At 68.3% G+C, this 112,138-nt stretch carries 95 protein-coding genes, 3 tRNA genes, 3 rRNA genes and 13 pseudogenes (1 of these 114 cut by a window edge); 57 read left to right on the top strand and 57 right to left on the bottom strand.

Going from position 1 to position 112,138, the window contains the following annotated elements:
* Both ACODNG_RS00570 and ACODNG_RS00565 read left to right on the top strand, forming a co-directional pair.
* Positions 1-638, top strand: partial view of a hypothetical protein gene (locus ACODNG_RS00570; RefSeq protein WP_434521994.1) — the 3' portion only. It extends 25 nt beyond the left edge of the window; 638 of the gene's 663 nt are visible here — the last part of the coding sequence; its start codon lies off the left edge, out of view; it ends in the stop codon at positions 636-638.
* The gene (locus ACODNG_RS00565; RefSeq protein WP_434521993.1) at positions 635-1,990 is read left to right on the top strand and encodes a hypothetical protein; all 1,356 of its coding nucleotides are present in this window, start codon (positions 635-637) and stop codon (positions 1,988-1,990) included. Before ACODNG_RS00570 ends, ACODNG_RS00565 begins: the two co-directional genes overlap by 4 nt.
* Positions 1,991-2,100: 110 nt before the next feature.
* Here the strand turns inward: ACODNG_RS00565 and ACODNG_RS00560 are convergent, their stop codons facing one another.
* Positions 2,101-2,271 carry an HVO_0758 family zinc finger protein gene (locus ACODNG_RS00560; RefSeq protein WP_209543100.1) on the bottom strand — a complete coding sequence of 57 codons (171 nt, stop codon included), beginning with the start codon at positions 2,269-2,271 and terminating at the stop codon, positions 2,101-2,103.
* 223 nt (positions 2,272-2,494) lie between these two features.
* Between ACODNG_RS00560 and ACODNG_RS00555 the strand changes: the two genes are divergently transcribed.
* From ACODNG_RS00555 to ACODNG_RS00545, 3 genes are all read left to right on the top strand, one after another.
* A complete protein-coding gene (locus ACODNG_RS00555) occupies positions 2,495-3,679 on the top strand; it encodes an MFS transporter (RefSeq protein WP_434521992.1) in 1,185 nt (394 codons plus the stop codon).
* 120 nt (positions 3,680-3,799) lie between these two features.
* Positions 3,800-4,966 (top strand): glycosyl transferase family 2, encoded by a 1,167-nt coding sequence (locus tag ACODNG_RS00550; protein ID WP_434521991.1) that lies wholly within the window; start codon positions 3,800-3,802, stop codon positions 4,964-4,966.
* A 2-nt stretch (positions 4,967-4,968) separates the two neighbouring features.
* Positions 4,969-5,493 carry a DUF7109 family protein gene (locus ACODNG_RS00545; RefSeq protein WP_434521990.1) on the top strand — a complete coding sequence of 175 codons (525 nt, stop codon included), beginning with the start codon at positions 4,969-4,971 and terminating at the stop codon, positions 5,491-5,493.
* Positions 5,494-5,512: 19 nt separating this feature from the next.
* Here the strand turns inward: ACODNG_RS00545 and ACODNG_RS00540 are convergent, their stop codons facing one another.
* Positions 5,513-5,965, bottom strand: coding sequence for a DUF5804 family protein (locus ACODNG_RS00540; protein ID WP_434521989.1), 453 nt, complete (start codon positions 5,963-5,965; stop codon positions 5,513-5,515).
* A 139-nt stretch (positions 5,966-6,104) separates the two neighbouring features.
* Complete coding sequence (locus ACODNG_RS00535; protein WP_434521988.1) at positions 6,105-7,307, bottom strand: methionine adenosyltransferase; 1,203 nt, start codon at positions 7,305-7,307, stop codon at positions 6,105-6,107.
* A 182-nt stretch (positions 7,308-7,489) separates the two neighbouring features.
* Between ACODNG_RS00535 and ACODNG_RS00530 the strand changes: the two genes are divergently transcribed.
* Entirely contained in the window at positions 7,490-8,488 is a 999-nt protein-coding gene (locus ACODNG_RS00530) for a hypothetical protein (protein ID WP_434521987.1), read from the top strand.
* A 24-nt stretch (positions 8,489-8,512) separates the two neighbouring features.
* On the opposite strand, the gene ACODNG_RS00525 is transcribed toward ACODNG_RS00530, so the two are convergent.
* From ACODNG_RS00525 to ACODNG_RS00510, 4 genes are all read right to left on the bottom strand, one after another.
* Entirely contained in the window at positions 8,513-9,634 is a 1,122-nt protein-coding gene (locus ACODNG_RS00525) for a pyridoxal phosphate-dependent aminotransferase (protein ID WP_434521986.1), read from the bottom strand.
* 35 nt (positions 9,635-9,669) lie between these two features.
* A complete protein-coding gene (locus ACODNG_RS00520; RefSeq protein WP_434521985.1) occupies positions 9,670-10,764 on the bottom strand; it encodes a transcriptional regulator TbsP domain-containing protein in 1,095 nt (364 codons plus the stop codon).
* 103 nt (positions 10,765-10,867) lie between these two features.
* Complete coding sequence (locus tag ACODNG_RS00515) at positions 10,868-11,608, bottom strand: methyltransferase domain-containing protein (RefSeq protein ID WP_434521984.1); 741 nt, start codon at positions 11,606-11,608, stop codon at positions 10,868-10,870.
* Entirely contained in the window at positions 11,605-12,027 is a 423-nt protein-coding gene (locus tag ACODNG_RS00510; RefSeq protein WP_434521983.1) for a nascent polypeptide-associated complex protein, read from the bottom strand. Before ACODNG_RS00510 ends, ACODNG_RS00515 begins: the two co-directional genes overlap by 4 nt.
* Before the next feature lie 163 nt (positions 12,028-12,190).
* On the opposite strand from ACODNG_RS00510, the gene ACODNG_RS00505 reads away from it, so the two are divergent.
* Entirely contained in the window at positions 12,191-12,982 is a 792-nt protein-coding gene (locus tag ACODNG_RS00505) for a creatininase family protein (RefSeq protein ID WP_434521982.1), read from the top strand.
* Here ACODNG_RS00505 and ACODNG_RS00500 read toward each other — a convergent pair.
* From ACODNG_RS00500 to ACODNG_RS00490, 3 genes are all read right to left on the bottom strand, one after another.
* Positions 12,979-13,719, bottom strand: coding sequence for a 6-hydroxymethylpterin diphosphokinase MptE-like protein (locus ACODNG_RS00500; protein ID WP_434521981.1), 741 nt, complete (start codon positions 13,717-13,719; stop codon positions 12,979-12,981). The two genes, ACODNG_RS00505 and ACODNG_RS00500, sit on opposite strands and share 4 nt — an antisense overlap.
* A 162-nt stretch (positions 13,720-13,881) precedes the next feature.
* Positions 13,882-15,150, bottom strand: coding sequence for a dihydropteroate synthase (locus ACODNG_RS00495; protein WP_434521980.1), 1,269 nt, complete (start codon positions 15,148-15,150; stop codon positions 13,882-13,884).
* A gap of 403 nt (positions 15,151-15,553) precedes the next feature.
* The gene (locus tag ACODNG_RS00490) at positions 15,554-16,144 is read right to left on the bottom strand and encodes a DUF192 domain-containing protein (protein WP_434521979.1); all 591 of its coding nucleotides are present in this window, start codon (positions 16,142-16,144) and stop codon (positions 15,554-15,556) included.
* A 110-nt stretch (positions 16,145-16,254) separates the two neighbouring features.
* Here ACODNG_RS00490 and ACODNG_RS00485 point away from each other — a divergent pair, with 110 nt between their 5' ends.
* The 4 genes from ACODNG_RS00485 (at position 16,255) to ACODNG_RS00470 (ending at position 18,770) form a co-directional block, all read left to right on the top strand.
* Positions 16,255-16,845, top strand: coding sequence for a hypothetical protein (locus ACODNG_RS00485; RefSeq protein ID WP_434521978.1), 591 nt, complete (start codon positions 16,255-16,257; stop codon positions 16,843-16,845).
* On the top strand, positions 16,842-17,690 hold the full coding sequence (locus ACODNG_RS00480) for an RNA methyltransferase (RefSeq protein WP_434521977.1): 849 nt from the start codon (positions 16,842-16,844) through the stop codon (positions 17,688-17,690). The genes ACODNG_RS00485 and ACODNG_RS00480 overlap by 4 nt, the downstream gene beginning before the upstream one ends.
* 62 nt (positions 17,691-17,752) lie before the next feature.
* Entirely contained in the window at positions 17,753-18,382 is a 630-nt protein-coding gene (locus ACODNG_RS00475; RefSeq protein WP_434523034.1) for an AzlC family ABC transporter permease, read from the top strand.
* Between the two features lie 31 nt (positions 18,383-18,413).
* Positions 18,414-18,770, top strand: coding sequence for an AzlD domain-containing protein (locus ACODNG_RS00470; protein ID WP_434521976.1), 357 nt, complete (start codon positions 18,414-18,416; stop codon positions 18,768-18,770).
* 40 nt (positions 18,771-18,810) lie between these two features.
* Here the strand turns inward: ACODNG_RS00470 and ACODNG_RS00465 are convergent, their stop codons facing one another.
* The 4 genes and pseudogenes from ACODNG_RS00465 to ACODNG_RS00450 form a co-directional block, all read right to left on the bottom strand.
* Positions 18,811-19,179: a hypothetical protein gene (locus ACODNG_RS00465; RefSeq protein WP_434521975.1), complete on the bottom strand. Its 369-nt coding sequence runs from the start codon at positions 19,177-19,179 to the stop codon at positions 18,811-18,813.
* A 101-nt stretch (positions 19,180-19,280) separates the two neighbouring features.
* Positions 19,281-19,613 carry a hypothetical protein gene (locus tag ACODNG_RS00460; RefSeq protein WP_434521974.1) on the bottom strand — a complete coding sequence of 111 codons (333 nt, stop codon included), beginning with the start codon at positions 19,611-19,613 and terminating at the stop codon, positions 19,281-19,283.
* Between the two features lie 383 nt (positions 19,614-19,996).
* Positions 19,997-20,575: a hypothetical protein gene (locus ACODNG_RS00455; RefSeq protein ID WP_434521973.1), complete on the bottom strand. Its 579-nt coding sequence runs from the start codon at positions 20,573-20,575 to the stop codon at positions 19,997-19,999.
* Positions 20,576-20,798: 223 nt separating this feature from the next.
* Positions 20,799-22,731 (bottom strand): annotated as a pseudogene (locus ACODNG_RS00450) (aldehyde ferredoxin oxidoreductase family protein).
* 243 nt (positions 22,732-22,974) lie between these two features.
* Here ACODNG_RS00450 and ACODNG_RS00445 point away from each other — a divergent pair.
* The 7 genes and pseudogenes from ACODNG_RS00445 to ACODNG_RS00415 all read left to right on the top strand — a co-directional run bounded on the left by ACODNG_RS00445 (position 22,975) and on the right by ACODNG_RS00415 (position 31,061).
* Positions 22,975-25,260 carry a bifunctional metallophosphatase/5'-nucleotidase gene (locus ACODNG_RS00445; RefSeq protein WP_434521972.1) on the top strand — a complete coding sequence of 762 codons (2,286 nt, stop codon included), beginning with the start codon at positions 22,975-22,977 and terminating at the stop codon, positions 25,258-25,260.
* A 75-nt stretch (positions 25,261-25,335) separates the two neighbouring features.
* On the top strand, positions 25,336-26,649 hold the full coding sequence (locus ACODNG_RS00440) for a DUF7405 family protein (RefSeq protein ID WP_434521971.1): 1,314 nt from the start codon (positions 25,336-25,338) through the stop codon (positions 26,647-26,649).
* Positions 26,650-26,710: 61 nt separating this feature from the next.
* Complete coding sequence (locus tag ACODNG_RS00435) at positions 26,711-28,081, top strand: DUF7350 domain-containing protein (protein ID WP_434521970.1); 1,371 nt, start codon at positions 26,711-26,713, stop codon at positions 28,079-28,081.
* A gap of 53 nt (positions 28,082-28,134) precedes the next feature.
* Positions 28,135-29,088, top strand: a complete 954-nt coding sequence (locus ACODNG_RS00430; RefSeq protein WP_434521969.1) for a cellulosome anchor protein — start codon at positions 28,135-28,137, stop codon at positions 29,086-29,088.
* Positions 29,085-29,525, top strand: a complete 441-nt coding sequence (locus ACODNG_RS00425) for a hypothetical protein (protein WP_434521968.1) — start codon at positions 29,085-29,087, stop codon at positions 29,523-29,525. Before ACODNG_RS00430 ends, ACODNG_RS00425 begins: the two co-directional genes overlap by 4 nt.
* Before the next feature lie 37 nt (positions 29,526-29,562).
* A pseudogene (locus ACODNG_RS00420) lies at positions 29,563-30,656 on the top strand (archaeosine biosynthesis radical SAM protein RaSEA).
* Positions 30,657-30,857: 201 nt separating this feature from the next.
* Entirely contained in the window at positions 30,858-31,061 is a 204-nt protein-coding gene (locus tag ACODNG_RS00415) for a hypothetical protein (protein ID WP_017343413.1), read from the top strand.
* 32 nt (positions 31,062-31,093) lie between these two features.
* Here the strand turns inward: ACODNG_RS00415 and ACODNG_RS00410 are convergent, their stop codons facing one another.
* The gene (locus tag ACODNG_RS00410) at positions 31,094-31,942 is read right to left on the bottom strand and encodes a 5-formyltetrahydrofolate cyclo-ligase (RefSeq protein WP_434521967.1); all 849 of its coding nucleotides are present in this window, start codon (positions 31,940-31,942) and stop codon (positions 31,094-31,096) included.
* Between the two features lie 110 nt (positions 31,943-32,052).
* On the opposite strand from ACODNG_RS00410, the gene ACODNG_RS00405 reads away from it, so the two are divergent.
* Together ACODNG_RS00405 and engB are read left to right on the top strand one after the other, a co-directional pair.
* The gene (locus tag ACODNG_RS00405; protein ID WP_434521966.1) at positions 32,053-32,346 is read left to right on the top strand and encodes a hypothetical protein; all 294 of its coding nucleotides are present in this window, start codon (positions 32,053-32,055) and stop codon (positions 32,344-32,346) included.
* 141 nt (positions 32,347-32,487) lie between these two features.
* Positions 32,488-33,108 carry a GTP-binding protein EngB gene (gene engB, locus ACODNG_RS00400; RefSeq protein WP_434521965.1) on the top strand — a complete coding sequence of 207 codons (621 nt, stop codon included), beginning with the start codon at positions 32,488-32,490 and terminating at the stop codon, positions 33,106-33,108.
* Between the two features lie 377 nt (positions 33,109-33,485).
* On the opposite strand, the gene ACODNG_RS00395 is transcribed toward engB, so the two are convergent.
* Both ACODNG_RS00395 and ACODNG_RS00390 read right to left on the bottom strand, forming a co-directional pair.
* Complete coding sequence (locus tag ACODNG_RS00395; protein WP_434521964.1) at positions 33,486-34,532, bottom strand: hypothetical protein; 1,047 nt, start codon at positions 34,530-34,532, stop codon at positions 33,486-33,488.
* A 77-nt stretch (positions 34,533-34,609) separates the two neighbouring features.
* Positions 34,610-35,317 (bottom strand): DUF1405 domain-containing protein, encoded by a 708-nt coding sequence (locus ACODNG_RS00390; RefSeq protein ID WP_434521963.1) that lies wholly within the window; start codon positions 35,315-35,317, stop codon positions 34,610-34,612.
* 126 nt (positions 35,318-35,443) lie between these two features.
* Here ACODNG_RS00390 and ACODNG_RS00385 point away from each other — a divergent pair, with 126 nt between their 5' ends.
* Positions 35,444-36,085 (top strand): FxsA family protein, encoded by a 642-nt coding sequence (locus ACODNG_RS00385; RefSeq protein WP_434521962.1) that lies wholly within the window; start codon positions 35,444-35,446, stop codon positions 36,083-36,085.
* Between the two features lie 103 nt (positions 36,086-36,188).
* Positions 36,189-36,262: transfer RNA gene (locus ACODNG_RS00380), tRNA-Ile, on the top strand.
* A gap of 156 nt (positions 36,263-36,418) precedes the next feature.
* Here the strand turns inward: ACODNG_RS00380 and ACODNG_RS00375 are convergent.
* From ACODNG_RS00375 to ACODNG_RS00345, 7 genes are all read right to left on the bottom strand, one after another.
* Entirely contained in the window at positions 36,419-36,868 is a 450-nt protein-coding gene (locus ACODNG_RS00375) for a DUF6653 family protein (protein WP_434521961.1), read from the bottom strand.
* A 67-nt stretch (positions 36,869-36,935) separates the two neighbouring features.
* Entirely contained in the window at positions 36,936-37,754 is an 819-nt protein-coding gene (locus tag ACODNG_RS00370; RefSeq protein WP_434521960.1) for a hypothetical protein, read from the bottom strand.
* A gap of 44 nt (positions 37,755-37,798) precedes the next feature.
* Positions 37,799-38,068, bottom strand: a complete 270-nt coding sequence (locus tag ACODNG_RS00365; RefSeq protein WP_434521959.1) for a hypothetical protein — start codon at positions 38,066-38,068, stop codon at positions 37,799-37,801.
* 163 nt (positions 38,069-38,231) lie between these two features.
* On the bottom strand, positions 38,232-38,933 hold the full coding sequence (locus tag ACODNG_RS00360; protein ID WP_434521958.1) for a hypothetical protein: 702 nt from the start codon (positions 38,931-38,933) through the stop codon (positions 38,232-38,234).
* A gap of 151 nt (positions 38,934-39,084) precedes the next feature.
* The gene (locus tag ACODNG_RS00355; RefSeq protein WP_434521957.1) at positions 39,085-39,549 is read right to left on the bottom strand and encodes a hypothetical protein; all 465 of its coding nucleotides are present in this window, start codon (positions 39,547-39,549) and stop codon (positions 39,085-39,087) included.
* A complete protein-coding gene (locus ACODNG_RS00350; protein ID WP_434521956.1) occupies positions 39,546-39,977 on the bottom strand; it encodes a hypothetical protein in 432 nt (143 codons plus the stop codon). The genes ACODNG_RS00355 and ACODNG_RS00350 overlap by 4 nt, the downstream gene beginning before the upstream one ends.
* A gap of 59 nt (positions 39,978-40,036) precedes the next feature.
* Positions 40,037-40,294, bottom strand: a complete 258-nt coding sequence (locus ACODNG_RS00345; RefSeq protein ID WP_434521955.1) for a winged helix-turn-helix domain-containing protein — start codon at positions 40,292-40,294, stop codon at positions 40,037-40,039.
* Between the two features lie 644 nt (positions 40,295-40,938).
* Here ACODNG_RS00345 and ACODNG_RS00340 point away from each other — a divergent pair.
* The 4 genes from ACODNG_RS00340 to ACODNG_RS00325 all read left to right on the top strand — a co-directional run bounded on the left by ACODNG_RS00340 (position 40,939) and on the right by ACODNG_RS00325 (position 43,417).
* Complete coding sequence (locus ACODNG_RS00340) at positions 40,939-41,118, top strand: hypothetical protein (RefSeq protein ID WP_434521954.1); 180 nt, start codon at positions 40,939-40,941, stop codon at positions 41,116-41,118.
* 135 nt (positions 41,119-41,253) lie between these two features.
* Complete coding sequence (gene dhaK / locus ACODNG_RS00335; RefSeq protein WP_434521953.1) at positions 41,254-42,252, top strand: dihydroxyacetone kinase subunit DhaK; 999 nt, start codon at positions 41,254-41,256, stop codon at positions 42,250-42,252.
* Positions 42,249-42,983: a dihydroxyacetone kinase subunit DhaL gene (gene dhaL / locus ACODNG_RS00330; protein ID WP_434521952.1), complete on the top strand. Its 735-nt coding sequence runs from the start codon at positions 42,249-42,251 to the stop codon at positions 42,981-42,983. Before dhaK ends, dhaL begins: the two co-directional genes overlap by 4 nt.
* Complete coding sequence (locus tag ACODNG_RS00325; RefSeq protein ID WP_434521951.1) at positions 42,983-43,417, top strand: PTS-dependent dihydroxyacetone kinase phosphotransferase subunit DhaM; 435 nt, start codon at positions 42,983-42,985, stop codon at positions 43,415-43,417. The genes dhaL and ACODNG_RS00325 overlap by 1 nt, the downstream gene beginning before the upstream one ends.
* 65 nt (positions 43,418-43,482) lie before the next feature.
* Here ACODNG_RS00325 and ptsP read toward each other — a convergent pair.
* The 4 genes and pseudogenes from ptsP to ACODNG_RS00305 form a co-directional block, all read right to left on the bottom strand.
* Positions 43,483-45,202: pseudogene (ptsP, locus tag ACODNG_RS00320) on the bottom strand (phosphoenolpyruvate--protein phosphotransferase).
* Positions 45,199-45,519, bottom strand: a complete 321-nt coding sequence (locus ACODNG_RS00315; RefSeq protein ID WP_434521950.1) for an HPr family phosphocarrier protein — start codon at positions 45,517-45,519, stop codon at positions 45,199-45,201. Before ACODNG_RS00315 ends, ptsP begins: the two are co-directional and overlap by 4 nt.
* A 75-nt stretch (positions 45,520-45,594) precedes the next feature.
* Complete coding sequence (locus tag ACODNG_RS00310; protein WP_434521949.1) at positions 45,595-46,797, bottom strand: redox-regulated ATPase YchF; 1,203 nt, start codon at positions 46,795-46,797, stop codon at positions 45,595-45,597.
* A 109-nt stretch (positions 46,798-46,906) separates the two neighbouring features.
* Entirely contained in the window at positions 46,907-47,164 is a 258-nt protein-coding gene (locus tag ACODNG_RS00305; protein WP_434521948.1) for a DUF5789 family protein, read from the bottom strand.
* Positions 47,165-47,315: 151 nt separating this feature from the next.
* On the opposite strand from ACODNG_RS00305, the gene ACODNG_RS00300 reads away from it, so the two are divergent.
* Positions 47,316-47,876, top strand: a complete 561-nt coding sequence (locus tag ACODNG_RS00300) for a universal stress protein (protein WP_434521947.1) — start codon at positions 47,316-47,318, stop codon at positions 47,874-47,876.
* A gap of 47 nt (positions 47,877-47,923) precedes the next feature.
* On the opposite strand, the gene ACODNG_RS00295 is transcribed toward ACODNG_RS00300, so the two are convergent.
* On the bottom strand, positions 47,924-48,913 hold the full coding sequence (locus tag ACODNG_RS00295) for a biotin--[acetyl-CoA-carboxylase] ligase (protein ID WP_434521946.1): 990 nt from the start codon (positions 48,911-48,913) through the stop codon (positions 47,924-47,926).
* Positions 48,914-49,367: 454 nt separating this feature from the next.
* Between ACODNG_RS00295 and ACODNG_RS00290 the strand changes: the two genes are divergently transcribed.
* The gene (locus ACODNG_RS00290) at positions 49,368-49,901 is read left to right on the top strand and encodes a hypothetical protein (RefSeq protein WP_434521945.1); all 534 of its coding nucleotides are present in this window, start codon (positions 49,368-49,370) and stop codon (positions 49,899-49,901) included.
* A 37-nt stretch (positions 49,902-49,938) separates the two neighbouring features.
* Here ACODNG_RS00290 and ACODNG_RS00285 read toward each other — a convergent pair whose 3' ends face one another.
* Positions 49,939-50,874, bottom strand: a complete 936-nt coding sequence (locus ACODNG_RS00285) for a DMT family transporter (protein WP_434521944.1) — start codon at positions 50,872-50,874, stop codon at positions 49,939-49,941.
* 182 nt (positions 50,875-51,056) lie between these two features.
* Here ACODNG_RS00285 and ACODNG_RS00280 point away from each other — a divergent pair, with 182 nt between their 5' ends.
* The gene (locus ACODNG_RS00280; protein ID WP_434521943.1) at positions 51,057-51,539 is read left to right on the top strand and encodes an Lrp/AsnC family transcriptional regulator; all 483 of its coding nucleotides are present in this window, start codon (positions 51,057-51,059) and stop codon (positions 51,537-51,539) included.
* Positions 51,540-51,581: 42 nt separating this feature from the next.
* Here ACODNG_RS00280 and ACODNG_RS00275 read toward each other — a convergent pair whose 3' ends face one another.
* From ACODNG_RS00275 to ACODNG_RS00265, 3 genes are all read right to left on the bottom strand, one after another.
* Complete coding sequence (locus ACODNG_RS00275; protein WP_434521942.1) at positions 51,582-52,055, bottom strand: hypothetical protein; 474 nt, start codon at positions 52,053-52,055, stop codon at positions 51,582-51,584.
* 91 nt (positions 52,056-52,146) lie between these two features.
* Positions 52,147-54,030 carry a Glu-tRNA(Gln) amidotransferase subunit GatE gene (gene gatE / locus ACODNG_RS00270; protein WP_434521941.1) on the bottom strand — a complete coding sequence of 628 codons (1,884 nt, stop codon included), beginning with the start codon at positions 54,028-54,030 and terminating at the stop codon, positions 52,147-52,149.
* A gap of 524 nt (positions 54,031-54,554) precedes the next feature.
* A tRNA-Leu gene (locus ACODNG_RS00265) sits at positions 54,555-54,639 on the bottom strand.
* A 264-nt stretch (positions 54,640-54,903) separates the two neighbouring features.
* Here ACODNG_RS00265 and ACODNG_RS00260 point away from each other — a divergent pair.
* Positions 54,904-55,464 (top strand): DUF420 domain-containing protein, encoded by a 561-nt coding sequence (locus ACODNG_RS00260; RefSeq protein ID WP_434521940.1) that lies wholly within the window; start codon positions 54,904-54,906, stop codon positions 55,462-55,464.
* A 34-nt stretch (positions 55,465-55,498) separates the two neighbouring features.
* On the opposite strand, the gene ACODNG_RS00255 is transcribed toward ACODNG_RS00260, so the two are convergent.
* From ACODNG_RS00255 to ACODNG_RS00235, 5 genes are all read right to left on the bottom strand, one after another.
* A complete protein-coding gene (locus ACODNG_RS00255; RefSeq protein WP_434521939.1) occupies positions 55,499-56,560 on the bottom strand; it encodes a halocyanin domain-containing protein in 1,062 nt (353 codons plus the stop codon).
* Between the two features lie 124 nt (positions 56,561-56,684).
* Positions 56,685-58,184 carry an amidophosphoribosyltransferase gene (purF, locus tag ACODNG_RS00250; RefSeq protein ID WP_434521938.1) on the bottom strand — a complete coding sequence of 500 codons (1,500 nt, stop codon included), beginning with the start codon at positions 58,182-58,184 and terminating at the stop codon, positions 56,685-56,687.
* A gap of 115 nt (positions 58,185-58,299) precedes the next feature.
* Positions 58,300-58,692 carry a DUF5820 family protein gene (locus tag ACODNG_RS00245; protein ID WP_434521937.1) on the bottom strand — a complete coding sequence of 131 codons (393 nt, stop codon included), beginning with the start codon at positions 58,690-58,692 and terminating at the stop codon, positions 58,300-58,302.
* A gap of 84 nt (positions 58,693-58,776) precedes the next feature.
* On the bottom strand, positions 58,777-61,023 hold the full coding sequence (gene rqcH, locus ACODNG_RS00240) for a ribosome rescue protein RqcH (protein ID WP_434521936.1): 2,247 nt from the start codon (positions 61,021-61,023) through the stop codon (positions 58,777-58,779).
* Positions 61,024-61,123: 100 nt separating this feature from the next.
* Positions 61,124-62,860: a tRNA uridine(34) 5-carboxymethylaminomethyl modification radical SAM/GNAT enzyme Elp3 gene (locus ACODNG_RS00235; RefSeq protein WP_434521935.1), complete on the bottom strand. Its 1,737-nt coding sequence runs from the start codon at positions 62,858-62,860 to the stop codon at positions 61,124-61,126.
* An 87-nt stretch (positions 62,861-62,947) separates the two neighbouring features.
* Between ACODNG_RS00235 and ACODNG_RS00230 the strand changes: the two genes are divergently transcribed.
* Positions 62,948-64,465, top strand: a complete 1,518-nt coding sequence (locus tag ACODNG_RS00230; protein WP_434521934.1) for a DUF790 family protein — start codon at positions 62,948-62,950, stop codon at positions 64,463-64,465.
* Positions 64,466-64,796: 331 nt separating this feature from the next.
* Here the strand turns inward: ACODNG_RS00230 and ACODNG_RS00225 are convergent, their stop codons facing one another.
* Positions 64,797-65,342 carry a DUF7122 family protein gene (locus ACODNG_RS00225; protein ID WP_434521933.1) on the bottom strand — a complete coding sequence of 182 codons (546 nt, stop codon included), beginning with the start codon at positions 65,340-65,342 and terminating at the stop codon, positions 64,797-64,799.
* Complete coding sequence (locus tag ACODNG_RS00220) at positions 65,339-66,301, bottom strand: RsmB/NOP family class I SAM-dependent RNA methyltransferase (protein ID WP_434521932.1); 963 nt, start codon at positions 66,299-66,301, stop codon at positions 65,339-65,341. The genes ACODNG_RS00225 and ACODNG_RS00220 overlap by 4 nt, the downstream gene beginning before the upstream one ends.
* Before the next feature lie 100 nt (positions 66,302-66,401).
* Here ACODNG_RS00220 and ACODNG_RS00215 point away from each other — a divergent pair, with 100 nt between their 5' ends.
* Positions 66,402-67,142 carry a proteasome assembly chaperone family protein gene (locus tag ACODNG_RS00215; RefSeq protein WP_434521931.1) on the top strand — a complete coding sequence of 247 codons (741 nt, stop codon included), beginning with the start codon at positions 66,402-66,404 and terminating at the stop codon, positions 67,140-67,142.
* 25 nt (positions 67,143-67,167) lie between these two features.
* Here the strand turns inward: ACODNG_RS00215 and ACODNG_RS00210 are convergent, their stop codons facing one another.
* Positions 67,168-68,553, bottom strand: coding sequence for an isochorismate synthase (locus ACODNG_RS00210; protein WP_434521930.1), 1,386 nt, complete (start codon positions 68,551-68,553; stop codon positions 67,168-67,170).
* A 124-nt stretch (positions 68,554-68,677) separates the two neighbouring features.
* A pseudogene (locus ACODNG_RS00205) lies at positions 68,678-69,134 on the bottom strand (molybdopterin-dependent oxidoreductase).
* A 380-nt stretch (positions 69,135-69,514) separates the two neighbouring features.
* Between ACODNG_RS00205 and ACODNG_RS00200 the strand changes: the two are divergent.
* From ACODNG_RS00200 to ACODNG_RS00190, 3 genes and pseudogenes are all read left to right on the top strand, one after another.
* A pseudogene (locus ACODNG_RS00200) lies at positions 69,515-69,731 on the top strand (DUF7120 family protein).
* 119 nt (positions 69,732-69,850) lie between these two features.
* Complete coding sequence (locus tag ACODNG_RS00195) at positions 69,851-70,114, top strand: UPF0058 family protein (RefSeq protein WP_434523033.1); 264 nt, start codon at positions 69,851-69,853, stop codon at positions 70,112-70,114.
* Between the two features lie 75 nt (positions 70,115-70,189).
* Positions 70,190-72,159, top strand: a pseudogene (locus ACODNG_RS00190) (rhomboid family intramembrane serine protease).
* Between the two features lie 41 nt (positions 72,160-72,200).
* Here ACODNG_RS00190 and ACODNG_RS00185 read toward each other — a convergent pair.
* Entirely contained in the window at positions 72,201-72,824 is a 624-nt protein-coding gene (locus ACODNG_RS00185; protein ID WP_434521929.1) for an METTL5 family protein, read from the bottom strand.
* Positions 72,825-72,827: 3 nt separating this feature from the next.
* On the bottom strand, positions 72,828-73,223 hold the full coding sequence (locus ACODNG_RS00180) for a hypothetical protein (protein ID WP_434521928.1): 396 nt from the start codon (positions 73,221-73,223) through the stop codon (positions 72,828-72,830).
* A 364-nt stretch (positions 73,224-73,587) separates the two neighbouring features.
* On the opposite strand from ACODNG_RS00180, the pseudogene ACODNG_RS00175 reads away from it, so the two are divergent.
* From ACODNG_RS00175 to ACODNG_RS00150, 6 genes and pseudogenes are all read left to right on the top strand, one after another.
* Positions 73,588-74,542 (top strand): annotated as a pseudogene (locus ACODNG_RS00175) (transcription initiation factor IIB).
* 82 nt (positions 74,543-74,624) lie between these two features.
* Positions 74,625-75,059 (top strand): universal stress protein, encoded by a 435-nt coding sequence (locus ACODNG_RS00170; RefSeq protein ID WP_434521927.1) that lies wholly within the window; start codon positions 74,625-74,627, stop codon positions 75,057-75,059.
* 33 nt (positions 75,060-75,092) lie between these two features.
* The gene (locus ACODNG_RS00165) at positions 75,093-77,228 is read left to right on the top strand and encodes a class I adenylate-forming enzyme family protein (protein WP_434521926.1); all 2,136 of its coding nucleotides are present in this window, start codon (positions 75,093-75,095) and stop codon (positions 77,226-77,228) included.
* 61 nt (positions 77,229-77,289) lie between these two features.
* Positions 77,290-78,438, top strand: coding sequence for an acyl-CoA dehydrogenase family protein (locus ACODNG_RS00160; RefSeq protein WP_434521925.1), 1,149 nt, complete (start codon positions 77,290-77,292; stop codon positions 78,436-78,438).
* Between the two features lie 72 nt (positions 78,439-78,510).
* Positions 78,511-80,361, top strand: a complete 1,851-nt coding sequence (locus ACODNG_RS00155) for a MutS-related protein (RefSeq protein WP_434521924.1) — start codon at positions 78,511-78,513, stop codon at positions 80,359-80,361.
* Positions 80,362-80,442: 81 nt separating this feature from the next.
* Positions 80,443-80,838 carry a hypothetical protein gene (locus tag ACODNG_RS00150; protein WP_434521923.1) on the top strand — a complete coding sequence of 132 codons (396 nt, stop codon included), beginning with the start codon at positions 80,443-80,445 and terminating at the stop codon, positions 80,836-80,838.
* A 72-nt stretch (positions 80,839-80,910) separates the two neighbouring features.
* On the opposite strand, the pseudogene ACODNG_RS00145 reads toward ACODNG_RS00150, so the two are convergent.
* A pseudogene (locus ACODNG_RS00145) lies at positions 80,911-85,604 on the bottom strand (glycoside hydrolase family 15 protein).
* A 119-nt stretch (positions 85,605-85,723) separates the two neighbouring features.
* Here ACODNG_RS00145 and malA point away from each other — a divergent pair.
* The 6 genes and pseudogenes from malA to ACODNG_RS00115 all read left to right on the top strand — a co-directional run bounded on the left by malA (position 85,724) and on the right by ACODNG_RS00115 (position 91,735).
* Positions 85,724-87,859, top strand: a complete 2,136-nt coding sequence (gene malA, locus ACODNG_RS00140) for an alpha-amylase MalA (RefSeq protein ID WP_434521922.1) — start codon at positions 85,724-85,726, stop codon at positions 87,857-87,859.
* A gap of 120 nt (positions 87,860-87,979) precedes the next feature.
* Complete coding sequence (locus ACODNG_RS00135; protein WP_434521921.1) at positions 87,980-88,396, top strand: hypothetical protein; 417 nt, start codon at positions 87,980-87,982, stop codon at positions 88,394-88,396.
* Positions 88,393-88,749 carry a hypothetical protein gene (locus ACODNG_RS00130; RefSeq protein ID WP_434521920.1) on the top strand — a complete coding sequence of 119 codons (357 nt, stop codon included), beginning with the start codon at positions 88,393-88,395 and terminating at the stop codon, positions 88,747-88,749. Before ACODNG_RS00135 ends, ACODNG_RS00130 begins: the two co-directional genes overlap by 4 nt.
* On the top strand, positions 88,739-89,146 hold the full coding sequence (locus ACODNG_RS00125; RefSeq protein ID WP_434521919.1) for a hypothetical protein: 408 nt from the start codon (positions 88,739-88,741) through the stop codon (positions 89,144-89,146). The genes ACODNG_RS00130 and ACODNG_RS00125 overlap by 11 nt, the downstream gene beginning before the upstream one ends.
* A gap of 65 nt (positions 89,147-89,211) precedes the next feature.
* Positions 89,212-90,703: pseudogene (gene malQ / locus ACODNG_RS00120) on the top strand (4-alpha-glucanotransferase).
* A gap of 3 nt (positions 90,704-90,706) precedes the next feature.
* The gene (locus ACODNG_RS00115; protein ID WP_434521918.1) at positions 90,707-91,735 is read left to right on the top strand and encodes a sodium:calcium antiporter; all 1,029 of its coding nucleotides are present in this window, start codon (positions 90,707-90,709) and stop codon (positions 91,733-91,735) included.
* Positions 91,736-91,786: 51 nt separating this feature from the next.
* Here the strand turns inward: ACODNG_RS00115 and ACODNG_RS00110 are convergent, their stop codons facing one another.
* The 3 genes from ACODNG_RS00110 to ACODNG_RS00100 form a co-directional block, all read right to left on the bottom strand.
* Positions 91,787-91,999 (bottom strand): PLDc N-terminal domain-containing protein, encoded by a 213-nt coding sequence (locus ACODNG_RS00110; RefSeq protein WP_434521917.1) that lies wholly within the window; start codon positions 91,997-91,999, stop codon positions 91,787-91,789.
* 166 nt (positions 92,000-92,165) lie between these two features.
* Entirely contained in the window at positions 92,166-92,522 is a 357-nt protein-coding gene (locus ACODNG_RS00105; RefSeq protein WP_434521916.1) for a hypothetical protein, read from the bottom strand.
* Between the two features lie 121 nt (positions 92,523-92,643).
* Complete coding sequence (locus ACODNG_RS00100; protein ID WP_434521915.1) at positions 92,644-93,429, bottom strand: helix-turn-helix transcriptional regulator; 786 nt, start codon at positions 93,427-93,429, stop codon at positions 92,644-92,646.
* Positions 93,430-93,734: 305 nt separating this feature from the next.
* Between ACODNG_RS00100 and ACODNG_RS00095 the strand changes: the two genes are divergently transcribed.
* The 8 genes and pseudogenes from ACODNG_RS00095 to ACODNG_RS00060 all read left to right on the top strand — a co-directional run bounded on the left by ACODNG_RS00095 (position 93,735) and on the right by ACODNG_RS00060 (position 100,216).
* Complete coding sequence (locus ACODNG_RS00095) at positions 93,735-95,054, top strand: Zn-dependent hydrolase (protein ID WP_434521914.1); 1,320 nt, start codon at positions 93,735-93,737, stop codon at positions 95,052-95,054.
* A 73-nt stretch (positions 95,055-95,127) separates the two neighbouring features.
* Positions 95,128-96,084 (top strand): mechanosensitive ion channel family protein, encoded by a 957-nt coding sequence (locus ACODNG_RS00090; RefSeq protein ID WP_434521913.1) that lies wholly within the window; start codon positions 95,128-95,130, stop codon positions 96,082-96,084.
* A 91-nt stretch (positions 96,085-96,175) separates the two neighbouring features.
* Positions 96,176-96,964, top strand: coding sequence for an SDR family oxidoreductase (locus ACODNG_RS00085; protein WP_434521912.1), 789 nt, complete (start codon positions 96,176-96,178; stop codon positions 96,962-96,964).
* Complete coding sequence (locus ACODNG_RS00080; protein WP_434521911.1) at positions 96,961-97,308, top strand: cupin domain-containing protein; 348 nt, start codon at positions 96,961-96,963, stop codon at positions 97,306-97,308. The genes ACODNG_RS00085 and ACODNG_RS00080 overlap by 4 nt, the downstream gene beginning before the upstream one ends.
* 27 nt (positions 97,309-97,335) lie before the next feature.
* Positions 97,336-98,165: pseudogene (locus tag ACODNG_RS00075) on the top strand (fumarylacetoacetate hydrolase family protein).
* Between the two features lie 284 nt (positions 98,166-98,449).
* A pseudogene (locus tag ACODNG_RS00070) lies at positions 98,450-99,515 on the top strand (transcription initiation factor IIB).
* A 75-nt stretch (positions 99,516-99,590) separates the two neighbouring features.
* Positions 99,591-99,770, top strand: a complete 180-nt coding sequence (locus ACODNG_RS00065; RefSeq protein ID WP_096392845.1) for a hypothetical protein — start codon at positions 99,591-99,593, stop codon at positions 99,768-99,770.
* 212 nt (positions 99,771-99,982) lie between these two features.
* Positions 99,983-100,216, top strand: coding sequence for a UPF0058 family protein (locus ACODNG_RS00060; protein WP_004598519.1), 234 nt, complete (start codon positions 99,983-99,985; stop codon positions 100,214-100,216).
* A gap of 112 nt (positions 100,217-100,328) precedes the next feature.
* On the opposite strand, the gene ACODNG_RS00055 is transcribed toward ACODNG_RS00060, so the two are convergent.
* Together ACODNG_RS00055 and ACODNG_RS00050 are read right to left on the bottom strand one after the other, a co-directional pair.
* Positions 100,329-100,769, bottom strand: coding sequence for a DUF555 domain-containing protein (locus ACODNG_RS00055; RefSeq protein WP_434521910.1), 441 nt, complete (start codon positions 100,767-100,769; stop codon positions 100,329-100,331).
* A gap of 90 nt (positions 100,770-100,859) precedes the next feature.
* Positions 100,860-101,787: pseudogene (locus ACODNG_RS00050) on the bottom strand (DNA-3-methyladenine glycosylase family protein).
* 92 nt (positions 101,788-101,879) lie between these two features.
* On the opposite strand from ACODNG_RS00050, the gene ACODNG_RS00045 reads away from it, so the two are divergent.
* Positions 101,880-102,380 (top strand): SRPBCC family protein, encoded by a 501-nt coding sequence (locus ACODNG_RS00045; RefSeq protein WP_434521909.1) that lies wholly within the window; start codon positions 101,880-101,882, stop codon positions 102,378-102,380.
* 33 nt (positions 102,381-102,413) lie between these two features.
* Here the strand turns inward: ACODNG_RS00045 and ACODNG_RS00040 are convergent, their stop codons facing one another.
* Together ACODNG_RS00040 and ACODNG_RS00035 are read right to left on the bottom strand one after the other, a co-directional pair.
* Complete coding sequence (locus ACODNG_RS00040; protein WP_434521908.1) at positions 102,414-103,988, bottom strand: sensor histidine kinase; 1,575 nt, start codon at positions 103,986-103,988, stop codon at positions 102,414-102,416.
* Positions 103,989-104,048: 60 nt separating this feature from the next.
* On the bottom strand, positions 104,049-104,936 hold the full coding sequence (locus ACODNG_RS00035; RefSeq protein WP_434521907.1) for a DMT family transporter: 888 nt from the start codon (positions 104,934-104,936) through the stop codon (positions 104,049-104,051).
* Positions 104,937-105,066: 130 nt separating this feature from the next.
* Here ACODNG_RS00035 and ACODNG_RS00030 point away from each other — a divergent pair, with 130 nt between their 5' ends.
* Positions 105,067-105,351 carry a hypothetical protein gene (locus tag ACODNG_RS00030; RefSeq protein WP_209542944.1) on the top strand — a complete coding sequence of 95 codons (285 nt, stop codon included), beginning with the start codon at positions 105,067-105,069 and terminating at the stop codon, positions 105,349-105,351.
* Between the two features lie 39 nt (positions 105,352-105,390).
* Here ACODNG_RS00030 and ACODNG_RS00025 read toward each other — a convergent pair.
* The 5 genes and pseudogenes from ACODNG_RS00025 to ACODNG_RS00005 all read right to left on the bottom strand — a co-directional run bounded on the left by ACODNG_RS00025 (position 105,391) and on the right by ACODNG_RS00005 (position 111,722).
* Positions 105,391-106,102, bottom strand: a pseudogene (locus tag ACODNG_RS00025) (hypothetical protein).
* Positions 106,103-106,560: 458 nt separating this feature from the next.
* Positions 106,561-106,682, bottom strand: a 5S ribosomal RNA gene (gene rrf, locus ACODNG_RS00020).
* A 140-nt stretch (positions 106,683-106,822) separates the two neighbouring features.
* Positions 106,823-109,741 (bottom strand): 23S ribosomal RNA (locus tag ACODNG_RS00015).
* 273 nt (positions 109,742-110,014) lie between these two features.
* Positions 110,015-110,086: transfer RNA gene (locus tag ACODNG_RS00010), tRNA-Ala, on the bottom strand.
* Positions 110,087-110,251: 165 nt separating this feature from the next.
* Positions 110,252-111,722 (bottom strand): 16S ribosomal RNA (locus tag ACODNG_RS00005).
* Together the 16S, 23S and 5S rRNA genes with 1 tRNA gene alongside form the textbook arrangement of a ribosomal RNA operon.
* Positions 111,723-112,138: the final 416 nt, after the last annotated feature.

Below are 112,138 nucleotides of genomic sequence, written 5' to 3'. Positions count from 1 at the left end.
TCGGTAGCCTCTCCATCGGTGCGCTCGGCGCCCTCGGCGGCTGTCTCGGCGGCGCTGACGAACCAGAATCGGAATCCGCCCGGGGACGGGTCTCCGGCACGGAAACCGACCCGACCGTGCTGAAGGCCCGGAACCCGGACGGCGAGACCGTCCTCGTCGACGGGAGCGAGACGAACGACGAGGGCGAACCGGTCTCCGTCGGGCGCGAACTCGTCGCGAGCGCGGCCCGAGCGGCCGACCTGCTGGTCGCCGAGGGCGTCGCCGACGCGGACCGCGAGCGCGTCCGGTCGTTCCTCGACGAGACCGACTACGACGCGGAGACCGTGTACGTCGCGCGCGCCAGCGTCGAGTCGTGTCAGCGCCTCGAGATTCAGTCGGTCTCGTGGGATCCCGCCCACGTCGAGTACGAGTACTGCCGAGAGCTTCGACCGCCGGACGAGGCGTGCGAGTCCGACACGCGGGTCGCCCTCGGACTGCTCTTCCGGCTTCCGGTCGCGCTCGACGGGCGGCTCACCGGCTCCGGCTCCAGCGGGCACGCACCCTGCCAGACCACCGAAACCGACTACGCGGTGATCGACGCGAACGCGACCGTGCCCGGAAACGAGACGGCGATCGACGAGGGGGGTGACTCCCGATGACGGACCGACTCACCCGACGCGGCGCGCTCGCGGCCGCCGGGGCGCTCGCGCTCGGTTCGCTCGCCGGCTGTTCGGGCACCGGGAGCGAGCCGCGGTTCTGGGACGACCCGCCGTCGCTCGATGTCGAAAACGTTGCTCGCGAGTTCGAAGAGCCGGTCCCGGAGCGGCCTCGGCTCGTCCCCGTCGACGTCGAGTCCGGGATCGCGGCCGCGTTCGCCGACCGCGTCGACCGCCTGCTCGGCCCGATACCGGAGCCGCTGACCGCGGAGACGCTCCCGAACGGCGAGATCCGGGAGCAGATCGAGACGGAGCGGGCGGCTGCCCGCGAGGCGCTTCCGGCCACCGAGGAGTCGCTTCCGCCGCTACGGGCCGCGGAGCGGTACGCCGCGGCACGGGACCACGCCGCGACCGCCGTCGGCACCTGGGCCGGCGTGACCGCCGAAGGCGACCCGGGAGCGGTCGCCGCGGACATCGGGACGGTTCGTCGACGGGCGGCCGACACGCTGGAGACGCTACCCGGGTCCGCGACGGATCCGCTCGCCGGCGCCGCGGTCTACGGACCGATCGAGCGCTGGTACGACGAGTCGCGGCGACGGACCCTGGTCGGCGGGAGCGCGGGACCGACGGACCGAGCGAACCCGATTCGGACCGGCGAGTCGGCCGGCGACGTCGAGCGAGTCCAGTCGTACGTCGAGGCGGGTCGGTACCTTCGCGACCGGTATCGGGCGTCGCTCGCCGACTCGGAACCGGTCGCCGAGCCGCTCCGGCGGGAGGCGGAGCGCCTCGGCGGCGAGATCGGCGACCGACTTCGGGAACTCCACGGAGAGGAGACCGACCGCCTCCGCTCGCACCCGGGGACCGGAGCGTTCCTCGACGACCGGCCCGTCGCGCGCGGCGCGCCGAGCGTCTCGCTGCTCTCTAACGCGGCCCACCGGACGTTCGAGGACCTCCGGTTCGATCCGGTTCCGGTCGACGACTACGAGCCGGATCACCCGGCGACCGCGTTCGCGCGGACCCTCCTCGCCCGCGTTCGATTCCGGGGACTCGACGCCGTCGCCGCGCGGATCGAGGACGGCGAGACGATGTTTCCGGCGGACGCCGAGGCGGTGGGCACGGCGCGCAGCGCGGCGATCGAATCGACCGCGTCGCTCGCGGGGAGCGAGAATCCGCTGAACCGGTGGCTGGCGGCGCAGTTCCTCCCGCTGTTCGCGGATCCGGACGAGAGCCTCGCGGCGGATGACCGGCACGCCCGTCGAGCGGTTGAGGCGTACACCGCGTACCGCTGGATCGAGATGATCACGGACGAGGCGCGGACGGTGACGGAGTCGGTCGCGGCCGCGTTCGAGTCGTGAGCGAGCGGGGGTGAACGCCGACGAATCGACCGCGGTGGGAGAGAGGAGAGAGGGCGACGACAGACGCGGGGAGGGGGCAGCGGCGGAACGGTGGCGAACGGGGGACGCCGTCAGCGAAGCTCCTTGAATCGGGCGCCGCACTCCGGACAGATCCGGACCGAGAACACCTCGTCGGGGTCGTTCTCCTTTTTCAACACCTGGTCGCAGTCGGCGCAGTTGAGCCGCTCGTAGGTGTCCTTGACGAGGTCGCCGTCGCGGAGCCCCTTGCGCGTGGATTTCATACCTCGGCGTTCGGGGTCGGGCCGGATAAAAACCCCGTACGACGCCGGTCTGACGCGACGACCGAAACCGACGGAAGGCGCGGCGACGCGGTCGTCACCACCGACGGGCGGTTCCCGGGTCTGTTTCCGGGCGCCTTCGGGACGCTTGTGTCCAGGCGCTTTCGTGACGCTCGTGTCCGGGCGCTTTCGCAACGCTTGTGTCCGGGCGCGCGGAATCGCAACCGTGTCACGGACCCGGCTGTTCGGATCGCTCTGCGCGCTGGTGTTCCTCGTCAACTTCGCGCGCGTCGTGTTCGCGCCACTCGTGGGCGAGTTCATCGACGCGTTCGGGATCCGCGAGGGGACCGCCGGTCTCATCGTCACGCTCGCGTGGCTCGGCTCGGCCGCCCCGCGGATCCCCGCGGGCTGGGCGCTCACGCGCTTCACGCGGCGACGCGTGATCCTCGTCTCCGGCGCGATGCTGACGGCGGGCGCGCTGGGCGTCGCGCTCGCGCCGAGCGTGCTCGCGCTGATGGTCGCCGCCTTCGCTATCGGGTTGGCGTCCGGCGTCTACTTCGTGGCCGCGAACCCGTTCATCGCGGAACTGTTTCCCCAGCGCGTCGGCCGCGTGATGGGCGTTCACGGCATGGCGAGCCAGCTCGCCGCCGTCATCGCCGCTCCGGCGGTCACCGTCGCGCTGTGGTACGACTGGCGGTACGCCTTCTACGGGTTGGCGGTCGCCGCGGCCGCCAGCACGGTCGTGTTCGTCGCGCTCGCGAAGCGGACCGACCTCCCGGACGCCGGCGCGGGCGACACCGACTTTCTCGCGGCCGCCCGCGGCGAGTGGAAGCTGATCCTCGCCGGCGTCGTGCTGATGGGACTCACGAGCTTCGTCTGGCAGGGGCTGTTCAACTTCTACGAGCTGTACATGATCGACAAGGGCCTGCCGCGGGCGACCGCTCGGAACCTCCTGACGGTGATCTTCGCGGCCGGGGTGCCCGCGTTCCTCGTCTCGGGCGACCTCGCGGACCGACTTCCCCACGTGCCGTACCTGCTCGGCATCGTCACGGCGTTCGTCGGCGGGGTCGTCCTCGTCGTCGTCGCCGAGGGGCTGGCGGCGGTGATCGCCGCGAGCGTCGTCGTCGGCTTCGCCATCCACATGCTGTTCCCGGCCGGCGACACGTACCTGCTGGCGTCGCTGCCGGACGAATCGCGCGCGTCGGCGTACGCGATGTTCTCCGCGGGGATGATGTCCGCGCAGGCGGCCGGCTCCTGGGTCGTCGGCGAGGCGATCGAGGCGGGCGCGACGTACGACGCCGTCTTCCTCGCGCTCGCCGGCGGGCTGGCGGTCCTCGTCGCCGCGTACGCGGTCCTGTACCGGATCGGCCGCGTCCCCGGCGGCGCCGCGGGCGCGGCGCGCGCGGCCTGACTGATTCGGAACAGGGCCCGGCACGCATTCGGAACAGGGCCCGGCACGCGCGCTCACAGTCCAGGGCACGCGCCCGCAGTACCGCACCTGTTTTGGGCGTCGCTCCCGTGTGATCGGTAAATGGAGTACGTACAGGAGCGCGTGACGACCCTTCACGCGTTGACCGACCACCGGCCCGACGCCCCGACGGACCGGGCCGCGGTCGTCGTGCCGATGACCGAGCGCGAGTACGGGACGCTCGCGGCCGAGCGCGTGCTCTCGACGCTGGAGACCGTCGACCCCGCTCGGGTGATCGTCCCGCTGCGGGCGTCCGCCGACCGCGCCGGACCGTTCGCCGAGTGGCTCGACGGGTTCGAACTCGATGTCGAGACGCTGTGGTGCGACGGCCCCCGGCTCGCGTCGCTGCTGGAGTCGCGGGGACTCGACGGCGAGCGCGGGAAGGGCCGCGACGTGTGGCTCGCCCTCGGCCGCGCGCTCGACGAGGAGTTCGTCGTCGTCCACGACGCCGACACGAAGACCTACTCGCCGGCGTTCGTGAACCGCCTGCTGTTCCCGCTCGGACGCGGCTACGCGTTCTCGAAGGGGTACTACGCCCGCGTCGAGGACGGCTCGCTGTACGGGCGGCTGTTCAGGCTCTTCTTCCGGCCGCTCGTCCGCGCGCTGGGCGACGCCGCGCCCGGTCGACAGCCGGACGTGCTCGAGTACCTCTCCGCGTTCCGCTACGCGCTCGCCGGGGAGTTCGCGGCGACGAGCGACCTCGCTTCGCGGCTCCGCGTCCAACGCGGCTGGGGGTTGGAGGTCGGGACGCTCGGCGAGGCGTTCGGTCGCGCCGGCTTCGCCGACAGCGCGCAGGTCGACCTGGGCCGCTACGAGCACGACCACCGCTCGGTCGAGGGACCGACCGGCCTCGCGGACATGAGCCGAGCGGTCGGTGAGGCGACGCTGCGCGCGGTCGAGGACGCCGGTGTCGACGTCGACTACGACGGTCTCGACGAGCGCTACCGCGACGCCGCGGCGACGCTGACCGACGGCTACGCGACCGACGCCGCCTTCAACGGTCTCTCGTACGACGCTGCCGACGAGCGCTCGCAGGTGGCGACGTACGCCGAGGCGCTCGGCGAACCCGGTCCGGACACCCGGCTCCCGGCGTGGGGGAACGCCCCGGTCGACCCCGACGAGATTCGGGAGGTCGCGCGCGCGGACCTCGACGCGGTCCGCGGGAGCGATCGGATCGACGGCTCGGTGACAGGCGACGCTCAGGCGGAACCGGCGCCGGGGGAGGACTGACGATGGCGGACGGAAGCGAGCCGAGCGTCGCCGCGCGCGACGAACTCGCCGGCGTCGTCGACCTGTTCGGGTGGCTGACGCGGGCGGAGCTCTCGCGGGCGCTCTCCGAACTGGCGTTCAAGCGGCGCGCCGAAGTCGACGAGGACGCCATCGACGCCGCCATCGACCTCGCGGTCGCGGAGTACGCGCTCGTGCCAGCCCCCGGCGACGCACTCTCGGGCGACGGCGAGACGGACCACACCGCGGAATCGACCGCCCTCGCGGTCGGCCCGGCCGCATTCCCAACACTCCCGGAGGGCGCCGAGGACCTCCCGCACATCCTCGACATCCCGGACCGCGAGGTCGACCGGGAGTCGCTCGCGGAGGCGGTTCTGGACCGGCTCCGCGAGGAGGCGGTCGAGGCGATAGACGAGAAAGATGTCGACCGCCTGGAGACGCTCGCCGACGTGACCTACGACGTGGAGGCGTGGGCGACGGTCGACGTCGACCCGGTGCGGACGCGGATCCTCGCGGAAGTGGACGAGTGACGGAGCGGGGGTTCGCCCCCTACCCCGAGAACTCGGACTCGCTCACGCGGACGACGAGGGTCTCGTCGACGTCGCGGAGGTCGTACTCGGGCGTCTCGCCCTGTCGCCGCCGGACGAAGAGCGGTTCGACCGGGCGCCCGTCGACGAGACCGAACACCTTCAGGCGCTGGTCGGTCTCCTCGGGAGGCACGTCGCCGTCGCGGACCTCGCGGGCGAGGTCCCGAGAGAGCCACTCGTCGGTCGCGACCGAGGGTTCCAACACGAGCGCCTCTTCGACGAAGCGGACGAGGTACCAGTCGAGGTCGTTGCACAGCGAGACCGCGGCGCCGAGGCTCACGGTGTCGACCGCGACGCTGTTCTCGAACGGCTCCTCGATCGTGTAGGTGGCGAGCGCGTCGCGAGCCGTCTCGCGGGAGAGCAGCTCGTAGGAGAGCTCCACGTCGGGGTCGCCGAGGAGACACACCCGCGTCATGGCCGCACCTCGGACCGGACGGCGCAAATCCGTTGCGGTCGTCGGGCGGGGCGGAACGGGAAACCGTGCGTCCGGCGTCGCGGCGGCGCGTGGCCGAGCGCGCGGACGAGCGGCCGGGACGACCGACCGCCGGGCCCGCTCAGAACGTCGAGACGTCGCCCTCGATGACGCTTCGGGTCACGTCCGTCACGTCCGCGAGTTCGCGGTCGACGATGTCGAGGACATCCGCCTGGATGTCGTCGAGCGCGACGCCCTCCTCGGTGACAATCTGCGCGTCCGCGACGTGGGGTTCGTCGATCGGGCGGCCGATCTGCGAGAGGAGCCGGACCTGGAGGTCGCGGATGCCGTCGACCTCGCTCGTGACGGACTCGGCGACGCGGGTCGAGAGGAGGTTGTAGATCTTCCCGATGTGGTTGACGGGGTTCTTCCCGGAGGTCGCCTCCATCGACATCGGGCGGTTCGGGGTGATGAGACCGTTCGCACGGTTGCCGCGACCGACGGAGCCGTCGTCGCCCTGCTCGGCGGAGGTGCCGGTGACGGTGAGGTAGACGGAGCCGTCGTCGTAGTCGTCGGCGGTGTTGACGTCGACGTGGACCTCGCGGTCGGTGTACTCGCGGGCGAGGTCGTCGACGTACTCGCGGACTGACGCGACGGCGTCGTCGTACTCGTCGAGACCGTCGACGTAGGCGTCGACCATCGCGGCGGCGACGGTGATGTCGATCCGGTCGCCCTCGCGTTTGCCCATGATCTTCACGTCGGGACCGAGCTCGGGGTGGTCGTCGTGGTAGGTCGTGTTGAGCGCGCGCTCGGCCTCGTGGACGATCGTTTCGGTCTCGGTCAAGGGGGCGTGGCCGACGCCGAAGGAGGTGTCGTTGGCCATCGGGACCTCCTGCGTCTCCTCGCCGAAGACGTCCTGGAGGTCGCCCGACCCCTCGCCGAGCTTGACGTCGACGACGACGTCTGTGCCGTACTCCAGCTCCGGGATCGCCTCGGAGAGGTAGTCGCGGGCGGCCGCGAGCGCGGTCGAGTCGACCGGGAGCTGCTCGCCCTCGTACTCCTTCGTGGCGCGGCCGACGATGAGGATGTAGATCGGCTCGACGACCTCGCCGCCGCCGAACGCGGGGGCCGCGCGGCCGGCGACCAGCTGCGTCTCGTCCGTGTTGTAGTGGAGCACCTTCCCGACGCGGTCCAGGTAGAGCTGCGAGAGCGCCCGCGAGACCGACTCCGCGACGCCGTCGCAGATCGAGTCGGGGTGACCGATCCCCTTTCGCTCGACGATTTCGACCTCCTGGTCCTCGACCGCCTGCCGGTCGAGGCGGCTGACCTGTATGTTCCGGTCCATTGTCGCCGGATACTCCGCGGGCGACGGTATAACTTGCGGAAACTCTTCGGCGACACCGAATAACTGATAGTAATCTATAAGCCGGCGACGCGGGACGTCGGGTGGGCGGTGGTTCCCTGTCGCACAAGCGGCTGTTTGTGTTTCGGCAACGGCTTTCCCTCCCCGCTGTGAGACGTGTTCCTATGGACGAACTCGCGCCCTCTCGCCGCCGGCTCCTCATCGGCGCGCTCGCGGGCGGCATCGGCGCCGCCGCGGGCTGTCTCGGAACGAGCGACGACGGCGACGGTGGCGACGGCGACGGAGCAGAACTCAGGCTCTCGCTCTCGCGGATCGAGGGGTCGCTGCGCGATCGCCACGTGCGCGACCGCGACGACCCGCCGGAGGGGTGGGACGAGGCTGCGCTCGACGCCGCGCTGGCGGGCGAGTCGTACGCGACCCAAGGCCGAAAGCCGTTCTTCGCGAGCCCGGACGACCCGAAGTATGTCGCCCACGAGGGGACCTACTACCAGCTCGGCTCCGTCGTCGTCGACGAGGTCGCCGAGACGTATCCGGTCCTCCGGCTCTTCGCGGTCGACGGCGACGACGTCGAGTCCGCGGTCGACGGCGGCGAGGACGGGAGCCTCCCCGAGGCCGATCAGCGCGCGGTCCGGATCGCGCACTTCGCCGCGAGGGCCCGCGGCAACGCGGGCGGCTACCAAGCCGGACTGGTCCAGCGCGGCGGCTACGCCTACCGTACCGAGACCGCCCGCGCGGAGAGCGCACTCCTCGCCGACGACGGTCCCGACCACGTCAGCTACCGAGACACTACGTATCGGGTCGAAATCGAGCGAGAGCGGTTCCACGAGACTGTCTATCGGCCGACCGCGGAGGCGCTCGCCGAGAGCCCCGAACGGATGGAGGCGATCCTCCGGGCGACGTTCGTCGGCGCCAGAGTCGGGTCGGACGACCTCTCGGCGGAGGCCAGACGGATCGTCGAGGGGGCGGACGCGGAGGAGTACAGCGAGACGCATCCGTACTCCGAGGCGTACGTCGAACTGCTCCGCGCGATCGACGCGCGTCCGTACATCGACGGCAACGTTCGGAAGGACGCCGGCGTCCGCGAAAACCAGAAGGAGATGATCCGGTACGGCGACGAGTACTACGAGCGCTACCTCCGGATCTCGGGCGAAGCGGATGACTGACCGGGAGAAGCGTTCCGCGGCCGCTCAGCGAACCGCCTCGTACGCCTCGGCCATCACGTCGAGCGCCTCGCGGAGCTGTTCCTCGTCGGTCGCGTACGAGATCCGCGCGTGGCCGGCGCCGCCCTCGCCGAACGCCTCGCCGGGGACGACGACCACGCCGCGGTCGAGGCACTCGTCGACGAACCCGTCCGGGACGCGCGGCATCGCGTAGAACGCCCCCTGCGGCGTCGGACAGTCGATCCCGATCTCGTCGAACCCCTCAAGCAGGATGTCGCGTCGGCGCTCGAAGGAGGCGGTCATCTCGTCGACCACGTCGCGGTCGCCTCGGAGGGCCGCCTCCGCGGCGTACTGGGCCGGCGCCGAGGCGCACGCCTGCGCGTACTGGTGGACGCGCAGCATGCGCTCGACGCGCTCGTCGGAGCCGTACACCCATCCGAGCCGCCAGCCGGTCATCGAGAACAGCTTCGAGGCGGAGTTGACGACCACGACGTTGTCCGTCTCGGCGAACTCGATCGGCGAGTAGTGCTCGCCGTCGAACACCGTGTACTCGTACACCTCGTCGGAGACGCAGAGCACGTCGTGCTCGTCGGCGATGCGGGCGAACTCGCGCACGTCTTCCTCGGCGGAGACCGCGCCCGTGGGGTTGCCGGGGGAGTTCACGACGAACGCGGCGGTGTCCTCGGTGATCGCGTCCTCGATCGCGGCCGGGTCGATGGTGAGGTCGTCGCGGAGCGGGACCGGGACCGGCTTGCCGCCGGTCAGCTTCGTCAGCGCGTCGTAGGAGACGAACCCCGGATCGGGGATCAGCACCTCGTCGCCGGCGTCGACGTGTGCCTCGAGGGCGACGTGGAGCGCCTCGCTCCCGCCCGCGGTCGCGATGACGTTCCCGGGGTCAAGTTCGACCCCCTGGTCAGCGCGGTGTTTCTCGGCGATCGCCTCTCGGAGCGACTGAGTCCCTTTGTTCTCGGTGTAGGCGTCCGCCTTCCCGGACTCGATGGCGTCGACCGCGGCCCGCCGGGCGTGGTCCGGCGTCGGGAAGTCGGGCTGACCCAGCCCGAGATTGATCGCGTCGTCGCCGGCCGCCTCGAACACCTCGCGGATCCCGCTTATCGAGATCCGCTCGACCCTCTCGGAGAACGTCGTCATGTCCGTTGGAGGGCGCCGCCGAGAGTTAGTTCTTGTTACCACCGCCGGCGCTCCCAGACTGGCCGGCGCCCCTCGCGGCTCGCGTCGTGTCGGAGTCGTCCGTCCGAATCGGTCGGCAGCGCGAACCGGCCTTCGAGGACGCTCGGCACCTCCTCGGGACGGGCGCGCAACAGCGCGTCGTCGACCGCGCGGAGCCGGAACATCGGCCGCCCCGGCCCCATCGGTACCTTGATCGACTCGATAAGCTCCCGCTCGACGAGCGCGCGGCGGTCGCGAGTGAACTCCTGTGCCGGCGCGATCCCGACGCCGTCGACCCCGACCCACGTGCGCAGGTCCCGGAAGAGGTGATCGTGTCGCGCCGCGAGCGCGACGAGGAGCGTCCGGTCCGAGAGGTCGTCCGTGCGGCCGAACTCCCCGAGAGCGAGCGACTCCAACACGGCGGCCACGTCGTTCGCGAAGCGGTCGTCGAGGATCGCTCGCGCGCCGGCGAGCAGTCGCCGCCGCGAGGGCATCTCGACCGGCTCGGTCGTCGCCGCGGCGAACCGCGCAGCTGCGGCGGCGTAGGCGCCGTCGAGCGCCGCGGGCGAGTTGCCGTCCTCGACCGCGTCCGCGCCGTCGTCGGCCGCGTCCGCGCCGTCACCGACCGCCGTCGTCGCAAGCGACCGATCGCCGCGCGGGCCGACGACGGCGTCGGCGCGGTTGGGACTCGCAAACAGCGTGCCGCCCGTTCCGCGGTCGAGCGATTCGCCGGTTCGGATCCGGATCGCGTCCGTCTCGACCGCCTCGGCGACCGCGGTACCGAGGACGAGCGCGCGGGAGAGCGCGTCGACGACCCCGGGGCGACAGGCGATCCGCCACGGCGGTCCCGACGAGCGCTCGCGGGCCGCCAGCAGCGACGGCAGCAGCCGGAGCGGAACGCCGACCGCGACGACCGCTGAACGGCCCGACAGGGCGGCCTCGACCGCCTCGGCGAGCGGATCGTCGGATCGGGGGAAGAGGTCGGCGACCTCCGGGGCGTCGCCGGACGCGGCGCCGGTGGGGTCGGCGGCGTCAGGGGTGTCGCTGGCGGTTTCGGGAGCGTCGCTGGCGGCGTCGGGAGGGGAGTCGGCTTTGGCGTCGTCGTCAGCCACACCGCGGCTGACAGCCGCGATCGGAAAGAGCGTTGCGCCGAGCCGGAGCGGAGACGCCGGTCTCGGCGGTCGCCGCGGGAAGGCGTCGGCGACGGCGCCGGTCTCAGGGCGCCCGGCCGAACACGAGGTAGCCCGTGTGGCCCACGCCCGCGGTGGAGGGGCGCGAGCCGCGGTCGGAGAAGTCCATCTCGCGCTGGATCGTTTCGAGCGTTTCGACCTCGCTGAAGCCGGCCTCGCGGGCGGCGAGGGCCGCCTCTCGGGTGCCCTCGACGAACGGGGAGTAGACGGCGAGGCGGCCGCCGGGCGCGAGTAGCTCGTCCGCGCGCTCGACGACCGCCGGGGCGTCGCCCGTGTCGAGCGTGAGCGCGTCGAATGGCTCGCCCTCGGCGAGCGCGTCCAGCTCCTCGGTGAGGTCACCGGTCCGGACCTCGACCCGGTCGGCGACGCCAGCGGTCTCCATGTTCCCGCGGGCGACCTCCGCGAACTCGGCGTCGATCTCGTAGGAGGTCACGTCGGCCCCGGCCCGCCCGAGGTACGCCGCGAGGATCCCCGTCCCGGTGCCCGCGTCGAGGACGCGGTCGCCGCCCGACGCGCCGGTGTGGCCCATCACGAGTCCCACGTCGCGGGGCATCATCGGGGCGCCGGTGCGTTCGAGGTGGTTGAAGAGATCCGGGCCGCGGAGCGCGCGGACCTCGAAGACGGTGCCGAGGTGGGTCTCGACCTCGTCGCCGGCCGCGACGTCCTCAGGGACCTCGATCACGCCGAGGTCGGTGCCGAACTCCTCGCCCGGCTCCAGTAAGTACTCCCGGTCCTCGTGGACCAGCAGGTACGCGGCGTCCGTCACTGGAGGTCCGAGATCGCCCGCGCCGGCTCGCCGTTGGCCGCCTCTAAGGCTTCGCGGGCGGCCTCCTTCGAGACGCCGGCCTGCTGGGCGACCAGCTTGACGTCTTCCTCCGGGATGCCGTCGTCACTGTCGTCCGCGTCCGCCGCGTCGTCGAGCGCGGGATCGGCGTCGCCCTCGACCGCGCCCGCCGCACTACCGCCGACGCCCGCGTCGGCCACCGAGTCGGGCGACCCGACGATCTGGTAGGTCTCCTGTCCTTGGGCGTCCATCTTGGTGACCTGGGCGCCGTCGAAGACGAGGTCGTCGCCGTCGGCCGTCTCGATGACGACCCGCTCGGCGTCGAGCTCCTCGACGTCGATCCCCATCTGTTTCATCATCTGTTTCATCTTTCGCGGGTTCATGCCGCCGCCTCCGAACATGGATTCCGGTTCGGCCGGACGACACAAAAAGGGTGTCGACACGGCGCGAGGAGCCGGCGCTCCGGGGAAGCCCGCGCGCTCGATGGCGGGAGGCCTCGCCCCCGTTGCCGGCGAGCAGGACCGAGACGGTTGGGTTGATACGTGTCGCGCGCGAGGCGGAGATATGTACCTCGCGGACCACACCTGGCCGGAGCTGGGCGACGCGCTGTCCGACGGCTCCGTCGCGCTCGTCCCGCTCGGCTCGACCGAACAGCACGGCCCGCACCTGCCGCTGGCGACCGATCACCTGATCGCGGAGGGGCTCGCGACTGCGGCCGCCGAGCGCTCCGACGCCTTCCGGACGCCGACGATCAACGTCGGCGTCAGCCCCCACCACCGGCAGTTCCCGGGGACGATGTGGGTCGACCCGCCGGAGTTCCGGGACTACGTCGAGTCGTTCACGCGGAACCTCGCGTACCACGGCATCGACCGCGTGGTGTTCGTCAACGCCCACGGCGGCAACGTCCAGCACCTCCGGGAGGTCGGTCGCCGGCTCCACGAGGACGAGGTCGCCTACGCGGTCGAGTGGATGTGGGACGAGTCGATCCCGGAGCTGGTCGACCAGCTGTTCGAGCGCAACGGCCCCCACGCGGGACCGAAAGAGACGGCGATGATCACCCACATCGCGCCCGACCTGGTTCGCGAGGACCGGCTCGAAGACGCCCGCGACGGCGGCCTCGTCGACCTCGAGAGCGCAGAGACGATGGTCCACGGCGCCCGCACCTTCTACGACTCGATCGACAACTCCGCGAACGGCGCGTTCGGCGATCCGACCGACGTGACGCCGGAGAAGAGCGAGCGCCTGTTCGAGGCCGCCGCGGACCAGCTCGTTAAGCTGGCGGAGTGGATCGGCGAGCGCGACGGCGACGAGCTGTTCCCCGAACCGCGGGTCGAGCGAGAGGCGGCGAACCGCTAACCGCCGGCCGAATCGTCGCCGCCGCGCTCGTTCCCGATGTCGGCGCCGATGATCTCTCGGAGCGCCGCGTCGGTCTCCTCGCGTCGGCCGTCCAGCACCGAGAACCGCTCGCCGCGGCGGCGTTCGAGCCAGCGCAGCAGCCGGGCGGCCCAGTCGAGCTTGCGGGCCTTCATCGGGTCGACGGCGGGGTCGTCGAACTCCCAGCCCGGGAAGACGAGTTCGCCGGCCCCGACGTGGTCGGCGAGGAACGCGGCGCGGTCGCCGTCGGTGAACCCGCCCGTGTTGCGGACCGGTCCTGCGGGGGCCGCCTGCGTTGTCGCCAGCGTCCACTCGTCGGCGAAGCGCGGGAGCCACTCGCGGACCGCCGGGACGTTGTCCCCGTGGGCGTGGGCGGCGACCGGGACGCCCTCTCGGGTCAGCTCCGCGGCCGTCTCCGGGTTCTTGTCGAGATCGGTCACCATACAGTCGACGGCGACGCCGCGGTCGACGAGGACGTCGGCGGCGGTGGAGGCGGCGACGACCACGTCGGCCTCGCGGGCGAGCGCGATCTCGTCGGCGAGGCAGGGGGCCGCGCCGGCGACGGCGACGGTCTCGCCGCGCCAATCCCCGAGTCGGTCGAGGTCGAACGGCGTCGCGAGGTCGGCGGCGGCGTCGCGGGCGCGCTCGTCGGCCGCGCGGTCGAACCCGAAGTCGGCGAGGATCGCCTCGTACGCCGGTTCGAAGGTCGCGAAGTTCACGGGGGGATCACGCTCCGGGAGACCGTCGCGTCGAGCGCGGAACAGCGCCGCCGCTCATCGGTTGCGATATGGTATGGACCGGAGTGGCACAGAGTACCCCTACCCGCGTGCCCCTCCGGCGTCCGGTCGATTGGTTGTCTACACGAGGGCATAAACTTTCTCTTAACTCACGTAAAGATCGATACCGTCGAGAGCGGCGTCGAGCACCTCTGATACGCCTGATACCGACGCTCTGACCGACTCGATCGCGGGGGGCGTCCCGATCAGGAGTCCGCGGCGACCGCCCGCGGGGTCGTCGCCGCCGAGCGCCCCTCCGCCGGTGCCGCCGTCGGTCGCCGAGGGGGTCGGCTCGGTTCGCTCGCGGGTCGAGTCGCCCAGCGCGAACGCGGCCGCGACGGGGGCGTCGCCGCCGACGGTCGCGGCGCGGAGCGCGCCGACCGCGGGGTCGTCGAGTCCGGCCAGTTCGTAGGTGCGGACGACCGCGTTGCCGGCGGCGTCGCGGTCGCCCTGCGTCGCCCCCGCTGCGCCGATCCGGTCGAGGTGGCGCTCGGCCTCGCGGACGGTCGTCACGTCGAGCTCCTCGACGGCGACGGCGTCGGAGCCGCCGCCGGAGCGGTAGCGGTCGCGGGCGAACTCGGCGCCGACGAGGGTGGCGTCGCGCGTCTCGGCCACGTCGTGGGTGCGGATCACGTGGGCGCCGCGCTCGACCGCCATCGACGTGGCGGCGAGCGAGACGGGGAGCGCCTCCTCGGTGCTGCGGCCCGCGATGGTTTTGAGGAAGCTCTTGCGGTTGATCGAGACGAGGAGGGGGCGGCCGTAGCCGCGGAACTCCCGGAGCCGGTGGAACGTCTCGCGGTCGTCCGCGTGGGTCTTCTCGGCCGACCAGCCGCCGAACGCGGGGTCGAGAATCGTCTTGTCGGTGAAGCCGTTCATCGAGAGCGCCTCGTAGATATCATCGACGTCTTCGATGGCGCCCGGGCGTTCGAGGTCCGGCGGCGAGGCCATCTTCGAGACCGCCGCGTCGTGTTCGCGGCAGACGCGGGGCATCTCGGGGTCGGCGAAGCCGCAGATGTCGTTGACCATGTCGAACCCCCGAGAGAGCGCCTCGTCGGCGACCTCGTGGTAGCGCGTCTCGATCGACCAGACGGCGTCGCCCGAGGTCGATTCGAGCGTCTCGACCGCGGTGTCGAGCCGGTCGAGCTCCTGTTCGACGGAGAGCACGTCGAGGTCCTTGTTGGCCGATTCGAGACCCACGTCGACGATGTCGGCGCCCTCGCCGATCAGCTCCTCGTCGACGTACGCGGCGGCCTCGCCGGGGTCGTCGTACACGCTGGGGTCGTACGGCGACTCCGCGGAGACGTTGAGCACGCCCATGATCCGGGGCGGGTGATCGTCACCGATTCCCAGCCCCGCGGCGTCCACGTTTCGCATACGCTCACCACGGGCGCGAGCGACATAAACGGGGCGAGTGCCCGACGTGCTCGCCGGGGAACTGTCCTCGCATCTGTTTATAAATGGTCGGCGGTGCGGTGGCGCGTGCCGGTGAGCGGCCGACAGGCCGCGAACCGCACGCGCGAGGGAGTCGCGAACGCCCGCAGGGCGTGAGCGACGAGGCTGGGGAGGCGTGAGGCGCTGTGCGGTCGCGGTCGGGTGGACTCAAAGGGGCAGTCGCGAGGTCGCCGTAGGCGACGCAAGCACCGCAGGGAGCGAACGGAGTGAGCGACCGAGGAGCGCAGCGAGCGTACGGCGACCTCGCGGCTGGGGCTTTGGAGGTGTTCGCCGTCGTTCCTTAGTCAATCACTTATAAACAAACGCACAGCCTGCTAAATGGAACTTATAAATCGAAACGCAGCGAGTCACCGACCTCGGCCCCGTGGCGGTCGGTCCACTCGTAGGGGACCTCCAACACGTACTGGCCGGACCCGTCGTACTCCTGCTCGCTTCCGTCCTCGTTCGGTCCCGGCTCGGGCGCGTTGTGGATCCGGGTGATCGTCCGGTCGCCGTCGACGAAGACGATGTCGATACCGAAGTCCATGTTCGGCATAATGAACGTCAGGCTCTCTCTCGGAGTGTCGTAGACGAACAGCATCCCGCCGTCCTCCGGGAGCGCTTCGGCGTCGCTGAGTCCGAGAACGCGCTTGTCGTCTGTGTCCGCGACCGCGGCGGTCACCGATCCACGGGACTCGCCGGCCGGACTCTCGACGCTCACGGTCGTCGTCACGTAGTCGGCGTACGTTCCGCTCGGCCACTCGACGTCGGTGTCGCCATCGGAACCGCCACTTTCGCCGTCCGAACCGTTCTCACCGCCCGCATTGCCGCCGCTCCCCGCATCATCGCCATCCGCCGCATCGCCGTCACCGAGACAGCCCGCCGCGGCGCCCGCGGTCGCGGCCGCAGTCAGTCCGAGAAGTCGCCGTCGTCTCATAACGCGGGGGAGGGGAGCCGACGGTATAAACGGCGTCCTCGCGCCGACGTAACGGCCGCCCTCGTGCCGGGAAGGACGCGCTTTTATCGCCGCCGGAGCGTAGCGTGGACATGGCGAAAGTGAGCATCGGCCTCCGCGGGTGGCGCTTCGAGGAGGACGAGATATTCACCGACGACGAGGAGCTGAAACCCCTCGACGAGATCCCCGAGGACCCGCGAGAGCGGCTCCTGCGGCTCGTCGGCCTCGTCGAGGAGCCCTGCGACGTCTGTTACCTCGACTACGGCGAAGCGGAGGTCCACCGCTGTAACGAGGCGGAAATCGTGTACGGCGAGCCGGACGGCGAGGTGCTCCTCTGTCCCGAACACGAGCCGGACCTGCTCTACTGGTTCCGCGAGGCGGGCGGCAGCGAACACAAAGGCTCGGTCGAGTTCGCCGACCGCTTCCACGAGTGGGTCGCCGCCGGCAACGAGGCGCCGGAGGGGTACGCCTCCGTCGAACACGTCGAGGAGGACCCCGACGGCCTGCCGGACCTCCCCGACCAGCAGGAGGTCCAAGAACGGCTCGAGGAGGGGTTCGACGGCGACCGGATCGATATCCTCGAACTCGCCGGGCAGGAGGAGCGCGACGGCGACGAACTGACCGAGGAGGATCTCGCCGAGTCCGAACTCGACCTCTCGACCGACTACCCCTCTGACCGATGAGCGGCGACGAGGGCGGGGCGGAAGGGGACGAGGGAGCGACCGAGGACGGAACTTCGGCGGCGACCCCGACAGCCCGACAGAAGCCCGTCGTCGTCGTCGTCGAGCCGGAGACGCCCGGAAATGTCGGCACCATCGCGAGAGCGATGAAGAACTTCGGACTCTCTGACCTCAAGCTCGTGAACCCGCCGGCGCTGGAGGAGGACGGCGAGGCGTACGGCTTCGCCGGCCACGCCCGTGAGGACGTGCTCCCGAACGCCGAGGAGGTGACCTTCGACGAGGTCGTCGCGAACTACCACACGGTCGGCACCACGGCGATCACGGGCGAGGACGACCGCAGCCACGAGCGCTTCCCGTTCAAGACTCCCGTAGAGCTGCGGGAGTCGCTGAAGACCGTTGACGCCCCCACCGCCATCGTCTTCGGTCGCGAGGGGCGCGGACTCAACAACGAGGAGCTCTCGCGGCTCGACGAGGTGTGCTCGATCCCCGCCGACGACGACTACCCCGTCCTGAACCTCGGGCAGGCCGCCACCGTCCTCCTCTACGAACTCCGCGACCTCACCGTCGACGAGACGCAGTTGCCCGACACCGAGGTCACCCGCGCCCCGGAGACCGACGTGGAGCGCTTCCACGACTTCTTCGGCGAGTTCCTCCGAGCGACCGGGCAGCGCGACCACGTCCGCGAGAAGAACGCACTGCTGATGCGCCGGCTGCTCGGGCGGGCGCACCCGACCGAACGCGAGATCCATTCGCTGCTCGGCACCTTCCGGAAGGCGAACGCGAAGCTGGAGCACGCCGACCACCTCGCGGCGAAGTACGACGAGCCGCCGTACCCCAAGGAGCAGTAGCCGTGCGGGACTCCTTCGTCGACGAAGACCTGCTGGCGGGCGTCCGCGACGTCTCGCCGCTAATGTTAGGGATCGCGCCGTTCGCGCTCGTCGCCGGCATCGCCGCGGTCGACGCCGGACTCGGACTCGCCGAGGCGGTCGGCATGTCCGTGATCGTGTTCGCGGGCGCCTCCCAGCTCGCGGCGCTGGAGCTGCTCGGCGAGAACGCCCCCCTTGCGGTCGTCGTCGGCACGGCCGCGGTGATCAACCTCCGAATGCTGATGTACTCGGCCTCCATCGCGCCGCACTTCGCCGACTACGGGCGTCGGCTCCGCGCGGGGCTGGCGTACCTCCTCACGGATCAGGCGTACGCGCTCTCGGTCGCCGAGTTCGACGAGAACCCGGACCGCAGCCGGTGGCGCTACTACCTCGGCGCGGCCGCGTCGCTGTGGGTCGTCTGGCAGATCGGGACGGTCGCCGGCGTCGTCCTCGGCGCCGGCGTCCCCGACGCGTGGGGACTCACCTTCGCGGTCCCGCTCGTGTTCCTCGCGCTCCTCGTCCCCGCGATGAAGGACCGACCGACGACCGTCGCGGGCGCCGCGGGCGGCGCGGTAGCCGTCGTCGCGGCCGGACTCCCGCTCAACCTCGGGCTGCTCGCCGGCGCGCTGTGCGGGATCGCGGCCGGGTTGGTAACGGAGGCGGTGGCGTCGTGACGGACGCGCCGGGCACGGAGGTGACGACATCGTGACGGACGCGCTCGGCGGGGTTATCGCCTCCCCGCGCGCCTGGATCGCCATCGTCGCGATCGGCATGATCACCTACGGGATCCGGCTCTCCTTCATCCACCTGTTCGGGCGGATCGACGGGGTGCCGACGCGCGTTCAGCGGCCGCTTCGGTACGTCCCGCCCGCGGTCCTCGCGGCGCTCGTCCTCCCAGACCTGGTGACGCTGCGTCCGTCGGTCGCGGCGACCCTCCTCGACGAGCGACTGATCGCCGGCCTCGTCGCCGGCGCGGTCGCGTGGCGGACGGAGAACGTGTTCGCGACCATCGCGACCGGGATGGTCACCCTGTGGATATTCCGGTTCGTCGTGTTCGCGTGAGGCGCGCTGGGCGACCCCGGACCGGAGGAATCGTTCAAATTCAGTCGAACCGGTCCGACCGGCGGCTCGCGAGCGCGAAGACGGCGACGCCGACGAGGAGGGCGACGGCGAGCGCGCGCTCGACGGTCACGAAGCCGCGGACGGACGAGACCGCGTACGAGGCGGCCGCGACGGCGACGACCGCGTAGCCCACGGCCGCAGCACCGAGCAGCGCGGGACGAGCGCGCCGCGAGTTCCAGAGACGGAGCCACGTCGCGGCCGCGGCCGCGGCGCCGACGAGGACGCCGACTGGGAGCCCGACGAGCGCGGAGAACTCGATCGACACCGCGAGCAGTTCCGTGACGGCGGCGCTCGCGAGGAGGAACGCGGTCACCCCGATCCCGACCGCCGCGACGAGTCGCCAGTTCATGCCCCTTCAGTCGCGGCGAGGAATCTTAAATCGGTACGGCGAGACGGACCGGAAACCCGGCCGCTGGGAACGAACGAGCACGGACCGGGCGGAGCGTTCAGTCAGCGCTCGCGTTCGGTCGCGCGATCCGACGAGCGCTCGCGCGTCTCGGAGGCCTCGCGGTCGACGGAGCGGTCGAACCGGGCGTCGCCTTGGACCTCGCGCTCGCGGGCGTCGGCGAGCCGTTGGGCGCCGTCGGCGATCGAGTCGAGCGCGGCGAAAAGCCGGTACGAGAGATACGGACCGACCGAGAGCGTGAGGACGACGATCACGCCGAACAGGATCTGTCCGACGATCACGAGCGAGTACACGAACACGAGGAGACTCAGGGCCGCCAGGACGGCACCGATCGGAGTGCGGAGGGCTTCGGACGGCGAGAGCGGGTTGTGTGCCATGGGCAACGCTACCGGCGGCGTTCACTTAAAAATAAACAGCTCTGTTGAAATCCTCAGCAGCTGATAGTTTTTCACCCCAATCGCTCAGTACAAATAATTCATTAATCAGTTTGTACAAGAGTCTCATACACTAACCGGTTCGAATGGAGGATCCGAAATGTTTGTCAGAATTATTCGGAATACTGAGTGTGCTATTCGAGGGCTATGTGAGAGGATTTCAAAAAATATCTTCAACCAGATTGGAAGGGTTGTAATAGCACTTTTTGCAGGCCCATACACTTCGCTATCATAGGTAGCGCGATCGTATCTGAATCCCATAGTCGTTTGTCATCCATTCAGGGTGATAAAATAACTGACGAGGCGGATGACCCCTGTTATTCGTGTTATGTGGAACCCTCGGGAATTGTTGACGACCGTGACTCATCGCGCTCAAAAAGAATCTGCGTCGGAGAGTCAAACCACGCCCCAACGTCCACCGCAATTAAGGTTGCTTCCGTTACGTCTTCAGGAACTTCGAACTGTGCCCACGCCTCGTATGTGGCTTCCGGGCGTGCTGTCTGAGTGAGTTCTGGCAAGTTTGGAATAGAACGCCCTTCGTACATCACCCCTCCGGCTTCCAGACCGATCGCACTTCCGTACACATCGATTTTACCCTCGGTTTCACGATTGACCTCCACTTCTGTATGCAATATAACGAGCTTGTTACCACTATCAGGCGATCTTGCAGGCGAATCCGGTGGATCTAACTCTGCCGTTGTGTCTGTTGCATACCGTAGTGTGAGTGTATTAATCGAATTTTCGTTTCCGTGATCCTCAGCAGACACGGAGACTTGTGAGACATTCGGCTCGTCGGATTCATCGTCGGCTTCGGGGCTGTTGCTCCCGCCGCTGTCGCCCGTACATCCAGCAAAACCGAACGTTGAACCCGCAAGGATGGAGCTGAGGACATTTCTTCGGTCCATACTCGGTTTGTTCACTATAGAATGATAAAGTGTACTGTATTTCATATAATCCGAACATATCGATACAACGCCAAGTCAGATCGGTTGAGAGGCACTCTTCATCGACCAGACGTTACAGACGAGAATATATCTGAAGAAGAGGATTTCAACAGAGCCAAATAAACGGGAGTCGTCGGACGCGACCGCGAACGCGGAACCGACCGCGCTCGCGCCGCCGTCTCGATCAGTCGTCGGCCGGGGCCGCGGAGTCACCGGACGAGACGCCGGTGCCGGGACCGACCTCGATCCCGAGCGCGTCGAGCTTCTCGTCGGGGACGACGCCGTCGACCCAGTCGCGGGTCTCGTAATACTCCGCCTTCATCTCGTCGAGTTCGACGAGTTCGCCCTCGCTGGCGCCCGTGCCGGGGATGGCGTCCGGGTGCCCCTCGACAAAGCGGTTCGGCAGCGTGTCGTCCGCGCCGTCGAAGCCGACGAGGTTGTTGTAGTAGCGCTCGAGGTTGTACACGCGCTCGCCGGCCTCGAACAGTTCGTCCTCGGTGACGTCGCGGCCGGTCATGCCGTTGTACTGGAGCACGTACTCCTCGATCCCCTCCGCGAACGCGCTGAACTTGCAGATGTCGAACGAGTCGGAGACCGCGTGGAGATTCTGGAAGGTGGCGGTGAGCTCGCCCTTCCCCTCCCACTCGTACGGGTCGACCTTCTCCGGGATGCCGAGGATCTCGGCGGCCGGCGTGTAGCCGCGCAGGTGGCAGGCGCCGCGGTTGGAGGTCGCGTACGCGATCCCCATCCCCTTCATGCGAGCGCGGGTCGTAGGCGGCCATCGTCTGGCCCTTGACCGAGAGCTTGTTGCCGTGCGCGTCCTTCGCGTCGGCGACGCGCTCGGGACCCTCCGCGAGGAGGTCGCCCAGATCCGAGGAGCGGTGTCCGATCTCGTCGATGAGGTCGATCATCGTCTCGGAGTCGCCCCAGTCGAGGTGGCCGACGCCGTCGAGCTTGCCCTCCTCGCTCATCTCCATCGCCATCGCCATCATGTTGCCGGCCTCGATGGTGTCGATGCCGAGGTCGTTACACCGGTCGAGCATGACGGCGATCTCGTCGCGGTCGGAGTGGCCGGAGTTCGGGCCGAGCGCCCACGCGGACTCGTACTCGTACGACTCCATGCGGACGTTCAGGTCCTGGCCCTTGTGCGTCACGTCGACCTCGACCTCCTTCTTACACGCCACCGGACAGGAGTGACACGTCGGCTCGTCGACGAGAATGTTCTCGCGGACGTTCTCTCCGGAGACCCGCTCCGCCTGCATGTCGACGCCCTCGGCCTCGTTGTACGCCTCGGTGGAGGTGTACTTCGCGTTCTTCGTCGGGAGTCCGTCCATCTCCTCGGTCGCGTTCATCAGGACGTTCGTCCCGTACATCGAGAGCCCGCCCTCGTTGGGCGCGGTCACGTCGGACTCGCGGATGACCTCCATCGCCTGCTGATAGCCCTCCTGGAACGTCTCCGGGTCGGCGGGCTTGGGCATGTCGGTGCCCGACTTCACGACGACCGCCTTCACGTTCTTCGCGCCCATCACGGCGCCGGTGCCGCCGCGGCCCGAGGCGCGGTCGTCCTCGTTGATGACGCAGCCGTAGCGCACCTCGTTCTCGCCGCCCTGTCCGATCGCCATCACGGAGACGTTACGGCCGACCTTCCCGTCGACCTCCTCGCCGATCTGGTCGATCGTGTCGTGGACGCCCTGTCCCCAGAGGTGGGAGGCGTCGCGTACCTCCACGTCGCCGTCCTCGACGAACAGATAGACCGGCTCCTCGCTCTCGCCGTCGAGCAGGATTCCGTCCAGCCCGGCCCACTTGAGCCGCGCGCCGGACCAGCCGCCGTGGTGCGAGTCGGTGACGGTCCCCGTCAGCGGGGATTTCGTCACGAGGGCGATCCGGCCGCTCATCACGGTCTGGGTGCCCGTGAGCGGACCTGTCATGAACGCCAGTCGGTTCTCCGGGCCGAGCGGGTCCACGTCGGGACCCTTGTCGAAGACGTACTTGACGCCCAGCCCCCGCGCGCCGATGTACTTCTGCGCGTCCTCGTCGTCGATCCCGCGGTAGCTGACCTCGCCACCGCCGAGATCGACCTGTGCCACTCGGTCTCTGTAGCCGCCCATTTCAGTCATGTAATGCTCGTTCATTATATTCGTACTCCGTACGGTTATTCCTTCACACACCGACGTAACGTGTATTGATTACCTAGTCGGGCCGTGGTCGCCCGATAGGAAATCATACCGGCTGACATGTCTCGTGGAGCGTCCGTCGCCGTCGTCCGGCGGGGTATCACACGTTCGTGGATATATAGCGCTGGATACCAGCATATATCCGGCATGTAAATGCTTAATACCGTCTCTCCGTCTTTCGATAGTATGTCGAAAGACACGCGCTCCGGAGAGGTCGTCGATGAGACGCGTCGTCGCCTGCTGGCGGCGGCCGCGGGTGGGGTAACCGTCGGCGCCCTCGGAACGGGGGCGACGGGCGGCGTGGCGGCGCAGGACGATGGAACGCTCACGCTCGTCCACGACACGCACTTCCACGGGCGGTTCGAGGACGCGAGCAACGAGGCGATAGACATCGCGCGGTACTACACCATCGTCGAGGAACTCCGCGGAGAGTACCCGAACGCCGCCTTCCTCGGAAACGGAGACGACTTGGCGCCGTCGGTGCTCGGGCTGGAGTTCGAGGGCGAGCACATGGTCGAGGCGTTAAACGAGATGGGACCGGACGCCGTCGGCGCCGGGAACCACGAGTTCGACTTCGGCGTCGACACCGCGAGCGAGCGCTTCGAGACCTCCGAGTTCCCGTGGGTGATCGCCAACCTCCTCACGCCCGAGGGGGAGCCGGTCCCCGGCGCGGAGCGCTGGACGACCGTCGAGGTCGGGAGCCACACCGTCGGCGTCTTCGGGATGGGCACCACCGGCTTCTACGACATCACGGACTACCCCGAGGACTGGCAGGTGCTCGGCTACACCGAGGCCGCCGAGGCCGCCGTCGAGGCGCTCGAACCCGAGACCGACTTCATCGTCTGCGCCTCCCACGTCTCCAGCGGCGTCCACGAGACGATCGCGGCGGTCGACGGTGTCGACGCCATCGTCGGCTCGCACTCGGGCGTCGTCTACGAGGAGCCGGAGACCATCGAGGGGACGACGGTGGCCGAGTTCGGCGACGAGTTCGCCCACCTCGGCCGGCTGACGTTCGACGTCGAGTCGGGCGAACTCTCGGACTGGGGGCGGATCGACCTGTACGACTCCGAGGCGCTCGGCGAGGACGAGTCGCCGCCGGAGGAGACGGAGAACTACACGCCGCGCGACGTGCGGTCGGTGGACCGGCACACGGCGGTCGCGGAGATCGCGGACGGCTACCTCTCCGACCTCGAAGAGCGCCTCGGACAGCCGGTCGTCGAGACGGAGGTCGAGCTCAACGCCAGCTTCGACAACTACGAGATCGAGACGGGCTGGGGGAACCTGATGACGGACCTGATGCGACAGGTCGGCAACCTCGACGAGGGGATCGACGTCGCGGTCCAGAACGCGGGCGGGATCCGATCCGGCTCCACCTACGGGCCGGGCGAACTCACCGGCAGCGACGTGATGAACATCCTCCCGTTCCCGAACGAGATCGTCGTCTACGAGCTCAGCGGCGAGCAGATCCGGTCGTACCTCGAGGGGTCGGTCCGGCCGATGCCGGGGGACTACGGGGCGCAGCCGGCGATTCAGGTGTCCGGCGTCTCCTACGAGTGGACCGGCCACGACGGGGAGGGACAGGTCCGGAACGTCTGGGTCGGCGGGGAGCCGCTCGATCCGGAGGCGACGTACCTCGTCTCGACGAACGACTTCGTCGCCGGCCGGAGCGAGGAGTTCGTCGAGGAGTCCCGCGTGTTCAACTCCGGACAGTTCCAGGGACCGTTCATCAAGGACACGCTCGACGCGGAGTACGACACGATCTCCCCGGAGCGCGAGGAGCGCATGATCCGGGTCGACGAGGTGATCGAGGACGCGACGGTCGGCGGCTCCGAGGGGACGCTCACGGTCTCGTTCGCGCCGACCGACGCGGTCGCGTCCGTCGTCGACGACACCTTCCGGCTCGTCGCGCCGGGCCACGGCGTCGTGGAGGGGTCGGTGGCGTCAACCGACGGCGAGGTCGTCGTCGAACTGGCCGCCGACGCAGTCGTCGAGGCATTCGACGCGACCGAGACCGACGCGCTCTCGCTCGTCGGTGGCTTCGATCCGAACAGCGAGCACTACGGCTACGAGAACGATGACGGGGAGGTTATCGAACTCCCCGTCAACGCGAACTACGACTACTACGAGCTGCGGACCTCGGTGTCGGCGGACGACGCCCGCGCGACCGTCGGCGGCGACGGTTCCGACGGCGACGACGGAAGCGACTCCGACAGTTCGGACGGGTCGGACGGCGACGACGGGAGCGGCTCCGACGGCGACGGTTCCGACGGAAGCGACGGCGGCTCGGACGGTTCTGACGGCTCGGACGGCGGCGACGGCTCCGACGGAAGCGACTCCGGCGGAGACGGCGAGACCGCGGACAGCACGCCCGGATTCGGCCCGCTCGCCGGCGCCGCCGGCGTGTCGGGCGCGGCGTACCTGTACGAGAAGTACGGCGGCGACGAGTCCGACGGCTCCGCGAGCGACGAGTAATCCGCGGTCGGCGGCCGAGCGCTCCGCTCGCCGACGCCGTCTTACCGTCGGCCCACGAACGGCTCACACGACAGAATGGAACTTCCGGATCCGGACTCGGTACCCCGTCGCGAGTTCTGTAAGGCCGCTGTCGCGCTCGGCGGCGCCGCCGGACTCAGCGCCTGTCTCGGCCGCGGCGACGGCTCGGTCGAGGACGCGGTCGACGGCGGCCCGCTGGACGGGGTGCCCGCGGGCGACTCCGACGGCGCTCCGGCGCGCCAACACGCGTGGAACGACGCGCTCGACCGCGACGAGGCGGGAAACGTCGTCCCGCCGGTCCACCACGTGCTCCGATACGCGAACATCGACCGCGGCGACGCGTCGCGGGCGGAATCCCGGAATCGGCTCGAAGCCGCCTTCGCCGACCTCGAACGCGCCTTCGAGCGCTCGGCCGCCGGGCTGCTGTTCACCGCGGGCTACTCGCCGTCGTACTTCGACCGGCTGTCTGGGACGCTCCCGGAGTCGGTCGACCTCCCGGCGCCGCGGTCGCTGACCGGGTTGGAGGACCCCGCACTCGACGAGACCGACGTGTTAGTCCACCTGGCGGGCGACGACCCCGCGGCGGTGCTCGCGGCCGACGAGGCGCTGTTCGGCGCGGCGACCGCCGCCAACGGCGTCGCGGTGACCGACGCGAGCGACCTGTTCGAGCCGGTCGACCGCCGGACCGGGTTCCTCGGGCCGGGACTGCCGCGCGAGCGCCGCGACGTTGACGGGATTCCCGACGATGCGCCGATCCCGGAGGGTGCGCCGCTTTTCATGGGGTTTGCGAACGGTTTCGCGGCGTCGCAGGCCACCGAGGACCGCGTGACGATCGGGACGGGACCGTTCGCGGGCGGGACGACACAGCAGGTCTCGACGATACGGACGCAGCTCGACGCCTGGTGGTCACAGGAGAGCCACGCGCAGCGCGTGGCGAAGCTCTTCAGCCCGACCCATGCCGACGAGGAGCGCGTCGGCGAGCACGGCGAGCGGCTCGGAATCGATCCGGGAGTCGCGGACCTCCCGGAGGACGCGGTCGCGTACGCCCGCGAGGAGGGCGTGGTCGGCCACGCGCAGAAGGCGGCTCGCGCCCGCGAGGACGGAGAGCCGCGCCTGCTGCGCCGCGACTTCCCGACGACGGACGGCGACCACACCGGGATCCACTTCCTCACGCTCCAGGAATCGATCGGCGACTTCGTCGCCGTCCGCGACGCGATGACCGGTGCGGACGTCGCCGACGAGACCGCCGTCGGGAGCCGAGTGAACAACGGGATCCTCCAGTACCTGTTCGTGCGGAGCCGCGGGAACTTCCTCGTGCCGCCCCGCGAGTTGCGCGCGCTTCCCGACGCGAACCCCGGAGGCGAGCCGTGAGCCGACCGGCTCGAGGCGAGACTGTGCCGAGACCACGCACGGAGAGACCGAGACACGACAGATGACACGCGACACGACGCCGACCGACCGAACCGAACCGCAGCGATCGCACAGTCGCCGTCGCCTGCTCGCGCTCGGCGCGACCGTCGGCGCGGGCGCGCTCGGGGGGTGTCTGACCGACGCCGGCTCCGACGTCGTGAGCGAGGGCGACGCGGACGGCGATTCCGGGGGCGAGGGCGGTGGCGGCGCTGACGGCGGAGCCGCGGACGACGGCGACGGCAGCGCCGCGCCGTCGCTCCCGAGGGTCGAGGACCCGCCCGCGGCGACGTACGTGCCGACGCACTTCGAGGCGATGCGGCGGCTCGACCCGGTGGAGGCGGGCGACTACCTGCTCGAACCGAGGGTCACGTACCCGCACCGCTTCTGGAACGTGACCGGCGACCGCGTCGAGGCGGCGGCGCCGACAGAGGACCACGACGTCCACCTGATGGTGACGGTCCGCGACGCCGAGACCGGGCGTATCCTCCCGGCCGCGACGGGGTTACAGGTGACCGTCGGTCGCGAGGGCGAGTCCGGGACGCCCACCGCTCCGTGGCCGATGGTCTCGCAGGAGATGGGGTTCCACTTCGGCGACAACCTCTCGCTCGGCGGCGACGGCACCTACGAGGCGACGGTGCGGGTGGGCGCCATCGACGCCCGGAAGACCGGGGCGTTCGCCGGGCGGTTCGCGGAGCCGGCGACCGGCTCGTTCACCTTCGAGTACGATCAGGCGTTCCGCGAGTCGGTGATCGGCGACATCGTGTACGTTCAAGCGGAGTCCGACTGGGGCGCCCGCGGCGCGATGGCGAACCACGCGCTCGGGCGCGGAGCGGGCCGGAGCTACGGCGACGCCGACCGCGACGGGCCGGACCACGTCGACGCGCAGCGACAGGACGCCGAGCGCGACCACCGCGGGGAGCCGCGCTGGGAGGCCCGCGTCGGCGACCGGCGCTACGGGACCTACTGGCGTTCCCCCGAGGAGGGGGAACTGCCGCCCGCGGCACACCTCCCCGGAAGCCTTCAGGGCGAACCGGTCGTCGGCGACGCGGTGCTCGCGACGACACTTCTCCCGCCCGGGTCGCGGTTCGTCGACGGCGACGACCGATACCTCGCCGTCTCGCCGCGGACCCCGTACAACCGGTCGATGCTCCCGATGGCGGCGATTGATTACACCGTGCGCCGCGACGGGGGCGTCGTCGCGTCCGGGGCGCTCGACGACGCGCTCGACGACCGAGTCGGCTACCACTACGGGACCCCCCTCGCCGACGCCGCGTCGGGCGACGAACTGACCCTCTCGGTGACGACCGCGCCGAACGTCTCGCGGCACGCGGGCTACGAGACGGCGCTGCTGGAGACGGGGGACGTTTCGCTGACCCTGGAGGTGGGAGAGTGAGCCGAGCAGGAGACCGTTCGGGGGGCCGAGCAGGGGGCCGTTCGGGGGGGCGATTGGGGGACCGTTCGGGGGGCCGAGCAGGAGACCGTTCGGGGGGCCGAGCAGGGGGCCGTTCGGAGGACCGCGGGGACCGGCGAGACGCGGCCCCGCCGTCCCGAGTCGCGCTCGTCGCCCTCGCTGCGCTCGCGCTGATCGTCGGCGCCGCGGGCGCGCTGGCGGGACCGGTGAGCGCCGGCGACACGGCGGGCGCGCTCTCGGTCTCGCCCGAGGAGTTCGACGTCGAGCCGGGCGACACCGTCACCCTCGAGGTCGCGATGGTCAACGACGGCGAGCGCGACGACGACGGGGTGTACGGGTTCACGCTCCGGCTCGACTACCCGACGGAGTACCTGACCGTCACGGAGATCGAGTCCGCGGACTGGTTCCGCGAGGCGCCGGCCGGACGCCCCGACGCCAGGTCGCAGCCCGACACCGAGGTTCGCGAGTCCGTCGACTACGACGACGAACGCGGAGCCGCGAGGCTGCGCCAGTCGCTCGCGGACCCGACGACCGGGGTCACCGGCGAGGCGCTCGTCGCGACGGTGACCGTCCGCGTGGAGCCGGACGCGGAGCCGGCGGTCGCGGAGCTGGGGACCCGTGAGACGAGCACCGACCTCACCAGTCGGCGCGACTACCCGCAGCCGCTGTCGACGCCCTCGGCGACGTTCAACGTCTCCGGCGGGGGCAACGGAACGGTCGTCACGCCGGTGTACGACGAGGCTGCGTTCGCTGACGACGGCGAGGATGCTGACGACGGCGAGGACGCTGACGACGGCGAGGGCGGAAACGCAGGCGATGGCTCGAACGGCGGTAACGGCACAGACGCGAACGAGAGCGACGAGACGGGCGGAGACGGGGGAAGCGACGGCGGCGCTTCGGGGACCGAGACCGGCGACCAAGCCCCGGCCCCGGTCGGGGCAGCGGTCCTCGGCGTCCTCGCTGCCGCGCTCCTCCTTGTGAGACGGTGAGCGACATCGACGCCGACCGGTCACCGTTCGAGCGGGGAGGACCGTGGACGCCGTTTCTCGCGGGCGCGGCGGTCGTCCTCGTCGCATCGCTGCTCCCCGTTCCGGACGCGCTCGTCGGTTCCGGGGGTGCTCCGGGTGGCGGCGGGGCGGTCGGTCCCCTCGCGGTCCTCGGTCCTACCGGGGGCTTCCACCTGATCGGCTACGCGGGGTTAGCTGCGCTCGGGACGCTGGCGACTGATCGAAGTGTCGTCGCCGCCGGGGCGTCGGTCGCGGTCGGCTTCTTCGCGGAACTCCTCCAGTCGCAGGTGGCGTGGCGGTCGTTCGCCTGGACCGACGCCGCGGTCAACGCGGTCGGCGCGGTGCTCGGCGTCGCGGCGGTCGCAGCCGTCGTCGCCCTGCGGCGAGCCGCTCGCCGGCGGCTCCGGGAGCGTCGATGACGACACGGCTTTACGCGCTCGACCGCTTTCTCCGGCAATGAGTCAGCCGAGCCCCGACGCGTACGAGCAGGGGCGCGGGATGGACGCGCACAACGCCGTGATGCGCGACATCCGCGCCGAGCGCTCGGAGACGTACGACCCGACGGAGCCGACCCGCGTGTGGATCGACGAGGACAACACGCCCGACGGCGTGGTGAACTCCCTCACGATCATCCTCAACACCGGCGGCTGTCGGTGGGCGCGCGCCGGCGGCTGTACGATGTGCGGCTACGTCGCGGAGTCGGTCGAGGGCGGCAGCGTCGCTCACGAGGACCTCATGACGCAGATCGACGCGTGCCTCGACCACGAGACCGAGGAGGCCGACGAGCCGGCCGAGCTGATCAAGATCTACACCTCCGGCTCCTTCCTCGACGAGCGCGAGGTGTCGGCCGAGACCCGCCAAGCGATCGCGGAGACGTTCGCGGACCGCGACCGCATCGTCGTCGAGTCGCTGCCGGACTTCGTCGACCGCGAGAAGATCGCCGACTTCGCGGACCACGGTATCGCCACGGACGTGGCGGTCGGGCTGGAGACTGCGACCGACCGCGTCCGCCACGACTGCGTGAACAAGTACTTCGACTTCGCCGACTTCGAGGACGCCTGCGCGGAGGCGGCCGCGGCGGACGAGGAGTTCGCGGCCGACGTGGGGATCAAGGCGTACCTCCTCATGAAGCCGCCCTTCCTCGCGGAGCCGGAGGCGGTCGCCGACATGATCGACTCGATCCGACGCTGCGCCGGCGTCGACGGCTGTCACACCGTCTCGATGAACCCGACGAACGTCCAGCGGTACACGATGGTCGACGAGCTGTTCTTCGAGGGGGGTACCGGCCGCCGTGGCTCTGGTCGGTCGCGCACGTCCTCGAATCGACCGCCGACGCGGACGCCATCGTCGTCTCCGATCCGGTCGGCCACGGCTCCGACCGCGGCGCGCACAACTGCGGTGAGTGCGACGACCGCGTCCAGACCGCGATCAAGGACTTCGACAAGCGGCAGGACCCGAGCGTCTTCGAGCAGGTGTCCTGCGACTGCGAGGCGACGTGGGAGTACGTGATGGACGAAGAGACGAGCTACAACATGCCGCTGGCCCGATAGGCCGCTCCACGAACGGTACCGGCGAAACCGACCGGGTTCGTCGGGAACGATGGTGAACAATACCGATCAGTAATTTTTCGCTTTTAGAAATAAACGATCTGTTCTATCCCGAAACACGTGACGGATACGCGTGACACTCCCGATCATACTGAACGATCAGGTCGAAAAAGACCCTTATAGCTCCGGCTCCTGTGGTGAGACATGAACGCAGACGCCAGCGGTTCCCCGCCCTCCCGCGGGAAGTCGGTCCTCTTCTGCCCGGAGTGTCGTTTCGAGAGCGCCCTGTCGGACGGGTGGCTCGTCGTCAGCGACGGCGACGAGCGCACCGTCGTCTGTCCGGAGTGCGGCCACGTCGCCGACCACCGGTCCGAGCGGTCCGCGCCGACGCCGCAGCACGCCGATTAGTCGCCGTCAAACGCGTCGACGAACACGCGTCGTTACCGCCGTTCTGGCGCCCGATCCGCGAGGACGGGTATTTTCGACAGTCTCTCCGCGTCGAGCGCGTCCCAGTCGATGCCCTCGGGTCGTGCGTAGGGCGTGTCGGTCCGGATCGTTCGTTTCGGTGTCACGACGAGGTCGAGCGGCACGTCGTGCGCGTCGGGGTCGGGGAGGTCGGGGTCGGAGCGGTCGGCGCCGACCGCGGACTCCGGCCCGTCGAGGACGGAGAGTTCGTGGACGGTCGTCGCGACCGTCGTGTCCGCGTCGTCGGACTGCGTCCGGCTGTCACCGGGCGGAGCCCGGTTGCCCGAGGGACTCCGTCCCTCGCTGCTAGAGGCGCTTTGCGCCTCTCTGCCGACTGCGTCGATTTCGCGGAGGACCGCCCACTCTAAATCGCTGTACCCCTCGCCTTTCCCGATCCGGGCGCCGTCGGTCGTGACGCCGACGGAGCCGGCGACGATCAGGTCGACGTGAGAGACGTCCTCGGGTGCGGTGGGGGTCCCGTACTCGGAGATGCCGGAGACGGTCGTCGCGTCGTCGATCTCCTCGGGTGGGATCTCTGCGGGGTCGAGCCGGAGGAACGGGTTCGGGTCGCGGAGTCGCGGCTGCGCGACGTAGACGGTCTTGCCGTCGCGGAGCGCGGCACGACGGACCGGGAGCTGCGGCGCGTCGGGGTTGGCCTTCAGGGTCGCGGCCGCCTCCCACGTCGCGGTCGCCGCGAGCCGCTCCGCCGCGGCGTCGGCCCCGGCAAAGTTGGGGATCCGGTCGTGGGGCGGGAACGGGAACCGAGCCTGGTCTCCCTCGTCGAAGGCGTCCCACACGGTCTCGCGGACGGCCTGCTTGTCCATGCGTCGACCTGACCGGTCGCGGGCATCAACCTTCCGTCGCCGTGGAGATCAGATCGGATGTTAAACATATCAGAAGCAAATATTATGTGTGAGTGATGGTTTTTGTCCACATGGACACCGTTTCGGTGACTGAGGGAATCACGTACGGCTTCCGGATCATGATCTACTACGTCGCGGTGGTGGTCGTCGGCCAGGTCGTCGCCGCCGTCGGCGGCGGGATGGTGGCTGCGGCGACCGAAACCGGACTCAGACAGGGTCCGAACTGGGGGCTGGCGCTGTTCGGACTGCTCGTTGCCCTTCTGGGAGCCGTGGTCGTTCTCGCCGGCATCTTCGGGGCGACGTACAAGCTGATCGGCGACGCCGTCGCGAAGGGACGGACCATGAGTCCCGCCGCATCGGAGTGAACTCCGCGGAACTCGTCGCGTCGGCGTGAGTCCCGCAGAACTCGCCGCGTCGGCGTGAGTCCCGCAGAACTCGCCGCGTCGGCGTGAGACCGGCGCGGCCGCGACGCGCCTTTTAACCCGTTCAGGCGCGCACGGTCGGGTATGTTCGAAGACCGGCCGGACCGCGACGCCGAGGTCGTCCTCGTGGGGCGCTCGAACGTCGGCAAGTCCACGCTGATGCGCGAGCTGACGGGGCACGACTTCTCGACCGGCGGCAAGCCGGGCGTCACCCGGCAGCCGAACCACTTCGACTGGGCCAGCGAGAGCTTCATGTTCACGGACCTGCCCGGGTTCGGGTTCATGTCCGGCGTTGAGGACGAGCACCGCGAGCAGATCAAGACGAACATCGTGCGCTACCTGGAGGACAACGCCGACTCGATCCTCGCGGGCGTCGTCGTGATGGACGGCAAGGCCGCGGTGGACATCATCGACCGCCACGCCGAGCGCGGAAATATCCCCCACGACGTGGAGATGTTCGGGTTCTTAGAGGACGTGGGCGTGGAGCCGATCATCGCCGTCAACAAGACCGACAAGATAGACGACCTCGACGAGCGGCTCGACGAGATTTGTGACCGGCTCGGACTCTACCCGCCGTGGCAGCAGTGGTCCGACCGGGTGGCGCCCATCTGCGCGAAGCGCGGCGATATCGAAGCGCTGGAGGAGTGCCTCCGGACCCGCTTCCACGACCACAACCGCGACGACCTGCTGAAGTTCGTTTCTTAAGTAGTCGTTTGCGGCGGTGGGGTCGACGGTTCTGCGAATTCAGGCGTCTGTTTGTGAGTAATTGCGTTCGGATCGGCGGAGAACCCCTCCAAAGCCCCAGCCGGGAGGCCGTCGTACGCTCGCTGCGCTCCTCAGTCGTTCGCTCCGCTCACTCCTTGCGGTGCTTACGTCGCCTACGACGGCCTCCCGGCTGCCCCTTTGAGTCCCGCCCGGCACAACACCGCAGCCTCACACCTCCCCAGCCTCGTCGGCCTCCCTACGGTCGGCCGACTCCCTCGCGCGTGCGACTCGCGCCCTGTCGGGCGCTCGCCGGCACGCGCCACCGCGGATCCATTTATAAATCGTTGACCACGGCGATCGACCGACTCGGGGGCGTCTCAGAACTCGAAGCCGACCGCGTCGCGGTTCGGGCGGAGCGGACTCTTCGGGTAGGGCGGCTCGGCGTCGGGGTCGTTGTACCCCCGCGGCGCCACGTCGTTCGGCCCGTCCGGGTAACAGAGCGCGGCGAGCGTCTGGATCGCGGTACGGCCGCTCGCGAGTTCGAACTGCCCGCCGCCGTACAGCTCGATCCCGTTCCGGTCGCAGTAGGCGATCGTCTCGAACAGCGATTCGAGCGTGCCGAACCGAGACGGCTTGATGTTACACCACCCCGGCTCGACCGGGAGCGATTCGAGGCTCTCGACGCCGTCGATGGGGTAGTCGAAGGAGAGCCGGTCGGCCTGCGGCTCGACGAGCGCGCCCGTCGCGGGCGTGAACGCGGGGTCCTCCACGACCGCGGCCGGGAACGCCGCGAACACGTCGCGGTACAGCTCCGGGTCCGGCTCGACGTCGACGTCTGTCCCCTCGTACCACCCCTTCAGGTCAAGGATGCGCACCGCGTCAGTCTCCCGCAGCGTCTCGAACGCCTCCTCGGGCCACTCCGGCGTCGGGTCGAGCTTGAACTCCAACTCGGGGTTCCGGGCGAGCAGCTCCTCGACTCGCTGGGTCGACGGCGGGTCGCCGAGCCGCGTCGAGACGACGAAGCGGACCGGCTCCGGGTCGATCCCGAGCCGCTCGCCCAGCGACTCCTCGCGCTGGCGGAGCGCCAGATCGAGCGCGGCGCTCTCGACCGCCCACCGGCGGTAGTTGCGCGAGGTCTCGCTTTCGGGCGGGTTCCCGTGAAAGAGGTCAATCTCGGCGAGCCGGTCGGACAGCGCGTCGATCGTCCACTCCCCCTCGACGTCGATCGGGTCGGTCCCGGCGAGCGCGTCGTGGTCGGCAGTCTCGTAGGTCACGTCCTCGCCGCGCCCGACGACGCCGTCGCCCGAAAGGCGGAACTCCGTGGTCGTCCGCTCGAACCCGCTCGTCGTGTCGGCGGTGTGTCGCCGACGGGCGACCGACTCGATCGTCACCGATAGGTCCGCAATCTGCTCGTAGTGGCTCATGCTCTCGTCGAGGTCGCCCGGTCACTTAAATCGGTGAGCGCGGAGGGGTTTCGTGACCGACTCCGTCCGAGGCCCGACTACGACCGGGAGTCGGTCGCACGGCTCCGAAGCGTCGCGATCCGAGTGCCGAGGGTCCAGAACAGCGGGATCACGGTGAGCACGACCGCGCCCGCGGCCGCGACCTGGAGGACGGTCGTGGTGAACCACGGTTCGCCGTCGGCGTACGGCAGCGAGGTGTGGGTCACGTCGCCGATCACGGGAACGAAGTAGTCCATCAGCAGGTCGACGGTGTACCACGCGGTCGCGACCGCGACCGCGCGGAGTGGGAAGTCGGTGATGCGGTGGAGGACGAACGCCTGCACGACCATCGCGAGGTGACTCACGAGGAGGAACGCGTACAGCGCCGGTCCCGAGTTCGCGAGGAACTGGGGGTAGAAGACGACGAGGACGTACGGGGTCCACAACCCGAGCTTGACGTTGCCGAAGAAGGCGAGCGCCGCGAGCGTGTCGCTCGACCGCCCGAGCGCCCACGCGCCGAGCGCGAGCGCGATGAGCAGCGTCGCCCCCGGGCTGTCGGGGATGAATATCCACATCTCGGTCGGGAGCGCCTGGAACTGGAACCGGTAGTACCAGAAGCCGAAGGCGGTGCCGACGAGGTTGATCGCGACGATGACCCACGCGAACCGGAAGGCGACGTCCTCCAGCCGTTTCGGGAGCGGCGCGACCCACCGCGGGAGCGACTCGCGGTCCGGCGGGTCGCGGCCGAGCGCACCGACGATGTCCATACCACCGGCTCGGACCGGGCGGGCAAAGCCGTGGCGGTCGCGGCGGGCTCGACGCGACGGAAAAACTGTACCCGACACGCGGCCGCGACGAAAAGGGCTATGGGCGCCCGGCGGAAAGGCGGGGGTATGCGCCCGCGAACGCTGCTCGCGCTGCTACTCGTCGTCCCCCTCGTGGACGCGCTGTTCCTGATCGTGGTCGCGACGCGGCTCGGGTGGCCAGCGACGGTCGCGCTCGTCGTGTTGACGGCCGTCCTCGGGATGCTCCTCCTCCGCGCCGAGGGGCGCGCGACCCTCGCCCGCATCCAGCGCAAGGCGGCGCAGGGGAAGCCCCCGACCGACGAACTGCTCGACGGCGGCCTGCTCATCGCCGCGGGCGCGTTCCTGCTCACGCCGGGACTCGTCACCGACGCGGTCGGCTTCCTGCTCGCCCTCCCGCTCTCGCGGGTCCCGATCAGATTGGCCCTGAAGAAGTACGTCGTCATCCCGTACCTCGAACGCGAGACGGACGGCTTCCTCTCCGGAAACGTCTACATCGGCGGCTTTCCCAACGACGGCGAGGGCGGCTTCACGATGGGCGGCGGCGGGTTCCCCGGCGGCGGTCCCGGTGGCGCCTCCGGCGGCGGTCCCGACGGGTTCACCGGCGGCGACGGAGACGACGAGGACGGCGGCGCCGGGGGGAGCGCGAACCCCGGCGGCGCGGCGGCGGACGACGACGTGGTCGACGTGGATTTCACCGTCGAAGAGGAGGAGCAGAAGGGAACCGACTGACGGCGCGGGCCTCGCGAACGTCCGTGAAACCGCCACACGGCGGGCGGCTCCCGAAAGGAAACCCTTAAAATCCTACCCGCGCAACGACTGAATGCGCTCACCTGGGCCAATAGCTCAGTCAGGTTGAGCGCTCGGCTGATAACCGGGAGGTCCACGGTTCAAATCCGTGTTGGCCCACCTACAACGCGCACGGTCTTTGGCCGTGCGGGATTGGTGGGCTGGGACTCCCCAGCCACCCAATTTCCGTCTCTCCACACCCTTAGCGACAGCCGGCGTGTCTCGTCCGGGAGAAAGTTAGCTCCGGAGTCGCTACTGTTTCGCGATCGATTGCGTTCAGTCCTCCTGACGGACTGCGGCGTCGTACCGCCGAACCAGCGCGCCGACGTACCAGAACTTCAGCCCCATCGAAACCGCTCCGGCGAGGCCGGCCCGGAGGGGTCGCCGGCGGTACGCGGCGACGAACGCGTACACCGAGACGGGGACGTTGAGCAGATTGAGCCAGTTCGGATGCGTGAGATCGAAGACGCCCGCCTTCCGCTCGCGGGTCCACCAGCGTTCGGCCAGCACCACGCGGGTCATCCACGCGTCGTCGTTTTCCGGCGGGGAGAACAGGACCGGGTTCACCACGGTGAACAGGAGCGCGGAACCCGCGAGTCGCCACTTCCGGTGGTACACGGCGAAGAGGAGCGCCGGCAGCAGGACCGTGCGGCTCCACCCGCTCTTCGGATTGGAGTGTCGGCGCCAGAACCGCTCTTCGAAGTCGTCCGGGAGGGTAGGGGCCATGTTCGAACGTCGCTCCGAGCGATCAAATAGCTTCGTCCGAGTCAGAGGGCGTCGCGCATCTTAGATATCAGATAGTACATGTTTCTGCTTGACTAATAAAGTCCTCCGCGAACATCTCGTAGTATCGCTCCGAATCGCTTTGCCCGGATTGTGACTCAAGTTCAATCTGATTCTTCGTATCGGGCTGGACTCCCCGAGTCGGGTGAACAGTCGGGAGGTATGTGAAATCGGCATCCTCGACTTCTAAAGGACGAAGACCGGAGGGCGACTCACCAGATGCGACGGGTTTATCGAAGCCGCTACCCAGGTCCTCAACGTCGTAGACGCCTGTTAGGATTCGATAGACATCTTCTCCAAAGCCAATTACGTAGTTTGGATTCACGGTCGAGAGCTCCTGCGAGAGATATCCCTCGTGCTCGTCTCCGATCCCTGCGCACTGATGTTCAGCGGCCTCGTTGTTTTTAGGCAGCTCATTACACTTCTTAGCCTGTGTCCAGTAAGAGGGGAACTCAGACCCAACGCGCTCAAACAAGGGCTTAGTTAGGGGGAACCACTGTCCGGCGCCGTCAGGAACTTCCGCTATGTTGGGATTTCGAACGTCCGCAAAAGAACGTTCAGTGTGGTTTGTCGCATCCTCACTTTCTTCGCCGATACTCCCCGGACCGGGCTCGTGCCCGAGAAACACTACCTCAACGTCTGTGAGGTCACCGTCGCCGTACCAAGGACGGTGACCGTGTGAACTCTGGCGCGTGTCCGCATCGCCAGGGAAATCTGATCTGTTCGACCAGTGTGCCGGGCAGTCCTCGCACTGGTTCTTGCCGTTTTCAGGCGTCCAATTATCCCATAGCTGGTTACAAAATTCAAGTGTCGTCTCACTTGGTGCCATACGAAGTGGCGATGTCCTAACATAATGAATGTGTAGGCTTAATTTCAAGAAGGAGTCACACCAGAGACGAACTTCTCGCTCTGCTTGTCGTAGGCGTACCGCTCGGCGACCGCGTGGACGCCGCGCTCGGCGGTGGAGAGGGTCTTGTCGGGGTTCGGTGTCCACATATCGAGCAGTTCGATATCACGGTTGCCCCGGCTGTACTGGCGGAGGGTGTTGTCGATGTCGGTGGACTTGCCGATCTTGATGTCCATGATTTTGAGCCCGGAGTATTCGAGGTGAGAAATTCGAATCGCGTAGACCACTTCGCTCATAGACAGGTCTTGTGAGAGTGGTCTCTTGAGCGTTTCCCGAAGCTAGAATCTAATCAGATTCGGTATTGTGGTGGGTTCTTGCCCATAATCTTTCCATGACTAACTCACCAGTGTAGCCCTCGCCCGCGAGGTACACCCAACAAAGGTCAGAATAATGGCTTATTCAATTATCTGATCTATACCTTTTACCGAAAGAAGGATTTGACCGCTCAGCAAAGCGATCAACAACCTCTAAACCGATCTGGTAGCCAATATCTGACGAGGAGAAACAGACCAATATGGCAGCCATCACCAGCGAGGCACCATGATTAATCTGATTCTCATTCCAACTTGCCATCATTACTAGCATTTCTATGCTCTCGTTTTGGACATTGTGGCTTTGATATGAGAGAATATCTGTCACGACGATACGAAGGATAACTAAGAGGGAAAACAAGAGGACAAGAGCCGTCAACAGAATTCCAGCAATCTGAATGTTGATGTAGATCCCAGCGAGTATCGTTACAAAGCCACCCAGAAATGAAATAGCGAATTCCCCGTTGCGCAAACTCGCTTTCGATTCCTCACGTCTCTGGTCAATCAATCGTAGTAGGCCCCAACGGTCATAGCCCTCAAAATCAAATTTCTCTTTTCGAGCGTGTTCTTCAAGTAAAAACATAAGATCGTCTCGAAATTGATGTGCTCTATCGATCTCAACCACACGTTGAACAATCCGTTCAGCAAACTGATTTACTCTTATTTGCCTTCCAAGCCACGCTGGCAAACTTGAGATAGCACCTAAAACTCGAATAGTCACTACAATCACCACAAGAATCGGTATTGCGAGTACAGTAGCAATGTAGATCCGTAGCCTGTTCCGATCCATACGAATTGAGACTGGTGTCTATGGCTAAAAGAATCGTCGGCTGACATGAGTACATGGTTTTTCGATGTTCCCGGCAATAACTGATAGAGATGACTAGTTTGTCGATTAGGAATAATTGGGCACAAGCTGGCTGGGATATGATTTTCCTGAATCAGAGGGTGAAATGAGATCGATTTAGTATTTCTAAGACCAGTCCGAAGCTTAGAAATCCGAGCGCTACTCGGTAAAACCAGATTTTTATATCATCTTCCCGCCGTTTAATGTAATCATTAACCCACTTGTCAGTTAAAGTTAGAGGAGCTAAGTTTTCTCTATCTCTTTCGTCTCCAAAATCAGCCCAGACACCCCCGCCACCGAATCCACTTTCAGCCAGTATTAGATACTCAATTCCCTCTGGACGTTCATTGTCCGTGTGTTCTGATATTATTGATAATATGGTGTCGAATGATGGATTGTCGGGGTTGAGTTCACGCTGACCGACTCCCTGCTTCCAATCTTGTTTAACTTGACGGGCATCTTCAGGCGTCAAATAACCAGACATACTCAGTAAATTGTATGTGATTATTGTTGCCGGAGTAAGAGAGATCACCACAATAGAGATAACGTCACTATTCATAGAATGTCAGGTAGAAAGGCTGGAACAGCTTCAAATTCATCATTTAACCATCGCTCTCGATACTCCTCTGGATCTCGGACAGCAACGATATCGCTCTCTGTTGTCATAAGTACGACAGTCGAGAAAAGAACAAAAATAAGCAGCGTTCCAAATGTCGGCTCAAGAACGAAATGAACGACTGAAAAGAGTGCCAATGGGATCCACAATAGAACAGATGCCCCTGATAGACGTATTATAACCGGATCCATTGTTTCAATTTGACCGTGATCTACCGCTTTAGGGACAATTAGGTAGTCTGTTATCAGAACAGGGTCAGTACCACCAACCCAGCCGACGAACCAATGGCTTCCTTCATGAAGATAGCCTCCTACGAGTATCGCAATAAATACAGTGAGGATCCCTTCGGGCGTTGCTACCAGCTGTATCATACACACTAGCTATCGAGGGACGGGATTAAAATTGTCACCCTAAATACGGCTCACTAACTTCACAGTTTCTCAAGACTTTTACCGTCGATCTCACCATTGAGATACTGTTGGCCAAGTTCTGTTATCTGGTAATAGCCGCGCTTTGGCTTCTCCACGAGCCCATAGTCCATTAGATCAGAAAGTCTTCTACTCACGTGGGTCCGTGATTTGTCGATGTTCTCGGCGATCACTGCCGGCGTGAGCCGAAGTCTACCTTCGAGAGCTTCAAGGATGCGATCGTCAGTAGGCATCTGCATCCAGTCCGCCGGCTTTCGCATGGCCCACGTTCCTCAGAACAGTCGCATAGTCGTGTTGGTATGATACCGTGAAGCACCTATAGGTAGCATAAATGTAACTGATTGGTAGAAGATTTTAATACCCCCGAACCCACACCCTACGCTCACGAACCCACTCGGCCGTCGACGACGCGCCGTGCCTGAAAAGGATGCGGGCCGCGCTGCGCCAACAGCCGGCCCGTGTGGGGTTCCGTGCCGAGACACGAAACCCATGTACGCCGACACCACGCGGGGGCTTGACTCCCGTCTGAGACGCCGCATCGACATTGACTGACGAGTACCCGGCAGCGCTCGCGACGCTCGTCCGCGCCGACCGCGCGAGCCACGACGTGTAGTGATACAACAGACGATCACCATCATGCCAACACAGAAGCCTTCGTTTCGAAATACCTGAACGACCCCGACCACAGCAGTTTACACGGTGTTCCCCGTGGGGCGCGGTATGGATCCCTTCGACAACGGCGGTAGCTGTACGAACGGCCACTACTTCGCGTCGCCGAAGCAGGCCGGCGACGGGACGTACTACTGCCCGAAGTCGCAACGTCAAGAACGTCTCGCCGGGCACGGACGGTATCCAGAACGGCGGGCAGTGTCGGAAGGGCCACTACTTCGTCGAGCCGACGCAGTTGGGCCACGGCGCGTTCGCCTGCCCGGCGTGCGAGTCGACCGACCTCGAACCGAGCGACGAGGAGTTCGACGACGGCGGCGTCTGCGAGAACGGCCACGAGTTCCGCGTTCCCGACCGGAACGACGCCGGCGTGTTCCGCTGCCGGGAGTGCGGCTCCCTCGACCTCGAACCGAACTGACCGGCGGCGAGTGACGAGGGGGACCAGCGACGAGCGGGGAGCGGACGAGCGAGGGTGGGGACCGCCCGCGGGCAGGGGCGACGACCCCCGGCGCCACTACGTTTAACCGGTCCGGGCGAGTCACTTCGATCGGACATGAAGAAGCTGATCAACGACCCGGACGACGTCGTCGACGAGATGCTCGACGGGATGACAGCGGCGCATCCCGACCGCCTGCGGCGCCTGCCGGACACGCAGGTGCTCGTGCGCGACGACGGACCGGTTGACGGGAAGGTGGGGATCGTCACGGGCGGGGGTAGCGGCCACGAGCCGACTCACGCGGGGTACATCGGCGACGGCATGCTCGACGGGGCGGCCGCGGGCGACGTGTTCTCCTCGCCGACCGCCGACGAGTTCGAGGAGCTGATCGGCGCCTGCGACGCGGGCGACGGCGTCCTCGCGGTGATCAAGAACTACGAGGGCGACGTGATGAACTTCGAGACCGCGATCGAGCTCGCGGAGATGGAGGGCGTCGAGGTCGAGAGCGTCGTAGTGGACGACGACGTGGCCGTCGAGGACTCGCTGTACACCTCGGGCCGCCGCGGCGTCTGCGGGACGATCCTCGTCCACAAGGCCGCGGGCGCGAAGGCCGCGCAGGGCGCCGACCTCTCGGAGGTCAAGCGCGTCGCCGAGAAGGTGGTCGACAACGTCGGCACGATGGGCACCGCGCTCACCTCCTGTGTCACCCCCGAGAAGGGCGAACCCACCTTCGACCTGGGCGACGACGAGATCGAACTCGGCATCGGGATCCACGGCGAGCCGGGCACCGAGCGCACCGAGACGATGCCCGCCGACGCGGTCACCGAGGAGCTGACCGACGCGGTCCTCGACGACCTCGAACTCGACGAGGGCCAGGAGGTGCTCACGGTCGTCAACGGGATGGGCGCCACCCCGCAGATGGAGCTGTTCGTTCTCAATCGGCGGCTTCAGGAGCTGCTCGGCGAGCGCGGCCTCGAGACCTACGACGCGTGGGTCGGCGACTACATGACCTCGCTGGACATGGCCGGCGCGTCGATCACGGTGTGCGCGGTCGACGACGAACTGAAGGAGCTGTTCGACGCGCCGGCGGACACCCCGGCGCTGACGACGAAATGACCGATGACGGCGCGACCGTCGTCGCGGCGGTCGAAGCGGTCGCCGAGCGCATCGAGACGGAGCGCGACCACCTGACCCAACTGGACTCCGCCATCGGCGACGCCGACCACGGCGGGAACATGGCGCGCGGCTGGGCCGAGGCGGCCGACGCCGCGCGCGACCTCGACGACCCGGACGCCGAGACCGTCGCGAAGACGGTCGGCAAGACGCTGATGGCCGAGGTCGGCGGCGCGTCCGGCCCGCTGTTCGGCGGGTCGCTCGTGTTCGCGGCGGGCGAGCTCGACGAGGGGGTCACCCCCGAGACCGCGGTCACGTTCGCGGAGACGTACCTCGAGAAGGTCGAGGACAGAGGCGACGCGCGCGTCGGCGACCAGACGATGGTGGACGCGCTGACGCCCGCGGTCCACACGTTCAAGAAGTCGATCGAGGTCGACGAGCTCGACCCGATCGAGGCGCTCGCGAAGGCGGTCGACGCCGCCGAGCGCGGCGTCGCGTTCACCGTCCCGATCCGCGCGCGAAAGGGGCGGGCCTCCTACCTCGGCTGGCGCTCCGTCGGCCACCAGGATCCGGGCGCGACGAGCACGCTGATCATCCTCGAGGAGCTGCTCTCGGTCGCCGCCGAGCGGCTCGATGTCGAGGTGCCGGAGACCGACGCCGCCTCGCCGACGATCCCGGACGACGACCCGGAGGAGGCGAGCGACGACGCCGCCGCGGCCCCGGAGGACGACTGATGGTCGGGATCGTCGTCGTCTCGCACAGCGAGCGTGCCGCCGAGGGGATCGCGGAGGTCGCCGCCGAGATGGCCGGCGACACCCGCATCGAGCCGGTCGGCGGCGACGGGAAGGGCGGGATCGGCACCGTCCCGGACGCGATCGAGGACGCCATCGACGCCGCGGCCGGCGGGACGGACGAGGGAGACGCGACCGACGCAGAGGATGGAGGCGATGTGACCGAGTCCGACGGCGTCGTCATCCTCGTCGACCTCGGCAGCGCGGTGATGAACGCGGACGTCGCCGTCGAACTGAGCGACGCGGAGGCCGTGATCGCGGACGCGCCCGTCCTCGAAGGCGCGGTCAACGCGGCGGTCGCGGCCACGGACCCGTCGGCAACGGTCGAGTCCGTCCGCGAGCAGGCGGAGGCGGCCCGCGACATCGAGAAGCTGTAGGTCTGGGGCCGCTCCGCCGCCGGTTCCGGTCCCCTCCGCCGCCGGTCCCGGTCCTCTCCGTCGGTCTACTCCTTGCGGTCGTCGAGTCCCAGCACGTCCAGCACCTCGCCGCGCGTCTCGCAGGCGAGCGCGTCGGCCGCGAGCGCTCGGGCGTCGTCGGCGTCGACCTCGCGAATCCGCCGTTTCACGTCCGGGACCGTCACCGCGCTCATGCTGAGCTCGTCGAAGCCGAGTCCGACGAGCAGCTCCGTTAGCACCGGGTCCCCGGCCATCTCGCCGCACATCCCCACCCACGCGTCGCTCTCCTCGACGGCCGCGGTCGTGCGGTCGAGCGCGCGCAACACCGCCGGGTGGAGCGGGTCGTGGTAGTCGGCGACGGCGTCGTTGCCGCGGTCGGCCGCCATCACGTACTGGGCGAGGTCGTTCGTCCCGACGCTCAGGAAGTCGAGCCGGTCGGCGAGCGCGTCCGCGACGAACGCCGCCGCCGGCGTCTCGACCATCGCCCCCAGATCGGGGACCGCGTGGTCGACGCCCTCGTCGGCGAGGTCGGTCGCGACCGACTCGACGGCGTCGACCGCGCGATCGACCTCTTCGACCCGCGTGACCAGCGGGAACATCACGGCGAGGTCGTCGCCGTGTTCCGTCGCGGCCGCGCGGAGCAGCGCACGGAGCTGCGTCTCGAAGAGGTCCGCGTGCTCGTCGAGCGACAGCCGGAATCCCACGTCGTCCGAGGAACGGGTTCGGCTCGTCGGGGAGATTGAGGTACGGGACGGGCTTGTCTCCGCCGATGTCGAGCGTCCGCACGACGACGCGGTCCTCGGGGAACGCCGACAGCGCGGCCGCGACCGCCTCGTACTGCTCGTCCTCGGTCGGCGGCGTCTCGCGGTCGATGAAGAGGAACTCAGTCCGGAACAGCCCGATCCCGTCGGCGCCGCGCTCGGCGGCCGGGTCCAGCTCGGACTCTCCGCCGACGTTGGCCGCGACCTCGACCGACCGACCGTCGGCGGTCGCGACGCGGTCAGAGACCACTGCCGGTCCCGCCTCCCGGGCCGCGGCGCGGCGCTCCTCGTCGGGGTCGACGACGATCGTTCCGGCGTCGCCGTCGACGAGGACCGTCTCACCGTCGCCGATCGATTCGAGCGCCTCGCCGACGCCGACGACGGCTGGGATCGCGAGCGACCGCGCGATGATCGCGGCGTGCGAGGTTCGTCCCCCCTCGACCGTCGCGATCCCGGCGATCGCGTCGGGGTCGAGCGCGGCGGTGTCGCTCGGCGTGAGCCGCTCCGCCAGCAGGACCGTGCCGGCCGGAAGCGCGGCGAGGTCGGTGGCGGCCGGCCCGCCTCCGTCTGCGTCGAGGAGCGCGCGGAGCAGCCGGTCGCGGACGTCGCGCAGGTCGTCGGCGCGCTCGGCCATCCGACCTTCCATCCCCTCGAACTGCTCGACCGCCTCGCCGAACCGGTCCGCGACGGCGTGGTCCGCGGGCGTCCCGTCGCGGATAGCGGTCTCGACGTCCTCGATTATCGTCGGGTCGTCGAGGAACCCCTCGTGAGCCTCGAACACCTCGGCCTCCTCCTCGCCGACGCGCTCGGCCGTCCGGTCGCGGGCGTCGCGCAGGGCCGACCTGACCGCGTCCCGGGCCGTCTCGTACCGCTCCAGTTCGGCGTCGACATCGACCGACTCGGGGTCGGGGCGGTCGGGGAGCGTCAGGTCGGCGGCCGGTCGATACCAGCGCGCCGTCCCGACCCCCGAGCGCGGCGTGCTGCCGACGCCGTCGAGCGTCCTCACGAGGCGTCCTCCGCGTCGCCGCCGTCGGTCTTGGCCTCGCCGTCCGCTTCCTCGACCGGACTCGTGAGCAGGTCGCAGACCGCGTCCAGCGCCGCCTCGGCGTCGGGACCCTCGGCGACCACGCGGACCGACTCGCCGTGTTCGACGTTGAGTCCGCTCACGGAGAGCATGCTGTCGGCGCGGACGAGGTCGTCGTCGCCGTCGCCGTCGCGCCCGATAGACACGTCGGCGTCGAATCGGTTCGCCGTCTGTACCAGCTTCGAAGCGGGTCGCGCGTGGAGTCCGGCCTCGGGTTCGACCGTCACGGTCCGTTCCATGGTGTCGGGTTGGACCCCGACCGGTAATAGCTGATCGGAGTTCCCGGAGGCCGGGACCGGGGAGGTCCGGGCCGACTACGGCGCGGCCTGGTTCGTCGAGACCAGCTCGATCACGTCGCGGTGAGAGAGCTCGCGGTCGGTCCCGACCTGCCGGCCGCTCCGGCAGTCGGTGCCGTGGAGTAGCCCCTCGCCGATGTCGGAGTGGATGTGGAAAGCGAAGTCCTCGGTGGTCGACCCCTCGGGGAGGATGAAGCAGTCGCGGAACACCCCTTTCTCGTCTTTGCTCCCGTTCGCGGAGCCGGGGAAGACGGCGATACAGCCCAGCACGTCGAAGACGGCTGATTCGAGCGCCCCCTGGACCCCGGTGCCGTCGTACTCGTCGACGAACTCGCCGATCTGATCGAGTCCGGCCTTCTGCTCGCCGGAGACGTCGCCGACAACCTCGAACGCGTCGTCGCCGGGGGTGTAGTCGACGACGCCGGCGTCGTCGGCGTTCTTCAGCGCCTTCTCCGCGTGGGCGCTCGCGGGGACGAAGGAGAGGTGGTCGTACTCGGGGTCGGTCGTGATCTCCTCCCAGTTGGCCTGCGCCTCGGGCGTGTCCATCTTGTTGGCGGCGATCACCATCGGCTTCGTCCGCTTCCGGATCTCGCGGGCTAGCTCGACCTTGTCCGTCTTGTCCCACGTCTCGGGGTCGAGCTCCAGCCCCTGCGCGAGGATGGTCCGCTTCATCCGGTCTTTGTCCGTGCCGAACGCGGACATCTGCTCGGCGAGTTCCCGCTCGATGGCCGCGTCCGCGCCGTGGTACCGCGTCTCGAACTTCTCTAACCCCTTCTCTAACACGTCGAGGTACCACGCGTCCAGCTCCTCCTCCAAGAAGTCGATGTCCTCGCGCGGGTCGTGGCCCTCGGTCGCCTCGCCCTCAATGTCGGTCTTCCCCGAGAAGTCGACGACGTCGATCAACACGTCGGTCTCGTTGAGGTCGGTGAGGAACTGGTTGCCCAGCCCGCGCCCCTCGTGGGCGCCCGGGACGAGACCGGCCACGTCGACCAGCTTCACGGGGACGAACCGCGTGCCCTCGCGACAGACGCCGACGCTCGGCGTACACGTCTCGTCGAACTCGGGCGCGGCGCAGTCGACGCGGACGTACGCCTCGCCGACGGTCGGGTCGATAGTGGTGAACGGGTACGCGCCCTCCGGCACGTCGTTCATGGTCGCGGCGTTGAAGAACGTCGACTTCCCCACCGAGGGTTTGCCGACGAGTCCAATCCGGTAGCTCATTACCACCAGTGCGCGATCCGCGGTAAAAAGCGATGCGAGACGCGCCGTGGCGTGGGGAGCGGTGACGAGGGGCGGGATTCGGGGGGGCCAGGTGTCGCTGTCGGGCTGCTCAGGCGTCGCCGTCGGACTGGCCCGGTTCGCCGAGCGCCTCGATCGGGAGGACGTTCTGGAGCGCGGCGACCGCGTCAGCGGCGCTCTCGAACGTCTGCTGGTCGACATCCGCGAGCAGGTCGCCGAGGTCGGCGTCGCCGTCGGCGAACAGCACCGTCGTGCCCGCGAACGACTCGGTGAGCGCCTCGCGCTCGGCGGGATACGCGTGGGATTCGAGCGTCGGTTCGAGCCGGGAGAGGTTGATCTCGTCGGACATACCGTCCCATCGGCGGGACGCGGCATAAACGCGCGCCTCGTCGGGACCGCCGCCGCGAGCGTGGGTCGGCGTTGACGGCGCCCGTTGAGGGCGAGGAACCGGCAAAAACCGCAAAGGGTTATCCGTCGTCGGTGACATGGTACACGTGAACATGCCCCTATACGACCGGATCCTGGTCCCGACCGACGGCTCCTCGGAGGGGGAGCTGGCGGTGTGCCACGCGCTCGACCTCGCCGCGGTCCACGGGGCCTCGGTCCGCGCCATCTACGTGGTCGACACCGCGCGGTACGCCGGGATGCCGATGGAGACGACGTGGGAGGGCGTCGGCGACCTGCTGTACGACGACGGGGAGGCCGCGCTCGAAACGGTGGAGGAGCTGGCCGCCGACCGCGGCGTCGACGTCGAGACGGCGGTCGTCGAGGGGTCGCCGAGCCGCGAGATCATCACTCACGCCGAGGAGACGGGCTGCGACCTCGTCGTGATGGGGACCCACGGACGCGGCGGGATCGACCGACTCCTCCTCGGCAGCGTCGCGGAGAAGGTCGTCCGCGGGTCGTCGGTCCCCGTGTTGACCGTCCGGATCGGCGACGAGGAGGAGGCGGCGAGCGCGGCCGAGTCCGCGAGCGCGAGCGGGTCCGCGACCACGGGCGAGACGGGCGCCGGCGGAACCGACGCGGACGGATCGGTCTCCGACGCGACCGAGACGGGATAGGGAATCGCGACGAGCGAGTCGCAGCGCCCCCCGGCGGCCGGCGGCCGTCACTCCGCGTCGCGGAGGTGCTCGCAGTCGCCCGCGTGGACGCGCCGCCGCCCCTCGTCGGTGTCGACCACGAGCGCGCCCGGCTCCGCGACGTCGACCGCGGTGCCCTCCACGGACCCGTCCGCGGTATCGACTCGAACGCGTCGTCCGAGCGTGCTCGCCCGCTCGCGCCACGCCGGGAGCACCCGGTCGAGCGCCTCGGGCGACTCGGTCAGCTCCGCGAAGCGTTCGAGCAGCGTCGCGGCGAAGCGCCGGCGGTCGACCGGCTCGCCGCGCTCCGCCGACAGCGACGTCGCCCCGTCGGGGAGCGTCTCGGGGTCGAGGTCGGCGTTGACGCCGACGCCGACGACGAGCCAACCGATCCGGTCGGCCTCGCCCTCCATCTCGGTGAGGACCCCCGCCAGCTTCCGCCCGCCGCGGCCGGTCGCGTCCGAGGCGTCGTCGCCCTCCTCACCCGCGTTGCCGCCGACGAGCACGTCGTTCGGCCACTTGATGTGCGCGTCGACGCCGGCCTGGCGGGCGGCGTCGGTCGTCGCCACTGCGGCCGCGAGGGTGAAGAGTGGCGCCCGCGCCGTCGGCACGTCGGGGCGCGTCAGGATCGACAGCCAGACGCCCCCGCTCGGCGCCACCCACTCGCGGTCGAGGCGACCTCGGCTCCCCGTCTGCTCGTCGGCGACCACGGCGACGCCCGCTTCGCCTTCCCCCGCGAGTTCGCGGGCCCGCTCGTTCGTCGACGTGATCCGGTCGTGGTACTCCACGGAGTAGGGCGCGTCGAGTCCGAACTCGATTCCCGGCCCGGAGTAGCCCGGATCGTCGGGAGCGACGTACCCCTCTGCCGTCGACTCGACCGCGAACCCCTCCTCGCGGAGCGCCTCGACGGCCTTCCAGACGGCCGCCCGCGAGACGCCGAGCGAGTCGGCGAGGGCGGGACCGGAGACGGGACCGTCGTCGGCCGCGAGGGCGTCCAGCAGCGCGCGCCGCGTGTCCATACCGTTCGATCCGACGCCCTCGCCGAAAGCCGTTCCGGGTCCCGGACGCGTTCTGTCCGGCGCGCGAAAGGACGACGATGACCGAAGGCGACGCTACCGGTGAGAAAGACGGCGAGACGGTCGCGCTCGTCGACAAGCGTGTGTGGGGCGGGCGGCAGTCCGACCCGGAGGCGGACGTGGGAGAGTAGAGGGTGAGTAGGGTCGGACTCGGGTAGGGGGACACCTCGTTTCCGGTGAAACGGCGAACGGTACCGCGTCACACGCGACCGCGCGGCGACGGGCGGCACAGACACGACAGCGGTACGAACTCGACGGTACAAACTCGACGGCACGAACTCGACGGCACGAACTCGACGGCACGAACGCAACCCGCGGCACAAAAGCCAAGTCCGCGGGGCCGAACGCTCCGGTATCGCAACCCTCCAAGGAGCCCGAGTCGTCCGAGGGCGATCCGATGGACGACCTCGACGAACTCCTCGACGACGACCTCGCGAGCGGCGAGGGGGAGTCCGACGCCGATTCCGGCGCCCCCGCGGCTGCCGAATCGAGCGCGGGAAGCGCCCGAAGTACCGGGAGCAGCGGTAAATCCGGGAGAATTGGCGTCTCCGGCCGGTGGTTCTCGGCGAAGGCGTTCGCGCTCGCGCTCGTTACCGTCGCAGTCGGGGTGTTCGCCGTGAGCCTGATCCCGCTCATCGGCGGGATGGTCGGGACCGCGGGCGGCGTGTTCCTCGCCGCGTTCCTGCTCGGTCTCGTGCTGTCGACGCGCCGGTACGCCGAGACGGGGATCGCCGGCGCCGCGGCGGGCGCGGTGAGCACGGTGACGAGCGTCCTCGGCGTCGGCTTCCTCCCGATCGGGATCGACTACCTCTCGCAGTGGGGGCTCCCACTCGTCGCGGTCGGCGGCGGCGTCGGCCTGGTCCTCGCGCTGCTCGGGCACTACTTCGGTCGCGACCTCCGCACGGGACTGAGTCAGGACATCGAGGGCTAAGCCCTCTCGAACGGCAAAGAGACCGTTCTGACGGTCGCTACCGCGTCAGCCGGTCGATACCGACGTAGTCGGCTATCTCCTGCCGTTCCAAGACGAGGAAGCCGGCGAGGATCGCGACGAACCCGATCAGCGCCTCGGCGTCGATGAGGTGGCCGAGCAGGACCCAGCTGCCGACCGCGGCGACGACCGGCTCCGCGTACCCGACGAGGTGGAGCTGCGACGGGCCGACGGCGTCGAGCAGCGCGAAGTACAGGAGGAACGCGACGACGCCGGACAGCAGCGTCAGGTACGCGAGCGACGCGATAGACGTCTGGTTCCAGACGATCGCGGCGGGCGACTCGCCGATCGCGACGGCGGCGACGAGCAGCTGCCCGGCCCCGATCACCATCGCCCAGCCCTGAAGCGCGGCGATCGGGAGATCGGTTCGGAGCGGCCGGAGCAGGACGGCGCCCAGCGAGAAGGCGACCGCGCCCGCGAACGCGAGCGCGACGCCGACGACCGCCGCACTGCCGAGTCCGGCCGCGGCCGGGTCGGCGACCACGACCACGCCGACGACGCCGAGCGCGAACCCACCGATCTCGACGGGTCCGAGCCGCTCGTTCGGGAGGAGCGCGGCCGCGAACACGGCGGTCAGAACCGGCGCGAGGCTCACGACGACGGCGGCGACGGCGCCGGAGATCCGGATCTCGCCGAGGTAGAGGAACCCGTGGTACGCCGCGATCACGAAGGTGCCGGCGACGGCGACGCCGAGCCATTCGTCGCGGCCGCGCGGGATCCACCGGTCCGCGGCGACCGCGGCGTAGGCCAACACGACCGCGCCGGCGATTACGTACCTGACGCCGGCGAAAAGCAGCGGCGGGAAGTAGTGGAGACCGGCCTCGATGGCGACGAAGGAGGTACCCCACAGCGTCGCGAGGAGGAGGAACGCGCCGACGATCGCTTCCGGAGTAGAGAGGAGTTTTGCGAGCTTCATTCGTTATCTGTTCGAAATACACGACGATAGTTAAACTACACTCCGATATCTCCCAAGATTCGGGATGATCAATCAGACATACGAATTAGATCCGATTTGGTTCCGATATGCGTCGGTATCTTGGACTCAGATCCAACCCTGTCGGCCGACATATACAACCGATCGGGGTCCGATCCCGGGGTATGGACGAGCGCGACGTGCGGCTGTTGAAGGCCATCGCCGATCTGGGCACCGGGAGTCCGGAACGGCTCCACGAGGAGACGGGGATTCCGGTATCGACGATCCACTACCGGCTGAACAACCTCCGCGAGGACGGCGTCATCGAGAACGACCTGTACGACTTCGACCACGAGGCGCTCGGCTTGGGCGTCACCGTCATCGTCGAGGTGCTCGCGAACTACGAGGGACCCTACGAGGAGTTCGCGGACGAACTCCTGGCGGTGGAGGGCGTCACGGAGACGTTCTTCACGATGGGCGAGACGGACTTCGTCGTCCTGGCACGGCTCTCCTCGTCGGACACCGTCGAGCGGCTCATCAGCGACTTCGAGGCGATCCCGGAGGTCGAGCGCACGAACTCGACGTTTACCATCGCGACCCTGCGCGATGAGTCGCGCGCGCCGGCGACGTACGACCTCGACACGCTGATCGAAGAGCTGACTGACTGATCGAAGAGCTGACCGACTGACGGGGGATCGAAGATCGGTCGGTCAGCGCGTCTCGTCGTCGAGACCGGTTATCCGTCGGGTCTCCTCGCGGTCGCGGTAGCCGACCGGCGGCTCGAAGCGGCGCCGGGCGCGGTCGGCGGCGGTGGCGCCGAGATAGGCGAACACCGCCATCATGGGTATGTAGCCGATCATGTCGGCCATCGAGTAGACGGCGGTCGCGAACAGCAGGTCGGGGTCGGTTCCGGGGGTCGGAACGCCGCCGATCCGGTAGACGAACACGAGCAGGTACAGCGGGAGCGTCGCGAGCGCCACGCCGAGGAGCGCGTTGTTCGCGCTCGCGTCGTAGAAGCCGCCGAGCGCCGTCGCGAACCCGCCGACGGTGATGGCGACGGGAAGCATCCACGCGGGGCGGTCCAGCACGAACAGCACGGTCGCACAGAGGAGGACCGTCGTCGCGGTGACCGCCGCGACCGTCCCGCGGTCGAAGTCGAACCCCGGGTCGAACGGCTCTCTCATGGAATCGGCTTCCGCACCGACGGAGAAAAATGTCGGGGATATCAGGTGTTTCGCGGACCGGGAGAGTTTCGCCCGTGACCGTCGAATCCGGTTACGACCGCTTGCCGATCTCCTCGCGCAACACGTCGGAGACGACCTCGCCGTCGGCCTTCCCGCGGAGGGCGCCCATCGCCTCCCCCATCAGTCCCGAGAAGGCGCCCATCCCCTCGGCCTCGATCTGGTCGGCGTTGCGCTCGACGACCTCGACGACGGCCTCGCGGACCTCGTCTTCGCTCACGCCCGAGAGACCCGCCTCCTCGACGGCCTCGGCCGCGGACAGCGAGGGGTCCTCCGCGAGCGTCGTCAGCACCTCGGGGACGCCCTCCTTCGCGAGGTCGCCGTCCTCCACGAGGGCGAACAGGTCGAGGAAGTGCTCGTCGGTGAGGTTCTCGACGGGAGCGCCGTCGCGTCGGATCTCCGTCGTCGTCGATTCCAGCGTCGACGCGGCGAAGGTGGGGTCGACACCGCGGTCGACGGCCGCCTCGAACAGCGGGAACCGCTGGCCGAACGCGACCTGCTCTGCGAGACCGGCGTCGAGTCCGAACTCGTCGGCGTAGCGCTCGGCCTTCTCGTCGAGCAGCTCGGGCGCCTCCACGTCGGAGGGATCCGGCTCGACCGGCGGCACGTCCGTCTCGGGGTACATCCGCGCGGCGCCCGGGAGCGGCCGGAGGTAGCGCGTCGTGCCGTCGTCGTTCGCGCCGCGGGTCTCCTCGGGGATGCCCTCGATGGCGGTCTCCGCGCGCTCGGCGGCCGCCTCGATCGCGAGGTCGGCGGTCTCCGGGTCGGCCGCGACGATTGCGACCGCGTCGTCGTCGCCCGCGCCGACCGCGTCGCGGAGGGCGTCGACCTCCGCCTTGGTGACGCCGTACGCCGGCAGCTCGTCGGTGTGGAAGATGCCGCCCGCGCCGTGGCGCTTCGCGTGGTCGGAGAACTCCGTGCCGAGTCGGCGGTCGGGCTGGATCTCGCGGCCGACGAGGCCGTCGAAGCCGAACAGCGGGACCGCGGTGACCTTCCCGCCGGCGTCGAGCGCGCCGCGGATGACGCCCGAGTCGGTGTCGGCGAACACGTCGGTCACGTCCGAGACGTCGCCGACGCTCGCGTCGCGCTCGCGCAGTTCGTCGCGGATGTTCAGCAGCTCCGCCTGCCGCCCGACCTCGCCGCGGACGATGTCCTCGATCCCCTGGAGGTCCTGGACTCCTTTCACCTCGACGCGGGCGCCGTCGGCGATAGAGACGTTGACGTCCTGCCGGATCGTGCCGAGACCGCGCTTCACCGCACCCGTCGAGCGCAGCAGCATCCCGATGCGCTCGGCGGCCTGCCGCGCGCCCTCGGGGCTGCGGATGTCCGGTCCCGTCCCAATTTCGACGAGAGGCACCCCCAACCGGTCGAGCGAGTAGACGACGCCGTCCTCGGTCTCCTCGACGCGCTTCGCGGACTCCTCTTCGAGCATGAGGTCGACGACGGACACCGAGCCGGACTCGGTCTCGATTTCGCCGTCCTGACCGAGGAGGATCGAGCGCTGGAAGCCGGAGGTGTTCGAGCCGTCGATGACGAGCTTCCGCATCACGTGGGCCTGATCGACGACCGAGAGGTCGAGGAGGTCGGCGATCTGGAGCGCCACGGCGAGCGCCTCGCCGTCGACGCGCCGGGGCGGCTCGTCGTCCTCCTCGACGAGGCAGGTGGTGTCGTACGCGAGGTAGGTGAACTCGCGGTCGACGCGGCTCTCCTCCATCGCGGCGTCGTCGAGTTCGCCCAGTTCGCTCTTCGTCGGGTGGAGTCGGCGGGTGATCGACCGCTCGGCCTCGTCCGGGTCGCGCTCGACGGTCGGGGAGTCACAGAACAGCTTCGTCTCGGTGTCGAGCTGCTGGTGGATCTCCAGGCCGGCGACGAGCCCCAGTTCCTCGTAGTCGTACTCGGGGGTCGCGTCCGTACTCATTACGCCTCACTCCGACGGCGCGCGACTAAAAGGGTGGCAGTTCGCGTGGGCGGTGCGGAGCGAGACCACCGAGATTATTTATAAATGACCGGGCGGTGGCGCGTGCCTCCGAGCGCCCCTTGGGCGCGAGGAGCACGCGCGAGGGACGCCGCGAGCGACCGGAGGGAGCGAGCGGCGAGGCTGGGGAGGCGTGAGGTGCGGTGCGGTCGCGGTCGGGTGGGACTCAAAGGGGCAGTCGCGAGGGCGAAGCACGACGACGTAAGGACCGCAGGGAGGGAGCGAAGCGACCGACCGAGGACCGCAGCGAGTCGCGCGAGCCCTCGCGGCTGGGGCTTTGGCGGTGATCCCCGTCGATCCGTCGGTAGCCATTTATAAACGATCGACTGTGGATGCGAAAACAACCGTCGCGTCACCAGTCGGAACCGAGTATAGCCGTCACTCGTCGCGTAGCGGTCGAAAGGAATTGTGCGTGGGTGCTGTCGTAGAGACAACACCGTACATCGTTCGGGGGTGTACCCCTGCGATGCGTGGGACCGGATTTGAACCGGCGGACCTCTACAGGACAGCGCCCTCAACGCTGCGCCGTTGGCCTGGCTTGGCTACCCACGCTCGCGGTGTTCTGTCGCGTCTCCACGTACCCTTCCCCTAATTAAAAGCCCTTCCATTTGGCGGGACCGTGGCGGGGTTTCGCAGACCCTCGGGCGGCGGAACGCGGCTGTGACCCCGCGACCGCAACCGGACCACGTCGACCGCAACCGGACCACGTCGACCGCAACCGGACCACGTCGACCGCAACCGGACCACGTCGACCGCCACCCAACCGCGTCGACCGTAACCGGCACGCGTTTGGGGGTCGCGTCCCACCGCACGGACATGTCCGATTGGGTCCGTGAGAACGTCTCCGTTCTGACCGCCGTCGCCTCCGTCGCCGCGCTCGCGCTCGTCTTCGCCGCGGTCGGCGGCGTCATCCCGAGTTCGCTGCTACCGCGCGCGAGCGACGCCGTCCTCGCCGCGATCCCGCACTTCAACGCCGCCGTCTCCGCGACCGCCATCGCCACGATCGTCCTCGGCTGGCGCGCGATCTCCCGCGGGAACGTGACCCGGCACCGGAACTTCATGGTCTCCTCGTTCGCGCTGTTCGCGGCGTTCCTCGGCGCGTACCTCTACCGGCTGATCCACGTCGGCACCACCGAGTTCCCCGGCCCGGAGGTCGTTTACTCGTACGTCTACCTCCCGTTCCTCGCGATCCACATCCTGCTCGCGATCGTCTGTATCCCGTTCGTCTTCCACGCCCTCTTCCTCGCCGCGACCCGACCGTACGAGGAGCTGTATCACACCCGACACTCGCAGGTCGGCTTCGTCGGCGCCGTCCTCTGGCTGGTGTCGTTCGCGATGGGGATCGGTGTGTACCTCATGCTGTACCACGTCTACTGAAGACCCGCGGCAGAAAAACCGGCGCAGCCGACGACTAGGCGGTGCGGTTTTTGTTCCGCTCGGCCTTCTGGTGTGCCGCGTAGAACAGCGGGACGAGCAGCGCGCCCGCGAAGCCGAACCCGAGCGCCAGCGTTCCGATGTCGCTCGCGGAGAGGCCGCTCCCGCCGCCGGAGCCGCCCTCACCGCCCTCGCCGCCGAGGAGTTCGTCGTCGACGGCGCCGACCGCGACCGCGCCCTTCATCCCGGCTCCCTGATGCGGCGCGCAGGCGTAGCGGAACACGTCGCCTTCGCTCGCGTCCTCGAAGGTGTACTCGAAGGTCGTCCCTTCCTCCGCGACGGGTTCGCCGCTTTCGAAGGCGCCGTCCTCTTCGACGACGTTGTGACCGCCGCCCTCGCCGGTCCACTCCCAGATCACCGTCGTCCCCTGATCGACCAGAATCGCGGGCGGGTCGAACAGCAGGCCGTTCTCGCCGGCGCCGACGGAGACGGAGACCTCGTCCTGACCGCGGAGGTCCTGCGTCCCCTCGTAGTTGCCGACGTTCTCGAACCAGTCGCCGTAGCCGGACGCGCCGCCGCCGGAGCCGCCCTCTGGGTCGACGAGGTCGTCGTCGACGGAGCCGACCGCGACGACGCCTTTCATGCCGGCGCCCTCGTGGGGCTCGCAGACGTAGCGGAACCGGTCGCCCTCGCTCGCGTCCTCGAAGGTGTGCTCGAAGGTCGTCCCTTCCTCCGCGACGGGTTCGCCGCTTTCGAAGGCGCCGTCGTTGGCGACAACGTTGTGGCCGCCGCCCTGCCCGGTCCACTCCCAGACCACGGTCGCACCCGGATCGATGAGGATCGCAGCGGGACCGAACCGGAGTCCGTTCTCGCCCGCCCCGACCTCGACGGTCACCTCGTCTTGACCGCGGTAGTCGTGGGTGCCGTCGTAGTTGCTGACGCCCTCCAGCCAGCCGTCGTACTGGGCGGCCGCGGTCCCGCTTCCGGCGGCGACCCCCGCGGCGACCGCCGCCCCGGCGGCCCCAGCGCGGAAGAACCCGCGACGGCTCATCGACCCGGCGTCGTCGCCCTCGGTCGCAGCGTCGGCGTTCCGTGTCATACCCCTACGTCTGACCGTGAGCGTATTTAAGCCCCCGATACGTCCCGAGCGGCCGGACCGGCGGCGAACGTGTGCGGGGTTCGAGGGAGACACAGTGCCGCTGTCCGTCCGCGTGCGTCGGCGGCTAATCGTCCGCCGGCGTCGGGTCCGAGACCGGCGCGTCGACGTCGCGGTCGGTCGCCTCGCCCTCGACGTCGAACGGGTACTCGCCGGTGACGCAGCCGAGACACAGGTCCGCGCGGCTCTCGCCGACCGCCTCCGCGACCGCGTCGATGGAGAGGTACGAAAGCGAGTCCGCGCCGACCTCCTGGCGGATCTCCTCGGTCGAGGCGTCGGCCGCGATCAGCTCCTCGCGCGTCGCCATGTCGATGCCGAAGTAGCAGGGCGCGAGGATCGGCGGCGCGCCGATCCGGAGGTGAACCTCCTCGGCGCCCGCCTCGCGGACCAGCTCGACGAGCTGCGTCGAGGTCGTCCCGCGGACGATGGAGTCGTCGATGATGGTGACCGACTTCCCCTCGACCGTCGACTTGATCGGATTGAGCTTCAGCCGGACCGCGCGCTCGCGCTCGTCTTGGGTCGGCATGATGAACGTCCGACCCACGTACCGGTTTTTCATCAGTCCCTCCGCGAACTCCACGCCGCCGTCGTCGGCCGCCCGAGGCTCGCCGTCGGCCGTGGTCTCGCCCGCGGCGTCCGCGTAGCCGGAGGCGAACGCGCGCCCGGAGTCGGGGACGGGCATCACCACGTCGGACTCGACGCCGGACTCCTCCCAGAGCTTCCGGCCGAGCGACCGGCGCACCTCGTACACGAGGCTCTCGTCGATGACGGAGTCGGGGCGCGCGAAGTAGACGTGTTCGAAGAAGCAGTGGGCGGTCGACTCGCGTTCCACGAGCTGATACGTGTCGTAGCCGGTGCCGTCGGGATCCAGGACGACGAGTTCGCCGGGTCGCACGTCGCGGATCAGCTCGCCGTCGAGCGTGTCGATGGCGGCGGACTCGCTCGCGAGGACGTAGCCGCCGTCGATCTTCCCGAGACACAGCGGGCGGTTCCCGAGCGGGTCGCGCACGCCCAACACGGTGTCGTCGTGGGTGATCGCCAGCGAGTAGGAGCCGTGGATGCGGTTCATCGTGTGTTTGACGGCGCGCACGAGGTCCTCTTCGAGGAGGTTGCGCGCGAGATCGTGGGCGATCACCTCGGTGTCGCCGTCGGAGGTGAACGCGTGGCCCGCCGCGGCCAGCTCCTCGCGCACCTCGTCGGCGTTGACGAGGTTGCCGTTGTGCGAGAGGCCGAGCGATCCGGACTTGAAGGAGACGGAGAAGGGCTGCGCGCAGCTCTTGTCGAGGCTGCCGGCGGTCGGGTAGCGCACGTGGCCAATGCCGGTGCCGCCCGACAGCGACGCGAGGTCCCCCTCCTCGAACGCGTCGCCGACGAGTCCGCGCTCGACGTGGCTGTGCTGTTGGAACCCGTCGTGCGTGACGATCCCTGCCGACTCCTGACCGCGGTGTTGGAGCGCGTACAGCGCGTAGTACAGCGGTCGCGCGGCCTCCCGGTCCTCGAGCGAGACGCCGACGACGCCGCACTTCTCCCGCGGTTCGTCGCCGCCGTAGTCCCCACCGGCGTTCATGTACGCGAGGGTCGGGCGGGCGGCGATAAAAATCCTCGTGTTCGTGGCGTATCGCTCCCCTTCTCACACCATATTATGCGTAATCGTGGATAAAACTCTCGCAGCCGCCGCGTCGTCAGGCGGTCTCCTCGCCCCCGACGAACTCGTCGAGGCGCGCGAAGTACGCCTCCCGCGGCACCTGATACGCGCCCCGGTAATCCACCTCGCCCGCGACGAACCGCTCCGCGACGTCGACCGCGCCGGCCGCGCCCGCCTCGCGGCTCTCGTAGGTCTCCGCGACCGCCTCGATCTCCGGCTCCAAGAAGCAGACGACGTGCCACTCGTCGGTGGCGTACTGGCCGGAGCCGGGCCGGGCGTTCCGGGAGCCGTTCGTCAGGTAGATGGTCGGGAGACACTCGTCCGGGAGGTCGCCGGTCCCGAAGACGTCGGGGCGGTAGACGAGGATGGCCCGCCCGCTGGGCTCCTCGTTCCACACCCGCCACCCCTCCGGCAGCGATTCGAAGGCCATGGCGCCCCTCGGTCGCGGAGGCTTGAAAACGTCGCGCTCGGGGTGCGGCTTCGAGCGCGATGCGCCGGCGCGAGAGACCACCCCTCAGTCCACGATGTCCGACCCGCCCGGCGGGAGGAACTCCTGTAGCCGGTCCGCGCTCGCGACCTTCCGCACGAACGACTGGTCCGCGAACCGCTCTTTCAGGTTCCGGTACGCCATCATCGCGGCGTCGTTTTGCGCGTACATCCCCGGCTCGAAGGTGACGTGCGCGGCCGCGCGGTCGACAATCGCCGACGGCGGCCCGCCGATAGCGCGGGTGACCGGCTCGCACTGGACGCCGACCGCGATCCGGCAGGGCACGTCCTCGAAGTAGGTGCGGTCGCCGCGGATCACGAAGCTCCCCTTCTCGATGTACTCGCCGCTCTCGGGCGTCTTCGACACCTGGTCCGGCTCGACCATGTACGCGTCGCCCGCGCCGCGGCCGTCCTTCCAGTCCGACGAGTAGGAGACGGCGAACTGCGCGGCCTCCCGCAGCGTCTCCTCGGAGAAGTCGACCGGGTCGGCCGACTCCGAGGGACCGGACGCCTTCAGAATCGTCACCGGTCCCCCGTGCGCCTGCGTGTGGAAGAACCGGTCGTGTTTGCTCATGTACTTCTTCACCAGCTCCTCGTTCTGGTCAGCGTTGCGCCCGCCGATGACGAGGTAGCCCGTCGAGGTGTGGAACCAGCGGAACCGGTCGTACCAGTCGTCCGGACTCCGGATCGGGATCGACGAGCGGGAGAGCCAGTCCGTCTCGTACTCCTCCTCGTCGTCGCCTTCCTCCCCGTCGTCGCCGTCCCCGCCACCCCCGTCGTCGGCAGCCTGCTTCTCCTCCCACTCCTCTTTCCGCGCCTTGACCGCCTCCAGTTCCTCTCGGGTCGACTCGATCGCCGCCTTCGCGCCCGCCTTCTTCTCCTCGACGCGCTTCGCCTCCTGGTAGAGGCGGTCGGCGTTGACCTCCACACCCTCGCTCGCGTCGAGCTCGATCCGGGTCGTCCCCCCGTCGTCCCCGTCGTCGCTATCCTCGGCGAGTTCGACCGTCACCGTCCCCTCGCCGCCGTCGATGTCGACGACGGCCGCCGCGGCCGGAATGCCGCGTTCCGCCCCCGCGTCGAGGGTCGCTTCGATCTCGTCCCACGGCACGTCGTTCTCGCGGGCCTCCCGCACCGTCGAGAGCACCTCGTCGACGAGGTCGTAGTTCGCGTACAGTAGCTCCGCGCGCTCCCGCTCCGCCTGCGCCTGCTCCTCGAACCCCTCGATCGCTCCCTCCTGCTGTTCGATGATCCGCTCCTGTTTGGCGATCTCCTCCTCGAACTCGGGACGCGAGGCGCTCGCGTCCGCGGGCGACTCACCCTCGGCGGTGTCCTCGCTCCCGAGCCGGTAGAAGTACTCGTCGACGGCGTCGTTGAAGGAGTCGAACCCGACGCTCGGGAGCCCCTCGTGTTCCGCGAGCGGGAACGGCGTCACGTCGACGACGCGGGGGTCGACGTCGTCGTCTCCGTCACTCCCGTCGTCTCCATCACTCCTCTCGCCGCCGTCGCTCCCCTCGCCGCCGTCGATCGACTCCTCGTACACGCGGGGGTCGACGTCGCCCGAGCGGAGCCGCTCGTCGATCCGGGCGAGCGCGTCGTGGAGCGCGCGGATCTGGTCGTCGGTCGCCTCCTCGATGGGCGTCTCCTTCGGCACGCCGGCCCGGGTACACACCTCCTCGGCGTACAGCCCGCCGAGGTTCAGCTGGGTGGCGAGGGTGCGCACCACGTCGCTGTCCGACTCGCGCATGTGCCGCTCGAATCCGCCGTAGCTCACGTCGAGCGGGTTCAACCGCGAGGCCGGGTACTCGTACTGCGAGCCGGGCGCGACCGTGCGTGACTTCAGCCGGACGGTCGAGAGCGCCCCGATCACCTCGCCCGTCTCGTCGAGCGCGGCGACGTTCCCCTGGCCGAACAGCTCGGCGACGAGCGTCGTATTCTGGTCCTCGCGCTCGAACTCGAACGTGAGGATACGGTCGAACTCGTACTGCTCGACGCCCGCGAAGTCCGCGCCGGACATCCGGTTCCGGAGCATCTTCGCGAAGTTCGGCGGGCGGCCCGGGGCGTCCGCGACGTGGTCCGGGTCGGCGGCGTGCGCGCGCTTCACGTCGCCGACCTCGATCATGAGCTCGACGCGGCCGCGGTCGAAGTCGCGGAGCTTCAGCCGGAGCAGGTCGTCGTCGTAGAGGTACGCCTTGTCGACCTTCGCGCCCTCGTACCGATTCAGCTCGGTGACGAGCGCGGCGAGGTCGATGCTCGACAGCTCCCGCTTCTGGTCCATACTCGAAAGAGACCGGCGGGCCGGAAAAAGGCGTGTCGTTGTGGGTGCGGTGGGGACTGCGGGGGCGACGAAGCGGGCGACCGGACCGCTCTCGATCCGGTCAGAGCCGCTTCGACACGTACGGCCCGTCCTGTCGGTAGCCGAGCTTGTTCCGGTAGTACTCGCGGGCGCCGATCCCGGAGATGACCGCGATCTTCCGGAAGCCTGCCTCGCGAGACAGCTCTTCGGCGCGTTCGAGGAGCTTCGTCCCGTACCCCTGATGCTGCCAGTCGCCGTCGCCGCCGATGCCGACCTCGTTGCCGTACACGTGGAGCTCGCGGACTAAGGCGGCGTCTTCGAGTTCGGGGCGGATCGGGTCGCTCTCGGTGCCCGGCGCGCCCGGCTGGTCGGGCGCGAACGAAGGGAACCGCAGGCGGCAGAAGCCGACGAGGAGGTCGCGGACGGGATCCTCGAACGCGATGAAGTGCTCCGTCCCGCCGCCGGCCTCGTAGGTGGTGACATCGAGTTCGACGTCGTCCGGGTCCGGGTCGGCGTCGTTGTGGCCGACCTCGCGGGCGCGGATGTCGCGCTGGACGATTCCCTTCTCCTCGGCCCGCTGGGCCGCGAGCTGGCGGAGGTTCGACTTCTGGACGCCGGCGTCGATGAAGTCCGCGGGGATGTCGCGCTGGACGCGCTGGAGCCGCGTGTACTTCGGGATGAGGTCCATGGCGTCGGCGACGAGATCGGCCGCTTCCTCGCTCGTCAGCGGGTCGAAGTCGTCGCGGCGCCAGCGGTCGTACACCCGGGTCCCCTCGACGACGAGGGTGGGATAGATCTTCAGGTAGTCGGGCCGCCAGTCGGGGTTGTCGAACAGCTGGCGGAAGTCCTCCAGACACATCTCCCGGGTCATCCCCGGCTGGCCGGGCATCATGTGGAACCCGACCTTGAACGCGGCGTCGCGCAGGCGGCGGTTCGCGTTCCGGCTCGCCTCGTTGCCGTGGCCGCGGTGGATCTCGCGGTTGATCCGCTCGTAGGTGGTCTGGACGCCGACCTCGACCTTCGTGCCGCCCAGATCGAGCATGCGGTCGATCTGTTCCGGGTCACACCAGTCCGGCTTCGTCTCGAAGGTGGTGCCGATGTTGCGGATCGCGTTCGTCTCGTTTTCCGCGATCACGTCCTCCAGATACTCGAACTCCGTCTCCTCCCGGGCGGGCGCGAACGACTCCCCCTCGGCCGGCTCCGGCTCCTTGTCGAGATCGTAGTCGTTCATCGCCTGAAGGGCGCGCTTCACGAACCACTCCTGGTAGTCGTGCGAGCGCGCCGTCATCGTCCCGCCCATCAGGATGAGTTCGACCTTGTCGACCGGGTGGCCGATCTTCCGGAGCTGTTCGAGCCGGAGGGTGACCTGCCCGTACGGGTCGTAGTCGTTCTGCTCGCCGCGGGCCGCGGCCGGCTCGTGGCCCGTGTACGACTGCGCCGAGGAGAACTCCGAGGCTGGGCCGCCGGGGCAGTAGAGGCACTTCCCGTGCGGGCACAGCTCCGGCGAGGTCATGATCGCGACCGGCGAGACGCCCGAGGCGGTCCGGACGGGCTTGCGCTGGACCACTTCGATCACGTCGTCGCGGTGTTCCGTGGGCGCGTGGTCGAGTATCTCGGTGTTCTTCGGCACCTTCGGAGAGCCGAACTCCGAGCAGGCGTCGAGCTTGGCGCTCTCGAGGTCGTCGCGCTCGATCTCGCCGTCGAGGATGCGCTCGACGAGATGCTCGCAGGTCCGGACGAACGCCTCGGAGGAAGCGGCGTCGCCGGCGTCGTCGCTCTCACCGCCGGCGTCCGTGTCGCTCGCCGCGTCGGTACTCATTACCCTCCGATCGACGGGTTTCGGAGTTAAGCGTGTCGCACCGGGGAAACCGCCCGGTTTTAGACGGGCGCTCGCGTAGCCGCGGCCGTGTTACGGAAGGACCTCCTGCGCGTCTCCCGGGCGGGCGGCGGCTACCGCCCGCAGTTCGCGACCCGGGAACACCGGCCGCTCGCGGCGCAGGTCCTCGGGACGTTCGAGTCGCACGTCGGCGAGCGCCGCGGCGACCTCGACAGCGCGCTGGCGGAGCTGGAGTCCGACGCTGCCGCGCGGAACGGCGACTTCAAGCTGGTCCGCGGGCTGGCGGCGCTCGTCGAGCGCGAGTGCGAGTTCGAGACGCGCGCGCCGGTCCCGCCCCGTCGCGTCCGGCGGGCCGCGTTCGAGGCCGCGGAGGCGGTTGGCGTCGCGAGCGAGGCGGAGCGGGAGGACGCGGTCGACCGCGCGGCCGACGCGCTCGGGATCGAATCGGCGGACGTGGACGCGTCGCTGTACGCCGACCGCGACGTCAATCAGGTCCTCGTCGACGGCGACGTACGGTGGGACCCCGACTCCCTGCTGGAGCAGTACGACCTCTCGCTGGCCCAGACAGCCCTCTTCGACGCCACCGAGGTCAGGGTGCGGTCGAACGACCCCAAGCGCCTCGTCTCCGCCGTCAAGCGCCTACGGCTGATGTACGAGGTGGAGCAGACCCCCGAGGGCCGCGAACTGGTCGTCACCGGGCCGGACAGGCTGTTCTCGCGCACGCGACGCTACGGCACCGCGTTCGCGCGCCTGCTCCGCACCGTCGCGGAGTCGGCGGAGTGGGAGCTGACGGCGACGATAGACGATCGCGGCCGCGAGCGCACGATGCGGCTCTCGGACGGCGACGTGAGCGTGCCGGACGTGGAGCCGGTCGCCGAACCCGACTTCGACAGCGGGGTCGAGTCCGACTTCGCCGGGCGGGTCCGCGGACTCGACCTCGATTGGACCTTGGTGCGCGAGCCGGAGCCGCTGGAGACGGGCGCGAGCGTGATGATCCCGGACTTCGCGTTCGACTACGACCACGCCGACTTCAGACTCTTTTTCGAGGTGATGGGCTTCTGGACGCCCGAGTACGTCGCAAAGAAGCTCGGCCAGCTCGCGGACGTGGAGGACGTTGACCTCCTCGTCGCCGTCGACGAGAGCCTCGGCGTGGGCGAGGAGATAGCCGCGCGAGACCACCGCGTCGTCACCTACTCCGGGACGGTCCGGGTGAAGGACGTGGTCGACGTGCTCCGCGAGTACGAGGCCGAGTTCGTCGCGGACGCGGCCGCCGCCCTCCCCGACGCCCTCTCGCCCGACGCCGACGCGATCGGACTGGACGACCTCGCAGACGAACACGGCGTGAGCGTCGAGGCGGTAGAGGACAAGGCGTTTCCCGACCACGAGCGCATCGGGCGGACGCTCGTTCGGCCCGCGGTGTTGGAAGCGATCGGCGAGGAAATCGAAGTGGAGATGTCGCTCTCGGAAGCCGAAGCGGTCCTCGACGAGTACGGCGTCAACGACGCGAGCGCCGCGCTCTCGCGGCTCGGGTACCGCGTTGAGTGGGAGGGACTCGGGGGCGGGACGGTCCGGGAGAAATCGAAATAGGATATTTAAACCGGTGCGGTGGCGCGCGCCTCCGAGCGCCCGGAGGGCGCGAGGAGCGCGTGCGAGGGAGTCGGGCGGCCGGAGCGAAGCGGAGGCCGGCCGACGAGGCTGGGGAGGTGTGAGGTGCTGTGCGGTCGCGGTCGGGTGGGACTCAAAGGGGCAGCCGTGAGGCGGGCGTAGGCGACGCAAGGACCGGAAGGAGCGAGCGAAGCGAGCGACTGAGAACCGCAGCGAGCGTACGGCCGCCTCACGGCTGGGGCTTTAGAGGTGTTCACCGCCGATCCGATATCAGCTATTTATAAACAATAAACCGGCTCGCTAACAGGATCTCTCACTCCACGACGGGCAGGTCCGCTCGACTCCCTTTCGGCACCACAGAGCGCAGGTCGTCGTATAAATACAGCCCCACGCCGATCGGAACCTGCTCGCCGGCGACCTCGTGAGTCGCGATCAGGTAGCCCCAGTCGCCCTCCCACTCGGGGATATCCTGATCGTCGCCTGCCGCAAAGGTCGCCGCCTGCTCCGGGTCCAGTTCGATCACGTTCTTCGTCGCGCGCGAACCGAACCGCGACACCGCCCGCCCGGTCGGCTTCCAGTGCTCCTGCCGCGTCCGGAGGAACGTCATCCCGACCGCCTCCACCTCGCTCGGGTCGGTCGCCTCGCCGTTGAAGATCCAGATTTTCCCGGCGCCCTTCTCCCAGAAGGTGTACTCCGCGAAGACCTCCCTCCCGATTTCGAACCGCTCCGCCCACCAGTCGAGGACCTCCTCGCGGCTCGCCCGGCCCTCCACCTCCCGATCGGCGGGCGTCGCCGGCAACCGGTCGAACTGCTGGCCGTCGTTGGTGGGGGCGGCGCCGCCGGAATCGCCGTCGCTCATGCGGCCACCTCCTCGCCGTCGACAGCCGCGTCTCCGCTTCCCTCACCCGCCTCCCCGCCAACGCGCAGCTTCGCGCAGAAGAACCCGCCCGTGTCGTTCCGGTGCGGGTAGACCCGCTTCGCGCGCGTCACGGACTCGTCGTACGTCTCGCCGTCCCACTCGGTGACGCCGGGGTCAGTTTCGAGCGGCAGGTCGAACTCGGCCAGTTCGCAGTTCTCGTTCGCGAGGACGTGGTCGAGGACGGCCTCGTTCTCCTCGGGCGCGAACGTACAGGTGGAGTAGACGACGGTGCCGCCCGGACGAGTCGCCTGAACCGCCCGCGCCAGCACCCCCTTCTGGATCCCCGCGACCGCGTGGACGTGGTCGAGCGTCCACTGGTCGAGCACGTCCGGGTTCTTCCGGCAGGTGCCCTCACACGAGCAGGGGGCGTCGACCAGCGCGCGGTCGAACTCGTCGAACGCCAGCGGCTTCGTCGAGAAGTTGCGGGCGTCCTGGTTCGTGACGACCGCGTTCGTGATCCCGAGGCGCTCGGCGTTGTGCCGGAGCGCGGAGAGCCGCCCGAGGTTGTTGTCGTTGGCGACGACCGTCCCCTCGTCGTCCATCGCGTCCGCAATCTGGGTGGTCTTGCTTCCGGGAGCCGCGCAGGCGTCCCAGACGCGCTCGCCCGGCTGCGGGTCGAGCGCGAGCGTCGGCAGCACGGACACCTCCTCCTGCCCGTGGGTCCAGCCGTGAACGTACGGCCAGTTGCCGCCGGGGTTCCCGTCCGGGAGCCGAAAGAGACCGTCGTGCCAGTCCACCGGCTCGTACGCCACCCCCGCCTCGTCGAACGCCTCGCGGACGCGGGCCGGCGCCGCCGCGATCCGGTTCGTACGCACGACCGAGGGGAGCGGGCGGTCGCACGCCGCCCGGAACGCGTCGACGTCGTCGACGAGCGACTCGTATCGGTCGAGCGGATTCATGGCTCCCCTTTCGTGGCGGGCCGTTAGACGGTTTCGGGATTCGCGCGGGAGACTCCTCCCGCGCCGCACCTTTAGGTCCGCCCCGGGCGTAGGGGCACGCATGGCACGCATCTCCGTCCTCAACGACGACGTCTCGCTGGAGGAGCCGACGCTGGTGGAGGGGTTCCCCGGCGTCGGTCTCGTCGGCAAAATCGCGACCGATCACCTGATCGACGCTCACGGGATGACCCACTACGCGAACGTCCACTGCGACGGACTCCCGCCGGTGGCCGTCTACCTGGAGTCCGAGACGGCCGCGACGACGCCGGTCCGGCTGTACGCGGACCCCGAGAACGACCTCGTCGCGCTCCGAAGCGACGTGCCCGTGAACCCGAGTGCGGCGACGGAGGTCGCGGCGTGTCTCAGCACGTGGTTCGACGAGGTCGACCTGTTCCCGGTGTTCCTGTCGGGGCTCGGCCGCGAGAAGGACGAGGCGCCACCGGAGCTGTACGGGATCGCGACCGGCGACGGCGGCGAGGCGCTGGGGCGCGCCGAGGTGTCAGAGCCGCCCGAGTCCGGACTCGTCTCCGGGCCGACGGGCGCGATGCTCGCGGCCGCGCTGGAAGACGACCGCGACGCGGTCGGGCTGGTCGTCGAGTCCGACCCGCAGTTCCCCGATCCCGAGGCGGCGCGGGTGCTCATCGCCGACGGTATCGACCCGATAGCCGGCATCGACACCCCGACCGAGGGGCTCGTCGAGCAGGCGACCGAGATCCGAGACGCGAAACAGCAGCTCGCAGAGCAGATGCGACGGGCGACCGAGGAGAGCTCGCAGGCCGAGCCGCTCAAGATGTTCCAGTAGACGCGAGCGCCGCCGGACGGTTACGCTACCGATCAGACGAACCGCCCGCGCCGTCGCCCTCCAGCTCGTCGAGGATCGGCCGGTACTTCAGTTGGACCTCGTCCCACTCGCGGTCGGGGTCGGAGTCGGAGACGATACCGACGCCCGCGAACAGCGTGGCGCGACGGCGGCTCGCGACGGCCGAGCGGATCGCGACCGCGAACGCGCCGTTGCCCGCGGCGTCGATCCAGCCGACCGGCGCGGCGTACCAGCCGCGGTCGAACGGCTCCGTCTCGCGGATCGTCGCCAGCGCGCGGTCCGGCGGCAGCCCCCCAACCGCGGGGGTCGGGTGGAGCGCCTCGACCAGATCGAGGACGTGGCGGTCCGCGTCGAGTTCGGCTGTGATCGGGGTGTGGAGGTGTTGGACCGTCGCGAGCCGGCGGACGCGGCGCTCGCCCGCGGAGACGGACGCCGCGAACGGCTCCAGCTGGTCGCGGACCGTCTCCGCGACGAGTTCGTGCTCGTGAACGTTCTTCTCGTCGTCGAGGAGCTCCTGCGCGAGCCACTCGTCCTCGGCCGGCGTCTCGCCGCGCCCGGTCGTCCCGGCGAGCGCGTCGGTCTCGACCGTCCGGCCCCGCAGCGAGACCAGCCGCTCCGGCGTGGCGCCGAAGAAGGCGCTCTCCCCGGCGGCCGGCTCAAACCAGTAGCGGTGGCAGTCGGGGTACTTCTCGGCGAGACGTTCGAGGGTCGCCGCGCGCGGGAAGTCGCCGGCGAGGTCGGCCTCCAGCGCCTGCGCCAGTACCACCTTCTGAAGGTCGCCGTCGCGGATCCGGTCGACCGCGGCGCCGACGCTCTCGCGCCACGCCTCGCGGCTCGTCGTCCGGCGGCTCTCGCGGATTCCTGGCCGGGACGGTCGCGGGTCGAGAGCGGCGGACGCCTCCGCGGCGGCGCTCCCGTCGAGCGCCGCGAACCGGTCGGCTTCGCTCGCTAAGCGGTCTTCGACGGCGGGCACGTCGGCGTCCGAGCCGACCGCGTTGACGGTGAGCCACGCGCCGTTGTCCGCGATTGTCAGTTGGACCCGCGGTAACACGAACCGCGCCTCCGGAAACGGCTTCCATGGGTCGCCGTCGCAGGCGCCCTCGTGGAAAGAGAAGCCGCCGAACACGCGGGGGCGGGCCGCCTCGGTGCCGGCGTGGACGTCGCCGGCCTCGAACAGCTTCGTCGCCGCCTCGCGGATCGAGGCGAACCGGTCGCTTCCGGAGGCGGTCAGCGTCGCGGCCGCGCCGCCGCCGAGCACCAGCGCGTCGTCGGGCGCGCTCCAGGTCGTGCGCGGAGACGGAAGCGCGTCGAACGCCGCCGCGAACGCCGGCTCGTCGACTGCTGTGGTCCGGCTGACCAGCGGCGGCGACGACCGCGAGCGCGCCTGTTCCATGCGGTACGTCTCGGGGACGGGGACCCTTTATCCTGACTATCGGGGCGGAGGAGACGGGGGAAATCGAGCGGCGAGAGAGGGTCGAACGACCGAGAGACGGCCCGACCGGCGACGGTCTCGGTCGTCAGCTGTAGCGCTCCTCGTTCCAGGGGTTCGCCGTGTCGCTGTACCCCCGCTTCTCCCAGTAGCCGAGCTCCGGTTCGGTGAGGAACTCGACGCCGGAGACCCACTTCGCGCCCTTGTACGCGTACTTGTGCGGCGTGACGACGCGAACCGGTCCGCCGTGGTCGGCCGGGAGGTCGTCGCCGTCGTAGCCGTACGCGAGCTGGACGCCCGGCTTCGTGCGACTCGTCGAGCGGGAGGTCGGTCGTGTAGCCGTCGAGCGCGTGGAACATGACGTGTTCGGCGTCGTCGCGGACGCCGGCACGCTCCGCGAGCTCGGCAACGGAAACGCCCGTGAACTCGCAGTCGAACTTGCTCCATCCCGTCACGCAGTGGAAGTCCTGTCGCTGGGTGACTGCCGGGAGGTCGCGGAACTCCTCGAGCGAGAAGGCGAGCGGCTCCTCGACGGCGCCCCACACTTCGAGTTCGAACGTCTCCGGGTCCCAAGACGGCGTCCCGCTCTTCGAGAGGACGGGGAAGCCGTCGGTCTCGCGCTGGCCCGGCGGGAGCCGGTCGTCGCCGTACTCGCGGTAGAGGTCCGTGAGGTCCTCGACGGAGTCGACACGAGATGAGGTCATGAAGTGCGGTACGGCCCGGACCGACGTATGAATGTCGCTCTCGGAGGCGAGACCGCGCGCGAGCGTCGGTCAGAAGCGATGGGTAGCGGCCGCATTCGAGGTATTGAAAAGTATATTTTATTGGTCGAAAACAGAGTTTTTAGCATCAGCGTTTGCTTTTCAGATACACACATCTTCGACGCCACTTTTATATGTGCCATGCTACAAGACCCGGACAGCAAATGCCACGAGTGAAGATAACGGTGCCGGAGCATCTGGAGATCGGACATTGCCCAGATGGTCGAGGAGGGGGAGTTCCTCAACCGGGAGGAGGCGGTCGAGGAGCTGCTCTCGACGGGCATCAAGGCGTACAAGACGAGCGGCCCGCGGGAGGACGACGACTCCAGCGGGTTCGAGGACGAGGGGATGATGGGCCACGAAGACGAGTACGTCTTCTGACCGCCACCGGCGACACTTTTTCCGTCCGAGGGCGCCGAACGGGCTGAACCGTGCGTCCCGGCCTCAACAACGCTTAAAGGGCCTACAGACCGTATCCGAGGGTATCGCACAAAGACGAGCTGCTCGAACTCCACGAACAGATGGTGACGATCATGGAGCACTTCCGCGCACAGGAGACGGTGGACGGATCGCTTTTCGACCCGTACGACGAGCTCGACGTGGACCCCTCGCACGTTCACAAATCGAAGAGCGAACACAAACACGCCGTGTTCGTCCTCGGCAACGCCTTGGCGAACGCGATGAGCGAAGACGAGTTCTCTCCCGCCGGCCGCGTCGGCAAGCGGATGGAGGAGCTGGCCGACGACGCCGAGAACAAGATCTGAGCGGGGTACCGTCCCGACCGGCGGATCGCGCTCGACCCCCCGAATTGATGTACGCGCGGTCCCCTCCGTCGTGACATGGTCGCGGAGGCGCTGACGTCGGACGTCGTTCACCTCGCCGCGGGGGCCGCGGGCGTCGCCGTCGGGCTCGCCGCGGTGTCCCTCGTCGACCGCCCGGCCGGCGAGTGGACGCGGGCGCTCCGCTCGCGGCTTCTCCTCGGCGTCCCGTGGGGGACGCTCGTCGTGATCGCGGGCGTGATCGCGGTGTACCTGTTCGTCCAGTCGGGGATTGACGACCCGAACCGACCGGTCGTGATCCCGTTCCGGTCGTGGTCGTACTTCTACCCGGAGGGACTCCTCTGGTCCAGCTTCGCGCATTCGAGTCGCGGTCACATCACCGGAAACCTCCTGTCCGCGCTCGTCGCCGGCGGGCTCGCCGAGTACGCGTACGGCCACTTTCCCGACGGACGCGACGTCGACGACGGCGACCGCCTCGGCGTCCGGCTCAGGCGGCTCCCGAGTCGGCTGCGAGGAGTTCCGGCTCGACTGCGGCGGCTCCCGAGCCGAGCGCGGCGTCTCCCTGGACGGATCCGCCGCCTGCCGAGCCGAATTTCCGCCGTCGAGTCGCCGGGATCGAACCCGTTCGTCCGGGCGTTCCTGATCGTCCCAGGCGCCGCGGTCGCGTTCGGTCTCGGGTCCGCGCTGTTCGCGCTGGGACCGGTAATCGGCTTCTCCGTCGTCGTGTTCGCGTACTGGGGGTTCGCGCTCGTGTCGCGTCCCGTCGCCGCGGTCGTCGCCATGGCGGGGACGACGCTCATCGGCGTCCTCTACGACGCCGTCCGGGTCCCGGTGGCGTTCGCGGAGGCGTCCCCCTCGTACGGCGCGCCGAGTTGGGCGAACATCGCGATCCAGGGGCACGCGCTCGGACTCATCGGCGGCGCGCTGATCGCGGTCCTCCTCCTGCGCCGCCGCGCTCGCAAACGGGGCGAGACGAGTCGCGGGCGGTCCGGGATCGAGAGCGACGGGGACGCGACCGCCGGTAGGTGGCGGTTCCATCCGACCGCGGCCGCGAACGGCGACGGCTCCGCCGCGGACGCGACCGAAAGCGACTCCGCCGCGGACGCGACCGAACGGTCCGCGCTCGTCGTCTTCGGCGCCCTGCTCCTGTTCGGGGCCTCGCGTCGGCTGTGGGCGGTGTACTGGTACCTCGGCAACGAGCGGTACGAGCTGTACCGCGCCGTCGGCGTCGGGCTGCTCGCGCTGCTGGCCGCGATCGTGGCCGTCGCGGCCGTCTCGCGCGACGATCCCCTGTGGCCAGCGCGGGCGACCCCGGATCCGGAGACGCTACGAGCGGGAATCCGATCCGCGACGCCGGCGGCGGTCGGTCTCCTCCTCCTCGTCGCGGCGCTGGCGGTCGTCGCGGGACCGGGCGTCGTCCCGAACCTCGTCACCGTCGACGACGGCGACCTCCCCGGCGACCCGGTCGAGGTGGAGGGGTATCAGGTGACCTACGCCGAGAACGTCGAGGATCGGCTCGTGAGCGTCGTCGACGTGGAGGCGTTCGGTCGCTCGACGTCGGTCAACACGTCGGGGGTGATCGTCAGCGATCCCGACCGCGAGATATGGACGACCGCGGTCTCGAAAGGGAACCTCGCGTTCTGGGGGTACCGCGCGGTCGACGTGGGCGGCACGGGCTGGCGCGAGACCGTCTGGGTCCAGCGCGTCGGCTGGGTCGCCGCGAACGGCGGCCCGACCTACCGGGTCGACGCGGTCCGAAACGAGACCAGACGGACGCTGTTCACGAGCGACCCGGCGCGGGCCGAACCGCGGATCGACGGCCGCAACGTCACCGTCGCCGCGACGCAGGGCGGGTTCGAGCTGCGGGTCGACGGTCCCGGCGGGAACGCGAGCGCGCCGTTCCCGGCGGCGAACGAGTCGGTGACGCTGCGGGGAGTCACGTTCGTTCAGCGGAGCGACGCGGTGTTCGCGGTCCGGGGGAGACGCGGGTGCGGATCGCGCAGCGGGAAACGTACGAAGGACGGCAGTAGCGCGGTCGGTCGTCCCGACGCCGGAGGAGCCAGGGCGGTTCTCAGGACCACTCGATCCGGTACACTTCGGTTTCGATGTCGCGCGCGTCGTCGGCGTGGTGGTCGAACTGCGCCTCGATCCGGAACTCGGCCGCGAACGCGTGAGTCACCTCGCCGCCCTCGTCGGCGGCGAACGCCTCGACGAACTCCTGACTGCCGCCGTTGTGGACCGAGTAGGAGACGTCGGCGATATCGCTCGCGACCGCGAGGAACTCCCGGTCGGCGTTCCGGTTCCCGTCCTGTGCGCCGAACGGGGGGTTCATCACGACGGTCACCGGCTCCGCGACGGCGAGCGGCGGGCGCGTGGCGTCGCCGCGGACCCAGTGGACCGGCGCGCTGGCGGCGACGCGGCGTTCGTTCGCCCGGGCGGTCGCGAGCGCGTCCCCGTCGAGTTCGAGACCGACGACGCGGGCGGGACCGCGCAGCGCGGCGGCCAGCGCGAGCATCCCCGTCCCGGCGCCCAGATCGACCACGGTCCGGCCGTCGACGTCGCCGTGGAGGTCCGCGAGGTGGACGACGTGGGCGGCCAGTTCGGGCGGCGTCGGGTACTGTTCGAGGGCGGCGTCAGGGCGCTCGAAACCGGCGACGACGCCGAGTTTCGTCGCGAGCGACCGCTTCGTGGCCATCGGTCAGGCGGCGCCGTCGCCCCCGACGCGAACGAACTCGACGCCCTCGCGGTCGGCGCGCTCGGCGAGCGCCGCGAGCGCCGTGCGGACCTCCTCGCACGCCGCCTCGTCGACGCCGACCTCGATGCGGCCGGCGCCGAGGAACGAGGCGGCGCGGACGAGTCCCCGGAGCCGGTCGACCTCGCGCTGGCGTTCGAGCGTGCTTTCGGCGTCGAACTCCGCCTCGGTCGCGACCGCGGCGGGCTGGTAGCCGCGGGCCGCCAGCCCCTGCTTGAGGTCGCGGAGGTGTTCGGGCGCGGTGCTGTCGAGGTCGGACGCGTCGATGACGACCGGGTCGACGTCGGCGGGGCGACAGCCGCGGAGCGTGCGTTCGATGCCGGGAGACGAGGTAGTGCTCATACGCATCCATTGGCAGAGGTTATACAAAAGTCTTTATAGATGTTCCACAGTAATATAGAGTGAGAGGACGACATCGGGACGCGTGGGATCCGTGATTCCCACGACCGTCGGGTGAGGGCGCCGCGGTCGATCCCGAGAACCCGAACCGACAGATTCCGACCCCGACTCGCGGTCACGTTTCGTGCGTTGCGGCGACGGCGATGGCGGGGTGTCGAACCTATCGCCGGGGTGGCACCGAATTTCTCGTTCCGACGTTACGGGCGCTGTACCCGGTGGAGAAGGCAGTTCCTAACGGTCGCAGATCCATCAGGGTCGTTAACGGGGTGGACAAGAGTTAAATGTGCGACTGACCAGAAACCTTTTAATGGAACGTCCGAGCCGCCAACGGCAACAGGAGCGAGACACGGAGCAGGAAACGGACGAATCGACGGTCTCCTGTCCGGAGTGTGACTCGGAGAACATCGTCACCGACGCAGACCAAGAGCTCGTCTGTGAGGACTGCGGGCTCGTCTTGGACGAGCGGAACATCGACCGCGGGCCGGAGTGGCGGGCGTTCAACCACAACGAGCGGCAGTCGAAGTCGCGCGTCGGCGCCCCGATCACGGAGACGATGGACGACAAGGGGCTGACGACGACGATCGACTGGAAGGACAAGGACGCCTACGGGCGGTCGCTCTCCTCTGAGAAGCGGTCGCAGATCGGACCGCCTGCGCAAGTGGCAGGAGCGGATCCGGACGAAAGACGCCGGCGAGCGCAACCTCCAGTTCGCGCTCTCGGAGATCGACCGCATGGCCTCGGCGCTCGGCGTCCCGCGCTCGGTACGCGAAGTGGCGTCGGTGATCTATCGCCGCGCGCTCAACGAGGACCTCATTCGGGGACGCTCCATCGAGGGCGTCTCCACCGCCGCCCTGTACGCCGCCTGCCGGCAGGAGGGAATCCCTCGCAGCCTCGACGAGGTCGCGGACGTCTCGCGGGTCCCGCAGAAGGAGATTGGTCGGACGTACCGGTACATCTCCCAGGAGCTGGGGCTGGAGCTGAAGCCGGTCGACCCGAAGCAGTTCGTCCCCCGGTTCGCGTCCTCGCTCCAGCTCTCCGAGGAGGTCCAGTCGAAGGCGACCGAGATCATCGACGTCTCCGCCGAACAGGGACTGCTCTCCGGGAAGTCGCCGACGGGGTTCGCGGCGGCCGCCATCTACGCCGCCTCGCTGCTGTGTAACGAGAAGAAGACCCAGCGCGAGGTCGCCGACGTCGCGCAGGTCACCGAGGTCACCATCCGGAACCGGTACCAAGAGCAGATCGAAGCGATGGGCTTCCGGTAAGGCTGTTTCCCGGTGTAGACGGTCCGGGCGGATTGCGTTGGATCGGGTTTTTAATCGATTCCCGCTGTACCCCCACACCGAGATGTACTCAGAGATCCTCGTTCCGACCGACGGCAGCCCGGCGTCGGACGCCGCGATCGAACACGCGATCGACCTCGCCGACCAGTACGGCGCCCGCCTTCACGCGCTGTACGTCGTCGACGGCGGGGCGTACTCCGGCTTGGAGGCCGGGGCGGAGGTCGTCGTCGACGCGCTCGAATCCGAGGGCGAGGAGGCGACGAGACGCGTGGCGGACGCCGCGGCCGACGCCGGCGTCGAGTGCGTCACCACCGTTGTGTCCGGGACCGCCTACCAATCGATCCACGACTACGTCGACGAACACGGCATCGACGTCGTCGTGATGGGTACCCACGGTCGGAAGGGTCTCGACCGCTACCTGCTGGGGAGCGTCACGGAGCGCGTCGTCCGCACCTCGGACGTGCCGGTGTTGACCGTGCGACAGCCGACTGATGAGTAGCCCCACCGCTCCCGGCGACCGCGGGTGACACCGATGCGCGACTGGCTCTCTCACCGCGTGGTCTCGTCGCCGGACGACACCGCCCTCGTCCGCGCCAAGGACGGCGAGGCGTGGAGCTACACCGATCTCGACCGCCTCGTCTCCGAGACGGCGGGGCGGCTCGTCGCCCACGGGCTGGGCGAGGGCGATCGGATTGGCGTGCTGACGCCCCCCTACGTTGGTACCGTCGGTCTCGTTCACGCGACGATGCGGATCGGGGCGACGTTCGTCCCGCTCGGGGAAGAGCTGACCCCCCGCGAGATCGCCGCACGGATCGAGCGAACCGACCTCGACGCGGTCGTCTGCGCGGAGCCGACCGAGTCGACCGCGACCGACGCCGCGTCTCGGATCGAGGGGGTTCCCGTGTACTCCGTCGACGATGCGACGAGCGCGGACGTGACCGGGATCCACGACGTCGACCCGGCGTCGCTCGACCCCTCGGAGTGGTCGTTCGCGGACCCGCTCTGCGTGCTGTTCACCTCCGGGACGACCGGCGAACCCAAGCCCGTGCCGCTGACCGCGGGCAACCTGTACAGTTCGGCGGTCGCCTCTGCGTTCCGTCTGGGCGTCGAGTCCGACGACCGGTGGCTCGTGTCGCTGTCGCTCCACCACATGGGCGGGCTAGCACCGGTGTACCGGTCGGTGCTGTACGGGACGACGCTCGTGTTGCGCGAGGGGTTCGACGCGGGCGGCACCGCCGACGACATCGACGCCTACGACGTGACCGGCGTCTCGCTCGTCCCGACGATGCTCAAGCGGATGCTCGACCGCCGCGGGACGCTGTCGGACTCGCTCCGCGTCGTCCTGCTGGGCGGCGCGCCGGCGCCGGCGGAGCTGTTGGAGCGGTGTCGCGACTACTCGATCCCCGTCTACCCGACGTACGGGATGACAGAGGCCGCCTCGCAGATCACGACCGCGACGCCGCGACAGACCAGAGACCGGATCGGGACGGTCGGCCGGCCGCTCTTCGGCACCGACGTGACGGTCGTCGGCGACGGCGGCGACCCGGTCGGGCCGGGCGAGACCGGCGAAATCGCCGTCAGCGGACCGACGATCACGCCGGGGTACCTCGCCGAAGGCGGGGACGCTCCCGCTCCCGACGGGGCTGACGAGCGCGACCTCCCCGCGTCCGACGCGGTCGACGTGAACGGGATCGACCCCGCAGCCCTCGACTGCTCCGACTTCGGACCGTACGGACTCCACACCGGCGACGTCGGACGGTTCGACGAGTCGGGGTACCTCCACGTGCTCAACCGCGTCGACGACCGGATCATCACCGGCGGCGAGAACGTCGAACCCGGAGAGGTCGCGGACGTGCTCCGCGAGTACGGGGAGGTCGACGACGTGGCGGTGGTCGGTCTCGACGACGACGTGTGGGGCGAGCGGGTCGCGGCACTCCTCGCCGTCGGCGACCGGTTCCCGTCGGTCGCCGCCGATCCCGGCGACGACGGCGCGTCCCCTGAGGACGCTTCCTCGGGAGACGCTTCCCCAGAAGACGCTTCCCCGGAGGTCACCTCCGAGCCGGACGGTTCCGAGACGACCGAGGGGGAACCGAACGACGACGAAATCGCGGAGCCGGCTGCCGGAGCTGACCCCATCGGACCCGCACCCATCGACGAGGGGGCGTTCGTCGCCTTCGCCCGCGAGCGACTGGCGAGGTTCAAGATCCCGAAAACCGTCGCATACGCCGAGGAACTGCCCCGGACCGTCTCGGGAACAGTCGACAGGGAAGCGACGCGCGCCGTCCTCCGCGAGCGCGGCGTCGACCCGCGCGAGAACGCCGACGCGGACCTCGAAACCGCGGGGTTCGAGCCCGCCGACCCGGCCGAGCCGCCGGAAGAATCGGAACCGGCGGCGGCGGGCGACGACGAGACCGCGGCCACCGTCGCCGACGAAGTCGAGATCGCCGATGCCGACGAGGTCGCGGACGGAGCGGTCGACGTCGGCGACGACACCGTCGAACCCGACGACGACACCGCCGAACCCGACGACGACACCGCCGAAATCGACGACGCTGACGGGTCAGACGAGGGAGACGACGGGCAGGACCCCGACATCGACGACGACGAGTCTGACGGAGTCGGCGGCGCGAGCAGTGCCGGAGGCGACGCCGAAAACGACGAGTCGTAAACACGCCCGGAGTTGTTCGTTGTTCCACGAACGTTTTGTCCGCGGGGGTCTCAGTGCGGGCATGGAGCTGCTCGACGACAGCGTCGTGCCGGAGCGCGCGCGAGACGTCAAACAGGAGGCCCGCGAGTTCGCCGACGAGTACATCGCCCCGAACGCCGAGGCGTACTACGAGTCGGGCGAGTACCCGTGGGAGGTGCTCGAAGCGGGGATGGACGCCGGACTCGTCGCCCAAGACATCGGCGAGGAGTACGGCGGGAAGGGGTACGACCTCGCGCAGACGCTCGCGATCGCGGAGGAGTTCTACCGCGCGGACGCCGGCATCGCGCTCACGCTTCAACTCGCCAGCTTCGGCGCGGAGATGGTCGAGCAGTACGGCACCGACGAACAGAAGGAGGAGTACCTCCGCCCGGTCGCCGAGAACGACCAGATTTCGGGCCTCGCGGTCTCGGAGCCGCAGACCGGCTCGGACCTCGCGGGGATGACGACGAAAGCGGAGAAGGTCGAGGGCGGCTACGAGATCACCGGCGAGAAGTACTGGGTCGGCAACGCGGTCGAGGCCGACTGGCTCACTGTCTACGCGAAGACCGGCGAGAGCGACGACCGGTACTCGAACTACACGCTGTTCATCGTCGAGACGGACTCCGACGGCTACGAGGCCGAGCACATCCCCGAGAAGATGGGGATGCGCGCCTCCAAGCAGGGCCACATCGTCTTCGAGGACTGCTTCGTCCCCGAGGAGAACGTCGTCGGCAGCGAGGGCGGCGGCTTCTACGTCCTCGCGGACTTCTTCAACCACGGCCGCGTGGTCGTCGGCGGCCACGGGCTCGGGCTGGCCGCCGCTGCCATCGAGGAGGCGGAAGCGTTCATCGACGAGCGCGAGGCGTTCGGCCGCACCATCGACGAGTTCCAGGCGGTCCAACACACGATCTCTGACATGCGGATCGGGTTCGAGTCGGCCCGCGCGCTCAACTGGCGCGCCTGCGAGAAGGTCGCTGACAACGAGGACGCCGGCTACTGGGCCGCCCTGGCGAAGACGAAGTCGACCGAGGTCGCCACCGACTGCGCCGAGCAGGGGATGAAGCTCCACGGCGGCCGATCGATCCTCACCGACCGCAGAATCGCCCGCGTCTACCGCGACGTGCGCATTCCGGTGATCTACGAGGGCGCGAACGATATCCAGCGCAACCTCATCTACCGGCAGTCGCGCTGAGGGGGTCGACCGAGGCGGAGTCGACACCGGAAACGACGAAAGCGCCAAGACGCCGGGGCGACACCACGGGGTATGCGACTGGAGGACTACTGGGGGATCGGCCCGAAGACGAGCGAGCGGCTCACCGAAGCGCTCGGGACCGAGCGGGCCGTCGCGGCGATCGAGTCGGCCGACGTCCGCGCGCTCGTCGACGCCGGACTCCACCGCGGCCGCGCGACCCGCATCCTCCGCCGGGCGAACGGCGAGGCGGGGATGGACGTGCTCGCGACGGGCGACGCGCGCTCGGTGTACGACGACCTCCTCGCGCTCGCGGCGAGCGAGGCGCTGACCGCGCACGCCGCCGACCGCATCCGGGTGTTGACCCCGCTGCTCGACCGCGACGCCGTCGAGTCGCGGCTCGATCGCGTTGTCGCCGCCCGCGACGCGTGGGCCGGTCTCGACGACGACGACCGCGAGACCGTCGCGGACGCGTTCGCCGCGTACGACGAGGCCGACGGCTCAGACCTCGCCGCGGTCGAGACCGCCGTCGCGCTCCGCGAGGCGGGGCTGACGGACGGCCCGTTCGCCGACGTCGGCGCGCTCGACGGCGACCGCCTCCGAGACGCCGCCGACGCCCTCGCAGACGTGCGGGGGTCGATCGACCCCGCGGGCGGACTCGGCGGCGACGACATCGAGATCGCGAGCGGAGCCGACGCGGAACTGGACCGACTTCGCGATCAGCTGTCGGCCGCGCGCGACCTCGCGGACTCAGCGTTCGACGTGCTCGAATCGGTCCGCGATGGGAGCCTCCGCGACTTCGAGGCGCTGGAGGCGGCGACGATCGACCACGTCGCGCAGGAGACGGGCGTCGAGCCGGCGACCGTGCGAGCCGCCGCGCCCGACGAGGCGCTCGACGCGGCCGACTTCGTCTCCGGGACGCTCCGGGAACTCGTCGTCGAACTCGAATCGGCGGTCGAGGAGAGAGAGGCTGCCGTGGCGGCCGACATCCGCGAGCGGCTGGGAGACGAGTCCGCGGCGGACGCGAGCGACGACGGCGATGAGGCGGAGAGCGACGACGGGGACACCACCGTCGCCCGCGCCGCGACGGCGGTCTCGGACGCCGCGTTCCTGCTGTCTCTCGGCCGGTTCGCAGCCGAGAACGGCCACGTCCGACCGACGCTCGTCGACGACGGGATCGCCGTGCGCGGCGCGCGGAACCCGTTCCTCGACGGCGAGGTCCAGCCGGTGTCGTACGGCGTCGGCTCCCACTCGCTCGCGGACGACGCGGGCGTCGCGAGCACGGACGCGCCGCCGACGGACGACCGCGTGAGCGTCCTCACCGGGGCGAACTCCGGCGGGAAGACGACGCTTCTGGAAACGCTGTGCGCCGTGGCGCTGCTCGCGTCGATGGGGCTGCCCGTGCCCGCCGACGCGGCCGAGGTCGGGACGTTCGACCGGATCGTCTTCCACCGCCGGCACGCCTCCTTCAACGCCGGCGTGCTGGAGTCGACGCTGAAGTCGGTCGTCCCCCCGCTCGTCGCCGACGGCCGCACGCTGATGCTCGTCGACGAGTTCGAGGCGATCACGGAGCCGGGCCGCGCGGCCGACCTGCTGAACGGGCTGGTGACGCTCACCGTCGACCGCGGCGCGCTCGGCGTCTACGTCACCCACCTCGCCGACGACCTCAGCCCGCTGCCCGACGCCGCCCGGATCGACGGTATCTTCGCGGAGGGACTGACGAACGACCTCGACCTCCGCGTCGACTACCAGCCGCGGTTCGAGACGGTCGGGAAGTCGACGCCGGAGTTCATCGTCTCGCGGCTGGTCGCGAACGCGAGCGACCGCGGCGTCCGCGCGGGCTTCGAGCACCTCGCGGGCGCGGTCGGCGAGGAGGCGGTCCAGCGCACGCTCTCGGACGCCGAGTGGACGGCGAACGATGACTGAGGGACCGAGCGGCGAGGGTGGAGCCGAGGAGCCGTCCCCGGACCCGGCCGGATCCGGTCGATCGCGGTCCACCGCGAGGACGTGGCGAACGCCCTCGAAGCCGCGCTCCGGAGCGACCGAGAGGTCGTCCTCCGCGCGACGCCGCCCTTCTCCGGACGGATGCGCGCTCGACTCCACGCGCTCGACGCGGGCGGGGGTAGCGACGGCGACGGCGGCGACGAGGAGAGTTCGAACGACTCCGACGCCTCCGCCCCGCTTCACATCGATCCTCGGGACCTCGTCGCGGACGTCCCGCCGTACCCCGAACCGGACGACACCGCCGCCGAGCACCCGGACGCCGACCTCGAAGCCCGTCGGGAGCGACACGCGGAGGCCGTCGAGGACTGGCGCGAGCGCGTTCGAGAGCGCATCGGCTCGTCGGTCGAAATCGAGGTCGACGGCGACCCCCGCGCGGTCGACGTGGTCGCGCTCGGGTGACGCTGGTCGTGGCCGGGTGACGCTGGTCGCGCTCGGACGGCGGGACCGGCGGCGAAAACGGTTCGCCCGCGGCTACAGCCGGATTCGCTCGACCGCGGTGCCGGCGGTCTCGAACTCCTCGTCGGTCGCGGCCGCGACCACGACGGTGTTCGCGTCGGTCGCCGCGTCGAGGTCGATCTCGAACGCGCCGTCGTCGTCGAGTGTCACGAGACGGGAGGTTTTCCGCGTGTGGACCGCGACGCACTCGGCGTCCGTCTCGCCGGCGACGACGACGGAGTCCTCGACGAACTCGGCGGTAGCCGTCAGGTCGGGACCGGCGGGGCGGTCGCGCTCGACGTAGCGCTCGCGGACGACGGTCGGCGTCTCGACCGGCTCGCCCGCGTCGACGCCGTGCGCCAGCCGGACGAAGCCGGCCATCGACCACGCGAGGGGGGTCGCCCCCCGGTTCCCTCGCCGAACTCCCAGCCGTACTTCGTCGGGTGTTCGCGGTCCCACACCTGCTCGGGGAGCATGCGTCCGGAGTTGCCGAAGCCGGCCATCGTCTCCAAGAGCGTCTCGGGTTGGAGCTTCTCGTCGTCGGTGCCGCCGAAGGCGTCGGGACCGTCGGCGCGGGCGCGAAGCTCGTACTCGCCGCGCTCGCCGGTGAAGATGGGCCAGAGGCGCCCGCGGCCGTCGCCGGTCCCGGCCCACGGCGCGCCCGGGTCGCCGACCGCGATCTCGCCGTACGCGTCGCCGACGTAGCGGTACCACGCGGCGCCGTGGGGCGTGTCCACGCGGATCGAGTCGTCGACGACGGAGACGGAGTTGCGGACGACCGGGTCGTCGGCGGGTTTGATCCCCAGCCGGACGAGTTCGAGGAACCCGCCGTCGACGATCTCGCGCTCGTCGTACGTCGGCCCGTCGTTGGCGATGGTTCGGGGGCGCCCCGCCTCGGGGTCGCCGTCGGCCGTGATACGGAGGTAGTACGGCGTCTCCCTGTGGCGGTCGGTCCCTGTGGCGGTCGCGCACCATTCCTCGACACGCGCGGTCCAGTCGTCCGCGAGCGCCAGCCACGCGAGCGCGTCGGCGCGGAGGGAGGCGGGCGACGCCGCAGCATCGCTCCCGGACTCGGCTCCGTCGCGGCGGTCGGCCTCCGCGAGCGCGAGCGCCGCGCCGGAAACCAGCCCGGCGATCTCGGCCGCGATGCTCGACGGCGAGTAGCCGGCCTCCTCCTCCCAGCGCTCTTGGGCGGTCTCGGGACCGTTCTCGGCGATGTAATCGAGCGAGCGAGCGACTTGGTCGTAGGTGTAGCTCGCGTCGGCGAGCGTCACGCCGCGCTCGTACAGCTGCCAGGCCATCACCGAGGGGAACCCGATGTTGTCCATCTGCTCGCCGCCCCACCGGGTGCGCCCGTCGATATAGGTGTTCTGCGGGAGGAACCCGTCATCGTCCTGCTGGGTGTTGTACAGGTACGCGAGGGCGTCGGCGCCGCGTTCCAGATCGTCCATCTCGATCAGCGCCGTGAACACCTGATAGAGGTCCCGCGACCAGACGAAGTTGTAGCCGTAGCCGCGGTCCTCGGCGGCGTACTCCGTCTCGCCCCACGGGACGGATGGGCTGGCGATCCCCGCGCCGTCGTGGGCCTTGTCCTCGACGGCCGCCAGCGTCATCAGCGCGAAGCGGTACTGCGCCGCGAGGTCGGGGTCGCCCGCGACCGAGTCCGGAAGCTCGCGGTCCGCGAACCACGCGCGCCACGTCTCGGCGTAGGCGTCCGCGGCGTCGTCGAAGCCGCGGGCGAGCGCCCCCTCGGCCTCGCCGAGCGCGGCCGCGGTGTCGGACTCCTCGGCGAAGCCCAGCGCGACCGTGTCCGCGACCGCCTCGCCGCTGCCGACGAGACCGGCGAGGACGACGTTGCCGACCGCCTCGTCGGACTCCGCGCCGCGCTCGCCGTCGCCGAACAGCGCGTCAGCCGCCTCGCCGCCGGCCGCGAGCGCGCTCGCCCAGTCGAACCCGTCGCCGCTCGCCAGCGCGAGCGCGGGGTCGAACGGCTCGCCGTCGTCGTCGACGAGCTTGCCCGCGTCGCGGTCGGGTTCGTCCTTGCGCGCGAGCAGGTGCGCCCCCGCGTCGCCGTCGACGCGCTCGGCGCGGTCGTCCGTGCCGACGTTGGCGATCGTCGCGTCGGCGAGCGCGTACACGTCGTACTCGCGGCTCCCCTTGAACCGGACGTCGGCGAGGATCGCGGTCCCGTCGGTGTCGACCGCGTACTCGACGGTGAGCGTCCAGCTGTGGCCGTGACCGTCGCCGGTCTCGCGGATCGTCTGGACGTACGCGAGCGCGTCATCGGCTGCCGGCTCCGTTGTCCGCTCGACCGTCTCCGTGGTCGCGACGTGGTCGGTCTCGTCAAAGGTCCGGACCGCGTACTCGGAGTCGGGGTCGGCGACGAGGAAGTCGAACGTCCGGACGTTCATCACGTCGATCCGGGGGAATCGCGCCTCGGTGAGCGCCCCCTCGGTGAGCGTGAACCACACCGGGACCGGCTCGTCGCTCTCGTAGTCCGCGGGCGTGCCGAGACCGAACTTCCGCCCGGTCGTCCAGTGGGGGGCCGCCTCCGGGCCGGTCTCGCGGTCGTGCGGGACCGGGAGCTCGCCGTGGCTCGCGAGCGTCACCGTCGCGTCGATCCGGAGCGCGTGCGACCACGCGATGGGGGTCGCGCTGTCGAGGTCGCCGTCGTCGAACGCCTGCTCCGCGAACAGCCCCGCCTCGTTGACGAAGGGACCGTCGGGTTCACAGAGCGCGTACAGCTCGCGCGCGTCGGCGAACAGCGGCCCGGAGGCGCCGCCGCGCTCCTCGACGACGCCCGCGAGCGTTGCCGCCGCGGTCGCGCCCCACAGCGTCGCGATCGACCACACCTTCGCGGCGCCCTGCTCGGCCGTGCGCCAGTCGTCGCCAGTGAACCTGACGAGCCCCTCCACCGAGGAGGTCTCGCGCCGGAGCGCGTCGATCGACCGCCGGACGTGGGTGTTGACGCGGTCGAGGAACCGGTCGAACTCGCTCGCCTCGACGGACTCGACCGACCCGGCGCCCGAGCCGTCAGTAGCCGCGGAGTCGTCGTCGAGCAGGGCGGCGTACTCCGCGGCGGCGGTCGCGAGCGCGAAGGTACTGGCGTCGGCGCGGGCGTCTTGGCTCTCCTCGCTCGCGCGCTGGAGGAACCGCTCCGTCTCGGGGTTCCAGCGGGCGTCGAGACCGGACAGCGCCGCGTCCGCGGCGTCCGCGGCGTCGGCCCGGAGCTCCTCGCCGACCGGCGCGCGCGCCACCGCGGCGAACGCCCGCAGGTACTCGGCGCCGGTGTGGGTGAACCGGCCGAGCGCGTTCTCCCAGCAGTTCTGACAGCGGCGGGGAAGCCCGTCGTCCTCGGTCGTCTCGAGGAGGAAGCCGACGGCGTCGGCGATCGTCTCGTCGATCCGGTCGCGCCACTCGGCCGGGAGGTCCGCCTCGCGGCGCAGCGTCGCGAGGAAGGCGACGACCGTCGCGGGCTGGTCGAGCTGGTCGTTCGGGCCGGGCGTCCCGTTCGCGCCCTCGATGCGGGCGTTCGCCCAGCCGGGCGCGACCTTCCCGGAGTCGGCCCACACCCGGTGGGGCCACGAGCCGTCGGCGTCCTGCGTGCGACAGAAGAAGCTCGCGGCCGCGAGCAGCTCCTCGTCGGCGTCGAGACCCAGCTCCCCGCTCGCGTCGAGCAGCGCGGTCGACACCGTCGCCTCGTCGCGGAACCAGGTGTAGCCGTAGCCGCCGGAGGTGGAGTAGAACGGGTCGAACTCGGGGGCGGCGATCCGGCCGCCCGACTCCGCGGTGAGCAGATCGAGCGCGCGGAGGTCACTCGCGATCACCGACTGTCGGGGGGCGTCCTCGGGGACGTTCGGCCCGCGGCCGTCCGCGGCCTCGCGGAGGTCGTCGGCGTCGGGGTAGGCGGTGGCGATGTTCGACACCGCCTCGATGCGGCGCTGGCGGTCGACCCCGTCGGTGAGCGCGTCCTTCGCGTCGTCGCCGGTGTCGCGGGCCTCGCGGCGGTCGACGACGGCGCGGCCGGCGAGGGTGACCCGCTCGGTCCGCCCGTCGCGCTCGAAGGGCGCGCGGACGACGACGTCCGGGGTGAGCCGGGAGTCCTCGCGGCGGTCGATCTCGCCGCGGTGCGGGAAGCCGTCCTCGCCCTCGCCGAGCAGTTCCGGAATCGTCCGCAGGCGCTGGCCGTGGGCGTTCGAGAGACCGGTGGAGGCGGTGAGGAAGTCGTGTTCCGTGCGGTGATACACCTCGACGACGCCGCCATCTTCGGGACCGGCGGCCTCGTGGACCATGTTGCCGACGCGGCCCTCGACCATGTCGGGCGAGAACGCGTAGGCGGCGACCAGCTCGGCGTCGGCCGGCGGCGAGCCGCGGAGTTCGACGTGGGTGAGGTGCGTGTCGCTCACGATCAGGTCGAACTGGTGGATGGTGTAGCGGCCGGCGTCGTACTCGGTCTCGACGAGGGGCGTGTCGCCGTCGTAGTGCTGGCGGGTCGTCTCCAGGTCGTCGAACCAGCGGACGCCGCGCCCGGCGGTGATCCCCATCCGGAGCCGGTCGGCGCCGCCGACGCCGGAGAGGGAGTACGAACAGTCGTGGACGGTTCCGTCCGGCCCGACGTGGACCAGTCGGCCGTCATCGCCGGTGAACGCGCCGGCGGTCATCGAGTGTTCCGCCGGGTAGCGCTCCCCGCGCCGACGTTCATGTTCCGTAAGGGCGGTACGCAGTCGCATACGCGCCCTGCGCCTGCCGGAGTAAAAGCCTTGACGACCGCGGCGGGGACCGTCCGTGCCGGGCGTCGCTACCCTGAGCGGCACCGGAACAAGAGCAACACCGAAGGCCCCGGGCGTCGATGGCCGTCACATCGGACCACCCCGGACCCCCGCGCTTCCTCCCGACCGGCGAGCGGACGGAGCTTGCACCGAGAGACCCGGACCCGGACGCGACGTACGCGTGGCGCGTCGCGGACGCGCCGCCCGACAGCGAGGCGACTGTCGGCGACGCCCCCGTGACTGAGTTCACCCCGGACGTGCCGGGTCGCTACCTGCTCGGACTCGACGCGCCGGACGGCGACCACCTGCTCACGGTGTGCGCGTTCCCCGCGAGCTACGAGGGCGTCGACGTCGCGGGCGGGAGCGGCACCGCGATACGCGACCGCGACGCGGACGACGCGCCGGTCGAGTACGCCGCGCGAGAGCAGCACGAGGGGGTCGGTCGCCCGCGGGTCCGGGTGGACGCGAGCGTCGCGTTCGACGGGGAGGAGTCGGCGGGCCAAGCGACCGAATATCCGTCGGGCGAAAGCGCCGGCGAGGCGGTGTTCACCGCGGTTCCGACGCCGAACCCCGAGTCGACGCTCGACGCCGACGACCTGACGGTGACGTTCGTCGTCGACGACCGCGACGTCGAGACCGCGGTCGCCGACGGTCGGTCGAATCCCCGAGACGCGCTGCGCGTGAGCGGGGACGGCCGGGAACTCCGGGTGCCGCTCGACGCGGTGCCGGACCGGCTCCGGGTCCACGCCGTCGCGGTCGCGCGCGACCCGGGCGAGGACCCGCGGGTCAGCGTGGCCGACGCGGCCGCCGTCGAGCGGGTCGACGACGACGCGGCCTCCCTCGACGAGGGCGCTGGCGGCGAGGCCGCGTTGACGCCGGGGGCGCCCGACTTCCGGACGCAACGGCTCAACGAGCCGCCCGGATGGACCCGTGACGCCTCCGTCTACGAGGTGTTCGTTCGGACCTTCGCGGACGCCGAGGAGGGGGAAGCGTTCGACGCGATCGCCGAGCGGATCCCGCAGATTGCCGAACTCGGCGTCGACACGCTGTGGCTCACGCCGGTCCTCGGCCACGACGGGAAGCCGCACGGCTACAACATCGTCGACTTCTTCGACACCGCCGACGACCTCGGCGACCGCGACGACTTCGAGGCGCTCGTCGACACCGCCCACGACCACGGGATGCGCGTGCTGTTCGACTTCGTCGCCAACCACACCGCGCGCGACCACGAGTGGTTCCGGGACGCCTACCAAAATCCCGACTCGCCGTTCCGCGGCCGCTACGAGTGGCAGGAGTCGGGCGAGCCAGGCACCTACTTCGACTGGGAGCTGATCGCGAACCTGAACCACGCGAACCTCGACGTGCGGCGGTTCCTGCTGGACGTGATCGACGAGTGGGCGCCGCTCGTCGACGGGTTCCGCTGTGACATGGCGTGGGCCGTACCCGACTCCTTCTGGCGCGAACTGCGCGACCGCGTGAAGGACATCGATCCGGAGTTCCTCCTGATGGACGAGACGATCCCGTACATCCCCGGGTTCCACGAGGGGATGTTCGACGTCCACTTCGACGCGACGCTGTACTTCCAGCTCCGGCAGGTGGGCCGGGGCGCGGAGCCGGCGGCGACCGTCCTCGACGCGGTCGACCAGCGCGCCGAGATCGGGTTCCCCGACCACGCGGAGTTCCTCCAGTACATCGAGAACCACGACGAGACGCGCTACCGCGTCGAGTGCGGCGACGCGGCCGCGGCCGCCGCTGGCGCCGCGATCATGACGCTTCCGGGCGTCCCGATGGTGTACGCCGGCCAGGAGATCGGCCAGCGCGGCCGCCGCGACGCGATCGCGTGGGACCACGCGCGAGAAGAGGTCCGCGACCGCTACGAGCGACTGCTCGAGACGCGCCGGGACCACCCCGCGCTCGGTCCCGCGGGCGAACTCGACCGCGTCGGCTACCACGTCGCGAGCGGCAATCTCTCGGAACAACCGATCGTCGCCAGCGGCGACGTCCACCCCGACGACGTGGTCGCGTTCCGCCGGCGCGACGGCGAGGAGGAGCTCGTCGTCGTCCTCAACTTCGCGCCCGCAGACGCGAGCGTCGCGGTCGAACTCGACCACGGCGAGCGCGACCTGGTCACGGGCAATCGGTGTCTCGTCGAGGACGGCGAGGGGACCGAGCGGATCCGCGTCGACGAGGTCGCCGTGGTGCGGGTGATGGAATAAAATCAGATATAGTACTGGTTCGGCTCCAGTAAGAACGAAATGTGATCTCTCCATCCATTCCAGATCTGAAAAGGTTACATGACACCACATTTTACAATGGCTCTCATCTGAATAGCGAATATGGATGGAGGCACCGATGCTAATGAAGAGGAGGCTACCGATGGAGAACTTCGGATAGAATACGTAGAGAGTGAGGGCTATAAGATCCACCCTAGTTCAACTGTTCGGGGAGGCGTACAGTTAGGGGGAGATTATCTATTCGAGTTTTACACAGAGCGGTACGAAGATCCAGACGCAGCAGTTTATGATATAACACCGGATGGACAAATTGGGGAGCAAGTCCGGACAGAAGCGTACGATGGAGATATTGTTCGTGAGAAACAATTAGGAGTCATGATGAGCCAAGCAAATGCTTTCAATTTGGCAACATGGACCATTGCTAACCTTCTTGGTGACGGCGTTACAGACTCTGATGTCGAAGACGCACTCGACGCAGCATTCGGTGACCAAATCGACGAGAACGACGAAGAAGAATGAGTACGAAAGAAAAAGAATTCGTCGAGCGAGAGAATCAGAAGTTCCGAGAAGCTGATGCCTCAGATATTGGGGCATCTGAAGCACCTCGGAGACAAAGCACACTGATTCAAGAAACCAACCCGCTGGGAAAGAGTGAACCACAGGTCCCCGAAGAAGTCCAACGTGCTGCTCGTCACCGTTCAATAGCAAAACGTGTTCGGGAAGATCATAACGGCAATGGGTACGTGATTATAGACACAGGAACAGGCGAAGTTGTAGACATTGTCGACGATCTCCGTGAAGGGAGATCTGTTATTGAATCTGTAGATCTGTCTTCGGACGAGACGCTCATTGTCTCTTGTAATGAGCGGTAATAAGTCATCAGAAACAACACTAACTCAATCAGATCATTTTGAGTTCAGTGTTAAAATCGAGGACCCTAATACGGGCCTAGAGTTCAGCTTCCCGATGGAAGTGGATACCGGCTGTCCGTACGCGTTGGCACTTCCTGAGTCCTGTGAGCGTTTTTTCAGTAAGAGACAAGGAACACTAGATCTCGGAGGTGCTGGAAGTGCCCAGTCACCAGTATATAGTGCGAATATTAATCAGGTCGGGGATATCAGATTAACATATGATACATTCGCGGTTATAACGCTAGAAAAGTCGTATTCTTACGGATTGATGGGGATCGAACTCCTGAAGCATCTAAAAACGGAGATATCCGGGAAACCAGATTCAAAGAAGCTGCGGTTAGAAAAAACCCATTTATAAAATAAGAAGGCACTCACATCTGCTTGGACACAACGCTTGAGTCGGTGGGGATCGCAGGGTGGCGTATGCGATTCGACCGCTCCGACGGCGTCTTCTGTCACGTCACCTCGCTGCCGGGGGCGTACGGGATCGGCGACCTCGGCGAGGGCGCGCGCGAGTTTCTCTCGTTCCTCGGCGACGCCAGCGTCGACCACTGGCAGATCTGTCCGATCGGCCCGACGCTCTCGGTCGCCGGGGAGTCGCCGTACCAGTCGCCGTCGGCGTTCGCCGGCAACCCGCTGTTCGTCGACCCCGACGGGCTCGTCGCGGACGGCTGGCTCGACGAGGGCGACCTGCGACCGGTCCCCGAGTTCCCGACCGACCGCGTCGACTACGACGCGGTCCGCGAGTACAAGCTCCCGCTGTTGCGGACCGCCTTCGATCGCTTCGAGGAACGGGCGACCGAGGACGACCGCGCGGCGCTCAACGCGTTCCGCGAGCGCGAACCGTGGCTCCCGGACTACGCGCTGTTCCGGGCGCTCTCGGACGCGCGACCGGAGGACATCTGGACCGAGTGGCCCGAGCCGCTGCGGACGCGCGACCCCGACGCGCTGGCCGAGGCGCGAGAGGAGCACGCCCGCGAGGTCCGGTTCCGCGAGTTCGTCCAGTGGACGTTCGACCGCCAGTGGCGCGATCTCCGCGCGGTCGCGGCCGAGGAGGGGGTGTCGATCGTCGGCGACGTGCCCATCTACGTCGCGCTCGACTCCGCGGACGTGTGGGCCAGCCCGGAGGCATTCCGGCTCGACGAGGGGAACCGCCCGACAGCGGTGGCGGGCGTCCCGCCGAACGCGGGCGATTCCGGCCAGCGCTGGGGGAATCCGCTGTACGACTGGGACCACCTCGCGGAGTCGGGGTACGACTGGTGGCTCGACCGGTTCCGCCGGCTGTTCGAGCTCGCCGACGTGGCGCGGCTCGACCACTTCCTCGGGTTCGCGAAGTACTGGGCGATCCCCGCCGAGGGCGGCGACCCCGCGGACGGCGAGTGGCGCGACGGGCCGGGCCGCGACCTGTTCGAGGCGGTCGAGCGCGAGCTCGGCGAGGCCCCCTTCATCGCGGAGGACCTCGGCTTCGAGGAGCCGGCGATGGACGAGCTGATGGCCGAGTTCGGCTTCCCGGGAATGCGCGTCCCGCAGTACGCCGACTGGTGCGCGGAGGGGAACGAGTACCAGCCGATCGCACTACGACGAGGGCGTCGTCGGCTACACCTCGACGCACGACACGGACACGTGGGCCGGCTACTTCGAGGACCTCCCGGCCGAGCAGCGCGACTGCTTCCGGTACAACGTCGGCTCGGACCCCGACGAGCCGAGCGAGTGGGCGATCATCGACGAGGTGTGGGCCTCGGACGCGATCCTCGCGGTGACGACGGTTCAGGACCTGCTCGGGCTGGGCAGCGAGGCGCGGTTCAACGAGCCGGGGACGCTGGCGGGCAACTGGGAGTGGCGCGTCACGCGCGACGCGCTCGACGACGAAATCTCGGACCGGCTGTGGGAGCTGGGTGGGAAACACGTTCGCTGAACCGTGACCGGAATCGTTCCCGACGCGCCGACCGTCCACGTATTGGTGATCGCCGCCGCGACCGGCCTCATCTGGCTCGGAAGCGGCTGGCTGGAGGAGGCCGCCGAGACGCTCTCCGGGTACTACGGCCTTCCGGCGGTGGTTCAGGGGTCGATCGTCGTCGCGATCGGGTCGAGCTTCCCGGAGCTGGTGAGCGTGCTCGTCACCGCCGTCACCGGCGTCTTCGACATGGGCGTGGGCGCGCTGGTCGGGTCGGCCATCTTCAACGTCCTCGTGATCCCCGCAGTGTCCGGACTCGGGGGCGACGGCGAACTGGAGGCCAACCGAGCGATCGTGTACAAGGAGGCGCAGTTCTACATGCTCGCCGTCTCGGCGCTGGTCGTGACGTTCGCGCTCGCGGTCATCTACTTCCCGGTCTCGTCGGATCCGATCGTCGGGACGATGCCCCGGTCGCTCGCGGTCATCCCCCTCGCGCTGTACGGTCTCTACCTCTTTATCCAGTACCAAGACGTCGACGACGCGGCGATAGACCGGGTCCGCGACGGGGTCGACGTCCGCCGCGAGTGGGCGAAGCTGGCGGCCGGACTCGGGCTCATCGTCGTCACGGTCGAGCGGCTCGTCGCGTCGGTGGAGTCGCTCGGCGTCACCTTCGGGATCCCCGAGTTCCTCGCCGGCGTCACGGTCGTCGCGGCCGCGACGAGCCTGCCGGACGCGCTCGTGAGCGTCCGGACCGCGCGCGAGAACCGCGGCGCGACGAGCCTCGGCAACGTCCTCGGGTCGAACACGTTCGACCTGCTCGTCGCTATCCCGCTCAGCGTGCTGATCGTCGGCGAGGTCGCCGTCAACTTCTCGACGGCGGTGCCGATGCTCGGCGTGTTGACGGCCGCGACCGTCCTGCTGTTCGTGACCCTGCGGACGAGCCTCGCGCTCACCGCGCGCGAGTCGTACGCGCTGCTCGCGGCCTACGGGCTGTTCGTCGCGTGGGTCGTCGCCGAGACGGTCGGGGCGACGAGCGTTCTCAGAGGAGTGTGAGCCCGTGTCCGGGTCAATCGTCGTTCGCGGGTGACCGCGAATGACGGCGGCTCAGTAGGAGTTCCGGCCGATGATGAGGTACAGCAGCAGGCCGAGAATCGGCGCGAAGAACACGATGAGCGCCCAGAGGATCGGCGGGTGGTCGCTGCGTGACTCCGCGTCCGAGTACGTCCACACGATCATCGCGAGGTGGACGACGAGGAACACGAGGCTGATCAGGAGGACGATACCGGCGGCCGCGCCTTGGAGGAGCAACGGGGACATACCGATCGATGCCAGAGCGGCCGGAGGCAAGTGTTTTCCGGATCGTCCGCGGCGTCGCTCGTCGAACAGGGTCCCCGTTAGACACGACCACGGAACACTGACTCTCTCGGGATCACAGTGGGAGATGTCCGGACCCGGCTTCGGTCAGGACAAGGGGCCAAGGCCGTCAATCAGTGTGTTCTGACTCCTCGGTAGTCGCTCGTTTAGCCGGGAATATCGCTGTGTCAGGCGCGTTGAACGGACCGTCTGGTCCGGTGAGCCACGCGGAGAGGTAGACAACACAGGCGGCGATGACAGCCATCGGCAGCTGGCCCGTAAAAACGCCATAGACGACCGTGACAGCGATTGTAGCGCGAGCGAGCGTGTGACGTTCGGCATCGCCGTAGAACACCAGTACCGCGACAATGAACGCTGAAATCGTCACCCACGCCCCAATTATCTCCTGCCTTGTCAGTACCGAGTACGCCAATCCGAGTATACCGATCAGTACCAACGCCGCCGCAATGCGTTTTGAGGAGGGCACGGTACACTCGTTTTGTCCGAATATCTTAAATTACGGTCATTAGTCACGAAGCAGTCCCTCTCTACCGACTGTTTCGAACAGGGGATCGCTGAGCAGACGGGTTCGACGGAGCCGACGTAGCTCAGTCCGATGTGACAGCGACGGACGACGCCTCCCGTTTGTGCTCTCGATACCGATCGTTCGCCCATTGAAGTGCCGGTTCAGACTGCGTCATGATCATGCCCGCGACGCTCCCACCGGAATCGTGAACGGTGATGCCAGCGTGGTCTCCCTCCGGGCTTTCCATGATCCACAGCGCGTATGGAAGGCCCGTTTCGGACTCGTAGAGCGACAGCGACTCCCTGCCGAGCAGCGATTCGGTCGGCGTCGCCGGGAACGACCTGAGCGAGTCGATCACGCTCCGTTCCGCGACGATCTCGACGGTCAGTTCGTCGCGTTCGAGCTCGCCGTCGAGTGTGAACACGTCCGATTTCAGGACCGTCGGCGCGAGTCCCCGCATTCTCGTCGCCTCCGTGAGCAGCGAGGCGCTCGCCGCGGCCGCCCGATCGGGCGCGTGCGGCTCCGAGCGCGTCACCGTCGCCCCTCTGAGGAACACCGGAGGTACCTCGGCCGTCGCCGGCAGGTGTTTCAACAGTCCGCTCGCGCGGCCGATCGCGTCCGTGCTGGCGACGTACTCCGTTCGCTCGGCGAGTGCAAGATGGCCGGTCTTCGTCACGCTGTAGGCGGATCCGTCCGAGACGACGCAGTCGACGTCGACCAGTTCGCCGATCGCCCGGTCGACCGTCGACCGCGAGACCGAGAGTTCGTCGACGAGTTCCGGCTTTCGCGCGGGAGACTCCGCGAGAGACGCGAGAATATCGTCCCGCTTGGCGAGTACCGAGCGGAGATCGGTTCCGTCGTCTACCATTAGATTCCCTAATGAGATTATGAATAAATAGTTGACTCTTGCGTGTTTCTCAGATAGTCGACCCCATCTCACGTCTGGAGCGTGGATTTTCGCTCCGCTACCGGCGGAAGCACACGTCGACGAAAGCGGTGGAGGGCCGTTTATCAACGGGCGAGGGATCGTACGGGTGACGACCTGATTACCTCACGGGCTCGGAGAGTGTTCGGGGCGCGGTGACGTTCTCACCCATTGATGCCGACCCGATCGGATCCCGACGCGACCGCCGGAGACCGAACCGTTTTGATCCCGCGGTGCCCGGTCCCGGTATGAGACTCCCAGTCGACGCGGACCGGCTCCGCGCGGACATCGAGGCGAACGCGGCGTTCGGCCGGGTCGAGACGAACGACCCGGAGGCGCACGCGCGAACGAACCGGACCGGCACCGAGGCGAATCGCCGAGCGAGAGACCGGCTGGTCGAGCGCCTCCGCGACGCCGGTCTCGATGTCACCGTCGACGCCGTCGGCAATATTCTCGGGACGTGGACCCCCGAGAGCGCCGACCCGGAGGCGCCGCCGGTCGTCTCGGGGAGCCACCTCGACAGCGTCCCAGAGGGCGGCATCTTCGACGGCCCACTCGGGGTGTACGCCGCGCTGGAGGCGGTGCGCGCGATGCGCGACGAGGGGTTCGAGCCGGACCGACCGGTCGGCGTCGTCAGCTTCACCGAGGAGGAGGGCGGAACGTTCGGAAACGGGCTGCTCGGCTCGACGGTCGCGACGGGCGAACTGACGCTCGACGACGCCCTCGCGCTGACGAATCCCGACGGAGAGACGCTCGGCGAGGCGCTCGACCGGATCGGCTACCGCGGTGGCAGCGCGGTCGACGCCGCCACGCCGATCGACGCGGACGGCGCGGCGACGACGCTGGATCCCGCGTCGTGGGACGCCTTCTACGAACTCCACGTCGAGCAGGACACGACGCTGGAGTCGGCGGGCGCGGCCGCCGGCGTCGTGACGACGATCACGGGGATCACCCACTGTGAGGCGACGATAGAGGGGGAAGCCAACCACGCGGGCGCGACCGCGATGGGCGAGCGCACCGACGCGCTGGCGGCCGCGAGCGAGTTCGTGCTGGACGTCGAGACCGCCGCCAACGAGGTCGTGTCGTCGTCGTCGCCGTCGGCGGTCGGCACCGTGGGATCGCTGTCGGTCGAGCCGAACGCGACGAACGTCGTGCCCGGGCGCGTCGAGGCGGGCGTCGACATTCGCGACGTCGAGACCGAATCGATGGAGACGATCGTCGACGCCGCCCGCGACTCGCTGGCGCGGCTGGAGCGCGAGCGGGGGGCCGAGACGGCGTTCGAGCGCCCGTTCGACGTCGCGCCGACGCCGATGAGCGACCGGCTTCGCGAGGCCGCCCACGCCGCCCACGCCGCCGCCGACGCGGCCGACCGCGAGGCGATCGACCTCCACTCGGGCGCCGCCCACGACGCGATGCGGGTCGCGCGCGTCACGGACGCGTCGCTGCTTTTCGCCCCCTCGCGCGACGGGATCTCGCACAACCCCCGCGAGTGGACCGACTGGGCCGACTGCGCCGCCGCGACCGAGGTGCTCGCCGGGGCGCTCGCGCGCGTCGCGGTCGACGAGTGACGGTCGGAGACGGGAGCGGCTCCCGCGTCCGCGACGGCACAACCGTTTTGCCGGTCGGCCGCGAGCGACGAGCGTGAGACGTCCACTCGGACTCGCGTCGCTCGCGGTCGGGCTGTTGGCGGGGATCGCCGGAACGATCGCCGGGACGACCGACGCGCTCGCGAACTGGCCGCCGATCGGCGGGTACCCCGCTCCGGTGGTGGTGGGCCGGTCGCTTCTCGTCGTCGCCGTCGCGGGGCTGGTGTACGGGAGCTACCTGCTCGCGGTCCGCGTGCTGACGCGCTCTGCGAGCAAGCGCCGGGCGCACAACGTCCGGAACCTCCTCCGGCTGGCGTTTGGAGTCGTCGGAACGGTGGCGACGCTCGCGGTGGCAACGGAGAACTGGATCGGACTCCTCTTCTCGCTCGGCGTCATCGGGTTCGCGATCACCTTCGCGCTCCAGCAGCCGCTCTTATCGCTGATCGCGTGGGTGTACATCGCGGTCAAGCAGCCGTTCGGCGTCGGCGACCGGGTCCGGATCGACGACGCGAAAGGCGACGTGATCGGTGTCGACTTCCTCGTGACGACGCTGTGGGAGATAAACGGCGAGCTGGTGACGACGAACCAGCCCTCCGGGCGGGTGGTCACCGTCCCGAACAGCGTCGTCCTCTCGTCGAACGTCGTCAACTTCGGCGGCGGCGGGTCGCCGTACGTCTGGAACGAGGTGGCCGTCCAGGTCGCCTACGAGACCGACCTGGAGTTCGCGCGCTCGGTGATGATCGAGGAGGCGACCGATCTGGTCGGCCAGGAGATGGCCGACGGTATCGCCGCCTACCGCGAGGCGCTCGCGGAGACGCCGGTCGAACTGGAGGTCCACGACGGCCCGAGCGTCAACGTCCGACAGGAGGAGTCGTGGGTCGAGCTTCGCGTCCGGTATCTCACGCACCCGCGGCGCGGCCAGCGGGTGAAAAATCGGCTGTACGAGCGGATCTTAGAGCGGTTCAACGATAGTCCGGACCGCGTGGCGTTCCCGGTGAGCCGGAACCGGTGAGTCGTAGCCGAGAGGACCGAGTCCGAGTTTCACGGGCGGCGGATTGCCTCCGGGGAAACGCTTTCCACGGTAACCGCGCACAGTCGATCACATGGATCTGGAGATAGCGGGGAACGCGGCGCTCGTCACGGCGTCGTCGAGCGGACTCGGCAAAGCGTCGGCGACGGCGCTCGCGCGCGAGGGCGTCGACGTCGTGATCAACGGCCGCGACGAGGACCGGCTCGCCGAGGCGAAATCGGAGATAGAATCGGTCGCGGCGGGCGAGGTCGTCGCACAGCCCGGCGATTTCACGGACCCGGACGACGTGGAGAGGCTCGTCGAGACGACCGTCGACGAGTTCGGCGGACTCGACCACCTCGTCACGAGCGCGGGCGGTCCGCCTTCGGGTGCGTTCCTGGAAACAGACGACGAGGACTGGGAGGAGGCGTACGAGCTGCTGGTGATGAGCGTCGTCCGGCTCGCTCGCGAGGCCGAACCGCACCTCCGGGAGGGGGACGGCGGCACCATCGTGAACATCACCTCCCGGAGCGTGAAGGAGGCGCTCGACAGCCTCGTGTTGTCGAACTCGGTCCGGATGGGCGTCATCGGCTTAGAGAAGACGCTCTCGAAGGAGTTCGCGCCCGAGATCCGTGCGAACGCCGTGTTGCCCGGCCCGCACGAGACGTCGCGGATCCGAGAGCTGGTGAACGACGCCGTCGACCGCGGCGAGTACGACTCCTACGAGGAGGGGCTCGACGAGTGGGCCGGCAACCCCCTCGAACGCATCGGAGACCCGATGGAGCTGGGGAACACCGTCGCGTTCCTCTCCTCGCCGAAGTCCGGGTTTATCAACGGCACCGCGCTGCCGATAGACGGGGGAGCCACGGGCGCGAACCTATGAGAGCGGTCCCGTTCGACGAGGCCGAGACGTATGAGCCGGACGAGGGCTGGCGACGCGTGTCGATGGCGGGCAGCGACCGCTTTTCGTTCGAGTGGTTCGAGAAGCCGCCCGGCCACTCCTCGCCGCTCCACGGCCACGAGAACGAGCAGGTGTGTCTCTGTCTCGAAGGGGAACTGACCGTCGTCACCGACGAGGAGTCGGCGACGCTCGGCCCGAACGACTCCGTCTTCCTGGAGGCGAACGAGGCGCACCGCGTCGAGAACACCGGCGACGAGCGGGCGGTCGGACTCGACGTGTTCGCGCCCGGGCGCTCGTTCGACTTCTGGACGGACCGGGAGGAGTGATGCGACCGTGAACGGAGGAGCCACCGGATGAACTACCTCGCGCGCACCGCGACCGGCCGACCGCTGCTCGGCGACGACGAGGGATACGTGCCGCTTTCGGCGGTGGAGCCGGGCGCCGAGACCGTCCGCGACGCGCTCCCGCTGGCGGCCGCGGGCGACCTCGCGGGCGTCGAGGACGCGCCCGCCGAGCGCGTTCCGGCTGAAGACCTCGCCTTCGGACCGCCCCTGAAACGGTTCGGGAAGCTGTGGGGATCGGTCTCAACTACGCCGACCACGCTGGCGACCTCGACGAGGAGCGCCCAGACGAGCCGGCGAGCTTCACGAAGCCGTCGACGGCCCTGACGGGTCCCGGCGGTCCGATCCGACTCCCGCCGAGCGACCAGAGCGAGCGCGTGACCGCGGAGGCGGAGCTGGCGGTCCTGCTGGGCCGCGAGTGCCGATCGGTCGCGACCGAGGACGTGAACGACGTCGTCGCCGGCTACTTACCGGTGATCGATATGACCGCCGAGGACGTGCTCCGGCGGAACCCGCGATTCCTCACGCGCGCGAAGAGCTACGACACGTTCCTCGTCGTCGGCCCGGCGATCGCGGTGCCCGACGAGCCGGTCGACCTCTCGGACGCGACGGTGACGACGCGCGTCAACGACGAGGTCAAGGCCGAAAACGAGGTGCGGAACATGCTGTTTCCGCCCGCAGAGATCGTCTCGTTCCACTCCGAGGTATCGACGTTGCGCCCCGGCGACCTGTTCAGCACCGGGACCCCGGGCGCGGCGCCGATCGAACCCGGCGACGAGGTTCGGGCGACCGTTGAGTCGGTCGGCTCCGTGTCGGCGTCGGTGACCGGCCGCCGGTCGTGAACGAGTGAGCGCGCCGGTCGCGAATCGATCGCTTCGCGCCGCGGCGGCTCTGAGAGCCAAGTATATATACTGTCGTGTGGCCACGTCTACCTCTCGTCGCTGTCGCGGCCGAAGCCGACCGGCGGCAGCTCAGCGACGTAACTGGACTGTCAGACCGCTTCGCGTCGGTACTTCATAGCTCATTTACAGATAGATTTATATACTCTCGAGACTAACTATACGTTAACAGACTGGCGATTCGCGGACCTCGCTGTATTTTCGTCGGGGGATCGTCGGAACAACCCATGACAGAGACAGACACCTACAGCGGCGGCGGTACGGAGCGAGAACGACTGACGGACCCGAGCGACGCGGCCGAGAGCAGTGAGCGCACGCGAACGAGGGCGAGGGACTCGACGACCGAGGAGTCGGCGGACGCCGAGGAGACGACGAGCGAGCGCGAGAGCGAACGGACCACGACCTGTCCCGAGTGCGGCGGCCGGCTCGCGACCGACACGGAACACGGGGAGACGGTCTGTAGCGACTGCGGACTCGTCGTCGAGGAGGACTCGGTCGACCGCGGGCCGGAGTGGCGCGCGTTCAACGCCGGCGAGCGCGACAGCAAGTCTCGGGTCGGCGCCCCGACGACAAACATGATGCACGACAAGGGGCTGTCGACGAACATCGGCTGGCAGGACAAAGACGCCTACGGCAAGTCGCTCTCCGGGCGACAGCGACGCCGGATGGCAGCGGCTGCGGACGTGGAACGAGCGGTTCCGCACCCGCGACTCCAAGGAGCGCAACCTCAAGCAGGCGCTCGGCGAGATCGACCGCATGGCCAGCGCGCTCGGACTCCCCGACAACGTCCGCGAGACCGCCTCCGTCATCTACCGCCGCGCGCTGAGCGAGAACCTCCTTCCCGGCCGCTCGATCGAAGGCGTCGCGACCGCGGCGCTGTACGCCGCCGCGCGTCAGGTGGGAAACCCTCGGAGCCTCGACGAGTTCACGGCGGTTTCGCGGGTGGAGAAGATGGAATTGACGCGGACGTACCGCTACGTCGTCCGCGAGCTGGGACTGCGCGTCCAGCCCGCGGACCCGACGAGCTACGTCCCGCGGTTCGTCTCGCGGCTCGACCTCTCCGACGAGAGCCAGCGACGGGCCCGGGAACTGCTCGACGACGCTGCGAGCGCGGGGATCACGAGCGGAAAGTCACCGGTGGGACTCGCGGCCGCGGCCGTGTACGCCGCCGCGCTGCTGTCGAACGAGAAGGTGACCCAGAGTCAGGTCTCCGACGTGGCCGACGTCAGCGAGGTCACTATCCGGAACCGGTACAAGGAACTGCTCGAGGCGAGCGGCGACGTCCCCGCCTGACCCGTCACCGGTAGTGACTTGTTGTACGGCGGTTCGCCACCCACGTTTTTAACGCGGCCCGCTGTAGGCGGGGGCATGGTGGACGCGTTCGTCAGACTGGTCTGTCCGGAGTGCGGCAAGGAGTGGCAGGACAATCCCGCCGAACTTCAGGATCTTCGGTCCAACTTCAGCTGTTCGGCGTGTCACGCGACGCGGCGCCTGACCGAGTTCATGCGGACGGAACGCGATCTCGAGGCAGTCAAGCAGTTTCAGTAACTGACCGAGAGCCGCACAGTCCGAGCCGTTCGTCGTTGACGATCATCGGTTCCGTAGCATCAGTTTCGCACGGGTACGAACGTCGGTGAACGATCCTTAACGACTCATCGAGAAACGACTTCTCCGTCCCGCTACTCACGAAATACGCGAACAGTATGGTAACGTTACTCAAGATAATAATATAAACCTCCGGTAGCAAAGGACTGGTACTCATGAAGAAGCAGGAGCTCATCCATCTTCACGGTCTCCTCGCGGAGGTACGAAAACAGTGCGAGTTCTGGGACGACGACGTTGACCTCGAAGCCTACGAGGAACTGGGCGTCAAACCGACATCGATTCACAAATCGAAGACCGACCACAAGGCGGCCGTTTTCAAGCTGACAGAGGGAATCACCGAGCCGATGGAGTCGTCCGAATCGGAGCCGCTGGCCCCGACGGCCGACTGAGACGCTTACCGCGTACTGCTCCTCGCCGACCGCTCCGACACCCACGTAGCGTAGCGGCCGCTCTCCGGTTATCGGGATCTTGTGTCAGACGACACGTCGCTCCGACCGCCGCTCAGTTTCCGACGCTTTCCTCGTCGTCGCGGGTCGCCGGCTCGTCGTCGCTCGACGCCGACTCTCCTTCGGCCGTCTCGGGTTCGTCGGTGCGGTCGCTCTCCTCCGGGTCGATTTCGGTGACCGACAGCACTTTCAGTGGGATGTTCCGGAGGCGCTTCCCGATCTCCTTGCGCGCGACGCGGCTGGCGTGTTCGCCGCGGTCGACGTTGAACACGTCCATCTGGAGCTCCAAGGCGACGAGCGCCTCGTCGGCCGCGACGAACGCCGGATCGAGCTGCTCGCCGCTCGGCGACGTCCGCGTTCCGGTATCGATCTCGACGTAGTTGAGATCCGGATTGAGCATCTCGCCGGTCTTCGAGATGGCGATCCGGACCGCCTCGTCGACGGTTTCCACGTCGTACACCGGAACCGCGGCCTCGACGACGACTCGACAGTCCATCACGACCGGAGCTACCACGCGAACGAGTATCAAACTTCGGCCGCGGCCGACGGTCGGGGGCCGTGGCGGGCGGCTCTCGGAGACCCCCGATCACTCGCCGCCGGCGCGGAGGTAGTAGAACACGTACGTCTGCGCGTATCCGGCGTACTCGCCGCCGAATCGCTCGCGGATCGCGCGGGAGGTGGCCGCGTAGCTCCCTCGGTCGCAGTCGGGGTAGTACTCCTCGATGGTGGTGCGGATCCAGGTGTCCAGCGGCACCGCTTCGAGGAACCCGAGCGAGAACAACAGCACGCAGTCGGCGACCTTGTCCCCGACCCCGACGAACCGCGTGAGCGACTCGCGGGCCTCCTCGTAGGGGAGGTCGGCCGCCTCCAGCGGGTCGGCCTCGCCGTTCGCGACCATCTCCGCGGTGCGCCGGACGTACGGCGCGCGGTAGCCGAGAGAGAGGTCGCGGAGTTCGTCCTCCGTGCGCGCGGCCAACTGCTCGGGCGTCGGGAAGGCGCGATACGTCTCGTCGCCGAGCGCGACCGCGTCGCCGTACGTCTCCCGGAGCCGCCGTTCGCATCCCGTGAATCCGGGCGACGCGCATCTGCGCCGAACAGATGAAGGAGACCAGGCAGGGGAAGACCGGATCGCGGGTCAGCCGCATCCCCTCGTAGGCGTCGTACGCGCGCTCCAGCAGGGGGAGATCCGGGGTGGCGTCTAAAATTGCGTCGAGGTCGTCGTCGAGCCGGAGCAGGTGCGTCAACAGCGGCTCGGCATCGGTCGACGCCTCCCAGCGGAGCGTTCCGTCGTGGACGCCGCCCTCCTGTCGAACTCGGACCACGGTCCGCTCGTCCGTCACGCCGGGGATCGGGTCGACGACGGTCTCGTACCACGCGTCGCCGCCACTGGCGTGGAGTTCCGCGTACGCGTCGCCGTCAGCGCGGTTCCAGAGGTAGCTCTGTCCGCTCTCGAGGGTCGCCTGAAGGTCGAACGGTCCAGCCAAGTCGCCGACGTCGATCGCCCCGCGTTCCATCGTCTTTGGTCAGGGCGCGCGCGGACATGCGGGTTTCGGTCCCGGACCGCCGCCGAAGACGGCTTTTTGTCCGCCCGACCCGTATCCGAGGTATGCCGACGTACAGGCGGACAACTCGGGTGCCGGCCCCGATCGAAGACGTGTGGGAGTTTCACTCCACGGTCGACGGACTGCGAGAGCTCACCCCCGACTGGATGCGCCTCCGTGTCGGCGACGTCGAGGGACCGGACGGGTCGCCCGATCCCGACGTCCTCGTCGCCGGGTCGACGATAGGGATGTCGATCAGTCCGTTCGGGATCGGCCCGCGACAGCGGTGGACCTCGCGGATCGTCGAGCGCGATCCCGACGGAGAGACGCCGCCCGAGCGCTCCGCCCGGTTCGTCGACGAGATGGAAGGCGGCCCGTTCCGGCGCTGGGAACACACCCACGCGTTCTACGCCGACGGCGACGAGACCCTGCTCGTCGACACGGTCGTCTATCGGCTACCGCTCGGACCGCTCGGCGACGCCGCCGGCCCGCCGGCGAAGATCGGGTTCGAAGGGATGTTCCGCGACCGGCACCGACGGACGGTCGAGCGGTTCTCGAAGAACTGAGCGCCCAGCGACCGGACACCGGGATCGAGCGTCCTACGGCGACGCGGCCCGCGTCGCGTCCGCGCCGAACGTGAGCTCAAAAACGGCACCGTCGTCGTTTCGCGCCTCGATGTCCCACTCGTGCGCTTCGACGATCCGGTCGACGATCGCCAGCCCGATCCCGGAACTGTCGACCGAGGAAACTCCCGAGTCGAACACGGTGTCGACGAGTTCGACCGGGATTCCCGGGCCGTCGTCCGCGACGTACAGTCCCCTCCCGTCTCCCTCCGTGGCAATCGGGCCGATCTCGATTTCGACATCCCGACCGCCGTGGTCGATCGCGTTGCGGAAGAGGTTCTCGAACGCCTGCCGAAGTCGGCTCGGGTCCGCCTCGACGCGGCCGACCTCGTCCGCGATCGTGAGTGTCGCGTCGGGCGCACGAACCGACTGCCACGCGTCTTCCGCGATAGCCTCGATCGGAACGTGTTCCGTGTCACCGATCGTCTTGCCGCGGCGCGCGAGCATGAGGAGGTCGTCGATCAGCGTCTCCATGCGGTCGACCGCGCCGCTCATAGCGTCGTAGCGCGCCGGAGATATCTCGTCCTCGGAGAGGGAGAGATACCCCGAGAGCACGTTGAGCGGATTTCTGAGATCGTGTGAGACGACGGAACTGAACTGTTCGAGCTGTTCGGCCTGGCGTCGGAGCGCCACCCGACGGTCGTTGCGCGCGATCGTGTGCGCGACCAGGTCGCCGAGAGTGCGGTACAGGTCGACTTCGTCGTCCGTCCAGACGCGGCGGTCGGCAGACTCGAACGCGACGATCCCGCTCAGTTCCCAGTCCACGACGAGCGGGACGTGGACCGTTGCCGGCGGTTCCTCGGCCGTATTCTCGGCCTCGTCGCCGAGAGGCGGGACGGAGGCGGACGAGCGCGCGACGTTGCCGAACGTCGACAGCCGGTCCGGGTCGGGGAAGTCGTCAAACGGTCTCGGCGCCGGCTCGAACCCGTCGGGACACCAGCTGTACGCGGGCACGAACTGTCCGTCGTCCTCTCGGTAACAGACGATCCGGTCGAGTTCGGCGTGTTCGCCGACGTTCTCCATCGTCCACTCGATCTTCGTCCCGACCTCGTCGGTTCGCGTGCTCATCAGCGTCGTCCCGGCGTCGAGCAACACTTCCGCGAGGCGGGCGACGTCGTCGTCCCCGAGCCGGACGCGGTCGGGGTCCACTCGGTTCGCGAGACGCTCGGCGAGTGGGCCGGTACCGTCGACGCCGTCCGAGTTCGACTCCCGGCCGTCGGCGTCCACCACGTCGTCCACGTCGGCCGACAACAGGGTTCGAATCGTCGCCGTCGTCGCGTCCTCGACGAGCGCGATCACCGGGACGTTCGACGGAAGCATCGCGAGGCGGTCCCCCACCGCGTCGTCGGTCGCAGCCGCGACGGTGACGACCACGCCGCACGTCGCGTTCAGGGGGTCCTCACCGTCGCGACCCGCGTCGAAATCGCTCGGGGTGAGCGCGCGAAACGTCGGTCCGTCCGGTCCCTGCCAGACGGCATCGACCGCGCAGGACACGCGTTCACCGGCGCTCGCGTCGTCGCCCACGAACGCGACGACTGTTCGCCGATCCATACTCGTACCAGCCGGTCGGCGGGCTTCAACGTTTATCCCAAAATATCGGCGCTGAAAACGCTATTCCCGGTCAGCGGTCGCCGTAACGTAGATACCCAGAAGGACGACGCAGCCACCGACAACGGTAGCCGGCGTCGGCGTCTCCGACAGCAACACGAACGCGAGTAGGGTCGCGCCGACCGGCTCGCCGAGCAGCGAGACGGAGACGACGCTCGACTCCAGGTGTGCGAGCGCCCAGTTGAGGACGGTGTGACCGAGCAGTCCCGGACCCGCCGCCAGCCCCACGAACAGGAGCCACTCTCGGGGTGGATAGCCGGTGAGTGGGTGCCCCGCGGCAAGGACGAACCCGAGCAGAACGAGCACGCAGACGCCGTACACGACCGTGACGTAGGGGACGAGCGAGATGCGCTGGCGAAGCGAACGCCCGGCCAGCACGTATCCCGCGGCGGCGACCGCGCCGGACAGCGCCAGGGCGTTCCCGTACAGCGGACGGGGACCGATCGCCACGCCGCCGAGGAAGTCGCCGATCGACATCGACGCCATCCCGGCCACGGCCACCGCGATACCCGCAGTCATGCGGCGCGTGACGCGCTCGCGTAACAGCAGCCACGCGCCGAGCGCGACGAACACCGGTTGGGCCTGAACGAGCGTCACGCTCGCGGCGACGCTCGTCCACCGCAGACTCTCGAACCACGCCGCGAAGTGGACCGCAAGTGCGACTCCGGACAGAGCCGCGAACGCGAGGTCCCGAGACCGAATCCGCGCGAACTCTCCGCGGTACCGCCACGCGGCGATTCCGGCCAGCGGCAGCGTCGTGAACAGCACCCGGTAGAACGCAGCGACCGAGCTCGGCGCGTCGCTCAGGCGGACCAGAATCGCGCCCGCACTCACAGCGGCGACCGCGGCCGCCAGCCCTCCCTTCGGTGACACCGCCGGCTTCGAGGTCATCGGGTCTCGCGGCCGTTCGAGCGGCGGGTGCTTACGGGTTTCGAGAGGCGGCCGAGCAGTCGACGGAGAAGTTCCGGCGTCCGACGGACGCGCCGACGGAGATTTCACCCCCCGACGCGAACGGCGAATCATGTGTGCGGACACGTTCGGGGTCGGCATCCGCGTCGCCGAGACGGAGCTCCGCGTCGTCGTCGGCGTCCCCTCCGACATCGACGCAGGATGGACCGACCCCGAAGCGTTTCAATCGCTCGTGGCCGAAACCGTGTGGGAGCGACTCGACCGACGCTCGACCTTGGAGGCCGTCGCCGCACGGTACGAGACGGGGGAGACGGCTCCCCTCGGAAGCGTGACGATCGAACCGGACGGCACGGTGGTAGAAGCCGACCTCAAACGCGTCGGCACGGCGGACGAGTGAGACAATCTCCGCAGCAGTGGACCGAGTTCGATCTGCGACTCAGTCATCGGCTGCGTCCGCCTCGATCGCGACGCCGACGGCCCACGCCCGGTTCGGCCGGTACGCGGTGAGATCGTATCGGGTAGGTCCCACGGTCTCGCTCCACGTGTCGAGCGCACCGAGCGTCACTAACCCCGACAGCGCCGCACCCAGCGTTCGCGGCGTCGTCTCCGGGTCCGCCAGCGCGGCGTGAACCTGCTTCGACTGAGGGTAGTTCCGATCGCACTCCTCGATTCCCCGCATGGCCTCGTCCCAGTGGCGACGGACGTACCCGAAGGTCGTGGGATCGTCACGTGAGAGGCGTTCGACCACCGCCACCGCCTCCGCGTCGGCGCCGGTGACGGAACCGACGCGAGCGCCGACCCGGGAGACAAACTCTGCGGGACCCTCGAAAGAGTACCCAATCGCGATCCGATTCGCTTGTCCCTCAAACCGGTCCGAGAGTCGGTTCGCGAACGCGACCGCGGAGCCGATCCCCTCCCGTTCGGCGACGGGTGCGAGGTCGTCGATTAGCAGAATCGACCGTCCCCGAGGGCGCGTCGTCGAGATGGTCTGCGACAGCGTCAACAACCCGTTCACTCCCGGCCGCACGTCCGAGTACCGTGTATGCGAGTCCGCCGTTCGGTACGACTTGCGTCGACGCGGCGGTCCCGCTCCGGGCGACATCGCTCGCGTCCACCACCGCCTCCCGATTCGGCGGTCCCGCAGCCATCCGATCCCAACCGGTTCGCCAGGCTTCGACGTCGCTCCCGAACAACACCGACACGACGCGGTCCGAGACCGTCCGATCGCGAACCGACGGGGGATCCCCACAAGCCAGCCGCACCGTGGCTCCGGCGTCCTTCGGGCCCTCCATGATACGTTAGCTTCACCGACAAAACTGATAAACTTATGGATAGTGTTATCAGTACTGATATGAATCTCGACGAAACGACGACTCAGCCGGTAGTCACGGGTTGACCACGGACCTGCCGCCAGTGGTTACGACCCGGAAGTCCGACGTGCCACTACCTACGAGCGCTGCGACGGGGGGATTCCAATATTACTCGCCAGCGCTGCTGCTGGTTTCGGCAGTTCGCGTCGCGAGTGCTGCGGCTCTCAGTATATAAAGAAAGCCCACGGACGCTGCGTCCGTGGGCTGTGTTTGGGAGGATACCTCCCGTATGAGTGGACAGGCGGCGACTCGTGGTTCCCAGAGGATCGCTCACTCCAGTACTTCACGATACGCTGGTAGGCTTAACTTCCGTGTTCGGAATGGGTACGGGTGTTTCCCTACCGCTTTGGCCGCCTTTATGCCGACTCTCGGATTCGAACCGAGACTCTCTCTTCCGGGCGAGAGACGCCTGTGTCGGTCTGGTTCGGTACCAACCGTGTATATCGTGCGATCCAGTTACCGCCTGAACTCATGCGAGTCGTGGCGCGTCAGCGCCAATGAATGTGGCTCGGTCTGTTAGTTCTCGTGGGCTTAACACCTCGTTGCCTCGGTGCGTACACCCCGAGTCTATCGAACTCGTCTTCTACGAGTGACCTCTGTGGTACCTCTTTTCCATGTGGGTTTCGAGCTTAGATGCGTTCAGCTCTTACCCCGTGTCGCGTGGCTACTCGGCATCTGCCCTTCCGGACAACCGATACACCAGTGGCGACCAAACGTAGTTCCTCTCGTACTATACGTTCGTTCACGTCAGGTACCTCACACCCCCAATAGATAGCAGCCGACCTGTCTCACGACGGTCTAAACCCAGCTCACGACCTCCTTTAATAGGCGAACAACCTCACCCTTGCCCGCGTCTGCACGGGCAGGATGGAGGGAACCGACATCGAGGTAGCAAGCCACTCGGTCGATATGTGCTCTTGCGAGTGACGACTCTGTTATCCCTAAGGTAGCTTTTCTGTCATCTACGGGTCCCATTCCGGAACCTCGTAGGTTCGCTAGACCACGCTTTCGCGTCAGCGTTCCTCGTTGGGAAGAACACTGTCAGACCATCTTGTGCTCTTGCGCTCTTCGCCGGATTCCCGACCCGGCTGAGATGATCTTCGGGCGCGCTCGATATCTTTTCGAGCGCGTACCGCCCCAGTCAAACTGCCCGGCTACCGGTGTACTCCTCCCGGAGTGAGAGTCGCAGTCACCGACGGGTAGTATTTCAATGTTGACTCGGTGGCGTGCTAGCGCACGTACCTGTGTAATGTCTTCTACCTATGCTGCACATCGGCGACCACGTCTCAGCGACAGCCTGCAGTAAAGCTCTATAGGGTCTTCGCTTCCCCTTGGGGGTCTCCAGACTCCGCACTGGAACGTACAGTTCACCGGGTCCAACGTTGGGACAGTGGCGCTCTCGTTTATCCATTCATGCAAGCCGCTACTGAAGCGGCAAGGTACTACGCTACCTTAAGAGGGTCATAGTTACCCCCGCCGTTGACGGGTCCTTCGTCCTCTTGTACGAGGTGTTCAGATACCCGCACTGGGCAGGATTCAGTGACCGTACGAGTCCTTGCGGATTTGCGGTCACCTGTGTTGTTACTAGACAGTCGGAGCGCCCGAGTCACTGCGACCTGCTCCTCAGAGAGCAGGCATCCCTTCTTCCGAAGGTACGGGACTAACTTGCCGAATTCCCTAACGTCGGTTCTCCCGACAGGCCTTGGCTTGCGCTGCCAGAGCACCTGTGTCGGATCTCGGTACGGACATTATGCTTGCCTTTTCACGGGCCCTATGTACGGCTGACTTTCGCTATTTCGCGCTTCGCTCGCTTCGTGCCGTGACGGCGTCCACGAGTTTCCACGATTTGACCGGGCGAGTGCCCGGCTCAGCGTTCCACACGGCGTCGGCGTTTACTCGCATAATGGCGCTGGAATATTAACCAGCTTCCCGTCGGTGTAGTCAAGTTGTGGTACACCTTAGGACCGGCTAACCCTCGGCTGAACGGCAGTGCCGAGGAACCCTTGCTCTTCAGGCCGTCGAGGTTCTCACCCGACTATCGCTGCTACTGTGACCAGGATTGTCGTTACTGGACGGTCCACACGAGCTCTCGCCCGGGCTTCCGTCCGACCAGTACGCCAACCTACGCGGTTGCCCCTGTCAAGGGCACGGCCAGGTCTCGGTGGTAGATTTGAGCCCCGATCATTTTGGGCGCCTCAAACCTCGGCCGGTAAGCTGTTACGCTTTTCTTAGCGGGTAGCTGCTTCTAAGCTCACCTCCCGGCTGTTTAGGGCTTGAGACCACCTTCGAATCGCACTTAATCTACACTTTGGGACCTTAACCCGGCTCTGGGTTGTTCCCCTCACGGTACACAGGCTTACCCCGCGCACCGGACTCCCTTCGTCTACAGCGCCTGCGGGTTTGGAGTTCGACAGGATGGCCGACTCCTCTCGGAGGCGGGTCATCCAATCGGTAGCTCTACCCCGCGGGCTACCTCGGAAGAGGTCATGCTTCGACATGTTTCGGTTGGAACCAGCTGTTGCCAGGCTCGATGGGCCTTTCACCCCTACACACGAGTCACGAGAGGGTATTGTAGAACACCAACTCTAACAGGCCTCCACGTGGCTTTCGCCACGCTTCACCTTGCTCGCGCGTAGATCGCCTGGTTTCGGGTCGCACCCAATTGACTCCCCGCGCTTGAACACGGTGGCCCTCACACGAATGTGCTGCGGCCGTATCGGTTTCCCTGCGCCTTCCCCGGTTCACGGGTTAGACTCGCCAATCAAGTGCACTCCCTGGGTCGTTTTTCAAAACGCACGACACGACGCCGGCTCGTCTCTCTTCCTACTAGAGAATCGCTTCTCGGTCGTTTTGAGAGACGCCTTGTACGCCCTGTCGCTCGATCGCCAGCTGATTTCAGGCCCTATTGCACCGCCCTTTTCGGGGTGCTTTTCAGCGTTCGCTCACGCTACTTGTTCGCTATCGGTCTCGAGGAGTGTTTAGCCTTCTCAGGGGATGCCTGAGTTGTTCACAGAGGATATCCGACCCCTGCTACTCTGGTATTGACGCCGACGGTACTGTTCTCTCATACGGGGTTGTCACCCTGTTTCACGCTCCGTTCCAGGAGACTTCTGAGAGAGTGTCGCGTCTTGGTTGTCAACCCGAACACCACATTGGTCCGAAGACCTTCGGTTTGGGCTGTGTCGCGTTTACTCGCGGTTACTGACGACATCGCGGTTGCGTTCTTTTCCTTCCCTTACTGAGATGTTTCAATTCAGGGAGTTCCCTATTGCGCGTGGCAATTGTAAAACGGATTCCGATTCGGAGATCTCATGTTCTTTCCCTCCATGCGGGTCCCATGAGCTTTTCGCAGCTTGGCACGTCCTTCGTCGGCTCTCGAGCCGAGCCATTCACCAGCTGGCACAGTAGCCAGTAGTGTGTCAGCCAACTCTCCAGAGGAGAGTGCTGACGGTGTCAAGTGACATAGTGTCACCCGACTGTATATGGTTCACTGACGTTCCACGAACTCGGATGAGTTCAGTGGACGTCTGGATCGCACGTATACACGGTTGTCATTGAATCGCCCCGGGTGTGACGGGGCGTTCGTCGAACCCTTCCCATCCGCGGTTTCCCGGGATGGTCGGATCGGTCGTCGTGTTCGAATCGAGTCGCGTCTCCCACTTAAGGGGACGGATTCGCTTCGAACGGACATGGACTCACTGGGATTCGAACCCAGGGCATCCTCCTTGCAAGGGAGGCACTCTACCGCTGAGCTATGAGCCCACCTTCCCTGGTGGGAAGGTCTGGTATGTGTTGTGTGGGCCGTGGTCGTTCTGCGGTGTCCAAGCCGGTGGGTGGGTGGACTACACAGGCCAATGCGAATGAGTAGTGACCGTCTGAAAAGACGGTCGTAAGGTGAGCTCGCCCAGAGGGCGAGTCTCGGGTCGGTGGAGGTGATCCAGCCGCAGATTCCCCTACGGCTACCTTGTTACGACTTAAGCCCCCTTGCGAAGCCCAGATTCGACGTTCGTGGAACGCCTCATCCGGACCTCACTCGGGTGCTTTGACGGGCGGTGTGTGCAAGGAGCAGGGACGTATTCACCGCGCGCTTGTGACACGCGATTACTACCGAATCCAGCTTCATGTGGGCGAGTTGCAGCCCACAATCCGAACTACGATCGAGTTTCTGAGATTACCGTCTCCTTTCGGAGTTGGAACCCTTTGTCTCGACCATTGTAGCCCGCGTGTTGCCCAGCACATTCGGGGCATACTGACCTACCGTTGCCCGTTCCTTCCTCCGTGTTAGCCACGGCGGTCCTCCTACTGTCCCCAGCTACCTCGCGGTACTGCTGGCAAGTAAGAGTGCGGGTCTCGCTCGTTGCCTGACTTAACAGGACGCCTCACGGTACGAGCTGACGGCGGCCATGCGACCTCCTCTCTGAAACTCGGACAAGGTCATCAACCTGGTCGTCATTATTACAGTCGATGCTGGTGAGATGTCCGGCGTTGAGTCCAATTAAACCGCAGGCTCCTCCGGTTGTAGTGCTCCCCCGCCAATTCCTTTAAGTTTCATCCTTGCGGACGTACTTCCCAGGCGGTCTGCTTAGCGGCTTCCCTACGGCACAGCACCCACTCGTAGTGGGAGCCACACCTAGCAGACATTGTTTACGGCCAGGACTACCCGGGTATCTAATCCGGTTCGAGACCCTGGCTTTCGTCCCTCACTGTCGGATCCGTTCTCGCGACGTGCTTTCGCCATCGGCGGTCCGTCCAGGATTACGGGATTTCACTCCTACCCCGGACGTACCCGTCGCGCCTTCCGGTCCCAAGCCACGCAGTTTCTACCGGGCGCCCACCTGTTGAGCAGGTGGATTTCCCGATGGACTTGCGCGGCCAGCTACGGACGCTTTAGGCCCAATAAGATCGGCCATCACTTGGGCTGCCGGTATTACCGCGGCGGCTGGCACCGGTCTTGCCCAGCCCTTATTCTGGTACCACCTTACGGTACCGAAAAGCACAGGCGCTATGCCTGTGCACTTGGGATCCCCCTATCGCACTGTCGTGCAGTGTAAAGGTTTCGCGCCTGCTGCGCCCCGTAGGGCCCGGAATCTTGTCTCAGATTCCGTCTCTGGGTTCTCACTCTCATGACCCATACCGATTATTGGCACGGTGGGCCGTTACCCCACCGTCTACCTAATCGGCCGCAGCCACATCCTTCGGCGCCGGAGCGTTTGGCATACCACTCATTCCAGTGGTGGTATGGTATACACTATTAGCCTCAGTTTCCCGAGGGTATTGTGTTCCGAAGGGTAGTTTGGCCACGTGTTACTGAGCTATTCGCCACGAGTCTGAACTCGTGCGACTAGCATGGCTAAATCGGATCCCAATAGCAATGGCCTCCGGCAGGATCAACCGGAATGAATATCCTTCAGGCCTGATTCCCGGCCTGAAGGGGGTGTTGGCGGGTGTCAACGTAGTGTTGACACACCATTGCATTGGTCTGTGTGGTGTCCGGAACCAACCAGCGGCTTGGATGGCACCGAACGACCACGGCTCACATCAGATCGCCGCTTACGCCGGAGCGCAGGGGGCGCGATCCTCATCAACTGAGTCGGACAGGCCGACTCTGCGAAACCGGGCCGAGTTGAACGGCCCGAGTCCGCGGTGCGTTCTTCGCGTATTGACCGAACGGGCTTATACACTTAAGCACGTCGGAACGCTTCGACCGGCCGCGTCTGCGGCCGGTCGGTGCCCCCTCGTCGGGGGCGCCTCGCATTTCTTCGAATGCCCGGGTTGTATTTAACCCCGTCGAACCATCTCCGCCACGTCATGCGG

It is taken from the genome of Halorubrum sp. AS12 (assembly GCF_051122765.1).
Taxonomy (GTDB): Archaea; Halobacteriota; Halobacteria; order Halobacteriales; family Haloferacaceae; genus Halorubrum; species Halorubrum trapanicum.
Note: the sequence above shows the minus strand (reverse complement) of the source record. Positions and strands in the feature narration are given on the sequence as shown.

Coding starts and splice junctions, on each gene's coding strand:
- ACODNG_RS00525 (WP_434521986.1), bottom strand. CDS start 9,634: ATGACGACGTTCTCCGAGAGGGTCGAGCGGATCTCGATAAGCGGGATC.
- ACODNG_RS00495 (WP_434521980.1), bottom strand. CDS start 15,150: ATGCGAAACGTGGACGCCGCGGGGCTGGGAATCGGTGACGATCACCCG.
- ACODNG_RS00415 (WP_017343413.1), top strand. CDS start 30,858: ATGAACGCAGACGCCAGCGGTTCCCCGCCCTCCCGCGGGAAGTCGGTC.
- ACODNG_RS00235 (WP_434521935.1), bottom strand. CDS start 62,860: ATGAGTACCGACGCGGCGAGCGACACGGACGCCGGCGGTGAGAGCGAC.
- ACODNG_RS00305 (WP_434521948.1), bottom strand. CDS start 47,164: ATGTCCGACGAGATCAACCTCTCCCGGCTCGAACCGACGCTCGAATCC.
- ACODNG_RS00085 (WP_434521912.1), top strand. CDS start 96,176: ATGGATCTGGAGATAGCGGGGAACGCGGCGCTCGTCACGGCGTCGTCG.
- ACODNG_RS00350 (WP_434521956.1), bottom strand. CDS start 39,977: ATGATACAGCTGGTAGCAACGCCCGAAGGGATCCTCACTGTATTTATT.
- ACODNG_RS00100 (WP_434521915.1), bottom strand. CDS start 93,429: ATGGTAGACGACGGAACCGATCTCCGCTCGGTACTCGCCAAGCGGGAC.
- ACODNG_RS00275 (WP_434521942.1), bottom strand. CDS start 52,055: ATGAGAGAGCCGTTCGACCCGGGGTTCGACTTCGACCGCGGGACGGTC.
- ACODNG_RS00055 (WP_434521910.1), bottom strand. CDS start 100,769: ATGGACTGTCGAGTCGTCGTCGAGGCCGCGGTTCCGGTGTACGACGTG.
- ACODNG_RS00530 (WP_434521987.1), top strand. CDS start 7,490: ATGGACGAACTCGCGCCCTCTCGCCGCCGGCTCCTCATCGGCGCGCTC.
- ACODNG_RS00390 (WP_434521963.1), bottom strand. CDS start 35,317: ATGGACATCGTCGGTGCGCTCGGCCGCGACCCGCCGGACCGCGAGTCG.
- ACODNG_RS00405 (WP_434521966.1), top strand. CDS start 32,053: ATGGACACCGTTTCGGTGACTGAGGGAATCACGTACGGCTTCCGGATC.
- ACODNG_RS00040 (WP_434521908.1), bottom strand. CDS start 103,988: ATGGATCGGCGAACAGTCGTCGCGTTCGTGGGCGACGACGCGAGCGCC.
- engB (WP_434521965.1), top strand. CDS start 32,488: ATGTTCGAAGACCGGCCGGACCGCGACGCCGAGGTCGTCCTCGTGGGG.
- ACODNG_RS00325 (WP_434521951.1), top strand. CDS start 42,983: ATGGTCGGGATCGTCGTCGTCTCGCACAGCGAGCGTGCCGCCGAGGGG.
- ACODNG_RS00225 (WP_434521933.1), bottom strand. CDS start 65,342: ATGAGCGACGGCGATTCCGGCGGCGCCGCCCCCACCAACGACGGCCAG.
- ACODNG_RS00080 (WP_434521911.1), top strand. CDS start 96,961: ATGAGAGCGGTCCCGTTCGACGAGGCCGAGACGTATGAGCCGGACGAG.
- ACODNG_RS00110 (WP_434521917.1), bottom strand. CDS start 91,999: ATGTCCCCGTTGCTCCTCCAAGGCGCGGCCGCCGGTATCGTCCTCCTG.
- ACODNG_RS00135 (WP_434521921.1), top strand. CDS start 87,980: ATGGATGGAGGCACCGATGCTAATGAAGAGGAGGCTACCGATGGAGAA.
- ACODNG_RS00255 (WP_434521939.1), bottom strand. CDS start 56,560: ATGACACGGAACGCCGACGCTGCGACCGAGGGCGACGACGCCGGGTCG.
- dhaK (WP_434521953.1), top strand. CDS start 41,254: ATGAAGAAGCTGATCAACGACCCGGACGACGTCGTCGACGAGATGCTC.
- ACODNG_RS00460 (WP_434521974.1), bottom strand. CDS start 19,613: ATGGCACACAACCCGCTCTCGCCGTCCGAAGCCCTCCGCACTCCGATC.
- ACODNG_RS00290 (WP_434521945.1), top strand. CDS start 49,368: ATGGACGACCTCGACGAACTCCTCGACGACGACCTCGCGAGCGGCGAG.
- ACODNG_RS00355 (WP_434521957.1), bottom strand. CDS start 39,549: ATGAATAGTGACGTTATCTCTATTGTGGTGATCTCTCTTACTCCGGCA.
- ACODNG_RS00540 (WP_434521989.1), bottom strand. CDS start 5,965: ATGACGCGGGTGTGTCTCCTCGGCGACCCCGACGTGGAGCTCTCCTAC.
- ACODNG_RS00220 (WP_434521932.1), bottom strand. CDS start 66,301: ATGAATCCGCTCGACCGATACGAGTCGCTCGTCGACGACGTCGACGCG.
- ACODNG_RS00300 (WP_434521947.1), top strand. CDS start 47,316: ATGCCCCTATACGACCGGATCCTGGTCCCGACCGACGGCTCCTCGGAG.
- ACODNG_RS00170 (WP_434521927.1), top strand. CDS start 74,625: ATGTACTCAGAGATCCTCGTTCCGACCGACGGCAGCCCGGCGTCGGAC.
- ACODNG_RS00245 (WP_434521937.1), bottom strand. CDS start 58,692: ATGGCCTTCGAATCGCTGCCGGAGGGGTGGCGGGTGTGGAACGAGGAG.
- gatE (WP_434521941.1), bottom strand. CDS start 54,030: ATGAGTACGGACGCGACCCCCGAGTACGACTACGAGGAACTGGGGCTC.
- ACODNG_RS00045 (WP_434521909.1), top strand. CDS start 101,880: ATGCCGACGTACAGGCGGACAACTCGGGTGCCGGCCCCGATCGAAGAC.
- ACODNG_RS00065 (WP_096392845.1), top strand. CDS start 99,591: ATGGTGGACGCGTTCGTCAGACTGGTCTGTCCGGAGTGCGGCAAGGAG.
- ACODNG_RS00210 (WP_434521930.1), bottom strand. CDS start 68,553: ATGGAACAGGCGCGCTCGCGGTCGTCGCCGCCGCTGGTCAGCCGGACC.
- ACODNG_RS00180 (WP_434521928.1), bottom strand. CDS start 73,223: ATGAGCACTACCTCGTCTCCCGGCATCGAACGCACGCTCCGCGGCTGT.
- ACODNG_RS00310 (WP_434521949.1), bottom strand. CDS start 46,797: ATGAGCTACCGGATTGGACTCGTCGGCAAACCCTCGGTGGGGAAGTCG.
- ACODNG_RS00475 (WP_434523034.1), top strand. CDS start 17,753: ATGTTAGGGATCGCGCCGTTCGCGCTCGTCGCCGGCATCGCCGCGGTC.
- ACODNG_RS00550 (WP_434521991.1), top strand. CDS start 3,800: ATGGAGTACGTACAGGAGCGCGTGACGACCCTTCACGCGTTGACCGAC.
- ACODNG_RS00485 (WP_434521978.1), top strand. CDS start 16,255: ATGGCGAAAGTGAGCATCGGCCTCCGCGGGTGGCGCTTCGAGGAGGAC.
- ACODNG_RS00440 (WP_434521971.1), top strand. CDS start 25,336: ATGGAACTTCCGGATCCGGACTCGGTACCCCGTCGCGAGTTCTGTAAG.
- ACODNG_RS00165 (WP_434521926.1), top strand. CDS start 75,093: ATGCGCGACTGGCTCTCTCACCGCGTGGTCTCGTCGCCGGACGACACC.
- ACODNG_RS00095 (WP_434521914.1), top strand. CDS start 93,735: ATGAGACTCCCAGTCGACGCGGACCGGCTCCGCGCGGACATCGAGGCG.
- purF (WP_434521938.1), bottom strand. CDS start 58,184: ATGAACGCCGGTGGGGACTACGGCGGCGACGAACCGCGGGAGAAGTGC.
- ACODNG_RS00295 (WP_434521946.1), bottom strand. CDS start 48,913: ATGGACACGCGGCGCGCGCTGCTGGACGCCCTCGCGGCCGACGACGGT.
- ACODNG_RS00160 (WP_434521925.1), top strand. CDS start 77,290: ATGGAGCTGCTCGACGACAGCGTCGTGCCGGAGCGCGCGCGAGACGTC.
- ACODNG_RS00060 (WP_004598519.1), top strand. CDS start 99,983: ATGAAGAAGCAGGAGCTCATCCATCTTCACGGTCTCCTCGCGGAGGTA.
- ACODNG_RS00510 (WP_434521983.1), bottom strand. CDS start 12,027: ATGTTCGGAGGCGGCGGCATGAACCCGCGAAAGATGAAACAGATGATG.
- ACODNG_RS00565 (WP_434521993.1), top strand. CDS start 635: ATGACGGACCGACTCACCCGACGCGGCGCGCTCGCGGCCGCCGGGGCG.
- ACODNG_RS00365 (WP_434521959.1), bottom strand. CDS start 38,068: ATGAGCGAAGTGGTCTACGCGATTCGAATTTCTCACCTCGAATACTCC.
- ACODNG_RS00560 (WP_209543100.1), bottom strand. CDS start 2,271: ATGAAATCCACGCGCAAGGGGCTCCGCGACGGCGACCTCGTCAAGGAC.
- ACODNG_RS00505 (WP_434521982.1), top strand. CDS start 12,191: ATGTACCTCGCGGACCACACCTGGCCGGAGCTGGGCGACGCGCTGTCC.
- ACODNG_RS00410 (WP_434521967.1), bottom strand. CDS start 31,942: ATGGACAAGCAGGCCGTCCGCGAGACCGTGTGGGACGCCTTCGACGAG.
- ACODNG_RS00130 (WP_434521920.1), top strand. CDS start 88,393: ATGAGTACGAAAGAAAAAGAATTCGTCGAGCGAGAGAATCAGAAGTTC.
- ACODNG_RS00545 (WP_434521990.1), top strand. CDS start 4,969: ATGGCGGACGGAAGCGAGCCGAGCGTCGCCGCGCGCGACGAACTCGCC.
- malA (WP_434521922.1), top strand. CDS start 85,724: ATGGCCGTCACATCGGACCACCCCGGACCCCCGCGCTTCCTCCCGACC.
- ACODNG_RS00370 (WP_434521960.1), bottom strand. CDS start 37,754: ATGGCACCAAGTGAGACGACACTTGAATTTTGTAACCAGCTATGGGAT.
- ACODNG_RS00455 (WP_434521973.1), bottom strand. CDS start 20,575: ATGGACCGAAGAAATGTCCTCAGCTCCATCCTTGCGGGTTCAACGTTC.
- ACODNG_RS00125 (WP_434521919.1), top strand. CDS start 88,739: ATGAGCGGTAATAAGTCATCAGAAACAACACTAACTCAATCAGATCAT.
- ACODNG_RS00285 (WP_434521944.1), bottom strand. CDS start 50,874: ATGAAGCTCGCAAAACTCCTCTCTACTCCGGAAGCGATCGTCGGCGCG.
- ACODNG_RS00185 (WP_434521929.1), bottom strand. CDS start 72,824: ATGGCCACGAAGCGGTCGCTCGCGACGAAACTCGGCGTCGTCGCCGGT.
- ACODNG_RS00465 (WP_434521975.1), bottom strand. CDS start 19,179: ATGAACTGGCGACTCGTCGCGGCGGTCGGGATCGGGGTGACCGCGTTC.
- ACODNG_RS00280 (WP_434521943.1), top strand. CDS start 51,057: ATGGACGAGCGCGACGTGCGGCTGTTGAAGGCCATCGCCGATCTGGGC.
- ACODNG_RS00155 (WP_434521924.1), top strand. CDS start 78,511: ATGCGACTGGAGGACTACTGGGGGATCGGCCCGAAGACGAGCGAGCGG.
- ACODNG_RS00395 (WP_434521964.1), bottom strand. CDS start 34,532: ATGAGCCACTACGAGCAGATTGCGGACCTATCGGTGACGATCGAGTCG.
- ACODNG_RS00490 (WP_434521979.1), bottom strand. CDS start 16,144: ATGAGACGACGGCGACTTCTCGGACTGACTGCGGCCGCGACCGCGGGC.
- ACODNG_RS00445 (WP_434521972.1), top strand. CDS start 22,975: ATGTCGAAAGACACGCGCTCCGGAGAGGTCGTCGATGAGACGCGTCGT.
- ACODNG_RS00435 (WP_434521970.1), top strand. CDS start 26,711: ATGACACGCGACACGACGCCGACCGACCGAACCGAACCGCAGCGATCG.
- ACODNG_RS00030 (WP_209542944.1), top strand. CDS start 105,067: ATGTGTGCGGACACGTTCGGGGTCGGCATCCGCGTCGCCGAGACGGAG.
- ACODNG_RS00315 (WP_434521950.1), bottom strand. CDS start 45,519: ATGGAACGGACCGTGACGGTCGAACCCGAGGCCGGACTCCACGCGCGA.
- ACODNG_RS00535 (WP_434521988.1), bottom strand. CDS start 7,307: ATGGACCGGAACATACAGGTCAGCCGCCTCGACCGGCAGGCGGTCGAG.
- ACODNG_RS00035 (WP_434521907.1), bottom strand. CDS start 104,936: ATGACCTCGAAGCCGGCGGTGTCACCGAAGGGAGGGCTGGCGGCCGCG.
- ACODNG_RS00345 (WP_434521955.1), bottom strand. CDS start 40,294: ATGCGAAAGCCGGCGGACTGGATGCAGATGCCTACTGACGATCGCATC.
- rqcH (WP_434521936.1), bottom strand. CDS start 61,023: ATGGACCAGAAGCGGGAGCTGTCGAGCATCGACCTCGCCGCGCTCGTC.
- ACODNG_RS00480 (WP_434521977.1), top strand. CDS start 16,842: ATGAGCGGCGACGAGGGCGGGGCGGAAGGGGACGAGGGAGCGACCGAG.
- ACODNG_RS00360 (WP_434521958.1), bottom strand. CDS start 38,933: ATGGATCGGAACAGGCTACGGATCTACATTGCTACTGTACTCGCAATA.
- dhaL (WP_434521952.1), top strand. CDS start 42,249: ATGACCGATGACGGCGCGACCGTCGTCGCGGCGGTCGAAGCGGTCGCC.
- ACODNG_RS00260 (WP_434521940.1), top strand. CDS start 54,904: ATGTCCGATTGGGTCCGTGAGAACGTCTCCGTTCTGACCGCCGTCGCC.
- ACODNG_RS00375 (WP_434521961.1), bottom strand. CDS start 36,868: ATGGCCCCTACCCTCCCGGACGACTTCGAAGAGCGGTTCTGGCGCCGA.
- ACODNG_RS00215 (WP_434521931.1), top strand. CDS start 66,402: ATGGCACGCATCTCCGTCCTCAACGACGACGTCTCGCTGGAGGAGCCG.
- ACODNG_RS00385 (WP_434521962.1), top strand. CDS start 35,444: ATGCGCCCGCGAACGCTGCTCGCGCTGCTACTCGTCGTCCCCCTCGTG.